Raw genomic sequence first — 115,343 nt, forward strand, 5'->3', positions numbered from 1 at the left:
TCCATTCAATTGTCCTCATGGTCGTCCAGTATTGATTCACTTTACCAATTCTGATATGGAAAAAATGTTCAAACGGATTCAAGATCCGCATTGATCAAAGGAAAGGTTGTTAGGACATGGGTATTGTATTAGCTTCCCAATCGCCACGTAGACAAGAGCTGTTAAGGCGGATTGTTCCATCATTTAAAGTACAGGCGGCAGACATCAATGAGGAGGTGCAGCCGGGGATCACCCCAAGGGAATATGTTCAGAATATGGCGTCAGAAAAAGCAGCGAGTATTTTTGAACAATTCCCGGAGGATCGGGTAATCGGCTGTGATACGATTGTTGTCTATGAAGATGAAATCATTGGCAAACCAACATCAAGAGAACATGCTTTTCAGATTTTAAAAAAATTAAGCGGACAAACGCATATGGTTTATACGGCTGTAGTTGTTATGGAGGAAGGTCGTACTTCCTCCATGATAGTTCCCGCAGAGGTGGAATTTTTCACGCTGTCTGATCAAGAGATCAACGCCTATCTGGATACAGATGAATACAAGGATAAAGCTGGTGCGTATGGGATTCAAGAGCAAGGCGCGCTGCTGGTCAAGGGAATCATGGGAGACTACTATTCGATTATGGGTTTGCCGATCGCAGCTTTATCTCGCATGCTCAACTACGAGTACGAACAATTATAGAGGTGGAAGATAATGAACTGTTCTGAAACAAGATCTGTACAAACACATATTATTACTTTTCCTTATTTAAATTTTCATGAAACATTATTTGGTGGACAGTTGATGGCTTGGTTGGATGAAACGGCAGGGATTTCTGCGATTCGTGTCTCCAGAGCACCGATCGTTACAGCATCTGTCGATCAACTGGATTTTTTGGCACCGCTGAAAGCTGGACACTCTGTTTGTATAGAAACGTTCATTTCCGGGACTGGCAATCGTTCGATGGAGGTCTTTGCCAAAGTGATTGGCGAGGATTTGGTTTCCGGTGAACGTTATTTGGCGGGTACTAGTTTCATGACGTTTGTGGTTCCTAAGGGGCACACGCTTCCTGACATCGAGCCGATGACAGAGGAAGAGAAATTTATCTGTAAAGGGTATGAAGAACGAAAAGCGGTTAGACAAAAGAAACGTTCTCAAAGTCTGGACTTTGCCGGACATATTGATTTGGATATTCCTTGGAAATGACCGTCTCTATGCTTCCTGTCTATTGTTCCTACGTGAAAAGTACGGATAGTTCGTGAGAAACGTATGGAGCTCATCGGTAGGTGTTCATTTGTTGAATAAGCCAAATATTGCTGTAAAAGCATCTCATAGTTTCTTATTTAAGGTCGCATACTTGTTCGATGGTTGAGCTCATCAGCACTAGGCAAGCCTTCTTACTTCTTCTTTTTAAAAAGGCGTGCTACTATAAAAAGAAACGCAGGGGAGTGATTCACTATGAAACCATCAGAAGATGAACTTAGGAAGAACTTGACAGATATGGAATATGCCGTCACACAGGAAAATGCGACAGAGCGACCATTCAGCGGAAAATATGATGATTTTTACCAAGAAGGAATTTTTGTAGATGTTGTCAGTGGAAAACCGTTGTTTAGCTCAAAGGATAAATATGATGCTGGCTGCGGCTGGCCTGCCTTTACGCAACCTATTGAAAAGAGCATGGTAAAGGAAAAGGCTGATTTCTCTCATGGTATGCACCGAGTGGAGGTTCGCAGTGAAGGTGCTGACTCTCATCTTGGACATGTGTTTACAGACGGTCCGCAAGATGCAGGAGGTCTGCGGTATTGCATCAATTCAGCTGCCTTGAAATTCATTCCGGTAGCCGATCTTGAAAAAGCAGGCTATGGAGAATATAAAAAATTATTTGTTTAATAGATAAAATTGCTGTAGCTAACATCTGAAATTTGGGTGTTAGCTTTTTTGGTGAAAAACAGATTTAATAATGTCAAACCGAACCTTTCTTCTTCAGCAGTATTCACGCTTCATCAAACTTGTTATACTTAATAGAATCATAAAGAAAAGCGCGCACAGGGGGAGGTCGGCGATGAACGACGACATGAAACAGTTTGCGGAGAAAAGTACAACTAGAAAAAAAGGGATCTCGGATAGCTGTTTACAGGAAACCGAGAAATCACTAGCTATAACACTAGATAAACACTATAAGGATTTAGTTACGCTGGTCAATGCGCCGGAATACGGGGAGTGGTGTTTCTATCCAATCAAGGATAAAAAAAATCTGAAAAAGACGTTTGATGATGTGGTAAGGAATACAAAATTGGAGCGAGTAGCAGGCTTGGCTCAGGATTTTATAGTGATAGCTGAAAATGGGACAGGAAATTTTCTTTGTATGAAGAGCGGCGAAGCTGAGATTTACCATAAGCATCATGAACAGGAATACCCGGAAAAAGTTTTTTCAAATTTAAAAGAGTTTATCCAGCATGCCGAAGAATTTGAATCATGATCAGTAATAGATAACTGATGTAAAGTGAGGTGGAAATGGTGATACAGAAAATTGAAAGTACTAGTAGTGAGGTACCTAAAGCGCTAGCTTTAGTCTGGCAAACCTTTCTTGAATTTGAAGCACCAGACTATTCGGAGCAAGGGATTCAAGAATTCAAAGAATTTATTGCATTATCAACTATCCGCAACAAACTGGCAAATGAAGAGTTAGTACTTTGGGGTTTTTACGAAGAAAAGAAGCTGTTAGGTGTTATTGCCGTTAGGGAAAACAATCATATTTCTTTGTTATTTGTGGACAAAGATCATCACTATAAAGGGATCGCTCGGAAGCTTTGTGAGGCAGCAGTCGACTATAGCTTGAAGAAAGGGAACAAAAGGATCACGGTAAATTCCTCCCCCTATGCGGTAACCGCGTATCACAAGCTTGGATTTACACCCACTGATAAGGAGCAAAGTATCAATGGTATTCGTTTCCTACCAATGGAAAGCCTGCTGAGGGATAAATCGGTAAATAATAAAAAGGGGTAGGAGATGCTTTGTGGCTAAGAAAAATAGAAAGCCTTTAGGGTGTTTGCTCTTGCTGCTGGCGATTCCATTGGGTGGCTATTTATTGCTTCTTTCTATGTGTCGGGTACCTGATTATAAGTATGAGCCTTATATGCGTGCTGGCTCAGATTATTATGAGGAAGTTTTAGGTGTATCTCCTGAAATCAAGCATGGACGTTTTTATGCAGATGAGGGAGGTGGTTTTGACGTGTCAGTGACCTTTACCAAGGAACAACGGAAGAAACCATTCGTCAAACTATACATCGAGCAAATCAATGAGTCGAAGGGCAGCTATGGATTTCGAGGAACGGCGACTCAATCTAATATTGTTGGTCTTACAAAAGAGGCGACGGAGCTTTTGGAGTCTGCAAATAGTTATTATAAATACAATAGGCCTGTATCAGAATTGTTAGATGATTTGTTGGGATTGGATGAGCCGGATTCAGAGATCTATGAGCGGGCACCAGCTATGACTATTTCCATCTATTCAACAGAATTATCTTTTTGGAAAAAAGTAGTGGAAAATTATTCTAGACTAAAAGATCAATCATTTGCGGAACGTTTTGATTGGGTGGCAGCACAAACAGGAAAACAGACGTATTTCTATATCAGGGCGTCGGAGTATGGCAGTTTTGAGACTATGGAGCAGGAATTGCCCTTGAGTAGCTTTCCTGTAGGGACAGTCTATCGAATAACAAGCGAGTACAGCATTCGTTTCGTGGATTACGAGTCAGATGAACAATACAATCTCGTTAAGAGTACTCATGAATATCCGGTAAGCTATTGATTGCATTGATACATGGGAGGAGCGAGACGAAACAATGAAGCAGTGGAAATAGGTAGAGGTTGTGACAAAAGCGCTCAGCTTCAAGCACCAAGTAGGTAACATCGTCAACTTAAAGAATAGAGAAAAAAGAAAGCGTAGCTATCTGTTAGTAAAGAGAGTATAAAATCACGTATTGCGTACTTGACTAGATAATTGAAGGAGTAACTAAGAAAAAAAGCAAAAAAAAGCTTCTCTCTGAATAAAATGAAGACTGCTTTTTTAAAAACTAGGTTTTTGATTTTGTTTATATTTATTGTGGTGTTTGTATTTTCGTTTGTTCCTTTGGAGATCTCGAGGAAGATAAACCGCTCGTAGTATGTCTTCTTCCAACTTTTTGAACCGAAGTAGCTTTTCCTTATCGTCCTTTTCAAGGACAATATCAATCAACTGGTCTTTCCACAAGCCAATTGCTATATTCTCATTGATCTTTTTCTTTGTTTCTTTCTGATTTAAATGACTCATCACATCTTGAACCATGTTATAAACAAGACTTTGAGCTAAAAAATCTTGATAGACACAAACTGGACTTTTACCTGAAACCTGTTCAATTTTCAATTTGTTTTTTACTGTCTGCCAGAGTTTTTCGATTGCCCAACGTTTTTTATAAAGTTCAAGAATTTCTTCTCTCGTAATTGTTGCTGGGAGATTCGTCATAAATACATTCATTTGACCATTTTCCAATGGTAGTTGAATCATACGGGTCATTATCCCCTTATTCGCCTCAAAGTCTTTTGCGAGTTCAGGCTCTACTCGTTTCATTGTTCTTAAACGTGAATACGTACAGGACAAAAAAACGGATGAATCAAGAGAGGTCAGTTGTGCCCGTTCCTTTTGATAAATCGTCGAAGGGATTCGAATCAAGTAGCTAAGTTTCTGTTTCTCAATAAAATGAATGAGATCCAGTGAGGGGTATCCGCGATCAAAAAGTACGAGCCGCGGAGCTTGAAAAGGAATTGACTCTGAGGAAAGAAGATTCTTTTTCGCTAAATTTTTTTCACCGACATGAAGCGAATCAATCTGGAGATCAATCAGGAAGGCATTGAACACATCCATTAAGCCACTCGTTTGTGCTCGTACAGATGTTTCACCAAATCGATTGCCATTTTGACTGAAAAACAGGCGATTTTCTTTCGAATTTGGCACTTCCATTCGACTACCGTCAATGGCGAAAACAAGATAATTATGCCAAGTTTTTGGTGTATCTTGTGTGTAAAAATGAGAAAGATACTGTAAGTTTAAAAATCGAAACGCTTCAGGGTTTACTTTCTTTCGTTGTGAAAGAAATGCTTGTTTGGATAATGTCATTACAGAGGACCCCTTTCGCTTTAAGTAGTGATAGACTTCCATGGTGGCCGTAAGGCCACGTTTGAAAAGAAACGAATAAATGACTTCATTTAAGGGGAATTTACGAGTACGAGTAAAACTGTTAGGAGAATCTGGGAATCGAGCAATTGAATGGAAATGAGAAGAAGTGAGTGAGTTAGAAATCAGATCGAATCGTTTGTGATAAGGAGCAGCCATTCGAATCACCTCTTTTCTTTTACTATAAAAGGTTCTGAGGAAAAAGAAAAGAGAAACTCTGCTATTTTTCAGAGTTTCTCTTAAGTTGACGATGTTACCAAGTAGGTAACATTCAACATCAGTTCCTACGTCACTGTGTTTTTTTACAATTGTCAGAATTTCCTTTTTATTTCTTGCTGCTCAACACTTAGGAGTCGGCCTCTGTTTCTTGCCTCGTGGATTTCTCTGTCAAAGGGACGAATATAGGTACAGGTATAGTCAATGGCAGTGATTTCGCTGTATTCAAAGACGCTGCCGTTTTTCAATAAGCAACGGTTCTGGATCAGCATGGCTGGTGTTCCCTTTTTACATAACAATAATTCGGCCTGATTTTTGCTAATAGAAGTAGGTGTGTAGCTGGTGATATAGTGAGAGATTTGATAGCCTTTTTTCTCCACATACTCCTGAATCGAATGTTCAATATGCTCTTTTGACAGGTCTGGAAATAGGCGGACCGGCATTTTGGATTGCTCGATTTGCTCAAAGGAATAATCAACGATTCGTGCCCGTTCAAAGACCCAGATTTCCTCAGGTGACTGCAGTTGAAAAATCTGAGCTTCGTCCGGTGTGGACATCCGTTTTTCAAGAGAAAGCAGCTTGGAGCTGATTCGATTATAGGGCGTACGAGTCAGGGAATTAAAAATCAATGGGTTTTTCTTCAAGCGTTCCTGAATATACATGCCAGAGCCTTGTACCGCATGGACGACACCGATTTCCTGTAGATTTTTGATAGCTTCTTGTATCGTAAAACGGGAGACATGATACTCTTCGGCTAAGGTTCGCTGGTTGGGCAATTTGCCATTTTCAAAATGGTTTTGATAGATTTTGCTCAAAAGATCCTGAACAATAAAATCTCTTTTTTTCAATGGTCTCCCTCTTTTCGCGTGTCTTCTTTATTCTTTAGTATAGGGGTTATTTGAGGCGTGTCAATATGCTTGGTCCCTGTCAGCAGATCAAAAGGGTTGGTAGCTTTTCGCTGGAACCTATCTGCGAATCGTGAGACAAAAAAATCAGCAGTTCTCTTTTTCAAGAGAACTACCGATCAATAACCTAAAAGATACAGCCTTCCTTAACGCTTATCTTCATCCAACAAGTTATCCAATTCAACAACTTTGCTGTATTCTGCAATTTTTGAAATACCGATCACTTTGTCCAAATCGATAACAAAGGCAATCCCATTTCCGGGCTGACAAAGCTTCATCTCGACACTTAGTGCGTCCAGAACCTTGTTTGTTAAAGATTCAGGAACCAGTGTCAAGACAATATCTTTCTCCGGTTCGATCTCGATGCCCAGAAAACGTCCGGCATCATGAACACCGGCACCACGACCATGAAGAATCGTTCCGCCTGATGCTCCTGCACCTTTTGTGATATCAATAACATCTGGTCCGCTGCCGCCGTCAACGATCGTTACGACCAGCTCCAGATTTAATGCAACTAGTTTTTTCATCAATTTATCCTTCTTCCTCCAATAATTGTTGTCTTTCCAGTTTTTGTTTTTTATCACGCTCATCCTTTAGCTTGTAAATATAGCCGAGTACAAGGGTGGATAGGATAGGAGCAAGTGCAATCATTGCGACAACACCAAATCCATCGATCATAGGATCACGTCCATCGATTTGTCCGGCAATTGCCACACACATGGATAAGATGAAGGTGGAACACATTGGTCCGGTTGCCACGCCTCCGTTATCGAATGCCATTGCCAAGAACATTTTATCGACTTTTCGCCCTAAAAGAAAGACCAAAATGTATCCAGGAATCAAAAAGTAGTAAAGAGAGAAGCCAGCCAGTAACCGCCACATAGATAATCCAACAGCGGCACCTACGCCAACAGAGACAAACACCAGCATGATTTTTCCGCGAATCCGACCTTCACTGATATTTTCGATTTCTTTGACCATGACATGAATCGCCGGCTCAGCAAAGCCGACTAAAAAGCCCATCAGAAAGCCCAAAGGAATCAAAATATAGTTGTTGTCCAGCGCAGCAAGAGAAGCGCCTAAATGTCGCCCTACGGGTACATATGCAATGTTTACGCCATGAAGAAACAGAATAAGGCCAACGACAGTGATGCCGAAGCCGATCATAATTTTAGCAAAACGGCGTTTTCTCAGCTTGAAGCTCGTAAAATTTAGCAGAACAAAGATGATGATGATCGGTGAGACAGCCATTAGGACTTCTTTTGTAACGGTTCCTAAGCCTGTAAACAGTCTTGTTTGAATAGTGTTGAAGTTCATCGGAAGATAACCCCCAATGCCATAACAGCTAAAATTGGTCCTAGTGAGGCTACGCCTACCATTCCGAAGCTGTCGTTTTCGTGGTTATTTTGCTTGATCATTGAAGTGACACCGATTGCGAGTGAAAGAATAAATGGAACGGTGATTGGCCCTGTCGTTACGCCGCCTGAATCAAAAGCAATCGGCATAAACTCGGGACTGGTGAAAAATGAAGCAATCAGAACGAATAAATACCCAATCAGCATCATTTTGTAGTAAGAAAATTTGAATACGACTCTTAATAGTGCCAACGCCAGAAAAACGCCGGTTCCTACACTAACAACGCCTAAGATAAGCGTACGTGAAATAGCTCCTTCTGAGATTTCGTTGACCTGTTGTCCTAAAACTTGTACGGATGGTTCTGCAATCGTGATCACAATTCCGATCAAAAAGCCCAGTCCAAGAATAATACTCAACTTCTTTTTCTTGACCATAAATTTTCCTACAAGTTCCCCTACTGCCATCATGGAATGGTCAGCACCAAATAGAAATAGCGCCATCCCGATAATCATAATTCCTGCACCGATCAAAAAAACCACTAAGTCTTCCGTCGGTAGTGGTGCAAATGCAAAAGACAAAATGACAATAAGCAGAGTCATTGGTGTAATAGCCATCAGAACATCTTGAAAAGATTTTCGCATGCATCCTCCTCCTTCTGTATTTTTTGTGTACAGTTTTAGTATAACCTAAAATAAATGTAAATTGGGGCTTGACTTCCGATTGTTACCTAATGTTAAAATAGAAAGATGGAAAAGAACATACGTTCTTTTTTCGGGGTTTAGCTAGTAATTAGCTGGAATAAAACTTCTTTATTGCGATGAACGTGCTTTCTTCCATCATTTGCTTAGAAGGAAGATACTAATGTCTCAACTACTTAGGAACCACCCATTCGGTTTTGGAGACTAGAAGTAAGATGTAGTTCATAGTAGTTTTGAGGTCCAATGGATTTTCTTCCAAGCGAAAAGTAAAAACAAGATATTCGTAAGAAAAAAAAGGATACCGTATACTTAGAATGAGCGTCATAAGAATCACGAAAATAGTTGCCACTAAAATAAGCAGAGATCTATCTAGTGAGCAAGTTAGAATTTAAAGGGAATCAGAGGTGGAGAAATGATTGAATTTCAACAGGTGTCGAAAGAATATGGTGGTCAGAAAGTATTGACAGAATATGATCTTTCGATTCAAGATGGCGAATTTTTTGTATTGGTCGGCCCTAGCGGAAGCGGGAAGACGACGACACTAAAGATGATCAATCGTCTGATTGAACCAACGGACGGGGATATTTATTTTGATCAAAAACGAATCATCGATTATGACTTGAAGGAGCTGCGCTTACGTATCGGGTATGTCCTACAGCAGATTGCGTTGTTTCCAAACATGACGGTTGCAGAAAATATTGAATTGATTCCTGAAATGAAAGATTGGAAAAAGGCTGCTCGTCGAGAACGAACAAGGGAGCTGTTAGAAAAGGTAGGGCTTTCCCCTGATGAGTACATGCATCGAAAACCAGCAGAGCTTTCCGGAGGAGAACAGCAGCGGATTGGTATTTTGCGAGCCATTGCGGCGAAGCCGGATATTATTTTGATGGATGAGCCATTCAGCGCGTTGGACCCAATTTCTAAAGGTCAGCTGCAGCTGTTGATCAAAGAGCTGCACAAGGAATTAGCTAGCACGATTATTTTTGTGACCCATGATATGAATGAAGCGCTGCTATTGGGTGATCGTATCTGCATCATGAAGGACGGTGCCATCGTTCAGGTCGATACGCCGGAGCAAATCAGAAAAGCGCCTAAAAATGAGTTTGTTGCGCAGTTTTTCAAAGATGATACACCGGGACTTATGGATTATCAGGTAGAAGATCTACGTCAAATGGCCTTGCTGGATCAGGTAGTACCAATGATAGGGACAGAAGTGGCTTTAGATACACCACTGTCTGATGTTGTCCGCCTACTATCCGATGAAAAGAATGTTACGGTTGCCTTGAAGGAGAATGATTATCGGCAAATTACTTCACAGACAATGGTGCAATTTTTGAAGAAACAACTGGAAGCAGGTGAGCAGCTAGATGACTAATTTGATTGAAACATTTACTTCTCGACAGGATGATTATATTCAGGCGTTAGTGGAACATATTCAGCTTTCGCTATTGTCATTACTTATCGCTATTTTGATTGCGATACCGGTGGCCATTTTACTGACAAAATATAAACGGATCGCTGAGGCTGTTTTGCAAATTACCGGGATTTTTCAAACGATTCCTTCTTTGGCCTTATTGGGGCTGTTAATTCCGATCATTGGCATTGGGACACCACCCGCAATTATTGCGCTGGTAATCTATGCGTTGTTTCCTATTCTGCAGAATACCTATACAGGTCTGACTGAAATCGATCCATCCTTGGAAGAAGCAGCCGAAGCTTTTGGAATGACGAAAAAGGAAAAACTGGTAAAATTTGAGCTTCAACTGGCGTTACCGTACATTGTTTCCGGTATTCGTACAGCGGCTGTCATGATTATAGGGACAGCTACTTTAGCTGCATTGATTGGTGCCGGCGGATTGGGAACCTTCATTTTATTGGGGATTGACCGCAATAATATTTCCCTAATTCTGATTGGGGCAATTTCTTCTGCCTTGTTGGCAGTTTTGTTCAATTATGGGATTCATTTATTGGAAAAAGCCAGCGTGAAGAAAATTGTAACATCCTTTGTTCTATTATTAGCTCTGCTAGTTGGCTCCTTTGCTTATTCAAGCTACGAAGGACAGCAAAAAACCTTAACTATTGCAGGAAAGCTAGGTGCTGAACCGGACATCATCATCAATATGTACAAAGAGCTGATTGAAGAGAATAGTGATATTCAGGTGAATTTGAAGCCTAACTTTGGAAAAACGACTTTTCTGTATAATGCATTGAAATCAGGAGAAGTAGATATTTATCCGGAATATACCGGGACGGTATTGGAAACATTTCTTTCGGAGAATACGAATACATCCAATGATCCAAAAGAGGTGTATGAATACGCAAGAGCCGAAATTGCCAAGCAGGACCAGTTGATCTATTTTGAGCCGATGAAGTTCCAAAATACGTATGCTGTTGCAGTGAAGCGCAGCTTTGCGAAGGAGCATAAGCTGAAAACGATTGAAGATTTGAAGGGAATAGCCAGTCAATTGAAAGCTGGATTTACGTTAGAGTTTATTGATCGAGATGACGGATATAAAGGAATGCAGGAGCTATACGGACTGGACTTCGCGGTTCAATCAATGGAACCGTCTCTGCGGTATCAAGCAATCAATAATGGAGATGTGAATATTGTGGATGCCTATTCAACAGACAGTGAGCTGAAGCAGTATGATCTGGTCACACTTGAAGACAACAAGCAACTGTTTCCACCTTATCAGGGGGCACCGCTTCTTAGAGAAGAAACAGTGAAGGAATACCCTGAGTTAGAAGAATGGCTTTCACCATTGGTAGGGAAGATCACGGAAGAAGAAATGAGCGAAATGAATTATCAGGTAAACGTGGAAGGCATGGAACCACAAAAAGTGGCTCATGATTATCTGGTAAAAAATAAAATGATTCAGGAGTAGCTCTCATTGGGAAATCCATTGATTTTTTCTTCGAGATAAAAAATCGCTAACTTATTAAATTAGAGCAATCAGCAAAGTCTTTGTGTGAAAGCACAGTGTCTTTGATGATTGCTCTTTTGCTATAAATAGATCGAGGCGAAAGAAGTTACTTGTGTCAATATAGAAGTTCAAAAGAGGTCGATTCTACCTATCGCTTTTATAGGTTTATCTTTTATAAGGAGAATGAGGCGAAACTGGAGGTCGCCTCTCTTTTTTCCACCAAGATGTCCTTGTTTGTAGTTTACTTCTGTCAGTTATGAAAAATCAGATGATATATTAGAAAATAATGCCAACTCAATCAGGACATAATCAGGCTGTTCCTTTTCCTACAATCGATATATACGTTATTTAAAATGGGAAATGAATAGAATATCAAAATGATTTTTTATCCATGTTTTGTGTTATTTAATGATAATCGGAGTAGCCATAAAAAAATTCTTCTTTGATTGGCTGAATCAAGCGGTAATATTTAGTTATTAATCATAATATCCGATTATTTTTATGTAATTCAAATATCATTATTTTTCTATTTAAATGTAATTTTTATGTTGAAAAACGTAATTTTTCGATATATTATGTTAAAGAATCATAATGTTATAAGGAGGAAACGATGAAAAAAGCAAAAGTATTAGGGGTAGTCATAGTGTTCATACTGTTGTTCTGTGGAGTAGCAGTGGAGGCTCAAGGAGCTGAAACAAAAAAAATATTTAGCATGGAGAAACCAACTTGGATTTCCAATGCGGGAATGAGTAAAGGAATAAACCATGACCGACAGGATCTAGGGTTTATTCTGAAAGCTAATGCAATACTAAAAATGAGAGTGCCTAATGGACAGAAATTGACGTTACGGTTACTTGGAAATGATGCAAAAAAAGAAAAACAAGTAACAGTAGGTGCTGACTGGGTAGAAATCAGTGGGGAAGAAGATCTAGTTCCTTTTATAGATACACCTTTCGATATCTCGGAAACGACGATCGAATACAGTGTCACAGGTGGTCAAACTACATTACCTATCTATTGTGCTGGAAGCAAGGAAGTTGAATTTTTCCGTACGTGGGATACTGCCAATGCAGAATATGCATTGATCAAAGGACAGGATTTTCAATTATTCGTTCCAAAGGAAGATAAAGAAAAAATAAGAAAGTTACAAGATTTCAATTCAATCAATGATTTACTAGCTCATTACGCAGAGCTATTTGCTATGTACAATGAGTTGACAGGCTTTGATAACTCATCAGCCGTAAATAAAAATGGCGAAAATCGCTATTTTTTAAAAGCCGATCGTAATGGTGCAGGTGGTGCTTATTATGGCGGCAATTGGTCGGCAAATAGTACAAGCTCAGCAGATATGTGATTGAGAAAGCGTTCGTGGGGGACGTTACATGAAATCGCTCATGGGTACCAAGCTGGCTTCGATAATCAGGGGATGTTTACCGGGGAAGTCTCAAATAATTTGTTTGGTGTACAACATGAGTATGAAAAATATGGAAAAAGTGCGGATCAAACAAGTTGGCTGTTTGATTACGGCAAAAAGAACGAAGTCGAACAAAACCTCTATAATAAACTAGTCAAAGGTGATGAAACCTATGAATCCATTGATTTGCGTGAAAAATTGATTTTGATGACGATGTTGAAACAAAAAGCGGGCAATGAGGCATTTACAAAGATGTATCAAGGCTATCGTGAGCTTGCGAACCAGCCTGGGTTTGTTAAAACAAATTATCCACTACCGAATCTACTTAATGCTTACTACAGTGAACATAGCAAGCTAGATTTTGCACCTGTTCTAATTAGATGGGGACTAACGCTAACTGATACACAGGCAACTCTTAATAGAGCCAAAGGATATCCTGCAGTAGCGTCACTGGCAGATGTTGTTCCGGAAGAGAAATTGGCCCAAGCTAGAGCATTAATCGATCCATCGTTATTGATCAACTCTAACTTTGAAATGGTGAAGAATTCAGAAATTGCTTCTTTAGGACTAAAAGGAGAATTGAACATCCAGCTTGAAACGAAAAATATTTCTGAGCTGATTGGTGCGAAAATTCAAATCAAAGATGGGCATACAATTGTTCAGGAAAAACTGATAACAGATACTACGACGACATTTACGAATCTACCGAATGGTGTTTATTCAGTAGCGTTTTCTGGTGGGAAAATGGTGAAATATATACCGGAGATCGACTATGTTTACGTGAAAGAAGCAAAGAATGAAGTGACAGTTCCGGTGAAAGAATTAGTGATTAGTCAAGTAGCAAATCAAAAAATTGTTTTTACTGGATTAGGGGATGTCGCATTCGGCGAATTCACAGTAGATTTGAATAGCGAAACCGCAGTTTTATCTCTTACAGCAAAAGATCCTCACAGCTATTTCAGTGGGAAAACTTATGCATCAGTTAAGATCAGTGATGCTGCTGGGAATGTTAGGTATGATCGGAAAATTGAAGGTGCGAATATTCAAACTGGAGAAGACAGCATACAATTGCTGATTGGCGATCAGGTCGAAATTTATCATGCGGAAACAAAGAATCGTCTTGTGTCCTCTGATGAAATCATTTCATCAGGTCAAACGACAAATAAATGGACAGTGACGGAATGGGGGTTGCAAAATCAGCAGCTTGGAAATAGTCCAGAAGATGTTCTGATCAAAAAAGTCGATCAGCTAGCAACAGCCTTGCTTCAGAATGACTGGTTAAAGGATATCTCGATGACACAGTTGAATGAAAAGAAACAACTGTACGTAGCTATTCAAAGCCTGAGTGAGGCGAAGAAAAATCAATTGATGGAGAAGTATGCAGCATTATTCACTTTGCCGAAAGTAGAGGATGGCAGTGAGTTTCAGTATACGTTTAAAGGCTTGGGCGATTGGATTTTTTCTACAATAGATGTATCTATTCAAAATAAGCAAGCAACCATCACGACAAAAGCTGGGAAACCTCATGTCTATTTTAATGAAGGTTACGGAATAATCCATATCCAGAGCAACAATGGAATGACGAAATATGAAAAAAACTATACAGGGTCGCAGGTTTATAGCAATCAAACAGAACAAGTAGCATTACTGATAGGTGATTACATTACTGTGACACATAAGGAGTATAAAGATCGTTTAGCGATTGAAAATAAGGAACAAGGGACTTCTTTAGAAACTGCAGAAACCGTTACGTATCAACTCACTGACGAGGGACTCAAACGTGTAGCAACAGATTCGATTCCTAAGTCGCAATTGGAAGAGGGCAGTGAGTTTCAATTTACGTTTAAAGGCTTGGGGGACAAAATTTTCTCAGTGGTCACTATATCAATAAAGGGTAAATATATCTTAATTGATACAAAAGCTGGCAAACCGCATGCTTACTTTAACGAAAATTATGGTACGATACAAGTTCAAGATGATAATGGAAGAACTAAATGTGAGAGAAGCTTTGTAGGGACACAGCAATACTCAGAAAATATGGCAGGAATAGATTTATTGGTTGGCGATTCTATCACTATTACCCACAAAGAGTATAAAGATCGATTGATCCTTGAGAACTTGGATAAGGGTGAGCAAATAGTCTCAGCTGAAACAGTGACATATCAAGTCACAGCAGATGGATTGGTTCAAGTTTCAAACTAGAAAAATCAAAAGAAGCATCGCAGAGAATGGTTTCTCATGCGGTGTTTTTTTGATTGGAGAAGAAGTGATAGAAAGAGACGAGGAAAAAGAATAATCGGTGGATATTTATGAAGTCTCAATGGTGAAAATAATTGAAAATAAAGAGAATACACGGTAAAATTAGTATCTGTTAATAAAAAGAGTAAATTTTACCAAAAATAACTGATTTTTTTTTAGACTTTCGCTATAATGAAAGAAAATACTAAACAGGAGCGGTGTAGATGAAGAAAGCAGATCGCCAGCGGTTGATTCGGCAGATTATTACTGAAAACGTGATAGAGACACAAGAAGAGCTGATTGCACGATTAGAAGCGGCGGGTGTAAAAGCCACACAGGCAACTGTTTCCAGAGATGTACGGGAAATGAGTATTGTTAAGACACATGGCTCAAATGGACAAGTAAAATACGCTATTTTTTCTCAGACAAAAACAGAGAGTCAAGAGGATAAGCTGAAAGAGTCGATCAAAGATTCAGTGATTCGAATCGAGCGGGTACAGTTTATGGTCATCGTTCATACTGATATGGGGAGAGCCGATGTGGTGACTAATTTTTTGGATGAGGTCAATTATACTGAAGTGGCAGGAACAGTTGCTGGCGTAGATACAATCATTATTATTGCCAGATCAGAGGATGAGGCAGATATACTTGTAGAACGCTTTGAAGCAATGATGAGAAACGAGTAAAAGTGCGTATGCTTTTCTGTATAAGTGTATAAATGGAATGGACATCATAGAATAAAAAATGAAGGGAGTTTTTTTCTACATGGATTTGAAAGCGTTACAAAACGGATCGGATTTTCGAGGGATTGCAGTGGATACAGAGGAATACAAGGCCAATCTTACTGCTGAGCAGGTAAAAAAGATTGGAATAGGGATGATTCATTGGTTGAGAGATCAAAAACAACTGACTGAGAAGCATGAAGCAGGTCAACTGAAAATTGGGATTGGGCATGATAGCCGAATAACAGCGGGGAGCTTGAAGCAAGCCTTGATCGATTGTTTTTCCGCACATCATATCCATGTGCTTGATTTTGGATTAGCTACAACACCGGCGATGTTCATGGCAACTCAATTTCCTCAATATGATTGTGACGCGGCAATAATGATCACGGCTAGCCACTTACCCTACTATTTTAATGGCTTGAAGCTATTCACAAAAGATGGTGGAGCAGAGAAGGCGGACATCGCATATATTGCAGAACATAGTCAAGAACCATTGACAGAAGAACAGGGCAGCGTTGAGAAAACGGAAATCCTGACAGCTTATGCAGCGGATATGGTAAAGAAAATTCGTAAAGGGATGAAGACAACCGCAACAAATCCTTTAGAAGGTTTTCGGATCATAGTGGATGCAGGGAACGGCGCAGGTGGCTTTTTTGCTGAAAAAGTATTGGCAGCTTTGGGTGCAAATACTACGGGTTCACAGTTTCTAGAGCCGGACGGTACTTTTCCAAATCATATTCCTAATCCGGATAACAAAGAAGCGATGGAGAGCATTCGCCAAGCTGTTCTGACCAACAAAGCAGACTTAGGTGTAATATTTGATACAGATGTCGATCGTTCGGCAGTTGTTGATCGAACTGGCGAGGTCATCAATCGAAACAATTTGATTGCTGTACTGGCGACCATCGTTTTGGAGGAATATCCGGGAAGTAGTATTGTCACAAATTCTCCTACCTCCAGTCATTTGAAAGTATTTATCGAAGAAAAAGGAGGTAAGCAGGTTCGTTATATCTCTGGCTATAGAAATGTCATCAATAAAATGATAGCCTTGAATAAAGAAGGAATCGAGACACCCTTGGCAATTGAAACGAGCGGTCACGCAGCATTCAAAGAGAACTACGATCTGGATGATGGCGCGTATGTGATTGCTAAGTTATTGATGCTTTTACCTAGACTGAGAGAAGAAGGCCGATCACTTGGTGAGCTGATTGCTGATTTACAACAACCAGCTGAAACTCAGGAAATCCGTTTCAAAATTGTAGCAGAGGATGTCCGTGGCTATGGCGAACAAGTGATTCAGGAGTTGGCCGGCTATGTTGAGAGAACGGAGGATATGACTGTTGATCCGGAAAATCATGAAGGGATTCGGGTCAATGTTTCAGGAAAATTCGGCCAAGGCTGGTTTTTATTGCGAATGAGTCTTCATGAGCCATTACTTGTCCTTCAGGTAGAAAATGATGAAGAAGGAAAGAATCTGGAGGTCTTCCAGCAATTGAATGATTTCTTTAATACCTATGATCAATTGAATCAGACCAGTTTGGATGATATTCTTAAACAATAACTATAAACCTTATAAAAGCATCTTTTTGTAAAATAACTCTTTCTTTTAGTTCTTAATTATTTTATAATGTGAATTAGAGGAGGGATTTTATGAAGAAAATCAAATATGTAATTGCTGGCTTAGCATTATGTGGGATGTTTACCTTGTTTCAAGCCGACCAAGCAGAAGCGACAGTTGTGGATACGAATGTCGTAACAAAAGCAGTCAAAGGCTTTGGGGATTCCCCTGATGCACCAAGCTACGAAAAAACAACAAGGATTTACTTCTTTAATGTCAGCTGGGCACCAACAAAGCTTGGTTTTGGAGACATTAAAAATGGCTATTTGTACATGGGTGCTTTAGAGCGTCAGCAGTACATGCCGTTAAGCTCAGGTCCAGGGTACGTTACGTACAGTGGTACTATGAACGCAGTTAAGAAGTTGTTTTAACACTCGATTGTATCCGTTGCTTTACCAGTAGACAGTCCTAGTGGAAAGCCCCCGACGGATCAGAATCAAAAAAAGTTCTATGTCAGTCCATATGAATCAATAAATATATGATTAACAGTCAATGTTCAATATATAATCTTATAGAGAAGAGGAGGCATCTAGTCAGTGCCTCCTCTTCTTTGTCATTCTTTTCATAGCATTTAAGCGGCACGTCCAGCTTACCAAAGTCCAGGCAGCGATTGTACCAGAATCATTTCTTTTGAAAATGGATGTCGTAGATGCAACTCATAGGCGTGGAGCATCAAGCGCTTCGCAGACGTTTTTCCGTATAATGGGTCACCTACGATAGGAAATCCTTCACTGCTTAGATGGACACGGATTTGATGGGTGCGCCCCGTATCCAGCGTACAAAAGACAGCAGTTTGGTTCTTTTCTTGATTATAGAAGGCTTTTTCTATATGGGTTACTGCTGATTTTCCATTTCTAGGATCGACGACATACTTTTTTCGATCATGGCGGTTTCTACCAATCTTTTTCGTGATCGTCCAAGCCTCTCGTTCGATTTTCCCTGAAACGAGCGCTTGATAGCGTCTGTAAATTTCTTTTTGTTCCAGCATTCGTCCGATTATGGGAAGAACAAATGGGTTTTTAGCAAAAATAATACAGCCGCTAGTATCCTGATCTAGGCGATGAACCACATAAGGACATTCCCCTTTGGGCATAAGATAGCCGGCTAGCTGATTTAAAAGTGTGTCCTGTTCATCTGGTTGATTGGGGTGCGTTTTGATTCCAATAGGCTTATCCAAAACAATTAGCTGTTCATCTTCAAATAAAATGTTTAAGTGAGAAGGATCGCCAATAGCTGTGCCAGGAGTGGGATAATCTTCCAGTTCAAAATGCAACATGATGTCATCTCCGGATTTCACAGGGAAGTGAAAGGGAACCGTTTGTCCATTTACAGCAACGTTTTTTCGGGTACGGAGAAAGTGTCTGACTTTTCTTGGAACCAGCCATTCCTTTTCCAATAGCTCTTGTATAGTACTTTCTTGAAAATCCTCTGGCAATCGGATTGTGATATCCATTGGTTGCCTCCTTTTTGATAATTTTTAAACTATTTCTATGGCCGTTTTGTCACGTTTTAGTGTAACAAATAACAACAGGATAAGGAAATGTATTTTTGCTAATAAAAAAACAATTCCTGAGCGTAAAAAAATACCCACCCTTTGGGGGAGGGTGGGAAAAGGAGTTAAAAATGAAAAAGTGTTGTGTTAGGGTTGTTTGCTTAAATGTGGGTAAACATTTAAACTCAATTGTTGGTATGTCTATATAATACAAACTAAATATGAATTTTTTATGTAGGAATTTTTTTAAAAATGTAAATAATTTACTAATGAAACCTTAAGAAATCGAGATGATTCGGGCCCACCATTTCGGTTGACAATTGTGTTGGTAGGTTTTCCTTAAGGATTTTCCGCCAACACAAGATATTATGTAGCCTCTTTTGCTATTTAATTTTTAGTGTGGTTGCGCTGCTAATATCCTTGACTTTCAGTACGCCCAAATCAAAGGTTTTAAGAACAGTATTAATTCTAAGCGTAAAAAGAAAAACGTCTCTATCTAGATGGAAAAAGCATTAATTTTTTGCGTCATCCAGAGAGGTTCACAATGTTTCCTTCTCTCTTTTTCCATTTGATTACTCCTAAAACTGCTGTTTAAAATACTTGCTTCTATACAACATCTTGACATTTAAGAAACATAAAAATGAAAACATTGATTTGGCGGAATTCTTGAGAAAATAATATATTTTATGTTTACTTAATAATTATTAACTGGTATGGTTCGCTTATACAACTTAACAGGTATTAAGGATGAGAAATTGCAACTATGACAATATGAAAGAATTAGGTTCAATACCATTTTCACATGTTAGCAAAGGCTAGAAAAAAAATTTAAGTTTTTCATATATATCAAAAACATCGTGAAAAGTCCAATTATTAATAAAAAAATTGTGATAGGTAGTAATTCGTTAAAGACTTGACTTTGGAAATGACATAAAAGCACTCATCGTGGAAAGGCAGAATCATTAATCTCATTTAGGATAAAATAATTTTTCAGTTCTTCCATCGATGGAGACTGATTATTAAGTTAAAAACTTCGCAGAAATAGGAGGAAACACAAATGAGCGAACCCCAATATATTGTTGAACACTTTTCTAACAGAGTATTTTGTTCTTATGCAAAAACAAAATTTTTGAGTAATGAGATGTTTCATATGCATAACTACTATGAAATGAATCTATTTTTGAAAGGAGACATGACCTTTTTTATTGATGATATCAAAATTCAGCCAGTTAGGGGGACTCTATTTTTAATTGATAGTACTCAAGTTCATGGACCTAAATTGCTATCTCAAAATGAATATGAGCGGGCAATTGTGCATTTCGATCCTAAACTGGCGTTACATTTATCTGTGAGTCAAACTGATTTGTTGCATTGCTTTTCAAATTTTGATGGTCGAACTAGCAAGTATGTTATTTTGGACGAGAAAGAAATTGCTCTTTTTTCAGAATTAACCAAAGAAATAGAAAAAATGGGTCAGGCGTCAACCTTTTTTGGGAAAGAGGTATTAGTCAATGCTTATTTGGCACAATTACTAGTTGTTGCTAATAGGCATGCTGATGAAGGAATACAATTGGATAATTCAGTCGAACATTCAGAGATGATTCGAAATATCCTTACATATATCAATTCTCATATTAAAGAAAAACTTTCATTGAGAAAAATTGAAAAGGAATTCCTTATGAATAAGCACTATTTAAATCGGCTGTTTAAGAAAGAGTTAGGAATTTCAATTTATCAATTTATTATATTAAAAAAGGTGTCTTTGGCAAAGCAACTTCTTGCTCAAGGATATAGTCCTAAGCAAGTATACATTATGTTAGATTATCAAGATTATTCAACTTTTTCTAGAGCATTTAAAAAAGTAACGGATACTTCTCCTACTACATATACCAAATCAATTTTATAGAATGTCCCCTTTGCAAAAGTTTCTTTTTCTATAGTTGAAGTCTCTTTTTGCTATTTGTTTACAAAGAGAGAGGTACTATACTAAAATCAAGCTTTGAATTAAGAAAGATGTAAAGTTAAATGGGCTGAGTTTCAAATAGTAGTTTTCATCTTCTATTCTTTTATTTTGAAAATGAAAACGGTTGATTTATTATACTACATACTCTTTTTAATGATTTAATATGTAGTTCTATTTGTTGAGTACTATTTCAAAGCTATTGTTTGTAAAGCAATGTAACTGATTTTGCTGGAGTCTAAATATTTAGCAGTTGAATTTGGATTTGGAAGGAAAGATGAATGTGGAGCTAGACACTGAAACTTGGAGCGAGTTAGAACTAAAAAAAGTTGCTCAAAAAGTGAAATGGGAAATTAATCGGATTGGAGATGGAATCCCCTATCAAACAGTCAGAGGGAAGTATAGTGATCAAGGTCTACTCGATATTAGTTGGTGGACGAATGGGTTTTGGGGGGGAATAAATTGGCAATTATATAGTTATTTTGGAGAAGATATCTACCGAAAAACAGCTGAAAGTGTGGAGGAACGATTGGACCAAGCTTTAGTAGAATTTGAACATTTACATCATGATGTAGGGTTCATGTGGTTATTAACTTCAGTTGTTAATTATAAACTATTCAAAGATCAACGTTCTTATCAGCGAAGTATTCATGTAGCTACGGCTTTAGCTGGGAGATTTAATATTGAAGGTAAATTCTTACGTGCATGGAATAAGGAGCAAACAGAAGAAGATTGTAGTGGTTGGGTGATTATTGACAGTATGATGAACATTCCGCTACTGTTTTGGGCAAGTGAAGAGTTGCAAGACCCTCGTTTTTCAAAAATTGCTGAGGCTCATGCCGAAACAGTTGCGACCCATTTGATACGGCCAGATGGTTCAACAAGCCATATAGGGATATTTGATTCGAGTACTGGAGAATTTATAAGAGCAGTTACTGGACAGGGGTATTCGGAGAATTCTGCTTGGGCTAGAGGACAAGGCTGGGCGATTTACGGATTTGCTTTATGTTACAAATATACAAAAAATATCCAATATTTAGATATTGCAAAAAAATGTGCCCACTTTACTATAGCAAATTTGGGATTAAGTAATTTTTTAGCAAGGATTGATTTTAGGGCTCCGCTAACATCTGATGACAGGGATGCAAGTGCCTCAGCTATTATTGCTTGCGGATTATTAGAGATTGCAGAGCATGTATCAGCAGAAGAGAAAAGCGTCTATCAGCTTTATGGAATAAAAATTTTGAAGCGTTTAGCTGAAATTGCTGATTATGAAAAGATTGATGATGGAATTATTGCTAATTGTGCTGTTCAATACCATGAAGAGAGTGGAAAAAACTCTACCTTGATCTATGCTGACTCATTTTATATCGAAGGCTTGCTTAAATTATTAAATGCAGATATTTCATTATGGTAAAAGGGGGAAGAACTAGTGGAACAAAAATTATCAGTTTCTACAAATGAAAAGCAATCTCCCAAAAGAAGATGGCTGAAATCGTTGGTAAAAGATGTCAAAAGAGATAAATTTCTTTATCTAATGCTAGTTCCGTTCGTTGTTTGGTTTATCGTTTTCAAGTATAAACCAATGTGGGGCTTACAGATTGCTTTTAAAGATTTTAGCTTATTTAAGGGGATTACTGGTAGTTCATGGGTTGGCTTGGAGCATTTTAACGAGTTCATTTTTAGTGAATATTTTGGTAGGGTTTTAAAAAATACACTGATTTTAAATTTATATAACTTATTGATTTGCTTCCCTGCCCCCATTCTTCTAGCAGTTTTGGTCAATGAAGTGAGACATACAAAATACAAAAAAGTAGTTCAGACATTGACGTATCTTCCACACTTTGTTTCTGTTGTTGTCGTTGCAGGAATTGTAACTACTTTTTTATCACCGAGTACGGGTATAGTAAATATTCTAATGGAACGATTTGGTCTGGAAAAAATATATTTTTTGATAAAACCAGAATTCTTTAGAGGAATTTATACGGGAATGGATTTGTGGAAAGAAACTGGATTTAGCTCAATTGTGTTTCTATCAGCTATTGCAGGAATCGATGAAGGACTCTATGAATCAGCTAAAATTGATGGTGCTAATAAGTTTCAACAAATCATGCATGTCACACTTCCAAGTATTTTACCTACAATTGTAATTATGCTCATTATGAAAATTGGAAGTATTTTAACTGTAGGCTATGAAGCAATTATTCTTTTATACCAACCTGCTACCTATGAAACAGCAGATGTCATCAGTACATATGTTTATCGATCTGGTTTAATTGATGGACGATATGATTTTGCAACAGCGGTTGGCTTGTTTAATGGAATTATTGCGTTGATATTGGTTATCGGTGCCAATAAATTAAGTCGTAGATTGACAAGTTCAAGCTTGTGGTAAAGGAGAGATTGGATGGTAGAGACTAAGGGAGAAAAGACATTTCGACTAATCAATTATACTATTTTGGGGATTATTTCACTAATAGCGCTTTATCCGTTTGTTTATGTATTATCAGCGTCTATTAGTTCACCAACGAGTGTTGTTACGGGCAATATGACTTTATTTCCTAAGGATATTCGTTTTGATTCATATAGACAACTATTAACCGATAATTCAATTTTAATCGCTTATGGTAACACAATCTACTACACTATAGTAGGAACGATAACAAGTATGCTGCTGACAATTCTAGGAGCATATGCCTTATCTAAGCGACGTTTACGCGGAAAAAAACTGATTACAATTTTTATTACTATAACGATGTGGTTTGATGCAGGAATGATCCCAACATATTTAAATATTAAGGATTTGGGGTTGCTAGATACACGAATGGCAATGATAATTGCTTTTGCTTGTAATACATTTAATGTTATTTTATTACGGAGTTTTTTTGAAAGTGTTCCAGAGGAACTAGAAGAGGCTGCATTGATAGATGGAGCAAAGGATCATCAAATTTTATGGAGGATTTATTTACCACTTTCCAAAGCTGCACTGGCTACAGTTAGTTTATTTTATGCAATCAGCCGTTGGAATGGTTATTTTTGGGCAATGGTAATTATCCGAGATGAGAATAAGGCGCCTCTTCAAGTATTATTAAAAAAATTAATCGTAGAAAATTCATTGGGGTCAGAATTTGCAACAGCAATTGATCCCACTACAACAGTTTCTGTAGAAACAATCACATACGCTACGATTGTTGTATCCGTTATTCCGATTGTATTAATTTATCCATTTATTCAGAAGTATTTTGTTAAAGGTGTAATGGTTGGTGCTGTTAAAGGTTAAATTACTTAAGTATAAAATGTGAGGGAGAACAGACAATGAAAAAAAGTATAATTATTGCTACAAGTTTGACCATTTTATGGGGTATGGCAGGCTGTACATCATCAGAAAATAGGACAGATAAGGTTGATAATAAAGAGGAAATCACTATGACTATTCATGGTGGGACAGTGGAGGCTGGCCCATTCAATGGAGAATGGCCCGTTTTTATGGAAGCAGCTGAAAAAACAGGTGTAACCTTAAAGGGAGTTATGCCTTCAACTGTCACTGATTTTACACAGGAATTCAGCTTGATGATGGCTTCAGGAGATTTGTCCGATATTGTGATGGCTAGTAATCTGGAATTTTTTAAATATGGTGGAGAAGGTGCTTTCGAGCCATTAGATCAATTAATTGACGAACATGCACCAAATATCAAAACTTTTTTTGATGAAAATCCTGAGGTTAAAGAGATGGCAACAGGACCAGATGGGAAAATTTGGTTTATACCGTTTGTTCAAGATGGTGTTGCTCAATCAGGTTGGTTTATCCGAAAAGATTGGCTGAACAATTTAGATTTACAGGTACCGAATAATGTAGAAGACTACTATCAAACTTTGACCGCATTTGCGAATGAAGATCCAAATGGAAATGGAAAAAAGGATGAAATTCCCTATTTTCATAGAAGTTCAGTCAATGGTATTAATGATTTACTAAGTCTTTGGAATGCACATCCAGGATTTTTTGTAAAAGATGGTGAAGCTGTATATGGTCCAATGGAGGAAACTTTCAAAATTGCTTATGAAAATATTGCAAAATGGTATAAAGAAGGTCTGATTGATCCAGAAATCTATACTAGAGCAAATGCTAGAGATGTGTTGCTGGCAGAAAACTTAGGTGGAGCTACACATGATTTATTTGGTTCTACAGGAAACTACAACGATCAATTGACAGAGAAAATTTCTGACTTTCAATTTCTTCCAATGGCTCCCCCGGAGAATAGCAACGGTGAGCGCTTAGAACCAACAAAGCGCAAAATTCCAAGAACTTACGGCTGGGGAATAAGTTCTGAAAATGACAATAAAGAAAAAGCAATAAAATATTTTGATTTCTGGTTCACTGAAGAAGGGCGTCGTTTGGCAAATTTTGGAATTGAAGGTGATACGTATGAAATGATTGATGGCAAACCTGTTTTAACAGATAAGGTATTAAAAGGGGATAAACCAGCAGTAGAAATATTACGGGAAATTGGTGCACAATCAAACTTTGGCTTTCAGCAGGATTATGCATATGAAGAACAGTGGACGAATGAAATTGCTTTAGAAGGAATCAATGACTATATTGAGAACGATTATTTTGAAGAGCAATATCCAGAGGTGAAATTCACTGAAGAAAGACAAAAAGAAGTCGAAAAGCTTATTCCGAAAATCAACACCTTTATTACGGAAACTACGCAGCAATGGGTACTTGATTCTAAACAAATTGATTTTGATCAATTTATTTCTGAGCTGAAAAAGCTAGGCGTGGAGGAGCTGATTGAGATTAACCAAGAAGCATACAGTCAATATCTGAAAAAAGTAGGAAAATAGCTTGATTGAGAAAAGAGGTTACACATGTGAAAAATATAAATGCACTTTTTATAGAAGGTGAGACAATAACGAGAATTAAAGCTCGGATTTCTCAGCAAACTACTCAGCAAGCAAGATCAACTGTCATTTCCTCCAAATTACCGCATTTAGTTTCTGAGGTAGTTGAGAAAGCAGAGACTGCTCTAAATGGGCAGCTCTTGCTGCCGGGAACTGGAGGGAAAGCTAAATTTGTTGGGAATCCTCCAAATTGGTATGCTAGAATGAACGATGATAATGAGTTTCTTTGGCAGTTAAATCGAATGGAGCATTGGCTCCCTTTGTTGGAAGCTTATTCTTATACAGGTAAGGTTGAATACGCTGAAAAGGTAATAGTCGAGTTTTTAGATTGGCATCAGAAAACTCAATTTTTGACAGTAGATTTCTCAACTCAGCCTCTGAGCTATTTTAACGAAGTTCATCCGCTTAGAACCTTAGAGTGTGGAATTAGACTCTATAAAACTTGGCCGGCAATTATAAAATATCTGGGAGATTCACCTTTACTAACGGAGAAAATTTTTGAAGAATACTTATTAAGCGTTCATAAGCAAACGGAGCTACTGATAGCCATTTCCCCAAAACTTTGGCCCAAAGCAGACCATAATCATTACCTAATGGAATGTTTGGGTATTTGGACAACGGCTCTGATGTTTCCCGAATTTAAGAAGAGTGAAGAATGGAAGGATTTTGCATATCGAGAATTGAATCGTTGTAGCCAGGCCCAGCTAACTCAGGCTGGTGGACAAATTGAAGGTTGTCCGTCGTATCATAATGGATGTATGTTTTGGTTCAGCTTAGTGGTGATTTTGGCTAAGGAAGCAGGGATTACTATTGCAGAAGATTTCCAACAACGTTTGCATACAAACTTAAATTATTCATTGCATTGTATGCGTCCTACAGGACAGACATTTCCGTTAGGTGATTCTCACAGTAACAATTTATCTATCATGAGCGGTGTTTATGGTTATTTGGCATTTGATGATCCATTTTGGCTACGTCATATGTGTTCATTTTTAAATAGAGAAGAGATTCAGAAAACAGCATACCAATATATTCGCTATGCAGAACATCCAGCAACATTTATTGCAACAATCGAGGGCTTAACAGAGCTTCCAGAAGCAAAACAGTTACCACTAAATTTGTTTAATCAAGAGTTAGGACAAGCGTTTGTTCGTAGCAACTGGACTTCTCTTGCACAGAGCTATGCCTTTACCTGTAGAAGCCCGATACAAAATTTACATGCGCATATTGATTTACTTTCTTTTGAATACATCGCTTTAGGGAAAAATATTATTTGTGATCCAGGGCTCTACACGTATAAGAATTCAGCGATTCGGAAGGAAATGAAATCAACTGCTTCCCATAGTACTTTGATGATTGATAATAAGGATTTTTTTGAATATATAAGCTCTTGGGAGTATGGTGTACAAAAAAAAGGCGAATTAACTGGTCTAGTGAAGCAAGCAGGGACGACCTTTGCGCATGGATATCATTTGTCTTATGATCCAATATGTGTTCAACGTTTTTTGGGCTTGGTTGATAATCGTTTTCTAGTAGTTGTTGACAAAGTTACAACTCCAGATAAAGGGAAAATAATTACTCGGACCTTTCATTTAGATTACACAGATATTGAAGTAAGGAAAGACAGCGTTCTAGGAAAAGATCAGATGATTGATGTGAAGATAGTAAATTATCCGGATCAGCAGGTAAATATTCGACAAGGAAAGCTGTCTGATGTAAATGATTGTTTTAGAGAAAGCAGAAAAGTTGTTTATAAAGGAAAATATTTAGAAGAGAGCTACATTACGGTTCTATATCCGTATGAAAACAAAGATGAAGAACCTGAGATTTCAATTTATCCGATTTCTTCAGAGAATTATCATGTTAAAATAAACCAAAAAAAATTTGAGATTAATATAAAATCTTTTGAAGAATACTTTAAAAATACGGATTAGGAGGAAAAAAATGAATGATCAGTTGAATAAGATAAGTAAATTTGTTTACTATTATTTCCAATTATTTTTTTGTCTATTGCTTACGAATGGTCTTCTATTTTTATATCTGTTATCGTTATTTTTAACTCAGCAGCTTCACAATAATATGCTATTTTTCTATGTTTCATTGCTTCCTATCACACCTGCTCTAATCAGTCTGTATCAATTAATGAATGAGTCGGCAGAAAATAAATTTGATCAACGCATTATCTACAAATTTTTTGTAGCATATAAGCAATGCTGGAAGCAGGGATTACTTTGGAGTAGTGTATTTATTACAACTATGTTTATTCTTTTACTAGATTTGCTATTTATAACAGGTTATCAGAAAATTATTTTTCTATTTTTACTCGTTCTTATTTTTTCTACTTACCTATTGGGAATCTTTCTCATGAGCAAGTATTCATCTTCTTTTAAATGGATACTTCACCTTTCTTTATATACATGCTTTAGTAACTTGTTTCCTTGTCTATCTTTCGCGGTCTTCTATTTGGCTATCCTTTTTGTAGCAAGCTGGTTTACCAACACATTGGTCGTCATTTTTTTCTTGTTCTTATTGACTCATTACCATATATCAATTTGTCGTAAATTGATATTTAAAATGAAAACAGCTATCTAATCGTATTCAGGAAGTGAATTGGAAATTTGATTTTTCGTGAATAAGTTTGGAAGCTATCTTGAAATTGAAACTGAAAGTGGAGGTAAATTTTACATTGATTATCTGCTTTTAGCTAAATTGGTTACCAACAGCAATTCAAGGTAGAACTGGTATAATAAACTAGACAGAGAGAAAAGAGTCTCCCTATGCCTAGACGTTCATTTGATAAAGTATTCAAGACAGCTGCAGTAAAATTGATTATTGAAGCGAGTTTTTCTGTTAAAGAAGTGAGTGACCACTTGGATGTTTACGTGAATAGTCTGTATCGTTGGATTCAAGAAGTTGAAAAATATGGTGATAGTGCGTTTCCTGGAAAAGGAAGCGCACTTTTTGATATACACTATGAAATAAAGAAACAGGAAAAAGAGAGTCGTTACTTAAGGGAAGAACTTGAGTTGTTAAAAAAGTACCAGGTGTTCTTGAAGACAAGCAAGAAATCCGATTTCAATTCTTGAAAGACAATAAAGAAACAGTAAACATTCAACGTGCTTGACAAACACTCAATGTTTCAAAATCCGGTTTCTATGAATTATTCAAAAGAAAATGAGAAAATCAATTGCTTAAAAACGATATGGAACAATTCGAATTACGAAAGTCTTAAAAGAACGTAGGCTTCTCTTTCTCATCCAAACCTTTGTTGCAACAGAGAGGAAAAAAATTTGGCTAGGTGATATTACCTATGCCCCTCTAAAAAAGGAACCTTGTATTTGCTTTTATTGATGTATATACAAGGAAAATTATTGACTGAGCAATGTTTTCAAGAATGAAAAATCAATTGGTAATCGATGCTTTTCTTCAAGCCTACGTTAAAGAACAATCACAGGCAGGTCTCATTATCCATACAGGTAAAGGTTCGCAGTATACAAGCATTGATCAAGCTCAACTATAGATATTCAAATATTTTTATGTTTCAATATCCTGTATAGAGGGAGCATACCATATGTTCCACAATCATTGCTTTTTAGGCAAAAAATACCCGCTCTTTGGGGGAGAGCGGGAAAGGAGTTAAAAATGAAAAAGTGTTTGTTAGGGTTTGTTTATTGGTATGAGTTAATAATAACCTCAAGATGTGAATTTTTTGTGTAGGAAACATTTCAAAAGTGTAAAAGATTTATTAACGAAAAGATAAGGTGCTATTTAATTGGATAATTTATTTCTTTTCAAAAAGAAAATAAATAGCTATAGATCAGGATAGCCAACGAACAATGAGAGAACAAAAAAATACCCACTCTTTGGGGAAGAGTGGGAAAGGAGTTAAAAATGAAAAAGTGTTTGTTAGGGTTTGTTTATTGGTATGAGTTAATAATAACCTCAAGATGTGAATTTTTTGTGTAGGAAACTTTCTGAAAGTGTAAAAGATTTATTAATGAAAAGATAAGACGCGCCTTTTCGGAAGCATTACGGTTGACTTGGTCATTTTTAACGAGAGTCGTTACAAGTTAAGTAGTAGGACATACAGTTGCATTCAGCTGAATGCAGAAAATAAAAATTTATACTGATGGAAAATGACTGAACAAAGCTTTTATTTTGAAACAAGCAGCTTTTGAAAAAGGACAAAAAAACACCCGCCCTTTGGGGGAGGGCGGGAAAAGGAGTTAAAAATGAAAAAGTGTTGTGTTAGGGTTTGTTTATTGGTATGTCTATATATTACTCATAGTTTGTGAATTTTCTATGCGTATTCTTTTGCTAAATTGGAAAAAAAGCGTGAGGACAATCTAGTATTTCTTAATAGATGGTTAAGCTGGATAAAAATAATTCTTTCATTGAGGGGCTGAATCCAATCAACAGGGGCGTGGTGTTGCATCTTAGCGCAAATTTAACATTTTCTACATAAAATAAAAAGGAAATCGTGGTAGAATGAGGAAAACCTCGTTATGTGCAGTGAAAATCATGCGGAGGTCTTATTAAACAACGAATAAAATGTGTTAGAATAATGAAAATATCTAAGGTTTGTCTGGAAAGGATAGTTAGAATTTTCAGATACAGCCTCATACAAAAAAAGGAGCGCTTATGGATTTTAAAGAATTTATGAGGAAGACCGGTTCGGTCATCAAGCGATTCTGGGCGTGGCTTAAGCCTCATCTGATTCGGTTTCATAAATGGAGAAAACGAATTTGGAAAAAGTACCAGATCAATAAAATCATTTTACTACTGGCGATGGTTGCCGTATTAGTAACAAGCATTTATTTATTTACTTTGGCGAAAGCAGCAAATGTAAAAGCCTTAAAAGAAGGGCTTCAGCAGTCGACAGTTATTTATGACAAAAATAATGATGAAGCTGGAAAGCTGTTTGGTCAGAAAGGAACCTTTGTTGAATTAGATCAGATTTCACCCTACATTCAAGATGCAGTCGTCTCAACAGAGGATCGAAATTTTTATAAGCACAACGGCTATGATATCAAAGGGATATTCAGAGCGGTAATTGGTCGAGTTACCATGGGGAGAATTGTTGGAGGCGGAAGTACAATTACGCAGCAGCTGGCAAAAAATGCTTATCTGACTCTTGATCAGACCCTTGATCGAAAAGCGAAAGAGCTGTTCTTGGCTATAGAAATTGAGAAGAAGTATTCAAAAGAAGATATCTTAGCAATGTATCTGAACAATTCCTACTTTGGAAACGGAGTTTGGGGCGTAGAGGATGCTGCGAAACGTTACTTCGGTGTCAGTGCATCAGAGGTGACGATCGGTGAGGCTGCTACGTTAGTGGGGATGCTGAAAGGACCGGGAATCTATAATCCAATCGACAATTTGGAAAATGCAGTCAATCGTCGCGACACGGTTCTTCAATTAATGGTAGAAAACAATAAGTTGGATCAAGCGACAGCGGATGGTGAAGCTGGCGTTGAGCTAGCGAACTTACTTAGCGATGGCTATACGGATGCTGATTCGGATTATCGCTACCCATACTACTTTGATGCGGTAGTCGATGAAGCCGTGGATCGTTATGGAATCAAGGAAGAGGACCTTTTGACGAAAGGCTACAAAATTTATACAGCCTTGGATCAAACATACCAACAAGCAATGGAGCAAACCTATACCAACGATGCACTGTTTCCACCGAACGCTGAAGATGGTGCGATCGTGCAAAGTGGATCAGTTGCATTAGATCCTAAAACAGGTGGGATTCAAGGAGTTGTTGGGGGACGTGGAGAGCATGTCTACCGTGGCTTCAACTTTGCGACACAAACCAAACGTTCGCCAGGCTCGTCCCTAAAACCAATCTCCGTCTATACACCGGCGCTAGAAGCTGGGTATACGCCTGCCAGCATTTTACAGGATCAACTACAGGATTATTATCCGGCACAGAATTTTAGCCGGACCTTTCAAGGGGAGGTACCTATGTATCAAGCCTTGGGTGAAAGTCTAAATGCACCGGCAATCTGGCTTTTGAACCAAATTGGTTTGGATAAGGGCTATGATAAAACGAAAGCATTTGAGATTCCACTGAATGAAGCAGATAAACGCTATCCTCTAGCTTTGGGAAGCATTGAAACGGGTGTTTCTCCGATGAATATGGCGGCGGCCTACAGTGCTTTTGCAAATGGTGGTCAGTTAGCCGAAGCGCATTTGATCACAAAAATCGTCGATTCTACAGGTGCCGTGGTTATCGATAAAACAGATGCGAAAACAAAACAAATCATTTCTCAAGAAACAGCGGATGAAATCACAAGTATGCTATTAGGGGTGTTTAGCTCTGGAAGTGGTATCAATGCAGATCCGTATGGCTATGTGATGGCTGGGAAAACAGGAACGACAGAAACAGGATTCGATAGTACGAAAACAAATGATCAGTGGGTTGTAGGCTACACGCCGGATGTTGTACTGGCAACTTGGTTAGGCTATGAAATAACCGATGAGAATCATTATTTAGAAGGAACCAGTGCGACCCATGCGTCGAATGTTTTCAATAGTCAAGCCAGTGGTATTCTGCCAAACACACCCAATACACCATTTACAGTTGCGGATGCTTACGCAACAGGTGGCGAGGTTGTTGACGCAGGAGATGCCGGAATGACAAGTAATGGCTGGCAGGACAATGTGAAGGACATTGGCGGTCAGGTACAGGAAGGCGCCAAAAATATTGGTGATCAAATCAAAGAAGGCTGGGATAATGTCAAAGAAGGTGTCTCTGATTTCTTTGGCGGCTTGGTCGGTGAATAAGTTTTTTGAAATGTGGTATAGAAGTGTTACAATAAAAGAAACTATTGGAAGAAAAGGGGCTAAAAACGTGGCAAACATTTATGATACAGCAAATCAGTTGGAACGTGAACTAAGAGAAATGAATGAATTCAAGGCTTTGAAGGAAGCTTATGGCGAGGTCCAAGCAAACGAAGCTGCTCATACACTATTCAAGGAGTTTCAAGCATTCCAGCAAGAACTGCAGGAAAAACAAATGCGTGGCGAAGAATTTTCTGAAGAAGATGCTGAGAAAGCACAACAGTTAGCAACGGAAGTTCAAAATACTGAATTGATCAATAAAATGATGGAAAAAGAACAAGCCTTCAGCATGATCGTGAATGACTTGAACCGAATCATCATGACACCGATTCGTGATCTGTATAGTAACTAAGTATAAAATGAATACAAGCATCTATTCAATAGGTGCTCGTTTACACAAGCGGTCAGGAGACGTTATGTTTCCTGATTGCTTTTTTTCTTCTTAGACCTTATTTGTAAAGGGAAAAATAATAAAAAGCGAACGAATTTTCGTATCTTTTTACTGACCGATTTTGTAGAAAATGATATGATAGAGGAAACTTTGGAAAGACGAGGAAATAGCCACAATGAAATTATTGCATAGTGCTGATTTACATTTAGATCGTTCATTTGAGGGCCTGAAGGCTTTTCCGGAGCAAGTCGGACAAAAGCTTCAAGATGTCAATAAACGGGTTTTACATAACCTTATTGATACAGCGTTGAAAAATCAGGTAGATGCCGTTATTTTTGCCGGTGACACGTTCCACCAAAGCCAGACGTCTATCCAGACGCAAGCGTATTTTTTCGAGGGGCTGGAACGACTAATCAAAGAAGACATCCATGTGATGATCAGTTTTGGAAATCATGATTATTATAGTGCGGAGCGGTACTGGTTTGATTTCCCAGAACAGGTCTTTTTGTTTGAACAGGAGGATGTGGAAACACATTATTTTGTTACGCGAAACAATGAACGAGTGGCTGTTTCAGGGTTTAGTTACCTGCATCCTTGGATCGAGGAGAATAAGCTGTCGGAGTTTCCGCGAAGAGCATCAGAGGCAGATATTCATATTGGTATTTATCATGGAGAGCTGTCAACAAATCGTGATTCCAGGTATGCGCCCTTTGCTTTGAGTGAAATGAAAGCTTTAGGCTATGATTATTGGGCATTGGGCCATATTCATAAGCCGGAGGTGCTGAGTGCAGATCCATTGATCGTTTATCCCGGAACACCTCAAGGGCATACAAAAAAAGAAATCGGTGTACAGGGAGTTGGTGTTGTCAATCTGGGGAATGGTCCGGCAACGATTCGTTTTGAGGAAACAGCAGAGGTCTATTGGGAAAAAACGCGTTACTCTCTAAAAGAGTATCGTACAAAAAAAGAGGCGCTGACCTTTCTGGAAAAAGGACTATTTGACGAAGCAACACATAGGCAGACATTTTTGCTGAAGGAAATTGTTTTGACAGATATTGAGCAGCTTGGCGAAGCGTTTCAAATCGCCTGTACAAATGGAGAAATACTGAGCTATTTGCAAAAGAAGACGGCAGAAACAGGCCGATTGTTTGTTTTTCAACTTTCGACCAAAGGCGAGAGCTCATTTCAAAAAATACCAATTCGAGCTTCTGCTCAATTATTAGAACAGCTAGAAAAAAATTATTTGCAGCCGGAAATATTTGCAGAAGCAGCCAAAGAACTTCTGCAACAGCCGCAATTTTCTAAAATGCAGCCAATCGATGCCTTATGGCGGGAAAAATGTATTGAGCGAGCGGATCAGCATATTAAGGAATACTTTATGATCAAGGAGGATCAGTAATGAAAATCCTTTCGATAGAAATTGCCGGATTTGGCAAATGGCAGCAAAAAACAATTGAATTTTCCAGTAATAATCAGTTGATTTATGGCAAGAATGAGGCTGGAAAATCAACGATTTATCAATTTATCCAGGCAATCCTGTTTGGTTTCCCTGCGAAAGGGAAGAAACGAAAGAACTATGTCCCACAGGGAGGCGGAAGCTATGGTGGTCGTCTCTGGCTGGAGCATCCATTATACGGAAAAGTTCAGGTTGAGCGGTTAAAAGAGCTGAATAAGGGACAAGCCAAAGTATATATGGGGGATCAAATTGGAGATGAAGCGTTATTGACGCAGATTCTCCATCCGCTAACCAAGGAGCTGTTTCAAACAGTCTTTACGTTTCAACAGGAGCAGTTGACACAACTGGACAAGCTAGATGAGGAAGAGCTGCAGACCTCGCTGTTGGCACTGGGAATTTCGGGCAGCGACCAGATGCTGAAAACACGGGAAGAATATGGTAAAAGCGCACAGGAAATCTATAAAAGTAAAGGCTCTCGTCCTATGTTGAATATCAAGCTTGAAGAATATCAGCAGCTTATGGAGAAAATTTCACACAAAGAAAAAGAAGAGCAGCAATTTAATCATATTTTGGCTGAACTTTATGAAACCGAGCAAGCAATGATTGAACAGCGGGCAGTGGTTCTTCAGATGAAGCAGCAACTGGAAAAAGTGGAAAAGCAGTTACTGAATTATCCTCTCTTTGAAGAATGGACAGAGTTGAACAAGAAGCAGGTTGACACATCTGTTGTTGTTGACGCAGGTGAAAAAGAGCAACTTTTGTCTTTATATCAAGAATATAAATTTTTGAAAGAAGAACAGGAACGAGTGAATCGAACCATCCAATCTAGTGTGGGTGGGCACGACCGATCGGCTGAATATCTATTTTACTTAAATGAAGAGGCGTCCATCAAAGCGTTTCTTGACAAGCGTTATACGATCAATAAGCTAGTATCTGAGATCGAATGGATGACGCAATCGATGGAGCAAAATCGGCAGGAACTGCGCAGCCTTGAACAGAAATGGGGCTGGTCAGAGGAACAACCGCCGCGCTTGTTTTTTGAGGACAGTCAATTGACAGAACTTCGGGAGGGCATCGTTAGCCGGAAGGTTCAACTGCAAACAGCAGAGGAGCAAGAGCGTTCTTTAGAAGCAAGTATTCTCAGCCAAGAAAAAAATCTTGAGGATTTTGAAGCGGTGAATCAACGTGTTTTCCAACGAGATCGTCAGAGTAAAAAACAACCTCAAAATAGAAAAATGATCAGTATATGTCTTGCTGGACTAGCAGTGGTCAGCTTGCTTGGCGGTTTTTTGACGTCAGGTTCAGTGCGCTGGGGTCTGCTAGGGGTCGCAGTTATATGTTTGATAACCGTAGGTATAATGTTATTTATGCCGCAGAAAAATACAAATGATCAAGTGAAAAAACAGTGGCAGCAAAAGCTATCCAATTTGGATTATCTGAACGAACAGCTACATCAAACCCAAGAACAAATTACTACTCTTTATGAAGAGGAGGAGCATTTGCAGCACTATATCCAAAAGCAAACACGCGACAACCATCTAGGGAAAATGGATCGACTTGAGTTTTGGATGAACCATAAGGAAGAGATCAAACGGTATCTTTTATTAATTAGTACGACACAGGAGCTTCAACGTCAAATAGAGGAAGACAAAGAAACTCAAAATCAATGGTTACGTCAGACCGAACGATTTGTTAGCTGGCTTCCGATCGTTGGGAAGAGTCTTGCTGATAGAGTAGCAATTATCAGTGATTTTGCTGATGAAATGGAGCAGATACGCTTTGCCCAAGGAAACAATGCGGATATCTATACGAAGCAATCCCTAAAGGAAGTTCGTGAGAAGCAGCAGGTTGTTTTGGAAGCCGCGCGCCCATTGTTGTACAATTATCAGATTCTCGCATTAGAGGATGTGCCTGACAAACTACAGGTTTATACTCAAAATGAGTCTGTCGGGAAACGGCTGGCAGAGCTGGAGCAGCTTTTGAATGGCATGTATCCAAAAGAGATTACGGAACAGCAGCTTCTGTCACAAAAATATGAGCAGAGTGCGCGACTGACTGCGGCAGAGGAGGAAATTTTCCGCCTGCAAAAAGAAGAGCAACGCCTATTATACAGCCGTCAGCAAATGATTGAGGATGGGACCTTGGATAGTCTGTATCAGGCATTAGCTGGACTTGAAGCCGAGATTGAAGAGCTTGCTGTGGATTGGAGCGGCTATCGTTTGGCTGAGCAATTGGTAGTGGACCTTTTGACGGAGTTGTCTGAACAACAGCTGCCCGCTTTATTGGAACAGGCGGTACGCTATTTCCGATTATTGACCAACCAAGCCTATACAGATATTCAACTTCAAGAGGGAAAACTGCAGCTGGAAAATGCGTCTGGACAGCATTTTGCGGTATATGACTTATCTACAGGAACAAAGGATCAACTGATTATGGCTATTCGATTTGCTTTTCTTTCATTGCAAGGAGAAAAAAGTGTTTTTCCAATCATGATCGATGATGGCTGGCTGCACTATGATAACGAAAGAAAACGCCATTTAGCTCGATTATTCCAACTTTTTGGTGAGACACAGCAAATCATTTGTTTTTCTTCTGATCAAGAAATGGTAAGCTATTATCAAGAGAATAAACAACCAGTGGTTCAATTGGAGGGAAAAAAAGATGAAAAAAATTCGTGAGCTTGCGATAGATGAAGTTTTTGAGCTGTTTCTATTGATTAAAAATGCAGACGTACGTACAGCTAAAAATGGCAAGAAGTTTATAGCATTTACTTTTCAGGATACATCCGGAACGATCGATGGAAAGTATTGGGATGCTTCCGAAGAGGAAATTCAACGCTTTGAGTCAGGAAAAGTTATCATGCTGAACGGGAAGCGTGAAGTATATCAAGGCAATCCGCAGGTGAAAATCATTCATATGCGTTTGGCGCGTCCGGAGGAACCGAACCAGCCTGCGCTATATATGGAGCGGGCACCATTGAAACGAGAAGATATGGTTGAAGAAATCAATCAGACTGTTTTTGAAATAGCGAATGCTCATTGGCAGAGAATTGTTCGTCATCTTTTGACGAAATATCAAAAAGAATTCTTTGATTTTCCTGCGGCTAAGCGTAATCACCACGCGTTTGCACACGGATTGGCCTATCATACCTTGACGATGCTGCGTTTAGGGAAAGCCATCTGTCAGGAGTACGAAGACTTGAATGCCCCCTTGTTGTATGCGGGGATCATTTTGCATGATTTGGGCAAAGTGAAGGAATTGTCAGGCGCAATGAGTACAGAATACACATTAGCTGGTAATTTGATCGGTCACTTAGTCTTAGTGGATGAAGAAATCACAAGTGCTTGTCAGGCATTGAAAATCGATGAAGCCGATGAAGATGTGACGATCTTGCGCCATATGGTCTTGTCCCATCATGGACTATTGGAATATGGATCTCCTGTAAGACCAAGAATCATGGAGGCGGAAATCCTTCATCAAATTGACAATATGGATGCATCGATTCAGATGATGCTAACTTCTGTCAGACAGGCAGAGCCTGGAACTTATACAGATCGAATCTTTGGTATGGACAATCGCAGCTTCTATGTGCCTAAAAATATCTAAGAATGCGAAGCACTGCTATAGCTTGAAAAAAGTGTCTTACCTCTATGCTTAGCTTTGCTTGTAATGTGGTATCAAGGTTCGTTTATTGAGTTTTTCGATGCAATCAAAGGCTGCTATGAATAACACAAGTTAGAGAAAATAGAAAAGTAAAAAAGGAGTACTGAATGAACCAATCAGTTGAGGCGCTATGGAATGAATTTGTAGAATTACACGATATTAAAGACGGCCATTACACGGCTTGGAGCTTTGGGAGAACGCCGGAAATGGCGGATGAATTGCTTCAGGAGGTCTTGCTTGGCGAAAAAAGAGGAACCTCTGGGTTGAAACGCGCCTATGAGTTGGAAAATGAAGAGCTTCCCAAAGCCGGAGATTATAGCATTCTTTTAGACGGTCGAGGTGAAGCTGCAGCAATCATTCAAGCAAAGCTGATCGATATTTTACCCTATAAAAATGTAACGGATCTTCACGGGTATTTGGAAGGTGAGGGTGAGCGGAATCTTGCCTTTTGGAGAAAAGTCCATCGTCCATTTTTTGAAGCAGAGCTAAATGAAGCGAACGAAGAGTTCACAGAAGAACATCTTGTGGTGTATGAGTATTTTGATGTGGTTTATCGGAAAAAATAAGGTAGACAGGTCTAAAATGAAATCGCTAGAAATAAGAAGAGGATACGTAGAATAAACCAAAATTCTGCGTACCCTTTTTTTGTTTGAAAAAAATGACGTAATCAGGGAAATGACAGACAGTTTGCTTCGATTATAAACGTGCCTAAATGTAATGAAAATAAGTAGAATCATTTGATCTATTGTAGGGTAAAAATGATATTTTTTGTTATTTAATCAAAAAATATATACTGTTATTGACAGCATACATGATTTGTAAAATAACTTTTGGTAATCGAAGAAAATCATAAAGAATGGTGTATTTAATAACTAAGTTATTTTGTCTATTTAACAGATAAACTCTTTATTGATTAAAATTTATCTCACTCATTGTTTTCTCATAAAAGAACGATATAGGTATTCCTAAAATAATTTTTTTATAGAATAAACATAACATTCCTTATTATTAATCAAAAAAAGTTTTTTTTTGTAAGCATTAAATTATGATTATGTTTTTAGGCAACATATAATCTACTCAGATAAGTTGGCGCTAAAAAATGACGATGAAAGGAAGAGATGAATGTGCGTGTTAAGGGAGGGAGAAATCCAAAGAAGTTGAAGCGCTTTCTTAGTAAAAAAAACTTTTTTGTCTGTTACTTTGTGATCAATTTGGTTGTTGCAGGAGGATTTACAGGAGTCTTATCGTATTTTTTTAACAATGAGGAAGCGTCTGCTGCGGTGTTGGATGTAGAGATTTTGTCTAATATGCAGACCTCGAACAACAGCAACACAAGTTCAACCGTAAGATGGCAGCCGACCGTAACCAATCAACCCGTAAACTTTACGATTTCCGGTGCTGGATTAGCAAATGTTTCGGCGAATTTAGTCGGAAAAAAATATGGTGTACTTGTTATCCCATCGCAGTTATCCGGTAAGGTGACACCTAACGGAAATGCTCAGGTGGATACGAATGTTACCGTAGATTTAAGTAAAGTAGCTCTATTAAAACCTACTTTTGATGCGTTAGATGGATTGATTACGTTAATCGACAACATCCAGAAGGGTGCATTAAGTTTGGTCGGAGTCTCTTTTGATTTGACGGAAGTAAATAAACAGCTTGCTCTACTAGACAGTTTAGAAACACTAGGTCATACCACCTATTCGGCAACGACAGTCGGCGATGCCAGATCAATTTATCTGAATATGGATGAAGGCCTGGGGACTATTTTAGCGGGGAATCTAAGACAGATATTAGTCAACTTAAATACGGCTGTTCAAAATTTGAAAGTGACTGTGACCACACCTATAGTAGGGGATGCCGTAGCTGCCGTTATCAATCCCGTGTTGAATACAGTTAAACCGGCATTAAATACCGCAATTACTACATTGCTGCCTGCATTGGGTGTTGGGGGAGCAGCTGTTCAGCAGTTAGCTGATGCCTCTGTTTTAGGGCAGACGACGATCACATTACCAACATTTGTCTCAGGTCCCGGTAGTATTACAAGTAATTTGGATGCAAGGTTTGTAGGCACGGTAATCAAGTCATCGGTTATTGATATTGATTTACTTAATACAGCAAATGCAACCTCTTATATTTACTTTGCCGGTGAAACCTTTGCGATGAACAACACCTTACTGCCGGATGCCCTGAATTTTGGGGTGCATCCAATTCAGACGAAGCTGGATGAGCTTTTTACAGCGACAGCGGGTGGTGTCTCGGGGGCTGCACAAACAACAGGAACAGTCTCGGTGACAGATACACGATCTACTACGAAAAACTGGCAAGTCAAGGTAGCGCAGTCTGGTCAATGGAAAAACACAAGTAGTTATGCACTCAGTATGCCTATATTGAAAATCTATGGCGGCACTATGACTACAGATTATTCAGCAGGTGTGCGAAGCATAAGCGGTAGAGATGTAGAGCTGATCGATGGCTCACAACAGGAAGTCTTAGCCGTTTCTAATGTTACTGCGAGTGGTACAACCAGCTTGACGCTCCCGAAATTCGATCTGTTTGTACCCAAAAATACGGTAAAGAAAATAGGTCAATACAAAACCACACTTATCTGGACTGTAACAGAGAGTCCATAGGGGGGAGGAATGATGAAATTGTTCAAGCAGTTAAATTGTTTCTTATTGATTTTAGGAAGCATTGCCCTGACTTTTTTGATCTCCTCACAGATGGCTCAGGCTACTGTTACAAATGGAAACATCCGTTACTTTGAAGGGGAGAAAGAAGTATCAGAAAGTTTTAGTTCTTCAGAGAGCAGCTCAACCGCAGAATCTAGTACCACGACGACAACTACGAGCAGCGCGACCACTGACAGTACAGCCACGGACACTACTACTACTACGAGTAGTGCCTATCCAACGAACAATACAAGTACAAGCAGTGATGGAGTAATCGTTAAGCCCGCAGGATCGTCCGGTGCAAGTGAATTTCTGAAAACAAACGACACGGTAAATTATATATTTGTAGTTGTCGGCGTTATATTTGTTCTAATTGCTGTTTATAATCTAAGAAAATCATAGGGGGAGAAAGTTATGAAATATTCAAAAATTTTATTATCAGCAGTTTTACTAGGTTCTAGCTTAGGTCTGGGAGTGACAGGATTTGCAGAAGATAAATCAACGGACGCTACAGTTGACTACACGACAGGTGGAATCACATTCGATCCAAATACTGGAGATGCGAGTGCTTCGTTACCAACAAATCTAAACTTTGGTTCTCATGCGATTCAGTCAAAAGTGGACGAAACTTGGGTTGCGACGACAGATGGTGTACAAGCTTCTCCGGTAACAACAGGGAGTGTAGCAATCAGCGACAATCGAGGAACGGATGGAACAGGCTGGACAGTAAAAGTTCTTCAAGCCGAACAATTCCAAGCTGGGTCAAATGAGTTGGCTGGAGCTGCCTTATCTATCGACGGTGGTGCGGTGACAAATAATGTCGGTTCTTTACCAACAGGTGCGAGCATTGCAAATAGCACGTTGGATCTTGAACTAGGAACAACAGCGGATGTATTGACTGCGAATGCGAATGAAGGTGCTGGTGAAACAGCATTGGCACTAAGCAAATTTGAACTGTTTGTACCGAAAAATACGAATAAGAAGCAAGCAAATTATCAAACGACTCTGAATTGGACATTCTCTGCTACACCATAGAAATAGATTAATTGGCTGGGATGAAATGCCAACGAGTCGGTTTCATCCCAGCATTTTTTAGGAATCAGCCTGAGGGGGAGAAAAAAACATGAACTATACATATAAAGCCATTATTACCGGATTCATTTTTTCACTATATCTTATTTTAGGAGTAGGTGTAGCTTCTCTGCCTGCTCAGGCTGAATCATTGGATAGCTTTGATGCAGTGATCCATGTTCCGGATGGTCAGTCGGAAAAGAATCTTTCTTATTTTGACCTGACATTGGAGCCTGGCAAAGAAGAAAATCTGATCGTTACTCTAACCAATAAAGGCGAAAAAGAACTTAAACTAAAAGCGTTGTTTAATCGAGCAGTAACGAATAGTGCCGGAGTTATTGAGTATTCCGGCATCAATGAAGATTCTTCTACGTCAGCACCGTATGATATTGAAAAACTTGTCAAGCTAAGTGATGCAGAGATCACCCTAGCGCCAAATGAATCAAAGGACATCACATTGAATGTTACTATGCCAAAGGACAAATTCTCAGGTGTACTGGCGGGTGGTGTGTATTTTGAAGAAATATCCACTGAAAAAGTGGAGGGCAATATCAAAAATGTATTTTCCAGAGAAATAGCTGTATTGCTGCGTTCAGATGCAGCCGAAGTGGCACCGGAGCTGACCATCAAAGAGGCCCGATCGGCTCAGGTCAATTACCGAAATGTTATCGAAACAGATATAGAAAATACATCGGCAGTCTATGTAAAAAACATAGAGATCGATTACAGCGTTCTTTTAGATGGCAAAGAGGTGGTTTCCGGTAAGAAAGAGAAACTGAGCATGGCACCGAATACTCAAATGCCCTTTCGTATTCCTTTTTCCGGAGAAGAATTTGGTGATGGCACTTATACAGTGAATGTCACCGTAAAGAACGATCAAGGCGAATGGACAGGCAGCCCAACCTTTGATGTGACGAAAAAAGAAGCTGACGACTATAACGAAAAAGATGTAACGGTTCAAAAAGCTGGATTTGACATACCTTGGTCAACCGTTGCTCTTGTAACAGTGCTACTTGTTTTAGGCGGCGTCACACTGCTGATGATCAATCGAAATAAAAAGCTGAAAAAACAACTAGCTAAGAAACGGAAAAAGAGAAAAAAACGCCCGACCTCTGTGCCGAAAAGTAATTAGGTCTGTGCTATGCAGCGTGGAGGATATCCGGAAATTAGAAGTATTTGTTTGTTCGCTATTAATATAGAAGCAAAGTTCCATATATGATTTTGACTCTAATACAAAAAAACGGGCCTGTGACATAAGTCATAGCTCTAAAAGCAAAAAACCTTATGAAACGACTGAAACCAGTTCATTTCATAAGTTTTTTTGGGTACAATAAAAGAGTACAGATTGCACTCCGTACTCTTCCCATTCTACTCCTCGAAAGGACTAAAATCATGCATACTTATTATAACATGAATCAACTAACTTTAGATATTACTACTTCCTATATTCCAAAAAAAGAGAATACGGCTTGGTTCATCAATGAACTAGTTGAATCGCTTCAAATCAGTGACCCTTATTTTTTTGGAAGACCTAGAGAATACGACTTAGCTGCTATGTTGAAATTAGTTTTATTTGCCTACACTCGTAGTGTGTTCAGTAGTCGTAAGATTGAACAACTGGCAGAAGAGAGCCTACCGGCTCGTTGGTTGACGCAAGAACAGCTACCTTCTTATCGGACAATTGCTCGTTTTAGGGTTTCTGTCGAAATAGAGAACCTACTTACTAAAGGGCTGGATTCATTGGTCGATTATCTGCGGAAATGTCAATTGATTGATGACGCAGTGTTTATTGATGGAACGAAAATTCTAGCCGATGCGAATAAATACAGCTTTGTCTGGAAAAAGAGCACCATTAAATTTGATCAGATGAATCGAGAGACCATTCTTCAGATGATGGCGTAATTGAAAGAAGCTTATCGAAACAAGCAAATCCCTGATGGTTCATCCCTCACGCTAGAGATGGTTGATGAAGTCATTACTCGAATGGAGCTGCGTCTTGAAGAGCTAGAGGAGAAAGTGAAGGAGACCAAGAAGGTCTCTCCTAACCCAGCGAAACAAGAACGGCGGACACTAAAATCACAGAAACGTAAGTTGATAGAACGGCGTGAAAGGATGGTTGAACACCAAACTCGACTGTCTATTTGTGGTACTCGAAATAGTTATTCAAAAACAGATCATGAGGCTACTTTTATGCGAGTCAAAGAAGACCCGATGAGAAATGGTCAATTAAAACCTGCCTATAATTTACAAATTGCGACCTGTAACCAGTTTGTGTTAGGCTATGACGTTTATCAAAATCCAACAGACACAAAAACACTGATTCCATTGTTGGAAAGAATGAACATAGCTGAACAAGAGAAGACATACCTTGTAGCAGATGCCGGCTACGGTTCTGAAAGAAACTATCGTTATTTGGAGGATGAGTTATCGACACATACTGCATTGATCCCTTATGGGACAATGCACAAAGAAAAAAGTCGTAAATGGCAAACGGATGAACGAAAAATAATAAACTGGATGTATCATGCAGAAGAAGACTATTACATTGACTCCAAAGGAGTTCGATTCAATTTTAATGCCTATCGAAAACGTCCTGATAAAGAGGGATTTGTACGAGATTTCAAAGAATATCAAGCAGAGAAGTATGATGAGAATAAACGGGTGATTCCAGAAGCTTTGACTCGAAAAGGAAACAGAAGAAAGATTACGGTCAATCCTTCGTGGGAATATTTTAAGGCAAAACAAAGAGAATTGCTTTCAACTTCAGAAACAAGTAAGATTTACGCGCGTCGAAAGATTGATGTGGAGACTGTTTTTGGAAGTATGAAAGCTTGTTTAGGTTTCACACGATACCATGTTCGAGGCTTGGCGAACGTCCGAAAGGAATCAGGCATCGTTGTCATGGCATTAAATATGATGAAACTGGCTGTCAGAGAGAAAAACAAAGGGCTAAAAATCAAAAAGAGAAGCGAACCAAAAAATTATTTTACAATTTTTTGGTTCGCTTCTTTTTGATAGGCTCTCACAATGAGTTATGTCACAGCCCCGTTTCGCTTGTTCTTATTTAGAAGAGTCTTCGGTTGCACTTGAAGAGTCAGATGTTTTTTCTGAAGAGTCGGTTGAAGATTCAGCTTTTGTTGATTCTTTTGTGCTTGAAGCTGCTGTGTCTTCTGTACTTGATTCTTCTGTTTGAATGTATTGTGATAATACATCTTTGAAGGCATCATCTTTGATTTTTACGTTTGCTTCTTTTAGCTCATCACTTACAACTTTTGCTTGGAAAGTAGAATCACTTGCTTTTGTAGTAGTAGCGATTTCTTTCAATTGGTCTTTGTAAGGGTCCATGTCATTTCCTTTAGCAGATGTTTTTGTCATCTTCACAAGGTAATAGCTTGTTTGGTAACCAGTGCTGTCAGTAACAGCGATAGCGTCACTTACTTCACCATTTTTCAGCTTGAATGCAGCTTCTTGTACAGCAGCAGGAACTTCTGTAGAGGTAGAATCAAATTTGACTTTACCGCCATCTTCTTTAGTTGCTGTATCTGTTGATTTTTCTTTTGCAATTTTCGTGAAGTCGCCGTCTTTGTCTAATTCAGCTTTGATTTCTTTTGCTTCATCTTCTGTAGCAACAGAGATGATTTGCGCTTCTACTTCTGGATGGAAAGAATCCCAAGCTGTTTTTAAGTCTTCGTCAGTGATATCGATATGAGACTCGATTCCAGCTTCAAAAGCAAGACTTTGCTTGATCAACGCTTTATAAGATTTTTGTGTGTAGCCGTATTGTTTCAAGTAGTCGTCAAAATTTTGACCTTGAGACTCAGCACTTTCTTTGATTTCATCAAATTTTGCATCAATATCTTTTGTTGATACTTTGTCGCCATATTTATCTTCAAATACTTTGTAGATAATCATGTTCGCAACTCTTGATTGGCTGTCACTGCTAACCTTTACTTCATTGTAAAAGTCTTCAACGGTGATTTTCGCACCTTTCATTGTAGCAATTTCATCTGAACTGCTTGAACATGCGGCTAAAGTAAAAATACTTAATACGCCTGCTGCAGCTAAAATCAGTTTTTTCTTCATTTGGTCAGCTCTCCTAAAAATAATAGTTTTTGTATGATTGTTTTATGTAGAAAAGAATTTCTCACGTTTATTACTATACCATAATCTTTGATATAAAAGAAACACTGAATTGAAGTTTCAAATAATTTTCGAAATTTGGACACATTTAGCTGAAAAAAGAGAATTGTGGTAAGTATATCTTTCTTTCATAATGAAAAAACCACCCATCCCAAAAGTGGACTTTTTTGGAATGAGTGGAAGTCTAGGCTTCTTTTTCTTCAGTCATTTCCGGCATCTCCGGTAACTCAGCTTGAATTTTATCTAACTGTTCTTGAATCTGCTCCAAGCGAGGCTCTGCCTGAAATTTGAAATTCTCAATGTCTTTATTTATTCCTTCAGCAAAAGGTGGGATAGTAGCTTCCGCTGTTTCTTGGAAGTCAGTCAGAGAAGCTTTGAATGTCGCCAATTTTTCATTGAAGTCATTGGTCAGATATTTCCAGTCATCCACTTCGTCCAGTATTTTTTCCTGTGTTTCTTTTCCGCTGCGTGGAGCAAGTAGAAGACCGCCCAAGCCACCGACAACAGAGCCGAACAGGATTCCTTTGAAAAAGCCCTTCATTATTCATTCACCTGCTTTGCAATTGTTTCAGCTATTTGCTGCAGCTCTTCACTTGAGTAGTTTTCCTGATTGTTCGGAAAGCGCATGGCAAATCCGTCATCCTTGCTGTAACGAGGAATCAAATGAATATGGGAATGGAAGACAGATTGATAGGCCAGCTCTTTGTTGTTATTGACAATATTCAATCCTTCCATCTCAGGGATAGCGCGTTCTAATGCTCGAGCTATTTTAGGGATTCGTGCAAAAACCTCTGAAGCTAAAGAGGAATCGTACTCGAAAATATCTGTGACATGTTTTTTCGGAACCACAAGGGTATGTCCTTTTGTCACTTGGCTGATATCTAGAAACGCATAGACGACCTCGTCTTCATATACTTTATAACTGGGAATTTCTTGATTGACAATTTTGCAAAAAATACAGTCTTCCATAGGAAACCTTCTTTCTTCGAAATTTCTTTTCTTCTACTTTACCATAACTCAACAAGAAAGTATAAGAACGAAACGAAGAAAGAAAAACTTTTCTTTTGGAATTGTTTTGTTTGTGGGCTAGGAAAAGAAACTATTCAGAAATGGCTAAGTAGGAGAAGTGAGGCTCTCTATCTTTAGCTACTGACAAAATGATTTTCCAGCTTCGTAAGTAGTTGAGTAAGCAGCTGATGCATACATGGAAATCTGAAAGAAAGATGCGTTGGAAATTTGCTTAGTAAAGCCACTTTGCCTGTCCATCATGTTATAATAGAAACATTAAAAAATTTGGAGGCAATCACATGAGCTTGAAAATTGAGCATTTAACAGGCGGCTACGGTCATGTTCCTGTTTTGAAAGATATAAACTTTGAAGTAAAGGCCGGTGAAATGGTTGGCCTGATTGGGCTGAACGGTGCCGGGAAAAGTACCACGATCAAGAATGTCATTGGCTTGCTAACTCCCCAAAAAGGGAAAATCTCAATAGATGATCAGACCTTGAGTCAGAATCCGGAAAGCTATCGCAAAAAAATCGGCTACATACCGGAAACTCCTTCATTATACGAAGAGCTAACATTAAAAGAACATATCGAGATTACCGCGATGGCATATGACATCCCTGTGGAGGAAGCGTTCAGACGCGCGGAGGTTTTGCTTAAGACCTTTCGATTGGAAAATAAGTTAGAATGGTTTCCGGCGCATTTTTCAAAAGGAATGAAGCAAAAGGTTATGGTTCTATGTGCATTCTTGATTGAGCCAAGTCTATATATCATCGATGAGCCATTTTTGGGGTTGGACCCTTTGGCGATCCATGCGCTTCTTGAACTGATGGATGAGATGCGTAACCAAGGTGCAGCTATTTTGATGTCCACGCATATCCTGGCAACAGCGGAAAAATACTGCGACCGATTTGTTGTCCTGCATGAAGGGGTCGTGCGTGCGATTGGATCGATGGATGATTTGCGTGCAGAATTTGATTTACCGGACTCTTCATTAGATGACATCTATCTTGCACTGACTAAGGAAGAAAAGGTGGGATAGTATGTCAGAAATGTATAAGCTGCGTTCGGCTCGTCATTTGAAAAAAATGATGAAATATATGCAGTATGTCTTCAATGATCATTTCGTGATCGTCTGTGTATTTTTGCTGGGAGGATTGGGATTTTACTATTCTGAGCTGCTAAAGAGCTTACCAGAGAACTTTGTCTGGGGGCGTCCCATCATTTTAGCGATTTGGCTGGCGGCATTACTGATTGGTCAATTGGCTACCTTGACACAAGAAGCGGATAAGGTTTTCATTCTGCCGAAAGAGGCAGATATGCCAAGCTATTTCAAACGAGCGTTTCGTCACTCCTTTATTTTACCAGCAGCAGCTATTTTATTGATAAGCGGTATGACAATGCCGTTGGTTGTTGTTTCTACAGGTGCCGAATTTTCCGTCTTCTTTGTTTATCTGCTGACGCTTCTTCTTTTGAAGGCGGCTCATTTAAGCTGGCAGGAATATGATTTGTATCAGATTTCGCTGAACGAAAGTCGCTTGTGGCAAGCAATCTGGTTTTTTGCAAGTGCAGGGACCTTAGCGATTGGGATGTATGTGAATCCTTTTATCGGGTTGGGACTTTCCATCATTATTCTGGGAATATTCACTGTTTTTCTGAAACAGAAAAAACAGCAGGTTTCTCTGGACTGGGAAAAAATGATCAAAAAAGAAAACAATCGAATGCACCGGATTTATCGCTTTATCCATTTGTTTACCGATGTTCCGGAAATCACAGGAAGCATCAAGCGGAGAAAGCTGTTTGATCCAATCTTGAATAGAATCAAAAAAGAAAATAAAAATACGTACCTCTATCTTTACGCTCGCAGCTTTTTGAGAGGCTCAGAGTACAGTGGGTTATTCTTGAGACTGTTGATTCTTGCCGGACTCATTCTATTTTTCTCAAAGGATTTTATCTTGTCGTTGATTGTCGCATTGGTATTTATCTATTTGTTAGGTTTCCAACTGATTCCGATTTATGCCCAATTTGACTATATGGTGATGACGCATCTTTATCCGACGCCTGTAAAACAGAAAAAGCAGGCAGTCAGCTATTTATTGAATGTTTTACTGATTATCGCCGCAGTGGTATTTGGGGTGATTACGTTGATTCAGCTACCGAATATACAAGAGGCGTTAGTGGTCATTGTTGCAATGGCTGCTGAAATCATTGGATTTACGAGGTTCTATGTTCCGCAACGTTTGAAAAAAATGGAGGAATGAGACATGAAAGTTCTATGGAATGACCAAATTGTTGATCGAAAAGAAGTAAGCATTGATATGGAGGACCGTGGCTATCAATATGGTGACGGACTATATGAAGTGATTCGTGTATACAATGGACAATTTTATATGGCGGATGAGCATATGACACGTCTATGGACTGGCGCAGAAAAAATCAAGCTGCATCTGCCTTTTACAAAGGAAGAACTATTGGGTCGCTTGCAGGAGCTGACTGCTGTAGAAAAAGTGACCGAAGGGAAGCTCTATCTGCAAGTCACACGCGGCATTGACTCACCTCGGAACCACGCATTACCTGATCCTAAAAAAGTAAAAGCTGTTTTAACAGCGAATATTATTCCGTATGATCGACCAGTAGAAAAACAAACCAAAGGGATTGCGGTCGGTATCGTACCGGATACTCGTTGGTTGCACTGTGATATCAAATCACTCAGCCTATTAGGCAATGTGATGGCGTTGGAGCATGCACGAAGTCGCGGCTTTGAGGATGCGGTCCAAATTCGAGAAGGTAAAGTAACAGAAGCTTCTGCGGCTAATTTTTGGATGGTCAAGGATGGGACGATTTACACACATCCAGATGGACAGTTGATCCTACCGGGAATCACCAAGCTGAAGCTTTTAGAAATCGCTGAAAAGCTTGGACTTCCAGTGAAGGAAGAAGCGTTTGATGAAGCAGCGCTGTTTACAGCGGATGAATGTTTTATCTCCGGATCGCTGATTGAGGTCGTTCCTGTGGTCAAAATCGAAGAGCATATCGTTGGTACGGGTCAGCCCGGTGCGATCACCATGCAGCTTCATCAGGAATATCTGGCAGAAGTTGCCCGTCATTGCTCGTAAAACTCTGTCGATCAAAAGTTGACAGACCGTGAAAAAACAAGTATAAATTTTATGAAGATACGTGAGTGGTACAAATGAGTATAAAGCAATTGTTTGTTCCATTCATCAGGTTTCATTGTACAGTTAAATAGACGACGGTTCAAAAGCGGCTTTCTTCCATCTAAGTTGGAGTCTTCGATTTTTGATCCGTCGTTTGTGTGAGTAAAGAGATAGACAAGGAAGTTTGAATAAACAATATTGAATAAGTGAGGAAAAAACATGCGTGTAAGAAAAAGACCAGGGGCAGAGGAATTACTGGCTGCACATCCAGAGTATGTCGTGGCAGGTCCGGAGCAATGGCAAGGGAAATGGCAGGAACGTTTTGGCAATGATCACCCGATCCATATTGAGATTGGTACAGGAAAGGGGCAATTTGTCGTTGGGATGGCAAAAGCCAATCCGGAGATCAATTATATTGGTATTGAGATGCAGGTCAGCGTCCTTTCGATTGCTTTAGAACGGGCATTAGAGGAGAAGCTGCCAAATTTACAGCTGCTTCATGTGAATGGGGAAGAACTGACTCAGTACTTTGCAGAGAATGAAGTGGATCAAATCTATTTGAACTTTTCTGATCCATGGCCAAAGAAACGTCATGAAAAGCGTCGGTTGACGTCCAAGAGTTTCTTGGCGGTAGATGAAAAGATCATAAAGCCAAATGGGGAGATTCATTTCAAAACGGATAACCGCGGCTTGTTTGAATATTCGTTGAGCAGTTTTTCAAAATACGGGATGATCCTTGAACAGGTCTGGCTGGATCTTCATGCAAGTCCTTATGAAGGAAATATCATGACCGAGTATGAAGAAAAGTTCTCCGCAAAAGGTCAACCGATCTATCGTGTGGAAGCACGTTTTCAATCAGAAGAAGTATAAGAGGATATAACAAAGAATCGACCGAGGTTGGGACAGAAGTGTTCAGCTTCAAGCAATAAGGCGGAATTCACGAAAATTGCCATGAATTTTTGTTGAATTTCGACTTATTGTCGAAGAAGTTGCTTCTGTCCCACCGTTTATTCGGTTTTAGGTGTTTAGAAGTGTGGGGGATTGAGTTATGTCCCACACTCGGTCGATTTTGTTTTTTGACTATTAGGAACTACTTGAGCTGGCTGCGGCATTTTGTTCTTCTTGTTTAACAAAGTCAATTGCGATCACCAATGAAATGATCGTATGCTCTAATGCTTCATCGTAGATATCGACCTCGAAGGAATCGCCCCAAGTGAACCACTTCTCTTCAATCGTTGCCACGACCTCGCCCTTACGAAGAATCTCAAAATTCTTGTTCCACCAATCCCCTTGAATCTCTAGCCCTTTGGCATCTATATGATACCGTGATTTGAAAAAAGTCAATTCTTTTTCGATAGTCAACGTTTCCTCACCGGCAATCTCGATGAAAAACTTTGGCAGAAAGCTGAAGACCTTTTTCGTGATGGTCCCGATCTGCTGACCATGAGTATCTGAAATTGTAAATGTTTTTGGAATCGATAGAAAGCTGCCTTCAACGAAGTATCTATCCTGCTCCAGCTCATCCTTAACAGTAAAATGCCCACCCAAGCTGAAAACTTTTTGCTTGATGAATAGTTTTTTCATATGTATTCCTCCTAATCAAACGCTGTAAAAAATGTGTTTCCTTACTATTTTTTTGACAACCCCTGGAATAATCAAAAAGAGAAAAAAGGATTCTATCAAGGTAGAAACCATTTTTTCTCTTCTTTTTAAAGGCGAGTAACATCGATGACTGTTCCAGTCTGAGCATCTGCAACAAAGGCATACTGAACCAGAGAACCGTCTTCTATGCGGGAAATCCCACCATTATATGTCTTTGAATGGATCGCGAACTTTCGCAGAGGCTTCTTCTCAAATTCGATCCAAGAGCCTTCGATCGGCCCTTCTTTCAAGAAAGCATCCTTTATCGTTTCCAGTACGAGATCGGCATCCAAGGTCCGGTTTCTTTGGAACCACAGGGTGGATAGAACACCGCCGACAACACCAAGCCCGGCACCTAAAGCCAGTCCGTTTTTAAAGTAACTCAATTCATTTTCTTCACCCATCAGGAACACCCTCCGTCTATTTCAAGTATTGATAGCTGTCTGTTATCCTATTTCTATTCTAACATAGTCTTATGAAAATAAAAAAATGTTCAATAAAATAATTTTGCGTTATAATAAATGAGATATCTCAAGAATGAGAGAAATAAGCGACATTGATTATTTTTATCGAAAATAATTTGTTTATTTCAAGGAAAAAACAAGGCGGGGGTCAAAGAAAATGGATGACAAAACATTTTTACGAATCAAGGAATTGACAGAACTTCAAGGAACTAGCGGGGCCGAAGAAGACGTTCGAGCATATATGAAGAAACACATGACGCCTTTAGTAGATGAAGTCCAGTATGATGGTCTAGGTGGTATTTTTGGGATCAAACGTGCCAAAGAAAGCGATGCACCACGAGTGATGATCGCGGCCCATTTGGATGAGGTTGGTTTTATGCTGACACAAATCAAGGACAATGGCTTATTTCGTGTCGTGCCTTTAGGCGGCTGGAACCCTTACGTTGTATCTGCACAGCGTTTTACATTGAAAACAGCGAAGGGCAACTATCCATGTATTTCTTCATCTATTCCTCCACATTTATTACGAGGAACAAATGGGCAGAAGCAACTGGAAGTGACCGATGTATTATTTGATGCCGGTTTTGAGTCAAAAGAAGAGGCAGAAAGCTTCGGCGTACGTCCGGGTGATACGATCGTACCTCAGAGCGAAACCATCAAAACAGCGAACGGCAAAAACATCATTGCGAAATCATGGGATAACCGTTATGGCTGTACCTTGGTATTGGAAGCTCTTGAAGCGCTGCAAAATGAAAGCTTGGGACATACACTGATTGCCGGTGCCAATGTACAGGAAGAGGTTGGACTGAGAGGTTCTAAACCGTCTGTTCATAAATTCAAACCAGACCTGTTTTTCGCAGTAGACTGTTCGGCTGCAGATGATATTCAGACAAAAAAAGAAACCTTTGGGCATTTAGGCGAAGGAACGCTGTTACGTATTTTCGATCCGGGCATGATTACCTTACCGCGTGTGCGTGAGTACCTACTGGATACAGCAGAAACGCACAATATCCCTTACCAGTACTTTGTATCAAAAGGTGGTACGGATGCGGGGGCAGCACATACAACGAACGATGGTGTGCCTAGCTCAGTGATCGGTGTCTGCGGACGTTATATCCATACCCATCAAACGATGTTCAGTATCAGAGACTTTGAAGCGGCGCGTGAAATGCTGATTCAAGTGCTGAAAGGCTTAGATAAGACAACGGTCAATACGATTATTTACGGAAAGTAGGAAGAACGAATGATCATACCAAAATCATTGGAAGAGCTGGCCGGGTATGTAGAAACCGGTAAAAATGTTTTCTTTTTTACTGCGGACTGGTGCGGAGACTGCCGCTTTATCAAGCCGGTGCTGCCTGAAATCGAAGCAGCATTTCCAGACTATCAATTTATAGAAGTCGATCGTGACGAGTTTATTGATGTCGCAGCAAAATGGAATATCTTTGGTATTCCTAGCTTTGTTGTTTTGGATAATGGCAAAGAGCTGGGGCGTCTGGTCAATAAAGATCGAAAAACAAAAGCGGAAATCACAGATTTTATACAGGGATTAACGGTCTAAGGCTTTAAACACTGTATACTGTTGAGAGTGACTGGGCTGTCAGTTGGCTGACAAAAGCCCGGTCATTTTTTGCCGGTTTCGGAGTCTAAAAATGCTAAGGAAGGGTAAGCTTGAAAGTATCAATGTGAAGCAGGATTTTCTAATTGCTGCGACATATAACAAAAATGAGTTGATGCTAAGCAGTACCTACTTAGGCACTCAATGCCTGGTCGAGTTCGTTTAGCTTTTATGAAGCGAATAGTTCGGGCCTTTGTGGTAAAACAGATAGGCAGATACGCGCTTTTTTGTTAAGATGGAACAGAATGAACAATGAGGAGGAGAACAAATGATTTTTTCATATAATAAAAGTCATGTCGGCGATGTACTATTGGTTATCGTAGCTGACGATCAAGGACAGGAGAATCATGTCAAACGTAAAGGGAATACTGCAAAGGTGACTGCGGAAGATGGGACCATCGTTGCGTGGAATATTTTTGAGGTATCTTCTATCTTAGGAGAAATCGAAGGACAAGGGCAGATTGAATTGTCTCAAGAACAACTTGACCAAGTGAATGAAGCAATTGCTAAAGATGGGTTTTCTGAAACGTTGACGCTTGATCCTGAACCGAAAATCGTGGTAGGTTTTGTTAAATCGTGCAAAAAGCACCCAGATTCCGATCACCTGTCTATTACTCAGACAGAAGTGGATAATGGAACTGTGCTGCAAATCGTTTGTGGTGCTCCGAATATCAAAGCAGGTCAGAAGGTAGTCGTAGCTAAACCAGGTGCAATGATGCCGGATGGTATGATGATTTGGCCTGGCAAGCTGCGTGGTGTGGAAAGTCTGGGAATGATTTGTTCAGCAAGAGAACTGAATGTACCTAATGCACCTGAGAAAAAAGGGATTTTGGAATTGCCATTTGATGCAACGGTTGGCGAACCTTTTTCAGCAGAATAAGAGAGACAAAAATAGAAAGAAGACGGTATTCGTTTGCCGTCTTCTTTCTGTTTTTTGTTCGTCAATGTTTCTAGCTTTTGGCGGTAGAAATAATGTTATCTTCCAGCTTCATCAGAAAGCGTTACTCTACTTAAAAAGACAGCTTCAGTTAGCTTGCTTGTTGACTGCGATAGATCGCGCGGCTTGGTCAGCTCTACATCATGTATTTTCGTTATGGTCAGTGAATTAGTTATAAAGGTTTTTCGGAAATCGATCAGGTATTCATTAACAGTGCAAGTATCCCCACGAGAAATCAGGTAATACTCAACAACCTTGAGTACGAATTCATAGCTGATACTGAAACGCTCAGCCAATTCCTTTAAGGAAGTATCCCCCTTGCGCCAAGAAAGGATAAATAAATCAAGTGGCAGCAATTCTTCATAGATGCTTCTCTGGATCGTCAGAAATTCAGGTGTATTTTCTTGCTCAAGCATAATCAAAAGCGCACTATCAAATAATAACTGCTTCTGGTAGCTTCCGTGAATGGCGCCGAATTCATGGACAAGTCGTTTACAGTAATTAGCCAGTTCATATATAGCACTATTCTTATGCTGAAGCAGCTGTTCGATACTGCTGTCGACTTCAAAAAAATCATAGCTAAATTGTTTTCTCAGGTTGGCAATTTTCAGGTCATAAACAAAACGAAAGATGGCATCGATATCTTCTCTAGGCAACTCATGCATGCTGGTCTGTAATTCTAACGCAAGATCACGAATTTCGTAAATGTTCCGATTGGTGAAGCTATCTAAGGTTGTTCGTCCAAAAAGTGTGTCGATCGATACTTGGAACAACTCAGAGAAGGCCATGATTTTTTCTGCGGGTGGCTGACTGATTCCCCGCTCCCAATTGGAAATGTTCATGACACGAACACCCAATTTTTCGGCAACTTCGGATTGGCTCATTTTTTGATGCGTGCGTAAGAAGCGAATGATTTCTCCAATTTGCATGATAAACCCCTTTCGATGACTGTGATAAGTGTCTGCTCATTTTTTTATAAATTACCAAATACAAAAAAAGGATAATAATGATGCTTTTTTATCTAATTTTTGTATAATTATATCGATTTAAAGTAAATTAGATAGTTCAAATAAATAAAAATAGTTTGTTGTTGTGGTTTAGAAAAAACGACATTTTCACGTTAGACAGGAATCTACGAGAAAGTCGCCAAAATAGTATCAAGCATATATTCGAGTTAACAATAAATGATTACTGATTTTTGAACTTGTTAGTATATAAGAGATAAGTGCGTAGCTAAATAATTATGTTGTCCGTTCAATCATACAAAAATGACAGATGTTATTTGTTCTGTTGCACCTTTTACAATGCCAATATTATAACAAGTAAATAATAGAAAGAACAAGAGAAAAAAGAAATTTTTTTGTTTTTTCCTCTTGTATATCACTTTTTAGAGAATAATCAAGGAAAATAACCATATTTTTGATCAAGACACGATGTTTTAAGGTATAATCCGGCACAAATCCAAGCGTGAAAGAAAAGCATTTTTTGAAATGAAAAGGCAGATTTACAACAAGGGATGATGGATTTACTCCAGCAAGCATATGTATTTTTAATCCGCAAGAGAGGTAGAAACCCTTATGAATCAGATAAACATGCCGATGAATGGATACTTAAGGGGGATAAGAACCTAGCGGATTAGCAGCATAGCTCAAGCTTCTTTTTATAGAGATCGAGCATAACGATATAACGATTAAATAACAGCATCCAATGCAGAAACTATGGATGATCAGAAAAAACAGCAGCAATAAAAAATAGTCAACGATTTTTTGATTTCAAGAAAAAGGACTTTGAGGACCAGCGCTACTTAGAGAGGAGCTGTTGAAAAATGAAATAGCAGGCTTTCCGTCACAGATACTTATAGTAGTAACTAACAGCTACGAAAAAGAGCCTTGGGCAATCACTAGGATTGTTCAAGGCTCTTTTTCGTAGCTTATTCTTGTGTTTGTTTCAATGCATCCTGATCAATTGTCAGTTTCACCGTTGCTGTTTGTTTTTTCGATTGACGGTAGTAAGTAACTTCCATCGTGTCGCCTACTTTCTTGTTATAAAGCGCACTTTGTAAGTCTGTTGTTGTTTCAATTGCTTCGCCATCGATTTCTGTGATCACGTCGTATTTTTCAAGGCCAGCTTCTTCAGCAGGTGTTGCTGTTTGTACGGAACGAATCACGACACCTGTTGTCAAGTCTTCCGGCGTTTTCAAAATTTGTTCTCTTTGTTGTGTAGAAATATTTGTCATATCGACCATTGTTACGCCCAATGCCGGACGAGTCACTTTGCCGTCTTTTTCCAATTGGTTGATGATGTTCACTACATCATTACTAGGGATCGCAAAGCCCATCCCTTCAACGCTGACAGAGTCGCTAGATTGAACGATCTTCACAGAGTTGATCCCGATGATTTGACCTTCAATATTGACTAATGGACCACCTGAGTTCCCAGGGTTGATCGCTGCATCTGTTTGGATCGCATTGATATTGATTGTTTCGCCATCGTCGTTTTGGTTGGTGATATTTCTGTTCACAGAAGAAATGATCCCTTGTGTTACAGAGTTCGCATAGTCTGAACCTAAAGGAGAACCGATTGCAATCGCAGGCTCACCGATTTTCAAGCTGTCAGAATTTCCGAAATCGGCAACAGCATCGATTTTATCTGATTTCACTTTGATTACAGCTAAGTCAGTGTAAGAATCTGTACCGACAAGCTCACCTTGAACTTTCGTACCATCATGAAGGACGATTTCCAATCCTTGTGCACCACTGACTACGTGATTGTTGGTTACGATATAAGCTGTGTCGCCATCTTTCTTATAGACAACACCACTACCTTCGCTTGCTGCTTCTAAATCAGCATCGTCGTCGGATGTGTTAGAATCGGAGTTTCCGTTTTGTCCCCGTTCATCGAATAATCCGCCGTATAAACCAGAAGTATTTTGACTAGCACTTTGCATGTTGATAACTGAAACCACCGCATTTTGTACTTTATCCACAGCCTTGGTGATATCACTGTTCACATTGACATTCACATTACTTACTTTTGTGTCGCCACTATTGTCTGTTGGTGTCAGTTCAGAAGTGGTAGAGTTGTTGTTCCCCATATCTGTCACAGCGTAAAGTCCGCCGAACGCAAGAGAACCCCCAAGCAATCCACCGACGATCCCGATTCCAAGTCTTTTCATTAAACCACTTTTATTTCTATTTGAGTTAGGTGTAACATCTTTTCTATCCATTATAACTTCCTCCGATATTTTAGTATTCATTAATGACTATGTATATAAACCCTGTAAAAAATTCTAAGCACAAAGTTCATCAGGACTCATATACTAGTATAGCTTTTCTTGACTCTTTTAGTCTACAAGATAGCTTTGAACTTTTTATGAACAACATGAGTAAATTTTCATATAGATGAGAAAAAAATTCCCGGATTTATGAAAAAATAAAGAAGAAACATGTGGAAAAAACGGACAAAAGTTATCCACAGGTTTGTGGATAATGTGCATAAATTTATATGGGAATATGTGTTTGTATTGAAAAAGTTGTAAAAATAACCCTGAATGGGGATGGAATCTGTGGATAAGTCTGTGTATATGTGTATAACTTTGTGGAAATACTGTGGAATACGAAATCTCTTCATGATAAAATTGTTGATAAAGATTATGAGAAAACTCGGGAAGATGTGAAAAAATGCGAATTAAAATAATAACGGTCGGCAAATTAAAGGAAAAATATCTGGTGCAAGGTATCAACGAATACCTGAAACGCCTGCAAAGCTACAGCAAAGTCGAAGTCATCGAAGTACCGGACGAAAAAGCGCCGGAAAAACTCAGCGACGCCGAAATGATCCAAGTCAAAGACAAAGAAGGCGACCGCATCCTCGCCAAACTGTCTGACCAAGACTACCTGTTCGCCTTAGCCATCGACGGCAAACAGCCAAGCAGCGAAGACTTCGCCCGCGATATCGAGCAGCTCGGTATCTCCGGCAAATCCCAGCTCGCCTTCGTCATCGGCGGCTCACTGGGGCTAAGTGATAAAGTATTAAGTAGAAGCAATCAGAAAATCTCCTTCGGAAAGATGACTTATCCACACCAGCTGATGCGACTGATTTTGGTAGAGCAGATTTACCGGGCGTTTCGGATTCAGAAGGGGGAACCGTATCATAAATAAAATTTGTATTTATCCTTATTTCATAAGGGTTTATGCTATGTTCAACAGTTAGATAATTCAAAAAGGGGCACAAAAGGGGCAATTAAAGCTCGATTTCTTCGAGGGCTTCTATTATGTCCCTTTTCATTTCCTCAGTAACATGGGTATAAATTTTCGTTGTTATTTCTGCATCGGTATGGCCTACCCGTTCCATGATGGCCTTTATAGGTATTCTCTTTTCTGCCAGCATTGAGATATGAGTGTGCCTGAGAATGTGGGAAGATAGGTTTTTATCAACGCCAGCATGCTTCGCTGCACGCTTCAATGAATCGTTAAAATTACATATAGCTATAGGGTTGCCAAGAAGACTTGAGAAAAAGAAACCTTTATCAGTGAAGCGCTTGGAAGTATTCAGTTTGTTTTCCAACTTGCAGTCATTCAATATATCCACAGCACGCTGGTTCAATTCTACTTTTCTGATAGCTGCGGCAGTCTTGGGTAAAGTTTTGTGTAGCTCAGGGGTTCCCTTTGTTGTATAGTCCAGTGTTCCATCAATGTTCAATATATTACCATTCAAACATGAATAATCTAAGGCGATAGCTTCGCCAAAACGTACGCCAGTAAGCGCCATAAACTCAGCCAAATCTGCAAACCGTTTACTTTTAAATAAGTTACGCTGAATAAAGAGAATTTTTTTCAGTTCGTCTTTTTCCAGATATTTGTTTTCAATTTTTTCTAAGTCTTCATATTTCATTGCCTTCTGGTGAATGGTTACGTCATTGACTGGGTTGTGTTCGATCAGGTTTTTCTTTCGTGCATGCTCCAGAATAATTCTGATAAGCGATTTACAATTTTTCACAGTGGAAAGTGAATAATTATCTTCATAGTATAGTTTATCTAATCCTTGTTGAATTAATGGGGTGTCAATATTCTTCACAATTATATCGTCTTTCAGGAATCTGCGAATGAGCTTTACATTCCATTCGTTGCGCCAGTAGGTTGTTTCTTTGACGGTATGCTTGTATTTTTCCAGCCATTCTTCAAGGACGTTTTTAAAGGTGTCCGATCCTTCTATTTTAATAGATAGCCGCTTGCCTATTTCCTCATTCAAGTAGCGTTGAGCTTTATTCTGTGCCTGTCTTGAATTACTCAAAAGCGTAACTGATACAGTCCGATATTTTTCTGTGTAAGGGTCAGTGTACCTTTCCCGATACTTAAATTTGCCGTCAGAAGTTTTTTCCATCCACATTGTTCATACACTCCTATTTGTGTTAAAATAGGCATAGCAAATAAGCCTATTTAGGTTTTATTTTGGTGATGCACATTCTCGTTCTTGGTCGGAGGGGAATGTGCTTTTTTTATTTAAATATATCCCAAATGCTGAATGATGTTTTTTTGTAAATTTTATTCTTTATAGCCCTCTTTGGATTTTTTACAAGCCCAGTCCCCTTTTTTCCATACATGGGAATGATGGCTTTTTTTACTTTCCGTTTGGCCTTGCCAGTTGTTCTTGCTTTAAATGATTTTTTAATACTAGGCTTTCTTAAACCAAATTTCATTATTTACTCACCTTTCATGCCACATTTTTATAAACTATAAATGACTTGAACTGCTTTTCCGATAATTCTTGCAGGTATATCTTTGGTAACAACAATAGGCTGGTAATCTGGATTATCTGCAATTAGTAACATAATTCCATTTTGCCTTTTTATTCTTTTCAAAGTAGCTTCAGTGTCTCCATTGACCTGAACGGCTGCAATTTCACCATCTTCAACTTCTGGCTGTAATCTTATTAATACTTGAGAGCCATTAGGTATTCCTGGACTCATGCTATCGCCACAGATGTTCAGGGCGACGATCTCACCAGAAGGAAGGCTGGAGCCTACCATTGGAATGTATTGCTCAATATTCTGCTCTGCAGTTATTGGTTTTCCGGCAGCAATCTCACCTAAAACGGGAATCTGTACAATTTTATCTAAGAAAACAAGATTAGAAGGCTTATCGAAATCAATCCCCAAGAGGTACTCAGGCTTAACGTTGAAAGCTTTAGCGAAGTCATCAACCCTATTCAAAGGAAATTCCCTCGTTCTATTAAAATATCTAGACACAGCAGATTTTGCCATATCTACCCGTCGGGCAATTTCACTAATAGATAGCCCCTTTTCATCTTTTAGTTGGTCTAAGATGTCCATTATTTCATCGTTTGATCTCATTCTTTCACCTCTCTAATAAGTAATATCTAAATGATACCACCGTTCCCAAAAGAGTGCAATAGATACCGGAATAAAAGTTTTTTGAATCTTTTTAGGAGTTTTTCGTTGACAGTTGAGAACGAAGGTGTTAAATTGTTGTTGTACCCGAAAGAGAACGGAGGTGGAACGAATGACATTGGATTTAAAGAGGCTAAAAGCTGAACGTATAGCAAAAGGATTAACACAAGATGAAATGGCTGAAAAAATGGGATGGAATACCAGAACACCATACGCCAAGCGGGAAAATGGTATTGTTTCTATCGGTGCAAATGAATTGGTAAAGATGGCAAGTATTTTGGGGTACGAAAGCGACAATCTAGGTATTTTTTTTACCGATAACGTTCCCGATAGAGAACGAAAACAACCAGCATAAAGGAGGGGTGAGCATGCCGACCAAATCGAACTGTGACCGGATCCTTGAAATCATTCGCAGGGATCCGGACAGGGAAAAAACAGAGTACATGACCAAAGAAGTTGTACTGAAAAAAATTGATGGATTGAAGGCAGGAACATTGAATGATTACATTGCAGATTGCCGGGACAATTATCCAGTAAAGCATACGATTTTGAACCCGTCTCATAAGGTTTGCCTGATTCATTATGGGCAATTTGAACAATATCTGCAATGGCGATCTGACAATAGACTGAAAGCGAGAAAGGAGAAAGTTTCATGAAGTACACAACAAGGATCACACTAGCTTTATCTATTTTAGCAATGGTATTTGTATCAGCATTTTTCTTTAGAACCTGGGAGGCCTTCATTTTGACTGTATACCCGCTTTGTGCTGGTTGGGTCATTGGTGAATGTATCAATATTCCAGAGGCTAAGGTGAAAACCAAGTGGCGAAGGTTTAAGGATTCTATAGCGATCAGGATTATCAATTTTGCTGACTTTATAGGAAGGAGGTAGTCAAATGTTGACAGCTGCACAGAATCATTTAGTTAGGGAAGCAATCAGGGAAAAGGCCCATAACTTGGGTCAGATTATCCAACATGAAAGTGCCAAGCCGTTGGGGGATCAGAACTTGAAGCAACTTGATTCTCTTACTGCTGAATGGCATGAATACAACAAGATTTATGACGAGCTTGTGAGAGTGGGGTGCTGATATGGCTGCAAAGACGTGGACCACAAAGGAAATTCAGTATATCAAAAAAAGTGCTTTATTGGCTGAAACCAATCACGTATTGAATGCTGATCAGATGGCCGAGAAGCTTGCTCGTTCAATCAAATCGGTAGAATCAAAGATTTATAAAATGCAAAAGGATGGGGATTTGCCATCAATTGATAGGTCAAAAGCTTTTGATGCGGAGAATAGGCCTTTTACACCTAAAGAGGACAAACGACTAATTTCAATGATTAAACTGGGCGCTGGCTATGAAGAAATAGGCGAGGCCTTGGGAAGAAATAAAAGTTCGGTTTCTGGCAGATTGTGGCGACTTAGGCAAAATGGGAAACTAAAGCATTACTCAAAAAGCACATGGTCCGATAAGCAAGTTCAATTGATCATTGAAAATATTAAGTTTGATGAAAATGGTTTTGTCTCAAATTATGCAGAGTTGGCCCAGCTAACCAAAAAGCGACATACCCAAATTCAGCAAAAAATTTCAAAGCTTAGAAAAGATGGATTAATCACTGTTCAGGCTGATAGAACCAAAACCAGTGTGAAATCTAAGCAGGCTATGGATCAATTTAATTGTGCAAGATTTGGAAAGAGAATGGAGGATAAACCAGTGACAGAGAAGGTTGCCGAAACGAATGTGAAAGTAGAAACACAGTCAAAAGTGGTGCAAATGATCATGACAGTAGTTGTCGCCGGTAATGAAAAAACGATCAATTATTTCTCAATGGAAGGCGAGTTGTTAGCTGCAAAAAAGGAGGCAATTGAATGATTGAGTTAGTCACAGCAAGCGGCTTGCGTAGATCTGTTCAGTTCGAAAGGATTGTGGATATTTGCGAGTTGCCAAAGGAAAAACGATCTTCTGTGGTGATTTCACTTTCAACTGGAGAAGTCATTTTTGTTGCAGATTCTTACGATGAAGTTATGGACAAGTATAGAAACGAAAAAAAAGAGCCTGTACCGTCAGCAAACGATACAAGCCAGTAAATAAATAATAGTAAAGACATTATAGCATATTTTGAAGGAGTGAAAAACCCTGGGAAAAAGAATAAACAGATACCGGATAAAAATTTTGTACAACGATGGTGGAAAGCTTTCTGTGAATGGCCGTGTAGATGTTTGGAAAGATAAGGAATTTAAGGATGATATGGAGCGTGTGAAATTTATTCTTGATCGTGCCCGTATTGGCTGGGATGGATTTCAAGCATTTAATGGTGAACGATCAGAAAACAAGGTTATCCAAGCAGTAAACGATGACCAGGCAGAATTAGTTGAATGTAAACAAACATATTAGGAGGGAAAACATGACTTCAATTAAAATCAACAAACTTGAGATCGAAAACGTGAAACGTGTGAAGGCGGTAAAAATAGAGCCGTCTGCAGCAGGTCTGACAATTGTAGGCGGAAACAACAACCAAGGTAAAACCAGCGTTCTGGATGCAATTGCTTGGGCGTTAGGTGGCAACAAATATCGGCCAACTCAGGCAAGCAGAGAGGGTTCAGCAGTTCCACCACATTTGCATATCGTAATGAGCAATGGCCTCATTGTAGAGCGTAAAGGCAAGAACAGCGATTTGAAGGTTATTGATCCAGAGGGCAACAAAGGTGGTCAGCAGCTTCTAAATAGCTTTGTGGAAGAGCTTGCCATTGATCTGCCCAAGTTCATGGAATCAACCGGGAAAGAGAAAGCTCAAACGCTGCTGCAGATCATCGGAGTAGGTGAGCAGCTGGCAAAAATTGAATACGAGGAAAGTCAGCTATACAACCAGCGGCATGCTATTGGCCAGATCGCTGACCAGAAAGATAAGTTTGCTAAAGAACAGGACTACTTCCCTGATGCACCCAAAGAGCTTGTTTCTGTATCTGAATTGATTCAGCAGCAACAGCAGATTTTAGCCCGTAACGGTGAAAATCAGCAGAAACGGCAACAACTGGCTCAGATTATCCAGAAGGTTGAGGCTGAAAAACAGCAGATCGAAAGCCTCAAACAGCAGTTGTTCATTCTTGAAAATGATCACAATTTAACTTTGCTTGATTTGGAAGCAGCACAAAAAACTGCGGCGGATCTCCAGGATGAATCAACAGCAGAGCTTGAAAGAAATATCGCTGAGATTGATGAAATCAATCGGAAGGTTAGAGCAAACTTTGATAAGGATAAAGCCGAGGAAGATGCTGCAGCATATCGTGAACAGTATGGCATTTTGACTGCTCAAATTAGTGGTTTGCGACAGGAGAAAACGGACTTGCTGAATAAGGCTGATTTGCCGCTGCCTGGCCTATCAGTCAATGAAGGTGAGCTGATCTATAACGGCCAGCAATGGGACAATATGAGCGGATCAGATCAGCTGAAAGTCTCAACGGCTATTGTACGGAAGTTGAAGCCTCAATGCGGGTTCATTCTTTTGGATAAGCTGGAGCAAATGGATATGCTGACACTCAAAGAGTTCGGACAATGGTTGGAACAGGAAGGACTGCAGGCAATCGCAACACGGGTCAGCACTGGCGATGAATGCAGCATTGTGATTGAGGATGGTTATGTGAAAGATGCTGAAACCATTCCAGCTGGTTTGACTGAAGGGGCAACCAACGATGCTGCAGAAACAGTGCAGCCAACACAAACATGGAAAGGAGCAGCATTTTAATGAATATTACAAGCGGTAAAGTGGCCAAAGCACAAAAGGTCGTGTTATACGGCGTGGAAGGTATCGGGAAATCAACGTTCGCAAGTCAGTTTCCGGATCCGTTGTTTATTGATACGGAGGATTCAACACTGCATATGGATGTGAAACGTTTTGACAAGCCAACGAGCTGGACCATGCTTATGCAACAAGTTTCATACGTCAAAGCCAATAAGCCGTGTCAGACTTTAGTTATTGACACAATCGATTGGGCCGAAGAAATATGTAAGCGGCATTTGATCGATTCAAATGCTGGATGGACCGCTATTGATGCGGAGGGTTATGGCAAGAAATTCGTTGCCCTGGCAAAAGAAATGGGGGGCTTGCTGAACTTACTCAGTGACGTTGTAGACAGTGGAATAAATGTTGTGATCACTGCCCATGCAATGCTGCGGAAAAAAGAAGAGCCTGACGAAATGGGTGCCTATGATCGTTACGAATTGAAGTTGGAGAAGAAAACAGCGCCCATCGTCAAAGAATGGGCCGATGCGGTATTGTTTGCCAACTATAAGACAACGATTATCACAGATAGCAAGACGGACAGCAAAAAGGCAACTGGTGGCCAACGGATGATGTATACAACCCACCGGCCAGCCTGGGATGCTAAAAACCGCTGGGGGTTAGCTGAGGAATTACCATTTGACTATACACAGATCGCTCAGGCGTTTGCTCAAATGACCATTCAACAGCCTACAGCAGCACCAGATTCACAGTTTGATATTGCTGCAGCTGCACAGGCCATGCCAGTAGAAAATGCGCCGGATCTTTCACCAGAAAGAGAGCAGCAGGCTGTTCCTGAAAGCATTCCCCAATCTGTTGCTGATCTCATGGCCACCAATCAGGTGACTGTTGAAGAGATCATGCAAGTTATTTATCAAGGTGGCTTCATGCCAGCCGATACACCACTGGATAATATCCCGGCCGATCTTTGGGGCTACTTAGCAAGTAACTGGGGCAAGGCGCTGGATTTATTAAATACACAAATTAGAAAATTTTAGGAGGAACTTTTAATGAATAATAACGAAAATGAATTTTTAGACTGGAATAGCGGCTTTGTGGCCGAAGAAAATAGTTTCACTCTTTTACCAGCTGGAGAGTATCAATTTACCGTGACTAACTGGGAAAGAAAAAATTATGACGGGAACAGTGACAAGATCCCGAACGGTGCCCCGTATGCAGAAATCTCTATGGAAATAACTGCACCAGAAGGGAAAACGGTAGTTAAGGAACGTCTATACATGATGAAAAAATTCCAGTGGAAACTGACAGAGTTTTTCGCTTCTATTGGTCAAAATCCTATGATTGGCCAGCCATTCAACCCGAATTGGAACACTGTTTTAGGAAGTATCGGCCGAGTGAAGCTTGAGGTTAACACGTATACAAGCCAAGGGGAAGAAAGAAAAAATAATCGTGTAAAAGAGTTCATTAAATCAACAGCAGCAGTGGCACCACAGCAACAAATTTTCAACCAGCCACCACAACAGAATTTTAACCAACAACCAGCACAGCAGAACTTCAATCAACCTACTCAACAAACAATGCAACAACCACCACAGCAAAATAATGGCTTCACTCCTGGAGCGTTTTAAATCTATGAAAGGGCGGTTTTACCGCCTTTTCTTGAATGAAGAAAGTAGGGATTAAATGACTATCAAATGTGAATATGGTGATGTGATTAGCGTTGAAGAAACTCATTCTAACCACATAAAAATAGAAATGTATGAAGAGGATTCGGGGGCATATGTTGAGCATACCTATTTGACCAAAGACCAAGCCCGTGAATTGATCATAAAGCTGCAAACAATGGCAGAAAAGATGGAGGATTAAGGAGGCAAACAGTTGAAACTTAGACCATACCAAGACGAATCAAAAACAGCCGTTCAAAATGAATGGAAAGAGGGAAAGAAAAGAACGTTGTTAGTGTTACCCACAGGCTGTGGAAAAACGATTGTTTTCAGCAAGATCATTGAGGACCGTGTGCGCTTAGGTGAAAGGGGCCTGGTGTTAGCCCATCGTGGTGAATTACTTGACCAAGCTTCAGACAAGCTGGAAAAGGCCACAGGATTAAAGACTGCCACCGAAAAGGCAGAACAAACCAGTATAGGCAGTTTTTTTCGTGTAGTAGTCGGATCTGTTCAAACGATGCAGCGAGAAAAGCGCCTGAGTATGTTCCCGCCGGATTATTTTGATTTCATTGTAGTTGATGAAGCCCACCATTGCATATCGGATGGCTACCAGCGTGTATTGAAGCATTTTGAATCTGCTAACGTGCTGGGCGTAACTGCCACGCCAGACAGAGGAGACATGCGAAATTTAGGCAGTTACTTTGAATCATTGGCTTATGAGTATTCATTAGTTCAGGCAATTAAAGAAGGCTATTTGTCACCGATCAAAGCGGTAACTGTGCCGCTTAAACTGGACCTGTCAGGGGTTGGCCAGCAGGCCGGAGACTTCAAAACCAAAGACTTAGGCACGGCCCTGGATCCGTACCTGGAAAGTATCGCAGATGAAATGCTGGAATACTGCAAAGATCGCAAAACAGTGGTGTTTCTTCCTTTAGTGAAGACAAGCCAAAAATTCACGGATATTTTAAATAGAAAAGGATTCAAAGCTGCAGAGGTAAATGGAAATAGTGCTGATCGTGCGGAAATCTTAGAAGATTTTGACAAGGATAAATACAACGTTTTGTGTAACTCTATGCTGCTCACTGAGGGCTGGGATTGTCCGAGCGTTGATTGTGTCATTGTGTTGCGGCCCACTAAAGTGCGGAGCCTATACAGCCAAATGGTTGGCCGAGGCACCCGCCTATTTCCTGGAAAGGAAAACCTGTTGCTTATTGATTTTCTATGGCATACAGAGCGCCATGAGCTATGCCGCCCGGCCCATTTAATCGCTGAAACCGAAGAAGTGGCTAAAAAGATGACTGAGAACATTGAAGAAGCTGGAATGCCCCTTGATTTGGAAGAGGCAGAGGTGAAGGCTTCAGAGGATGTTATTGCCCAGCGTGAGGAAGCATTGGCCAAGCAGCTGGCTGAAATGAAGAAACGAAAACGCAAGCTTGTGGATCCGCTGCAATTTGAAATGAGTATTCAAGCGGAGGACTTATCCAGCTATGTTCCGAGCTTCGGTTGGGAAATGTCGCCACCATCGGATAAGCAGGTGCAGGCACTTGAAAAATTCGGCATTATGCCCGATGAAATAGACAACGCCGGTAAAGCTTCACTGTTGCTTGATCGTTTGAACAAGCGAAAGGCTGAAGGTTTGGCCACACCTAAGCAAATACGTTTCTTAGAAGGTCGAGGCTTCAAGCATGTGGGTACTTGGAACTTTGATGGAGCAAAAAATTTGATCGATCGGATTGCTGGGAATGGTTGGAGAGTTCCGGCAGGTATTGATCCTAAAACATATAAAGATTAGGTGAGAAAATGGCGAAAATAATGTATGAGGTCAAATTATACACTGATAACATGCCCTTGTATCATAACAATCTTAGATATTGTGGCAGGTTCAGTGGTGGGGAGACATTTAAAAAACTATCAGAAGCAGAAGAATACGCAAGAAATATTGTGAAAAAGTATAAATGGCTTTCTGGTGGATATGCTCACATTGTAAAAACAACGTACCTTGGTTTTATTGAAGGGTATAAAAATGAGCATGTAAAGGAAATTGAATACAAAGGAGAATAAGCCAGGATGCAAAGAACGCTAGATTTAACTGAATTACTAAACTACATTGATCCAGCAAATCTGGATTATCAGGAATGGGTCAATGTAGGGATGGCCTTAAAGGAAGAAGGGTACACGGCAGAAGACTGGGACGAATGGAGCCAAAGCGATGGCCGTTATCGTCCCGGCGAATGTCTAAAGAAATGGGAAACATTTAAAGGTACGGGCTTGCCAGTCACAGGTGCCACAATCACGCAGCTGGCCAAAGAAAATGGCTGGGAAAGTTCTTATTCTGATGATGATTCTTTTCTTGATTGGAACGATAGTTTTATAGCAACTGATGTGGATAAAGGCTATAAGCTTGTGAAAACTGATTGGGTCATGGGAAAAGAGATCAAGGAGCCAAAGCATTGGGATCCTTCAAAGGAAATAATCGATTACCTGGAAACTGTTTTCTCTCCTGGTGACATTATCAGCTATGTATCAGATGGCTATTTAGATAAAAAGGCCGATGGTACAGAGAAATGGTTGCCAAGAAACGGCATTTATACCCGGACAGCTGGAGAGATCATTGAAGCATTGAGAAAAAATAATGGCGATGTTGGTGCAGTCTTCGGTGATCCCAACCTGGCTTGTGGTGCTTGGATCCGTTTCAATCCTATGGACGGTGAAGGAACCAAAAACACTAATGTAGTGGACTATCGTTATGCCCTTGTGGAATCAGACAGCATGAAAATTGAACAGCAAAATGAAATCCTCAGAGAACTGGAGCTGCCAATTGTGGCATTGACTTATTCAGGAGGGAAAAGCCTTCATGCGATCGTCAAGGTTGATGCAGTCAATTATCCGCAATACCAGGAGCGGGTGGATTATTTATATAAGATCGTTGAAAAAAACGGCCTTAGAGTGGATAAGCAGAACAAGAACCCTTCAAGGCTCACAAGGTTGCCTGGGTTCGTCCGGGGAGATCAAAAGCAGTTCATTATTGCAAAAAATATCGGTAAAGGATCATGGGAAGAATGGCAGGAGTATATCGAGGACATGAACGATAATCTGCCAGATCCGGAAAGCTTGGCCGATCTCTTTGATAGTGAAATTGTGCTGGCACCAGAATTGATCAAGGGCGTTCTGCGCCAAGGTCATAAAATGCTGATTGCTGGACCGTCAAAAGCCGGCAAGTCGTTTCTATTGATGCAGTTGGTTATTGCGATTGCAGAGGGGAAAGAGTGGCTAGGGTTTCCATGCACACAAGGAAAAGTGCTTTATGTCAACCTTGAGCTTGATTCAAATTCTGCCAAAAATCGGATAGTTGAAATTTACAAACGATTAGGCAATGGCCATGCTAATGTATCAAATATAGATATCTGGAATTTACGGGGTAAAACAAGCCCGATGGATAAGCTGGCACCTAAGTTGATCAGACGTGCACAGAAAGCTGGGTACATTGCTGTGGTGATCGATCCAATTTATAAGGTATTAACTGGAGACGAAAACAGTGCCCATGAAATGGCCAACTTTACGAATCAGTTCGATAAGATTGCCACAGAATTAGGTTGTGCAGTGATCTATTGCCACCACCACAGTAAAGGTTCCCAAGGTGGTAAGAACTCAATTGACCGGTCTTCTGGGTCCGGCGTGTTTGCCAGAGATCCGGATGCTATTCTTGATCTGATCGAGCTGCCTGTTACTGAAGATAGGTACATGGTCCAGGAGAATCAAGCGATCTGTGACACCTACGCAAAGGCAATTCAAACCTATAACCCCTCATATGATTCAATAGGCCTTGATGATTATTCCAGTAAAAAGCAAATGGGGCACCATTTAATGGCAGCAATCCAGGCACAACCAACGTTGGCCATCATTGAACAGGAACGCCAGAAAGCTGTTGAGGCAGCAAGGCAGTGCAGTGCTTGGCGATTGGATGGCACGCTGCGGGAGTTCCCAAGATTCAAGACGGTAAACGCCTGGTTTAAGTTCCCGGTGCACGTACTGGATGATTCACTGCAGGATATCACCCTGGAGGATAACCCGAAAGAGAAATGGAAAAAAGGTACTCAGAAATCAAATGAGAGCCGGGCAGATAAATCAAAGCGTGAACTGGAAGAGGCCTTTAATATTCTGAGTGAAGATGGCAGCCCGGTAGACGTTGAACAGCTTGCAGACTATTTGGAAATAGCACGAACTACTGTTTACACACGTGTAAAAAAACACGAAAAGTTTAAAGCAGAAGACGGTTTTGTTTCTAAAGAAAATGAAAAATGATTGTCGTATCTATTTAGCCCTGACAAGCTCCGACACAAGACAACTTGCGTTAAAGGCTAAATAGCTCCGACAAGCTCCGACAACTTTTAGAAACCCTGTCACACCGCTGTCCGCTATTCTTGTCTACTCTCCCTTTTCAAGGGATAGAGTAGACAATAGAATGCAGCGTGACAAAATTTGGAGGCGACAGAGAAAAAAAGAAATGGCATAGACCAGAATAAAATAACATGAAAGAGGGATATTATGAATGAAATCCAATGGCGTAGAACTCACTTCGCTATAAAGAAGGATGGAAAATATAAGCACTTTCCAGCACAGAACTACAATACTGAGCTGAATAAAAGCTGCCTGTTCCTTAGTGAAGAGGCAGCCTATCGGAATGCCTCAATTTATGATGAAGTGGTTCAGGTTGAACTTAGAGAGATACCTAAGGAGGAATGGGCTAAATGGACGAAATAAAAGTGGCAGGTGTCACCTATCAAATTAAAGAGGTCCCAGTGGTAGAAATTGAACGGGATAAAAATTTTCTTGGGTTCTGTGATCACGACAATACTGAGATCCATGTTTTGGATGAACTCAGCGACCAGAGAAAAGACGATGTGCTTTTTCATGAGCTAACCCATGCAATTTTCTTTGAGGCCGGCTATGACGATCAAGACGAAGACATGATAAACCGGGTAGGGAAAGTTTTTCATCAAGTAATCAAAGATAATTTTCACAGGAAGGGGATAGCGTAATGAAAGCATATGAAGCAATGAAACTGATTGACGAATACGGGGCACATAAAACTCTTCAATCTGTTTTTGAAAGTTTTGGAAGAGAATTTGAGTGTCCTCAGTGTAAAGGGACTGGCTTTTATCAGAAAAAAGTAATAGTGCCTTATCCATCGGGGCTCCCTGATTCCGGATGGGTGCCCGATACGATTGAATATAAGAGAACAGAATGCAACTTGTGTGGCGGTCATGGTTGGTCTGATCATGAATACAAGCCAAAAATGGTGCAGGAAGGTTGGGAGGAAATTAAATCATGAACGAAAACCAACAAATAGTGTTTACCTGGTTAAAGGCGTGTGTGGATGTTGACGGTGATGTTCCAATTAAAGCAATTTTTATTCTTGGCGATCTATGGCAAATGAGAAGGTTCAACGATCAAGAGGCCATAAGAGTGGATAATGCTTATGCAGAGTTAACTGAGTTTGAGCAATATGAGTTGCTTGCTGCTTTTGCAGAATGGGGATCAAAGAAGTTTTGTAAAGACTGCGGTTGTGAAATGGCTGTTTGTGCTGATGGTTGGAAAGATCAACGGAAATGCTGCCCTGACTGTAAATGTACGAAAGGGGAATAGGTCATGACATGGGCTGATAAGTTAGAAGGTAAAAAGCAACAGGCAAAAAGATTGATGGATAAGCTGCCAGGGCCAACACCTACACTTTGGTATTATGTAGGCGGTTCAGACTTTCCGAAAAAGGAATCTAAAGAATTATGGGATTATATCGAATCACTGCAGAAGAAGGTGAAACAAGATGAAAAAAATAATTAGTATCATTCTATCCTGTGGGTTAGGTTCGTGTCTTTATAACTTATGGAATGGGGAGCCATTAAGAGCTGCGGCCTTTTCTGGTTTAGTCTCCTTGGTAGTTTTAAATTATATGTTTTGGTTTGATCAAGATAGAGGTGATAAAAAATGATTGAGTTTTTCATGCCTATGGCCAAAGTACCAACCACTACACACCAGCAAAAACAGGTTCGTGTGGTCAAAGGGAAGCCGGTATTCTATGAGCCAGCTGATCTGCAGGCTGCACGTGCAAAATTGACAGCTCACCTTGGCCAGCATGTGCCAGATAAAAAGTTTACTGGAGCTGTTCAACTTGTGACAAAGTGGTGTTTTCCGGTAAAGGGTAAGCACGTACATGGAGAGTATAAAACCACTAAGCCAGATACCGATAATTTGCAGAAGCTTCTAAAGGACTGCATGACTGACCTTGATTTTTGGGTGGACGATGCACTTGTGGCCAGTGAGATCACAGAAAAGTTTTATGCTGATCTGCCAGGTATTTATATTCGGATTGAGGCGATCGGATGAATTACAAAGCGTTTTTTCAAGACGTGACTATTTGGATGGACCAGATCAATGAGGTAGTACAACGCCATTCGATTTTCACCGATGAATACTGGGATCATGTTGTGAAGTCTGCTGGAGAGCTATGCAACAAGTACGGCAATCATGAGCTAGTAAAGCAGCAAATGAGCATGCTGATCGGGTACCTGGATCAACAATATAGGAAGGCGAAGGGGGGAGCCGATGAAACGAATGCACAAAAACGGGTTTGAGAAGGTCCGGGATCTCATGTTTGAATATCCGTACTTTGAGGATCACTTGCGTAAGCTTGGAAATAATAATTCAGATGTGGCTATAAAATTGGCCGAAACGCAGCAAGCCATCAAAGGCTGCATGGATAACGAACCAGATGAAAACCTAAAGCGATTTATTGAATGCTATTACTTCAAGCGGTACAGTATGAATAAATCTTTGAATGAGGCACATTATTCATGGTCCTCTATCAAACGAAAGCGAAAAGCCTTTTTCAAAAAGGTAGCCCAGGAGTTAAGTATTTACTGGGAATAAATGTTGAGCCTTTTTCACTCAACTTTCATGATATAAAGGGTATATGGTAGATGCGTTTTGCTGAAGCCATATACTCCTTTTTTGTTTTGGTACTTCTGTACAACTGATTCATATTTAATACTTCCTTTTTTCCCTTTGCACTACCATTTTGTGGTGGTGCATTTTTTACATAGTTACAAGAATAGAGGTGAGACAATGGCATTGACGGAGAAACAACAGATTTTTGCAGATGAATATTTGAAGGATTTAAACGGCACGAGAGCTTATAAAGTAGCCTATACCAAGGTGAAAAAGGATTCTGTTGCAGCGGCAAATGCAAACAGATTGCTAAGAAATGCTAAGGTTCAAACGTATATAGATGAACAGCTTGAGCAAATGCACAATGAACGCACTGCAGATGCCCAGGAGGTATTGGAGTATTTGACTGCAGTAATGCGGGGTGAGGAGACAGAAGAAACCCTGGTGGGAATAGGAGAAGGTGCCCAGGCAAAAATTGATATAGGGGTGGGTGCCAAAGACAGGATAAAGGCCGCCGAACTACTGGGCAAACGTCATGCGTTGTTCACTGATAAAAAAGAGATCAGCGGAGAAGTCGGGGTGACGTTTGTTGAAGACGTACCAGAAGAAGACTAGACCGGAAATACGAATAAAAATGGCGTGGGCCTTGGGTAAAGGGTACAACCGGTTTTATCATTGCCGGAACTTTTTCCGAGTAGTCAAGGGATCCCGTGGGTCCAAGAAGTCCAAGAACACAGCACTGTGTTACATTCACGACATTTTAAAATATCCATGGGCGAATTTGCTTGTCGTCCGGCGGTTTTCAAATACAAATAAGCAATCCACCTATTCCGATCTGAAGTGGGCATGCAAAAGGCTCAAGGTTTCCCATCTATTCAAGTTCAATGAATCGCTGCCAGAGATCACGGTGAAGGCAACTGGCCAGAAGATTCTTTTCAGGGGTCTGGATGATGAATTGAAAATCACATCAATCTCAGTTGACATTGGTTTTCTGTGTTGGGCATGGTTTGAGGAAGCTTATCAGATCGAGAGCCAAGAGAAATTCGATACAGTTGTGGAATCTATCCGGGGTGGTGTCGAGGCTCCAGATGACTTTTTCAAGCAGGTAACGTTGACCTTCAACCCGTGGAGTGAGAACCACTGGCTGAAGAAAGAATTTTTTGACGAGAAAACGAAACGGCCGGACACCTTTTCAACAACGACAACCTTCAGGGTGAACGAATGGCTGACGGATGATGACAGAGAGCGCTATGAGCGTGTATTGGAAGTTGATCCGCAGCGTGGCGCTGTTGTGGCCAATGGCGAATGGGGCATGACCGATGGTGTTGTTTATCCGAAATGGAAGACGTTCACCGGCACACCTAAAGGCCTTGTTAAAGTCACGGGCCTTGACTGGGGGAACGATAATGGTTCAGGTGATCCAACCGCAATCGTTGATATCTGGATTGATCCAGTCAACATGAATTTATATGTGCGGCAAGTGGCCTATTCTAATACATTGCAGCTTGAGCAGGTCCCAGCGTATTTGGATCATGATACAAAAATATATGCAGATACCAACCTAGGTGTGGCCAATACTTATTTGAAAAATCGTAAGTATCAAGTAAACCCGATGAAAACGGCCAAACACAAAGGGAAAATTGATGATGGAATAAAAACAGTGAAGCTGTTTAATATTTACATTGATGAAATGAGCCGGGACCTTATCGGGGAAATAAGCGGCTATGTCAAGGATTATGATGATATTAAAAAGAAATCTGAATACATTGGAAGTCACCATTTATTGGATGCCATGCGTTACGGTGTCCGTGGTTGGTACAACCAGGAAAGTAGAGGGAAGCTTTAATGGCAGACGTAAATTTTACAGATGAAAACATGGGCGAAGCACCTGAGAATGGCACACCGATTGGCCAGACAACAAAGACCGGAGAGATCGCAGCCGCTACTGCAGGAGAAGGCCGGCGCTTTCCATTTATGGATAGCAAGCAGGAAATGCAGCGTAAGATCCGGGAGACTATTCAGCAAAGTAAAAAGTTTAGTGCTGATGGTGCATACAAGCCCCACCGGTTTATTATTACAGATAGCATTGAAAGTTATTTGAAAGAGAATACAGGGCGGCTGGCTATCAATCACAGCTTTGGAATAAACAAGTATGGTGTGTATGTTCCATTCGATAAGAAAGCCGTGAAGTTCTTTGCTTCAAGTATCAAGTGGACGAACACAACCAGCCTGACTTATAAGATCATGAAAAATACTTTGATGAAGGGATATTGTTTGGTTTATTCGGTTTCTGATGTGAACGAGGTAACTGATTATGAACCTATTTTTGATACAAGCGATAATTTAATAGGTTTGATCGATGATAACGGGGATGTGCTGACCGATGGCCGCCGCTATGTTTATGATGACAAGAAGGGGTATACGTCCCAAGAGGAATCATTTTCTATTGAGTGGTACAAGCTGGTGAAGATTGACGAAATGAAACCAGTGTACGCCGATGCAATCAACCTGATCAATGCTTATACAGACAGCTTGAATGATAACGGTTCAAGCTTGAAGGCGTTCGCTGAAAGCATTCTGACGATTACCGGCATAGACAGCTCACAAGGGATCACACCGGAGCAGCTGCAGGCCATTGGTGAAGAAGCTATAAACGTGTTGGCCTTTGAGCACCAAATTTCAGGTGATGGCACATTTGGCTCAACGCCCTCAGCTCAGTTCATTGCCCCGCCCCTAAACACTGAAGCTCGTGAAAGCTGGTCAAACCGGATCCGGAAAGAAATTTATTCAACGCTGAATATGCCGGACTTTGAGCAGGTGGCTGGGAACGTTTCAACCGATACAATAAGAATTTACTTGTATGAAACTATCCAGCTGGCAAAAAGCCTGGCAGATGATGTGATCGATGTATTTAAAGAAATTCTGAACGATCAGGAACTTTCATATGAGATTGAGACACCTCAAAGCCCAAATGAAAATATGGAGGCTTTGAACGATATAAGCTATTTGAGCGATGAAACAAAAATCCGGCAGGCATTCCCTGAGTGGTCAGATACCCAAGTTGCTGAAGAACTGGCCAGACTTCAAAACGCTAAGATTTCAGACAGCGACCCGGTGGCATTGGTCAACAGCTTCATAGGGAGTGAATAGCCGTGGATGATTCAACAAAAAAACAGCTGGCATTGTTGGCTATTGCTTTGGCTTTCAATGATCAGTTAGATACCAGGCTTGTGGCGTTGTTGGCCCTATTGAACTTTTACGGGAATGACAAGAAAGATGATAAGACTATTCGGGAATCAATCCAGAAGATGGTCGGAGCCAGTTCAGCGGATCCGGAAGAGTTAGCCGGGGCTATTGTTGAATGGGTAGTGCCTGGTAATAAATGGTACCCGTATGAAACCCGTGAAAAGTTTGAGATCCAATTGAAAAGGGCTTTAGTGAACGGGCTATTCAAAAACGATACAAGTGAAGCCTATAAGGTGGCAAAGCGGTTTTCCAGCAGTGTAAAACTGTTCCATCGGATGCAGGTATTTGCTGAAGCGAATTACAACGTACTGGATGCAGCAACAGCCGGTGAGTATGGTGAGAGTGAACGAGGTGGCCTGGTCATTTGGCGGGCAAGAAGCCAAGCCGATGGACCTTGCCAGGAATACAACAGACAGATAATGACAGTCGAAGAGTTCAAAGCTCGCTATCCTGTTCATTATAATTGCATGTGTACGGCGGAACTGATTCCTCCAACCATGAGCGACAAAAGAATAAAAAATTTTCTACTTAAAAAACAACGGGAGGCTACAACATGACTGAAGAAGAAAAGAAAGAACTGGAAGAGTTAAGAGCACAAAAGGAACAGATGGAAGCAGCGCTGAAAGAAAAGAAATACAGCCAAGCGGAATTGGATGCTGCAGTGGCAAAACGAGTGGCCTCAGCGACAGCCGACCTTGATGCAAAAATTAAGAGTATTCAGGAATCAAGCATGACTGAGCAAGAATTGGCCAAACAACGCCAGGCAGAGGAAACAGCGAAGACACAGGAATATATTGCCAGCCTGGAGCGTGAAACACGTGTGAATTTTGCTCAATCATTGTTGGCCACAAATGGGCTTCCAGCTGATCAGCAATTTGCAGAGCCTTATGCAGCCTTTGATAAAGAAACGATCAAGTTGCAGATTGAAGCTCAAGCGAAAATGATTTCTGAGGCAAAGCAGGCTGAAATTGATCGCCTGGCCAAAGAGAATGCACCAAAATCGAAGCTGCCTATCAATCAAGGCGGAGGCAATCCGGCCAAACCAAACTATGTGGATCCTCGTAGTATTTTAGAATCCCAAGGGTTTGTGTAAGAGTGAGCCTTTTTCACTCTACTTTTATGCTATTGTACTTATTGAAAAGTCGAATATTTCCAACGGCTATATAGTTGCGATGGGTGCAGAACTAGCATTTGAGCGGGTAGAATACTGTGATAATGCGTGTCAGTTTTAAATATAAGGAATAGTGAGCGGTACATTACCAACGGCGAAAGCTTGCGATGTGTGTTTCTCTAGGGACCGGACGGGTAGAATACTGAAAGGGACCGCACGAATTATATTTGGTAAAGGCTGATAATGTGAAGCAAACTACCAATGTTATATATGTTAATGTGCTTATGCGGGTAGAATACTGTAGCAGCATGGATGAATGGCGTATTTAGATACGTTGTTTGCCCATGCTGTTTTTTTGTTTAAATAATCGGCTTAAATAAAAAAGAAAGAGGGTAAATTTTAATGCCTTATCAAATTTTAGGTAACAACGAACTGACACAAAAAGAAGACGGCAGCTATGGTTTTGAACTAGATGGCCAGACTAACTATAATTCCCGTGCAATGACACTGGGACGAATTTTGACACCGGAGAGCGGCAACGGCAGCAATAACAATGGGTTGATTCCGTTGAAAGGTCGTGGAGATATTGAAGCTTATTCTGTATTGAGCAACCAATATATCCCATTGACTAAATATGACGAAATCAACGGGGTTCTTGATCTGCACGGATATGCTACACGTGAATACACAGACGGCTTGAGCTATAAGCTTTCTAGCGGTTTGGTTCTATCAAGTGCAGCACACTACCGTTCTGCAATCAACAAGAAATTTGACTATCAAGCAATTTTCGGAATCGATGAGGACCCAGTTTATAACTTACAGGGCACAATCCGTGAACCGAACTCAGTATTTGCGAAAGCCAAAAAGAATGCGGCAGCTGGTTTTGGCAGCCAATTGAAAGCAATTTTGGATGCAGTGGATATCATTTCCGATGCAGGAGGCCAGCCAACTGTTATGCTGCAAAGCTTATCAATGTTTGAACTGAATGAGTTCACAGCGCTTATTCCTGGTGAAGTATGGACCCATGCAACCAGTGATGCCCTATTTGTAAAAATGCCAGGTATGCGTGAATTGGCTAGACTGACAGGGTTCACACAAACGGGTGATACACAACCATGGATCGTGTTTGACCGCAGCCGCTTGTTTGTCGGCAAAGTTGGCGATGTTAGCCTGGAAATTTCAAACTCAGCTTACGATCCACATGAAGGATTCACAGGGAACACCGGCACAGGTGCATACAACAGCCCGGCTTCTTCCACTGGCGTTTCTTACTGGACGAATGACAAGATCGGGGCACGTGCGATCGCTTACCTTGATTATAAGTTTATCGATGAAAGCGGCGAACTGGCTTATACAAACTTGTCTGACTTCACACCCGCACCCTAGTGGCGCTCGTTTTGATGAAACGAGTTACGACAATGGGAATTTTAATTGAAAGGACTAAAAAGACATGGTATTAAAAACAACGGCTTTAGATATCACAGGAATCTCACCAAATGATTCTGCGTTTTTCTTCCGGATCTATTCCATGAGAAATGCAATGCCAGCCTATCGTTTGGAAATGGTTAGCGACTTTGGTTATAGCTATGAAAAAGGAACAAGCAGCTCAACAACACGAACAACCAGAGGGGTTCGCAGTGTGACAACGCAAAACGGAGACGACACGAAAGATTTGACCTTTACAACGTCCGAAACCGTTTCAGTCGAGGCCCATGAATTGCTTGAGTGGGCATTTAGAAACAATGAGCTTGTTGAGATTTGGGAAGTTACGCCAACCGTTACAGCTGACGGCCTGACCATTCTTGACAACAACGGCACACCGGTGCCAGAAGGCTGGATGCCTGATAAATACTGGGTTGGCCGAGTAAACAGTGATAACTACAGCAACAACGCTGGAGACGATAACCGCACACATGAGTGGGGCCTTAGCCTTGAAGCGATGCACGATAAGTCATGGGTTGAGCCTATTGAATGGATCATTTCCGATGCAGAAACGTATCCAAATGCTTCTCTTAAAAAGTACACAGATACAGACAACCCAACGAATACTGTTCGTGATCAGCATGTTGGTGTAGAGGCAGAGCCAAGCGATGATGATTCGCAATATGCACATGATCTGACGACAACGCCACCAACACCTGGACCATAGAAATTTAATAAAGACATTTAAGGGGTGGCAATCTGCTCGCCCCTTGAATTTTGAAAGGAGAATAGATCATGGCTACACCAAGTAAAACACGTTCTCAAATTTTAAATGGCTGGGGCACTGCTGACAGCGGGCCGATCAATCCACAGGAAACAATCTTTTCTGCCAACATTAGAGCTTTGGTTGAATCCACAAAATGGATTGACGAGGGCATTGATTCGATCACCACCAACGCTGAGAACGACATTTTGACGATCGTTTATGCAAACGGATCTACCCAAACGGTCAACTTGCCAAAGTATGTTGAAACGGTTGAGATCACTGAAGGTGTTATAACCTTCAAAGACGTTTCCGGCAATGTGTTGGCAGTCTCACCAAAGTTTGCAACCTTTGCAGAACTGGAGAGTGAAGCCACAGACCGGAAAGCGGCAGATATAGCCCTGGCAGCTGATTTGGCTATTGAAACCAAAGCCAGACAAGATGCTGACACTGCTTTGCAGGAATATATCGATGATGAAATAGCCACAGAGAAAGCGGCTAGAAAAGCAGCTGATACCACACTACAGGAAAATATCGATGCTGAAGCAGCGACAAGAAAAAGCGCTGATGATGCCGAGGCAACAACCAGAAAGGCTGCAGATGACCAACTGGCTGCAGACCTAGCGGCAGAAGCCACAGCACGCTCACAGGCTGATGTGCAGCTTCAAGCAAATATCAATGATGAAGCAGCTGAAAGGATTGCAGAAGATGGAGCCATTCGCTCAGAGTTAGCCCAGGAGACGACAGAACGCAAGGCAGCTGATACTGAACTTCAAACCAAACTGATTGCAGAAGAGACGGCCAGAACTCAAGGGGATGCGGATTTGCAAACGCAGATCGATACATTCCAGGATAAGTTGGATGCTGAGGAAACTGCCAGGGTAGATGGAGATGAAACCCTTCAAACTGGAATTGATACCATTAACAGTACTCTATCTTCATACAGTGATCGCTTGGATAAGATCGAGGCAAAAACCCAAGTTCAGACTTACAACTTTGATGATACCAACGCTCATGTTATTTCTATGGGGGAAATTTCATTTATTACACGGGCAAACGGTAGTAACTCAAATGGATACCCAACCATTCACTTATTTGCTAGAAATGACACTGAAAATGACATGGGCATTGGTTTTGCCGGATATGTGGAATATGACGGTGCAGCTACCCAACAAACAAATTCAGATTATTCAACGATCGCAAGTGGCAGTGAAACAAACAGATTTGACATTGACAATATCGGACTTGGTTATGGATCTTCCAATGAGTTAGGGACAATCAATTTTACCGTTGCAACTTCCGTGGGAAGTGTTTTCAAAGTATTAGTCACATGTCCTTCATTTGGATCTAATGGGGTTAAAACAGTAGCTTTCACAGTCCAAAGAATTAGTGATGTGATTGTTTCATGACCGAGCAGATCATTATAACCACCATTACAGTTGCCGGCACAGTTTTAGTGGCCTTTGTTACTGCTATACAATCCGGCAATAAGAAAATCCTTGATCGGCTTGGTGAATTTGATAACCGGCTTGAGGGGATAGATTCAAGAGTTGAAAATGTCACCGATGATCTGAAAGAAATTAAAAGAAGTAACCTACAGGCCACAATTTTTCGTCTGATTGAAAAAGCTTATCGAGATAAGAAGATTAGTGACAACGATTTGAGTGAATTATTCAAAGCCTATGACGAATACAAGGGCCATGGTTGGAACTCACATACAACTGTGAGGGTCCGAAAATTTGAAGAAGACTTGAGCAAAGGAGTGATAAGCCTTGATGAAAAACGTATCAAATGAACGTCTATTGTCGTTAGTAACTGGGACATTATCAGCAGGTGTGATTTTATACATTAGTTTAGCCGGTGTATTCAACTGGCCATACGCTGAAGAAGTCCAGAAGGTTGGCGGGATCGTTGCTATCTTCGTCAATTCAATGTTTGCTGTTTGGACTGGTGTAAAGGTAGGTGGCGAACATGGACGAGATCCAAGCGATTAATTATGCAGACGTTCGTGCTGAACTTTTGACATTGACCGGGGTTGCTGATGAAGAGGGTGCCGATGATCAACTGGAACAAGCATACAAGCTGGCCAGTGGGTACCTGTATTCATTAGTTGCTGGTGAAGAAGTAGACACAGTGAAATTTGAAGCTTTAAGCCGTATCGCACTGATTGAGAGCGCTGTGTATCGTTTCAACCGTTTAAGTGAAGAGGGAATGAGTTCCCGGACACAAGACGGTGAAAGTATCACCTGGGAAGCGGACCCGCTTTCTAAATGGGAAGACAAAATAAAAGACACAATCAAAAATAAGGTTAAGCATTGGAAGCTGATTATGGCCAGCACACGGGATGACACAAACACAAGAATGGATCTTGGCTATCGTGTCCCTTTGTTGGCCAATGGCACCTGGTATTATACGAACATTCTTGGTGGTGGTTAATGTGGTTTATAATCAAACAATTTTTTATGAATCAGAGAAATCTTCCTATGATCCGGCCACAGGCAATCATGGACCTAAAAAATATGATGTTCCTTATCTTCATGTTGATATCCGCTGGAGATCAACCGGAGGGCTGGACGGATCCGGAACAGAATTTGAATACCGGGAATTTATCAGTGTGAAGTCGCAGCGGCCGATCCCTTTTAAGATGATGAAGTGGGGCGATACTATTTTCAAACCGATCAAAGGATCTTATAAAAAAGTGGAGCGTGGCCGGGGCAGAAAATGGCATTCGTGCCAGTTCATGGAGGTAAAACATGGCTCAACGGAATTGGGAACATAACCCGTTATTTTTCTACAATGCAATTCGTGCAGCTGTTGAGAGCAGCGGATTATCTGTTGCTGATTCTCCTGAAACTTACGAAGGTGAGTTGCCCTATGCCTGGATAGACCAAATAAATTTTGATCGAACCCAGGTGGCTGTGCGTAGTAGCCGACAAGGTGACATTTACGACTATTCAGCTGTGGTTCATGTGTTTTTCCCTTGGGACAAGCAAGGCGACATGCTGCAGGCTGTGTGGGCGATTGATGGGGCTGTTCAGCAGTCAATCAGATCTGATTTAAATTATCGAATTATCAGAGAACAGGACGGCACCATTCATTGCCTGTTAAATATCAAATAATAGAGGAGAATGACAAATGGCATTTACAAAAGAAATCAAAGGTAAAACAGTAATCTTCGCAAAGAGCGCAAAGTTCTTCAATGTGCTAAATAAAATTTTTACGTTATCAGTAGAGCGTGACATGGACGGCCAGAGAATGGCCATGCAGATGCCTGGGGCTGATATGGCCATTGAGCAGTTTAAAGGATTGTTTGAAGCAGAAAAAGAAGTGGAACGAGAAACACTTGAGTATCACTTGGGCATGGTCGGCTATGCCTTGCAATTCAAGATGGACCGAGACGAGTTTTTTGACTGGTTGGCAAATCTGGATAATTCCGATCTGGTTGAATTTGCCAAAAAGGTAAAAGAAGAACTAGACACAAAAAAGTTGATCAGTCTGTAAGGAAAACTGACGAGGCACGATTGTTCATTAATTCAATCGTGCCTGTTTTTCTAGGTGATTGCCTACTGGATGACGAGGACGAGGTGGCTGAGTATCTAAGTGTGGTCACAGGGTACAGCTATGAAGAAATCATAAGCGCTGACGAATTATTTATAAAACGTCTAAACGCCAGGCTATTAACCTTGAATTTTAAAGAGCGCACTCACATAGCCACCCAGTCTTTATTGACAGCTATAGCAGACAAAAAACGAGCAGGGAAAAAGTCGAAGCCATTCAGCATTGAAGAATTACTGGAATTTCAAGGAATTAATCGAACGGACTTCGCAGCAAGTAAAAAGCTTTATGACCAGCTGACCATTGATGTTGCCGAGGAAAAGCAACTGGAGCAGGAAAAAATAAAGAAAATAGAAAAAAAGAATACTGTGAAAGCTTCGTTAAAAGAAAGGCTGGCGATCTGGCGTGGATTGGATAAGCGCACTAAACGCTGAACGTGATGCACTCTATGACAAAGTACATGACAGCTTAGAAGTACAGCTGGAGAATGCCATTACAATATCGCCTGTTGACACTGGAGAATTGAAACGAAGTTGGAAATTAAACAGGAATAGCAAGAACTCATGGACCGTCAAGAACACATGTGATCACGCTATTTTCCAAGAGTTCGGCACATACAAACAGGCTGGCCGTGAAATGTGGGGGTTACGCAGTGGCCGCTGGACTGTTGAAGTGATCGGACGTATAAGGTAGGTGATAGATAAATGGCTTCTCAAGGTCAATTAGAATTAGAAATAACTGCCAATGGTTCCGAACTGGATGGCATTGAGCGGCAAATGCTGAATATGATGCAAGCTGCTGCCAAAGGTATGAATATAAAAGCGGATGGTTCCGGAGCCATGGGTGTAATAAACAAGCTTGATGGTGCCTTAACGAGTATGGCCAAAACCGCTGCCAGTATTACCTTTAAGGGCTTGATTGCTACTGGAGCAGCTGCCGTTGGTGGATTAGTGGCCGGCGTAAAAGCTGCAGGGGACCTGGAGCAATCTGTGGGCGGGGTTGAAAAGATTTTCGGAGACATTGCCAGTCAAGACGTGATGGCCAATGCACGGCGATCCTTTGAAACTGCCGGCACAAGCATGAACCAATACTTAGAAACAGCAACAAGTTTTGCCCCTAAACTATTAAAGGATTTAGGCGGAAATGCTACAAAGGCAGGGGAGCAAGTAGACAAAGCCATGATTCAGATGGCGGATAACAGCAATACATTTGGTACAGCATTAAGCGATATTGAACACGCATACCAGGGGTTTTCTAAAGGGAATTTTACAATGTTGGATAACCTAAAACTTGGTTATGGTGGTACACAAGAAGAAATGAAAAAGCTTCTTAAAGATGCCCAGGCTATTTCAGGTATTGAGTACAATATTGACAATCTATCAGATATCACCGATGCCATTGGAATCATTCAAGACGGATTGAATATAACCGGCACAACAGCCAAGGAAGCTGCAACAACTCTAAATGGTAGTTTTACGATGATGAGTAAATCATTTCAGAATTTCCTGGCCACTGGTGAGGGAATCGATGACGTGGTGGATAGCATGCTGAACTTTGGCGGTATCGCTATGAAAATGGCTGCAGAGTTGGCACCAAAGCTGGCCAAAGGGTTGATGAAGGCCTTTGATACGATTAAGCCTATGATTCCAGGTTTACTTGAGGATGCCTTGGGAAGCTTGGCCGGTGTTGCTGATAACATTTTCGGAACGAACTTTTTTAGTTCAATTCCAAAGAATATCGAGAAGGCTGTGAGAGAAGGAGCTAAAATTTTAGATGGCCTTTTCGGGACAGACTTCAGCAGCAAGTTTGGTGACTTTAAATTGAAGATGCCAGATTTTGATACTTTAATCAATGGTGCAAAAAAAGTTGGCTTGGCATTTGTGGCCATGTTTGCAGTCGTTAAGGGCTTGAAATTTGCATCGGTAATCAAAGGGATGGGCAACCCATTAAAAGGCTTAGGAAGTCAAGCAACGTCAACAGGCAGTGCCATTTCAGGTGCATTCAGAGGGGCGTTCAATATTCAGGCAGCTGCAGGGTTCGCCATAGTCATTGCAACAGTGACGGTGGCCATTATTGCCCTAGCAGCAGCAAAGGATCTAGTCATTCCATTTCTTGAAGGTCTGGCCGGGGTTATCGTTAAATTAGCAGGCGTGTTTCCTGTGCTGGCCACAGCATTATCCAATTTGTCGCCTTTGGTGGTAGCTTTTGGTGAAATGTTCGCTATCGTGATTGCTGCCTTAGCAGATGCAGCCGCAACATTGATTCCAGTTTTGACTGAGGCATTCACTCAGATCGTGCCGGTCCTGACTGAAGCATTTACGCAGATCACAACCGTAGTCACAGAAGCGGCAGCCGTATTGATTCCAATAATCACTGAGGCTTTTTCTACAATCGTGCCGATCATTACGGAGGCATTCGCAACCTTAATTCCAATTGTGGCCGATGCTTTTGCTACAATCATGCCGTATATCACGGAATTTGCTGCAGTTGTTTTGCCTATTTTAACGGATGCTTTCACACAGATTGTTCAAATTGTTGCAGATGCAATGGTTCAAATTAGTGCCGCTCTAGGTGACAACTTTGTTCAGATCATTCAAATAGTAGCAGATGGAGCTGTTCAATTAGTCGAAGCCTTTCAACCAATCGGCGATAACATTCAGGCCATTATCGAATCCCTGGCACCTGTGATCGAATCATTGGGAAATAATATCCAGGCAATAGTTGAAGTCATTGCCCCGGTGATCTCAGAGATCATTGAGTTATTCCAGAATTTATTGGATGAAATTACACCAATTTTAGAGGGGATAGGTGATGTAATCGAGGAAATCGGCGATGCAATTGTGGCAGTCGTTGACAGCATTTCTGGTGGTATTTCAGGGATTTTGGACAGTATTGCAGGTATCTTTGAATCAATGGGAACTGCAGCGCTGAATGCCGGAAAAGGTATTGAAAAAATGGCCGATGGTATTGCAACCCTAGTTGGGTTAAAACTGGGTGATCTAATTGGAACCCTTGCTGCAGTCGGGGATGCTATGGCTGATTTTGCAGCCCATTCAGATGCTATGGCCGAACTGGGCGGCGGAATGAAAAAGGTTGCTGATTCAATCACGACCATTCAAACAGCAGCCGCAGGGTTAGGCACCAGCATGCTTGTAGTGATGGCCTCCTTCACAGGAATCGTTGGCATTGTACCTTCAATCACTTCAGCACTCACTGAGCTAAAAACTCAGGTGGAAACAGCAGCGCCGGCATTCACTACTTTTGCAGAAACGGCCCTGTCTTCAATGGCAACATTGATGGGTATTTCTGTATTTACCAGCGCCGCAGTCTCAGCATTTACCAGCTTGGGTGAAGGTATTTCAGCAAGTACAATTGCTTTTGCAGCCTTTACTTTAATATTAACAACAGTAAGCACCAACCTAACAAATGTGACTACAGCATTGACCACACTCAGAACAGGTTTTACCAGTCTGATCACTTCGTTGGGAAATTTAGTATCAATCCTTTCAAGTACGATAAGTATGTTCAATATTTTGGTTGATTCAATGTCAAGTCTGAATAGTTGGCTTATAAATGTTATGAGCAACCTGAGTTCCTTAACTGCTGCGGCTATTGCTTCAATGGCAATGATGGCTGGTATGTCAGTATTTACCAATATGGCGGTCCAAGCATTTGCGGAATTGTCACAAGGGCTTTTGGCCAATACTGTTGGATTTACTGTACTAATGGGCATTCTAGCTGCGACAACAAGCAGTGTGATCAATTTCAATACAGTATTAAGCACATTAGGCTCAACTATTTCTCATGTCATTTCAATGCTGGGCAGCTTGGTATCTATGTTCTCAAGCACAATAAGCATTGTCGGATCTTTAGTTAGTGCCTTGTCTAACCTCATTCACTTTATTGGAATAACCAAAAATAGGATTGAGGAATTGGCCAACAGCTTCAGAAGTGCGATGACTTCCATGCTGGCCATTACAGTTTCAGCAACACAAATGATTATCGCTGCATTCAGGGTGATGGCCACAGCTGTTGTTGCAATTGTTCGGGATATGATCAGCCAAATTCAAGCCCTGTTGAGCAGCTTGCCAGGTATTATCAGTGCAGCCTTAGCAGCAAGCGTGGGTGTGGTCAATGGCTATCAAGGTGCATTCAGAAGTGCCGGGGCCAGTTTAGGTGCTGCCATTGCTTCTGGAATTGCTTCAAGTGTCGGCTCGATCATGTCAGTTATCGATCAGATCGCAAGCCAGGCAAGCTCAAGAATTGCCTCAGCTGTGGCAGGGGCTAAAGCTCAGGCCAACGCCAGCGGGTTAGCTTACGGATCATACACTGATAGCATGCTTGTCTATGCTGGTATTGATAACAATCTGGCCACTTCACCAGTGAATATCATGAGTGCCAACCAAACAAGCAGCCGAGTTGAAACGTCTAACAATGTCAATGTGGATGTATCAGGAACATTTGAAACGAGCAGCCAGCCGGTGATCCTTCAATTGGATGGCCAAACGATTGCACAAGCGATTTTCAAACCGCTTATAAAATTGATGAATAAAGCGAAAACACGGAGGTAATGAAAAATGGACTATTCGCAGACACAACCCAAGATCAACCAGCGATACCATGTTCAATATACCGGCTTATCATTTCTTGAGAATGACATGATCTTTTTGAAACGAGGGGCAGACCTAGCCCCTCAGCGTTATGATCTGGAAAATAAAACAACCGGCATTGTGAAAAATCGTTGGTTGGTGTCTAAAGATAATTACGGGGAATTTGAAAGCTTTGAGCATTCCTTTAACAAATGGCTGGGTACTTTAAATACAGGCTGGTATGCTCACAGTTCAAAAGAAACCTACGATATTCACGATGATCTGCGGCGTGTGCTGACCTTCGCAGGAGTTGAAGAACGGTTGAGCCGTCACAACGATGTGAACAGCACAGGGGGAGCCTACAGCTCGTTAGCTCGTGGCGGTGATGCAGAAAGGGAAATCACCTATAAATACCGCTTAAACATGAATATCCTGATCGAGTACATGGAATACATTACTTATAATCTATCGTGGCAAACGGAGAAGATAAGCGATGATGTGGACTGGATCGATGACAATATAAATAAATTGAATGCAGCCAAGTTTCTTCGCTGGCAGCTCAATCGCTATTTTGAAATCATGAAGCAGGATATCTGGAATAAGTACGCTGGAAATACGACAGATTTTATTACCACTGAATTTGATGACGTTGTTTCTACAGCGGACAATTACGGGATAATGTTCTTCCTAGAGCATGAAACGTCAGTGGATCGATTAATAAATAATTTTCCGAAGACAACAGCAGCTTATGATTCAACCGGCCTTTATGATCAATCGTATTATGACGATGGCCCGGAGAATGCAAACACTACAGGCTTTTATGATACAACGGACTATGACGGTTCAGATTATGACCTGGGGCCTGGTGTGATCGGTGACAAGGCCAATAAAGAACAGGGCTATGATTCGGCCAAGTATGATCAGAACGGCGATTTCTATGATTACTATAAAAAGAAGAATCCGGCCGATGTGTTCGATGATTCAAATAGCATGGATCCACTGGGTTCCGTCAATACTTCACTATGGTTTGCTCCGTTTGATATTTCTGAAATTAGTTTCACCGGCTATTCTGGTGAGGAAGAAATTTCTATCACGGTCAAAATCCCTGAAGGGGTGGCCTATAACAACGAGGCGGAAATTATTCAGCTAGGTACCAAAGGCAAGAAAAATGGTGCTGAAATGGACCTGGCCAGCCATGTGAATGAGTTCAAAACTTATCAAATTGATGGCCTTGTTCATAACGGGCTGCCGGAGGAACACATTGCTACTATTGTGATCCAAAACAATAGCCGCTTTAAAACGAATGCGAATAATAATCAGCTTTCGATTATTGGGACCGATAAATGGTTTGATCCAGGCAAGGTTGTGAATGGTCAGCCACAGGACACGTCAACACTTGGAAAGAATAATGTGCCCATGCTGGTTGGGTGTAATCTGATGTATCAACACTTGAATGTGTTCAATGGTGAATCTGGCCGGAATTTCATTACACCGACTATTTTTCATAAGAAGCTGCAGACAAGTGGGATTGGTTCATTGAATCGGGTTAAGTATCGGGGCCGAGGCTTTAAGATCAAGAACAACGTTAAGACCTCAACGCTGGGAACAATGACGGATCCGCCACCAATCAATCGGGCATTAGAATGGTTTGAAATCCATGGAGGATATGACAACACCGGACCATATAAAAATGTAATCTTAGGGGGTACACCTGGAGCAACCGGGTATGGGGGTATTCCGATGACTCAAGCCCATAACAATAATGTGGGGTATGGTGCAGGCTTTGAAGTGAATAACAATATTCTGACCATTCGGCTGAACTTAGTTGGCTATGCAGTTGATGAAGCTGGTAACTATAATCCGGATATGTATTATGTTCATTTTGGTGGCCCGTACGTTTATAAGGTGAAACTGGAATGGCGCTTGAATAATGGGACTTATACAACCTGGCTTGATGAAGCAATTTTTTCTCATGATGCTTCACAGGATTGGGACCTGGCTTATCGTGGTACATGGCTGAGAACGGCACAAAATAGCCAGTGGTCAAGGGGTGGCATTACAGTGCCAAACGATGCTAACCGTATCAGAATGACGATCTACGGCGAAAATGCCACAATGGTTTCCAGTGCTGAGTATGATGTGACTGGCTACCGGCCACCGGAAAAGGTTCCACTTTCCATTGATTTATCTGATTACGATATTACACTGGGCATTGTAGCAAGGGAGATAAGACACCTATGATTTTTATGAATAGATACGATAAATTTCAACCGCTATGGGCCATTGATGAAACGGAGCTGGATGTGTTCGATTTATCCATTGATGGCTGGAATAGTGAGATCCACATTGTCAGTCGTGAAATGATTGGAAAATACAGGTATGTGGCAGTGAATAATCGTTTATATGCCATTACCAGCTACGCTCAAGACGTTACGGGTACAGATATGACAGCCCGTGACGTGTTGGGAAAGCTGATGGAGGATATCAACCTAAAGCCTGGCACTTACAACCTTATGCAGCTGGTGAAACTTGCCAATGATTCTGTGGAAGTGACCACGAACGGCAACAAGCTGCCTTCTATTGAAATTGAAGAAAACGACAACATGACAGCCCGTGATGCCATGGATAGCTTGCTGGCCGGTGCCAACGTTGTTTCCATCGTGGAAACGATCTTTAATACACACGGCTTTAATGGGGCTATGGATGTGTACTATGCAAAAATTGAACTATTCAGCATTACATGGAACTCTTACGCTGTGGCAGATAAAGCCATTGCAATGATCGAGTACGGCAATAAGACGGACACCAACCCACAATATGATACTTCAAAGCGAATTGTGCAGGTGATCGGCAGTATTGATGCTAAATCAACACTGAAATCGTGGCGCACCAGAATGTCAGCTGCCGACTATGATGCTTTGATTCTTTATATCGATGGTGCCGACAATGCAATAAATGATGACCAGGCAAGCACCATTTTAATGAAGGCGATGGAGTTCAAACGGGGACCGTTTCAAACGGCCAGAGGATCGGCGGAAATAATCAACAGCAAGGGAATAGATGACGGGCTGCGTTTCAAGCTGGATGATATAAACTTTTCTGATTACAACAGCACACGGACCAGAATTATCAATAATGTTCTAAGTCAGTATAATGGCTATACCGTTGGCAACTTGGCCGTGCTTCCTGAGCCACGTGCACAGTTCATTATTGGCGTAAATGGGGAAGAGCTTTATGTTCCATACTCTTATACGATCAACTGCAAAACCTTTATCATTAACAACGCCGATTTTGTTCTGGCCAACACACTGGAGGAATTTGCCGATGAATAGAACTGAAGCCATTGAAAATGCTAAACGGTACTGGATCCAAAAAGGCTTTGACATTTCAAAGGTTCAGATTATCGTGAAGCAATCACGGCCATGGTGTAAGCCTGTTGTGGGCTACCAGAAGGGTTCCACGGTCGTTGTGTATGAAGACAAGGCAAAAGAGTATCACGTGGCCTTAGATGTGGTTATAGCCCATGAGATTGGCCATTATTTAGGATTTAGACACTATGACACTAACCACCCTATCATGAGGGGCAGAGCACAAGAACTTGGAGGAATGACATTATGAAAACAACTATTGAGAAGATCAAAGAATTTGATGGAGCTTTACGAACAGCCAACGGCAAAAAGGTCGCTATAAATGAATCACACTATAATAGTAAATGGTTCACTGAGGATGACAAAACCATTGTTGTTTACGTTCAATTTTTGGAACGAGTAGAGGCCACTGCTGAATTTGCTTTGAATTGGTTATCAGAGAATACAGCAAAAGTTGAAGACATGGCCAAAGCTTATATAAGCGATTCTGAGGACGTTCCGGCGGAGGTTGAAGAATCTTCCGAAGCAGCGACCGAAACGGCTGAGAGTGCGAAAAATCTGGATAATATGAAGTACAATGAACTGCTAAAGCTTTCTAAGGAATTGGGCTTGAAATTTGATGCTACACCTAAACAACCCAAGTTATTGAAAGCTGTAAAGGAGGCATTAAAAAATGCCTAACTTTGAAACGATGATCAAATGGATGGCCGACCGTGTGGGTAATGTGACATACTCACAGAACCAGCGACTAGGGCCTTACAGCTATGATTGCAGTTCTGCTGTATACTTTGCTTTAAGAACTGGCGGCTTCCTTGCAGGCAATAAGATGGGCAACACGGATTCATTGTTTAACGACCTGGAAGCTGCGGGCTGGAAACAGGTGCCACTGGTCAATGGCTATTATGCTGTGAAGCGTGGAGACATTTTCATTTGGGGGATCAGGGGGGCTTCCGGTGGTGACTTTGGCCACACAGGTATTTTTCTGAATGAAAAAGATCAAATGATTCATTGCAATTTTGGCTATAATGGAATCACGATCAACGACCATGACACGATCTGGAGTTATAACGGCAAGCCAAACGTAACTGTGTACAGATACAGTGGCCAAACGTCCGGCAACGGATCCGGATCCAACGAATCAAATACAAACAACGGCGGCAACGTAGTGGAAACACCGAAAGGCGAGTGGCTTGCAGAATCGGCAACATTCTACCCAAACACTACAATAAACCTTCGTACTGCAGCCAGCACTGGGGCCTCTATCATTGCGAAAATAACGCCTGGCCAGTCAATAAAGTATGATGCCTATAAGGTTGATTCAAACGGCCATGTGTGGATTAGACAACCGAGAGCAAACGGAACCTATGGCTATTTGGCTACAGGGACAACGGCCAATGGTAAGCGCAACGGTACGCCGTGGGGAACATTTAAATAGAAAAAGTGACCTGTCTATAATAGGACGGGTCACTTTTGTTTCAAGGCTTTTATGGCTTCTTTTGTCACTAAATACTCTCTACCAATTTTACGAACAGAACCGGGCGGAAAACGATCTGGATATTTTGCGTATAGCTGTCTTATATAGCTTTTTTCTTTTCCCAGTATTTCCGCCGCTTCTGCCGCTGAATAAATTTCTAATTTATCCAGATCAATTTTATCGGTTGCCACACTTTGACCTCCTACAATAATTTTTCTACTATGAAGAGTATAACAGTAACTACTACCAGCACGATAGTAGCAACCGTTAATTTTTCGCCAGTTGATTGCTTCATAATTAATGACCTCCTTAATGTGTGTGTACAGCTTTAAGTACATGATCCGCTGTTTGCCTGTTTACATATACCTCAAACTCTTCATCGTTACAAATAATAAAAGCTATGCGACGGATCCGAATTTCATTTTTACTATATTCCTTTGTTGCATAAATTACATGTTTAGCTTGTTCATTTTTAAGAATTTGTACCGCTGCAGCTCTTAATTCCTTCATACAGTCAGCCATTTGTTTAGGTGTGACAGTTTCCCATCCAGTTGTATAGTCTAAAATTCGATATTTTGTCATTTTCTTTTCCTCCTGTTGTTTGATATAATAAGAGGGAAGGGAGGGCTTTCGCCCTATTCCCTATGGTTGTGAGAGAAGTTTTTCAAGCATTTCAATTAGTTTTGTAATTAAGTTAATCAGTGCAATGATTAAATTAATTATTATCAGAACTGATTGGCGTTTGTTGAGCTTCTCTTCTTTACGTTTTTCCTTACGCCCCATGTCTTACCTCCTTTCTATAATTATATTATACACGTTAACGTGTATAAAGTCAACACTTTTTAGAGAAAAAAGGGGCAGAAAAGGGGCAAAAATACCGTATGCTTACGGAATTATTGAAAATGTTTTTGTCGTAAATGAGACAGAAACCCTTATTTAAAGCGGTTTTCAGTATCATGCAGTGGTATAATAAATAATCAGAACTGATGAACCGTATCATAAGTAGTGGATAAAACAGAATAAAAAAGTGCGAGACAATAATCAGTTTTTTACTGACTATTGTCCTGCACTTTTTTTTATGACATTTCAAATCACAATGGGACTGAGAAAGTATTTTTACTTTCATCTATTATTAGATACTATTTCTTTATGTTTTGAGAGGAGGAGGGGAGCTCCACGATATTTTTTCTGCTTTCTTAGCTGTTTTATAGTTAAATGGCGCTTAGTTTATTAGTTAGTGTTTCCCATTCCACAACTGAAGGAACGCTTGCGAATTTGAAGAATTTACAACTCAGATCATAAACAGACAAAGAAAAATTACATACGCAAAAGTCTATATCTAAACGCTCAATAAGATCATTATCAATTGGTTGATTGAAAATAAAAAGAGTTTCAGTTGTTTTAGGAACATATTTTTGCGCTTGATATTTGTAATAAGCTGTTTCAGCAGATGTGCCATTGAAGGCGAATAATACTTTTCTGCTCCTGTTGACTTTCGCCTTTGTTAGAGCAGTTAAGCTAACAGCTAAATCACTGATATAGTCGAAATCAGTCTGCTTTTTTAGAATCTTTATCCAGATACTATATGTATCCGGATATTTTTTTTGAATCATTGAATTAAAGCGAGGTTTGTTTTTGTGAAAAAGACCAGTTAATCCTTGCAAAGCATGCTCATTAACTAAAAAGGCCTTGATTATCGCTTTAAGCTCAACATTTAAGGCATAAGTTAAGTTGGATACTTTGAAAAAATCAGTAACAAGGTTCTCATATTTTTCCATCTCAATAAGAAAATCATTCGGCAAAAAATGACTTTTTGCATCATAAACAATAGTATCTAGGGAAAGTAAGAAGGAAAAAATAATTTCAGACTCACTAACTGCGAACATAACCGAAGGGGGGGACATCTTTTCTAATGCATTTCTAATGGTAAAGACAGCATGAAATGAAGCGTATTTATCGATTATTGATTTATCCAAATAGACTAATTTTTTTTGGCGAATTCTTTGTTCGCTAATAAAGAACCAGCAGATAAGTCTGTGGTAATTTACATTCAAGACTAAGCCATGTTTGTGCAGGAAGCTTCTTAAAAGATTGTAAAGATCAGACTGTTTTGCTTCTGGATAAACAGAACCGCTGTATTCAAGAGAATGTTCAAAAAAATGAAAGTAAAAATAGCGGATATTCACTTCGTTTCCTAAAATTTCTACTGGTGATAAATTTAGTGTCAGATCAAAGGGCTTTAAGACTTTTTTTAATAAAGAGAGGTGTTTTCTCAATGTAGATTCTGCCACAAAGAATTTTTCAGATAAATATTCTATTGGTTCACACTCTCCGTAAAATGTATCCTCTACTATAGTGAACAGCATATTTCCTTTGATTTGTTCATCGATAAACTTAGAGATGGGCTCCCGACTTTTCAATGGATTAAGTGAAAGTGCTGCGTTTTCCTGATAGATAGTATCGGGGAAATAATCACCTAATGTTTGAACATCTCTTCTAAGTGTTTTTAGAGAAACCTCACAAAAATCCGCTAATTCAGAAAGCGGGAGAGGAACTTCTGATTCCAATAAGTGAGTTAAAATAGTTACTTTTCTTTTGATTGATGCATCAGTAAGTAAATCATAACCAATTTCGTTCATAAAGAACGCCTCCTTTTTTATTTCTTTCTTAAAATCATAACAAAAAAAGCGCTGAAGAATTTTACATATGTTCCTGCGCTGTGGAAAAACGATAAAAATATATTTGTTTATATTAATTTTTTTGTTAAAAATAATTAAATTTTAATGATAAAATAACTATATTTATTTAAATAATAATATCGTATAAGGATTTATAAGTTGTCCTTTAGTTAGACAAAGGTCGTTTGAAAAAAATATATTAATATACTATCGTTTGATTATCAAAAATATTAAAAGGAGGTTCTGATTATTTATGTATAATTTGGCGATTTTTAATCCGAGCGACTATTCAAATTCATCATCCCCTAATCTGGAAGAGATCTGTTTTTATGAAGAAAGTCAGCTGTTGAAACATCTGAGTAAGATTCACGGCGTAGTCATCTACAGTTCGGCAGAAGAGAATCTTAATAACATATTGGAGCTTATTTTATCTATTAATAAGGAATCGACTATTCCTGTATGGGTAAGGTCAGCGACAGAGAGTGCCATTATAGGAAAAAGAGTTAATCTGGAACTAGGGGTTCTGGGAAACTTGGGTAGAGATATCTCTGACGAAGAGATGTTTGCAATTATTGAAAACACCTTCAATATGATTTACGGACAACCAACTAAGGTTTTAGAGCCCTCATCTTATGCAGACATCCAACTTAATGCTTTAAATTGTAGCATAAAAGTCCATGATAAGGCAGAAATACGACTTACCCGATTAGAGTATCGGATTGTTTCGTTACTGTTCACAAAAGTTAATCAGGCATTTACATATGAGGAAATTTATCAGCATGTCTGGGGAGATGATGAGGAAAGTTCCGATAAAAAATATAGAGTAGCTAATTTAGTTTTTCACATTCGCAATAAGTTAGTTAAGTATGGCTTAAATGCCGATTTATTGAGAACAGTTCGCTCGGTTGGTTACCTTCTGGACACAAAGGTTTATGAAACTGGACTAAAGGAGGTGATGGAGCTAACAAGCTAAGGCTAAAAAGATTTAATGGGAGGTAAAGTGAATGAGATGAATGAAAGAAAAAGGAAAAAACTAATTTACGTAAACCTATTTGTGGTTTTAGCACTATTTTTTGCAATGTTCAATGTGCTCTATAGTTCGAGTAGTAAACTGTTAGCGAAAACACCGTTGTCTCTTACTTTAGTTGAAGAGTCAGTCAATAAAGATCAGCCCTTTCACATTGATATTTCCGATCAACGCAGTGAGGCAGAACTTGAACAAGTCGTTGAAGTAGATTCATCTGTTGCAGTTGATGAAAACAAAGAGCTGACCGGTATGGTCAGAAGAGAGCTGCAGTTAACTCTTCCTCAAGGGATAAACTTTGATGAAACTACTGAAAAGGAAATGCTCAAAGAGAGCGGTCTGGCGGAATTTCCAGTGTTTCAATGGAATGAAGAGGAACGCACCTTAAGCATTATAATGTCATCTGCGCAAACTGAACTGCGAGTAGTACTAACTGCAGAAAGTGAGGGTGAATACACAGTTGTATTGAGTGATGGAAGCTCTGATTCAGAGCATCAGGAGCTTAAAATAAGTGTGAATACTGAACAAGAAGCAGCAGTTGAGTCAGTTGTTTCATTTGCAGAAGAGAACCTTGCATTAGCTGATTCTGATGGAGGAGAAGATTTATCTACTTACGATCCAAACACTGTTGCAAATGTTTCTAACTGGGAAGAATTTATTCGAGCATTAGGGAATGTAAATATCTCAGGAATAAACATTACGTCCAGTTTTGCGATTCCTTCTAATCCTAGACTTAATTTAACAAGTATTCTGACTGGAGGAGCAACATCAAACAATAGTGGTAGTGCTCAATATGTTTATATGGGTGTTTCTAATATTGGTCGAAAAGTAGTGATTGAAGGGAATAACAACCTTCTCGATTTCGGTGCAATTGCTTTATGTTTCTACAATACTACTGGTGCTTGGGATCTAACCTGGCAGAATATGACTGTTTATCATGGGAATTACTATGGTTATACAACTTTTAATGATTTAAGTACTGCTAATCAGCAGGCTTCTGCCATGCGTTACCATAATGTTACCAACTTTGGCAATCAGTTGATGCACTCACCACAAACAGATGTATATGTGTCAGGAAAAACATCCAATAATCAGATGGCTACCTACACAACGGAGTTTCGTACAAACTGGGCAATTAACGCAACAAATCAGATAAATCTTTACATTACAAATTTAACTGTTTTAGAAAATGCGGAGTTCCAAATGAGCTCTCTTCAAGGCGGAAATATTCATTTGATCGGATCAGGCTCATTAGTGATCGGGAAGAATGCCAAGATGATTGTAGATGGGGCTCAAAATGAATTGACTGGTGAAAGTGATGCGCAACAAACTAACCTTTGGATTCCAGGGGGAGGAAGTGTGACACTTCAAGAAGGTGCCCTCTTACAATTAACGCCTAAGCCGCAATATTCTGCTATAGGAATGAACGGTTCAGGAAGTAAAGTTTCTATTGGCAAAGGGGCGACACTTACGATTAATTCAAGTGGCCACACGAGTAATACAGACGGTACTAATAGAAACATCGTTCGATTGGGGGCGGGTGCAACGCTGGAAGTGGCGGAAGAAGGAACCTTGGATGTTCGTGCAACGGGTATGGGAACTTCTACGTCTAATCTGATTCACGTTCAAGGTGTTGCGACATTTAGAGTTGCTAAAAAAGGGAATTTCAATGCGATGAGTGACAGCACTGGTGCAGGTCATAGTTTGATTTATTTCTCATCTTCAGGTTCTACCTTCCAGTTTGCAGATGCAGAACGGGTGAATTTGGAGCGGACAAATCCGGTTACGAATGCAACAGCTACTAATAATGGCTTGATCAATATTGCAGGAAATGGCGGTACGCTAAATGTGGACATACAAAAAGTCAGCATGTGGCGAGCTGGTGATTTTAGCGATGAACCGACAATGAGTTGGACGCCAATGTATGGGATGCTTTTAACGTATAGCGGCTTTGCGCCGACGATTACATCAGTATCTTCATTGGAGCAAGCAAATATTGATAATTTTAGAAGTAACTTTACTACTCGAAATGTTCAAAGGGTCCTCTACGAATATATTCCAGACGTAGATGTGGTGATTACCAGCACTGCGACGGATGAGGTAGATTCATCGAATTCAGTCACAATCACTGGTGTCACAAATCCAGGTGCTTTTGTTCGGCTTTGGGATGTTCCGATCAACGAAACGGTAACTCCAGCAATAGACCCATCAAATGATACAGTTCCAAGCCCAGTGACTGCCGGCGGATCAGCTGAGTTTACGAATAATTTTACAGTACAAGCAGATAGCTCTGGTAACTTTAGCTACACTGTTCCATTGGGCAATCATTTTACTGCGGGTTCAACGATCCACGCCTATTCATTTTTAAATGGAAAATACGATGAGGCTACTCAAGTTGTATTGGATAAGACACCACCAACTGGAGAACCAAGAGATTTCTATGCTGGGATGGGAAATGAAGTGCCAAGTCCAAGTGTCTTCATACAAAATCCAACAGATACAAATCCATTGCCGCAAACGTTCTCCTATGAATATTCAGACAAAAATGATTTGGCTGCTTTAGAGACGATGATGAATCAGATTGGTACGCATACGGTTTATGTGAATTTGATGGATGATGCTGGAAATACAACAGAAATTGAAGCACGGTTGATCGTTCTGGAAACGTCACGGTCAATTACCGGAAGTGACTTTGAGGCCTCTTATTTGGATATTCGTGACTTGTCGGATCAAGAGCTAGAGCAATTTATTCTAGCGAATAGTAATCCTGAAGCATACAGTATTTTTGAAGGCGTCAAAATAGACCTCAGTTCATTTATTACCGTGTCTGATTTTGGGGGATTAAACAATTACAGCAATCTACAACCGAATACACCCTATACGGTGACTTTGACTGTTCCAGCAAATGATACAACGAGCTTGACAACACCGTTATCAACAACGATTCAAGTGGTTGTTATCAATATGAATGCTGTGTTAACGGTTCACTTTGAAGATGAAAGTAGGATGGCATTGTCTGGCTATACACTGACGATTGGTGAAGGTCAAGATATTGATACGCCATTGAATGTAGGGGATGTAATTGATTTAACCAGTGCTAAATTCCAAGTCGTTCAAGATCAACTAGCTGCATTAGAACTAGCCGGCTATGAAATCAGTCAACGACCTGAGAATGAAATGAGCCTAATGATTACAGAGACGGCACAGACGGTCACTTATACAGTGACTGGACAGCTATTCCTAAAATCCGCACCATTGACCGTTGATTTTGGGAAGATCATTTATAATGCGAAAGTGCAGCGAGTAGACAATCCGACGACAGATGGGGATTTAGTTGTCACAGATACTCGTGCAAACAAATCGGCTGGTTGGACGCTTTATGCTGCATTGACAACGAATATGAAAAATGATGCAACAGGTTCAGTAATGAATGAAGCCCTCTGGTATGTAGATAGTGCGGGTGATGAAATCTCATTAACATTGGATTCCGGAAATCAAGCAATTTATCGAAATACCTCTGGTGGTAACTTTGATGTTACTAGTACCTGGGGGGAGACCTCAGCAGAACCAGGCTTAAAACTAGTTGCAGATCCAACCAAAACCACTGTTTCAAGTATCGGTACGTATTCAGGCGTTGTAACTTGGACCATTATGGCTGGACAACCGTAGAAGGGAAGGGAAAAAATGAAAATAGAAAAAACTTTCTTATTGACTCTTGCCTTATTTCTGGTTGGAATGACAGGTTTTTCTTCCACTGTTTCGGCAACGACTGGTGCTGGAGGGCAAGTAAACAGTAAAGGACAAATTACTTTTTATGATGGAACAATCGAATCTTCGACAACTGAGCCTTCAACGAGTCTTCCACCGGAAGTTTCCAGTAGTACTGTTCCCATAACGCAAAAACCACAGGGTGGCGGAACCTATCCTAGTACAGGTGAAATGATCCGAAAATATAGCCTGATGGGATTTGGCCTAATCGCGGCTCTGCTCTTGATCTTCCTGTTTAATCGGAGAAAGAAGGAGGAGCAGTAAATATGAAGAAATACACACACTTCAAGCTTTCTTTAACACTTCTTCTTTTTGCGGGTACTTTTCTGGCTGCTAGTCAATCAGTGTATGCATCTAACCTTGATAGCAATGGTTCAGTGACAGTAGAGCGAAAGGAAACGAGTGAGTCAGCAGATCCGGAAAATCCTGGAGAAGAAGTAAATCCTGGAGAAGGTCCTTCTACCAAAGGGGATCTTAGAATTGATTTTGTTTCCAGTTTGAATTTTGCGTCAGCTGAAATTACAGCGACGAATCGTACCTACGATTCGCTTGCACAGCTATTTTACAGCGATACAGCAGCTCGCGGATATTATATCCAGATAAGTGATTTTCGTTCAGAAGCTTCTGGTTGGAATTTGACCCTGTCACAAGACAGCCAGTTTTCCAGTCCGATTATTCAGACCCTTGAAGATCGGAGTTTAAAAGGAGCGACCTTGTCCTTTGGCAATGGCTGGGCTAATTCCGCGGGGAATAGTCAGATGCCAGTTGTTAGTCGAGATACATTAGCGATTAATGAAATGAATACGGCTTATACAGTAGCAGTTGCCGGAAAAGCGCAAGGGAAAGGTGTCTGGACTATTGCATTCGGTGCATCTGGTGAAAATACGTCTAATCAGGAGAATACCTTGACCGCGTTAACAGATGAGCGAGGTAATTCGGTGATCGATCCAACATTCAATAAGCAAAGCTATAGTAATTCAGCAGTTTCATTGAGTGTGCCGGAAACCATCAAGATCTATCCGGTCCAATATACAACAACATTAACATGGAGCTTGGAAGCTGCACCAACAGAATAAAGCAGTAATTTTTCGTTTGACAAATTGGATTCGTCCATTTGTATATAAATCACACAAAATCTAGGAGGAACAAGAAATGAAATTAAGAAAATTATGTGCCATTGCTTTAGTAGGAACAATCGGAGTAGCAACAGTAGGGACTGTGTCTGCGAGCGCAGATCAATTATCATTAGATTCAAAAGGTACGGTTGAAGTAGAAGGCGGTATGATTGATCCAACAAAACCTGACAACATCACGGATGCAGAAAAACCAGATGGACCAGCTATTCCGCCAACAACACCGGGTGTTGAAACAAACCCGGATATTAAAGATAAAGGAATTATCGCAGTATCTCATTTAGATTTTGGTAAGATCCAAGTAAATACAACTTCTGCTTATGCTGCACCTCTAACACTTGAGGATGGTGCCGGCACACGTGGGAACATTGTTTCATTTGGTGATGTAACGGGTAATTATACGGGGTATACCGTTACTGGTGAATTGACAAGTCAATTTACTAACACGACAACAACACTTGACGGGGCTTCAATCACTTATACAAACCCATTATTGGATACTTCTGGAACAGGTACTATTGCAGCAGCAGTACCAACATCAGTTGTACTGAGTACTGATGGAGGGGTACAAACCTTTGTGACTGCAGCAGCAGGTGAAGGTAGTGGACTGTGGACATTAGAGTTTGGTCAAAGTTCAATCTATGAAGGGCCAACTGCTGGAACAGATGCAAACTCTGTTGAGTTGAGTATTCCAACAAGTGTTGCTTCTGCAATGACAACAGGAATGTATACAGCTACAGTTACTTGGACTTTGGGGGCACTTGCATAATCAAGCAAGTTATGCGTTATAAGGGGTAAGCTGGTAATTTTTACCAGCTTACTTTCTTCTTTTAGTTAGCGATTACATATGTATAAAGGCTATATATAGAACATATTAACTATAAATAAAAAAAATAATGAGGTTGATTTTATGAGACAAGAGGTTGAAAAAAAACAGAAAAATAATTTTTTTAAGGTGTTCACCTGTTTCTTCTTACTGTACTTATCAGTAGTAGGAGCGAACATAGTTGCATGGGGGGCAGAAGAGAATACAGACGATGATTCGGTTTCAGTAGCCGGTTTTACTTATACACTTGAGTTTCCTGAAAATCAGATGGATGCAACATTGGGTTACTATCAGTTAATGATGGAACCAAGTCAACAACAGACACTCTCTATCATTCTTAGCAACCCCAGTTCAGAACCAATTACGGTCAATTTGGCTCTAAATGGAGCAAAAACCAATAAAACAGGGGTTATTGAATATACGAATAGCGAGATTGAAAATGATGCCTCACTGGCTTTTCCGTTTGAAGAGTTGGTCACAGGTCCTGAGTCTGTTGAGCTGGCTGCCGGAGAAACAAAACAGATAGAGCTAAGCATCAAGATGCCGGATACTGGATTTGATGGGGTTATTGCTGGGGGTCTACAGCTGATGAAAGCAGGACAAACAGAAAATGCAAGTCCTAGCGGGGGCTCTAATGTGATTAATCAGTACGCCTACGTTGTTTCTATCTTACTACAGGAGAATGGAGCAGAGCTAAGTCCTGACTTGCAATTCAATCGTGCCTACGGCGGACAATTAAATTACCGAAACTCCGTGTATGTAAATTTTTCGAATGTCATTGCAGCCTATTTGAATGACCTGACCGTTGAAGCACAGGTGATGAAAAAAGACAGTAATACGGTCCTTTATGAAGCAAAGAAAACCTCGATGCGGATGGCACCTAATTCCTTTATGGACTTTCCAATTAGTATGAACGGAGATCGCATGGAAGCAGGAACGTATACAGTACGCGTCTTAGCTACTTCTGGCGATCAACGTTGGGAATGGACAGAGGATTTTGAAATTTCAGATGAAGAGGCTCAACAGTACAATGAGCGGGATGTCGGCTTGACACAAGATACAGGAATTAACTGGTTGTTTATCGCATTGATTGTTGGGGCTTTTGTTGTGGTAGCTGCGGGTATCTTCTTGTTTATTACACTTTCTCGTAAAAGGAAAAAAGGACAGAAACAGAAGCAACGTCCAAAGAATAATAGCAATGGAACCGTTAAGAAGAAAAGACTTTAAAAAAGATTAGGAGCAGTGTAAATGACAATACTTGCTTGGATTATTATGGGAGCAGCGGCTGGAGCAATTATTTTCCTACTATTAACTCTCTACTTTTTGGCTCAGATCTTTTTTCAGCGTCATAAGTTAAAGCAATTACCTGAGCGCATACCCAAAAATAAACGAAAACGAAAACGATGGAAGGCAGCAAGCGTCAGGTTCAAAAGAAAGTATCGACGTTCCATTATGTATTCAATCGTTATGTTGTTTCTAGCAGCAACTTGTAGTGGTGGAGCGATGTATGCTAGTTATTATCAATCAATTAATCTGTCTTCAGACGATTCAGCGTTAATTGTCCGTTCCTATTATTTATTAAGAGATTTTCAAGATGAGTTAAATAAGGCCGCACAACAAGAAGAGAACGAGGTTGCCACGCAACAAAATATACGTTATTTGGCAACGACATTAGCGGCATATTCAACCAAACATGCAAGCACACTGAACACGAAGGAAGGACAATCAGCGTTAAATCGTTATTATGCTTCACTTTCTGAGCTAGGAGTGAATGCGACGCTAGTTAGTGGCAACTTTCATGGAAATCGTGAATTGGTAGATGAATTTTTATCTGATATTGAGCGAACTATTACTTATGAGACTACTGCTTTTGAATATTTCAAGGTAAATCAGACCAAGCTTGAGGAAGAAGGAGCAAGTGATGATGAATGAGTCAAGAGATAAAACAAAAGAAGACAGAACGTGATTCAAACGACTCTTTACCAAAAGAAATTCAATGGATAGAGAAAACAAAGAAAGCAAGAGTGCTGCAAAATAATAAAAAAACGAGTAAAACTCCTCCCGAAAATAGGAAAGTTAAAAAAGAAAAAGGCAATGAGCAAAAGAAAACGTCTAAATACCAAGCACAGCTCACAGCGAATAAGAGGATATCGAAAAAGCTGATGAGAAAGACTTCTCAGGCAAAAAGGTCAAAGTGTCCGAGCTATAAAAAAGGTACTGGAAAAAAGCAACATTCTCTTAAAATGATTAGAAAAAGGCTACTGGAATTGTGGGCGGCAATCATTAGTGCAGTGTTTATCTTCTTAATAGTCAGTTCCTTCTTTATAAAGATAACGAAGGTTTCCGGCTATAGCATGATGCCTACGTTACAGGATAACAATACAGTGCTTGTTCAAAAGACAGCCAGTATTGAACGATTTGATCTCGTTCTTTTCCAAAGAGGGAAAACGCAGCAAATTCGTCGGATCATTGGACTACCAGGGGAACAGATCACTTACACTGATGATTTTCTTTATGTAAATGGTGAACCAGTTGATGAAAAATTTATTATCGATGAGATCAATGAGGCTCAAAAGAACGGTGGTCAGTATACAGCTGATTTTCAATTACATGATATTAACAATGAGAATAAACTTCCTAAGGATTCTTATTTGGTTTTGGGGGACAATAGGGAATACGGATTTGATAGTCGTGAGTATGGACTAATTGATCGTCAACAGATTATTGGGATCGTGAAAATACGAGTATGGCCTTTGAATGGATTATCAGCTTTTTAAAGTATAGGTCAGTTGTGGTTGCTATGAGTTCAAACACATTATACTGAATTCTATCTTTGCTCAATAGGTATGGAATATAGAAAATAAAGCGAAAGATAGTACTATGATAGCATTTTTTTAATAAAAAAGTATTCCTAATAAAAGAAATAAAAGATGGTGGTCAATCATATGTCGACTAGAGAAATCTGGTCGGCATTTTTATGCTATTAAACAGGAAAAAGTTAGAAAAATAACATAAAAATTAGAGTAATTAATTTTTAACATAATGTTATTATAAGGTTTTTGTTAGGAAAAGGAGTGAAATTGAGGGAAAGAAAATAAGATAGGGAAGGAGAAGATTAGCACTGAGAAACAAAAACAGATTATTGATGCTTTTGAAAATTTAAGGGAAGTTAAAGTAATCCCAGCGAGAAATGAGCTATCTGAAAAGAAGAGGCTGAAAATAACAGCATATTGCAGAGTAAGTAACTATGCTGAAGCCCAATCAGGTAGTTTTGCATTCTCAAAAACTGAATCACAACAAAAAGGTAGCATGAAAATTTAATCTTCAGCTATTCGAAATGCATTGAGAATTGATATGAAAGATAGTTGGGAAAATGGCATGCGTTATCAAATGAAAGGAAATTTTATTCCTGAACATAAAGCCTTTGTATTTTAATTAAATGATCTTAAAGAGCTTTTGCCTTACAAAGGGGGTGGCAAGGCTAAACAAACTTCAATAGAATAATTTATATCCAATGATTATTCATATTCGTAGCGCTCTTTGCTATAAAATATCATCCACTTACGATACGCAGAACCGTCTCATAAATAGGGATATAAAGAAAAATATAAAAGGAAGCGTACCTGTGTCTTATCGGGTACGATTCCTTTTTGCAAAAAGTGTGAGGTTGATATCCTTAAGAATGAACGCATCATTAATAGTAGTGTGTCTTCCTATTTTTATACTCACTAGGGGAGATACCTCGCTCTTTTTTAAATACTTTACTAAAATAGTTTCCTGTAGAAAAGCCGACTTTTCTTGCGACAGTTTCTACTGCTTCATCCTCCCATAATAGTGACAATGAATGGAGGATGCGTACTTTTTTTAAATAGTGTATTGGGGGAACGTTATAAGCTGCTTCGAATTGCCGGATTAATTTGTATTTTGATAGTTCATATTTTTCAGCTAAAAACTCTAAGCTGAGATCTTCGAAATAGTGTTCGTCTATGTATTTTTTTACCGCTTCGATGGTTGCTGTTTTCTGTTGGCTCTCTTTTTGCACCTCTTCTTTGATATCTAAAAATAGAGCAAAGGCTGCTTTAGCATTTTGTGTAACAGTTATTTCTTGTATTTTTAAATCAAGAATAAATACTCGCAACCGTTCAATGAACGTCTCCGATAATTCGACAATTGCAACGGAGGTATCCAACCATTGCATCATACTTGCTGAAAATTCTATAAACAGAAAATGCCAATCCTCACCGTAGTAACGATAATTCCCGGGGATTTTCGCAAAAAAGGCCTTATTTTGTGTTAAGGGAACAGTTTTTTCTCCGATTTGTATATAGCCCTGACCGCTTAATGTGACTTGTAGAACAATCAGCTGCTCTTTTCGCTGACACGCATCCCAATCATAGTGAGTACTTCCTTGCCCTACACCAATCCCTTGGATCAGAGGGAAGTGTTGTTCATTAATGTAATGGAATTGACGGACGAAATTCTGCAATTTATTACCCTCCTTGAAATAATTTCTTCTTGTTCCTTCTGATTATACTCGATACCATAGACATAATAAAGGAAGGGGAATGATAAATATGTCCATCTATTTTGATGTAGCGCAAAACTTTTTCCACCTGAGCAATAATGAAATTAGTTACATCATTGGTATCGAAAAAGAAAAATATCTTACCCATAGATATTTTGGTCCTCATTTGATGGGGTATCATCAGGTCAATCAGCAGCAAATGATCGATCGCGGCTTTGCTACGAATCCAATCAGTGAGGAACGTACTTTTTCGTTAAATACACTGCCACTTGAAACTAGTACACAAGGTAGCTTGGATTATCGAGTGAGCAATTATCAGTTTCGAAATAGAGACGGGTATCGTATTACTGATTTCGTGTATGACCACTTTGAAATTTTAGAAGGCAAACCTTCTTTAGAGGGGCTGCCATCACTAAGGGGAGAGCAGCAGCAAACCTTAGCGATTTATCTTGTAGACCATGTCCAGTCGCTTGAAATGGTGTTGTATTATACGATATACGAGGATATGCCTGTGATTACACGGAGTGTGGCGTATAAGAATAACGGGGCAAAGGCAACCTATATAGAAAATGCTGGTTCGATGCTTCTGGATTTTCCACGTTGTGATTTTGACTTACTGACACTTAATGGGGCACATACAAATGAGGCAACAATCCATCGGCAACCACTCCATCCTGGTATACAAAAAATTGCATCGACTAGGGGAACGAGCAGTCCACAGCATCATCCATTCTTAGGGCTTGCTGATCGGTATACGAATGAAGATCAAGGACACGTTTACGGTTTTCATTTTATTTATAGTGGGAATTTTGTGGCTCAAGCGGAAGTAGAGCAATATGGAAGTACTCGGATTCAAATCGGGATCAATCCAGAAACCTTTGAATGGAAATTATCACCGGGCTCAACTTTTCAGACGCCAGAGGTTGTGTTGAACTTTAGTGCACAAGGGTTTAATCAGCTTTCTCAGACGTTCCATAAGCTCTATCAAACCCACTTGATTCCTAAGCAATGGCAGCAGGTGGAGCGCCCCATCTTACTTAATTCTTGGGAAGGCAACTATTTTGATTTTACTGAAGAGGACTTGCTTCGCCAAGCTCAATTAGCGAATACGTTGGGGATTGAATTATTTGTTTTGGATGATGGCTGGTTTGGCCAACGTGAGGATGATACAACCTCTTTAGGCGATTGGTTCGTCAACAAAGCAAAACTTCCCAATGGGATCGAGCATCTTGCGGATGTGATTCATCAGCAAAAGATGAAATTTGGGTTATGGTTTGAGCCGGAAATGATTTCTGTGAACAGTCGTTTGTTTGAAAGACATCCAGAGTGGAGTCTGCAGGTTCCTGATTACCCTCAAACACAGGGCAGACAGCAACTTGTCTTAAATTTGAGTTTGCCGGACGTTCAAGAGCACCTTATTCAACTGCTGACAACGTATCTTTCTTCGAATAAAATCGACTATATAAAGTGGGATATGAATCGACATTTAACGGAAGTGGGCAGTTTTCTTTTACCGAATGATCAGCAAAAAGAAGTCAGCCATCGCTATGTTTTAGGACTTTACCGTATTTTATCTGAAGTAACAAAGCAATTTCCACACGTTCTTTTTGAAAATTGCTCGAGTGGCGGCGGTCGATTTGATCCCGGGATGGTTGCCTATATGCCTCAAACGTGGGCAAGCGATAACACAGATGCGTTGTGTCGTTCAAAAATCCAATACGGTTTTAGCTATCTATATCCGCCAATTATGATGGGGGCTCATGTTTCGGATAGTCCGAATCATCAAGTAGGTCGAGAGACACCTTTAGCCAGTCGTTTTTTAATTGCAATGAGTGGTAATTTTGGCTATGAATTAGCTATAGAAAAGCAATCAGCACAAGACCTTGAGACGATAAAAGAGCAAATTGCATTTTATAAAAAGCATCGCAGGCTGTTACAATTTGGGCAATTTTATCGTTTAAAAGAACTTGATAAAGCTTACTCCACTGCGTGGCTGTTTAAAAACGAAACAGAAGCCCTTCTGGTCTATTCCAATGGACTTGCTCAACCCGCACAAGCGATTCAGTATCTAAAAACAAAATATCTTGAGGATACGGCTCTTTATAAGGATACGAGTACAGGAAAAATATACAGTGGCAGCGAATTAAATCATGCCGGTATTCTTGTTTCTAGGATCAAAGGGGATTTCAATTGTTTCTGTATTCATTGGACCGTTATAGAATAAAATGTATATGATATATGAAAAAGACTGGGACATAACTCAAGTCCTACGCTCTATCTACACCTATATCCGAATAAACGGTGGGACAGAAGCAACTACTAGCAGCGAGCTGCGTCGATGTCCGCTCAACATCAGTGGTAAACCACTGTGTTTCAAGGCTCTTCGACAATAAGCTGAAATTCAGCAAAAATTTGTGGTGTGAGCAATTTTCGTGAATTCCATCTTATTGTTTGAAGCTTAACGCTTCTGGCCCAACCTCTTGTTATTAACTTAATAAAACAGCATAGGCTTCGTAAGGAAGCAGCGTTTGACTGATTTCTTTTTCATAATTATGAATCAATACTTCTTTGATCGGTTGTGTTGTATCCAATAAGAATTGATTTGGTTCACTGGAAAAGTTGACAACAACCATTATTTTTTCGCCCTCATTTTTACGGATGTAAGCCAAAACTTCTGCATTGTCTGTTGGAATACTTTCAAATATTCCTTCTGTAATGACTGGTAACTCTTTTCGGAGCTGTATCAGTTTTTTGTACGTATAGAATAAGGAGTTTGGATCATCTAAAGCGGCGGCTACATTGATTTCAGTTGAATCTCCTACAGGCAGCCAAGGAATACCCTCTGTAAAACCAGCTTGTTTAGACGCATACCACTGCATTGGGTGGCGTGCATTATCGCGTCCTTTGGCATTAATAGAGGCAATGATTTCATCTTCTGTATAGCCTAAACCGATGCGTTCGTCATACATTCTCCGACTCTCAATATCATCGACTTCCTCAATGGACGTGACGGGGTAATTTATCATTCCAATCTCTTCGCCTTGGTATATATACGGTGTTCCTTGAAGAAAATAAAGATAAATTGCTAACATTTTCCCACTAAGGATCCTATAGTTTTGATCATCGCCCCAACGAGAAATGATTCGTGGTAAATCATGATTATTCCAAAACAGGGAGTTCCAACCTTTACCAGTCAGTTCAGTTTGCCATTTAGAAAAAACTTGGTGCAGTTCTTTCGGATCAAGTTTTTTTAGATCCCATTTTCGTTTGCCTGGTTGCTTATCCAAATTGATATGCTCAAATTGGAAAACCATCGATAATTCCTCTCGCTCCTCGTCTGAATAAAGCTGAGCAATTTCGGGTGTTGCGCCCCAAGTTTCACCAACCGTGACCAAATCATATTCGCCAAAGGTGTTCTGATTCATTTCCTGTAATAGTTCATGGAGTTTTGGGCCATTTTTAGTAATGGATTGGTCGGGTTCCTTTCCAATTAAATCGATCACATCCAGACGAAATCCGCCTACCCCTTTTTCGATCCAGTCGTTCATCATACGATAAATCTCTTGACGCATTTTTTTATTTTCCCAATTTAAGTCAGGTTGCTCCTTTGCGTGTAAGTGAAGATAATACTCTCCAAGTTCCGGAACCAATGTCCAAGCTGAGCCGCCGAAGTTTGACTGAAGGGCGTTCGGCGGCTGTCCTTCAACGCCCTTTCTCCAAATATAAAAATCATGAAAGGGACTCTCTGTACTCTGAAGTGCTGATTGAAACCAAGGATGTTCAGAGGAAGTGTGATTGACAACTAAGTCCATGATGATCCTGATATTTCGCTTTTTTGCTTCTTCAATCAGTCGATCCATATCCTCCATTGTTCCATATTCTGAACCAATCGCTTGATAGTCACTGATGTCATAGCCATTGTCTTCATTAGGTGATTGATACACAGGACTCAGCCACACGGCATCTATCCCTAGAAAAGCAAGGTAATCTAAACGCTGAATAATTCCCGGAAGATCGCCAATACCATCTGCGTTCGTATCCTGAAAGCTACGTGGATAAATTTGATAGATCGTTGCTTTTTTCCACCAGTTAGTTTTCATAACGTGCACTCAATGCTAGTAGCCCTTGGTTTCTATCGGCTGCTAATGTATCAATTACTTCAACGGATTCATAGTCGTTTGTATTGGTAACGATCATCATCACGGTAGGATCAAAGCCGGCTTTTTTGATTGCATCTAAATCAACGGTTCCCAAAATATCTCCTTTTTTAACTAAATCTCCATATTTTTTATTGGTTTCAAAGGCTTCACCATTCAATTTTACCGTATCGATCCCAATATGAATCAGTACTTCCGCACCATGGGTTGTTTTTAATCCATAAGCGTGTTTTGAATCGTGTACGATGGTTAGTTCTCCGTCGGCCGGTGCGTAAATCATCCCTTTTTCTGGAATGATTGCAATCCCTTTTCCCATCATTTCTTGTGCAAAAACGGGATCGTTGACTTCTTTTAGAGGAAGCAGTGTTCCTTTGACAGGAGCAGTTAATACTTCATCTTCAACAGAGCTACTTTCTGCCTCAGGATCTTCATTGATTTCAACGGCAACTTCATCTGCACGAGTATCATCATCTGCCAATATAGCCATATGACGTTTACCGTAAGCATATGTTGTAACAAAGCCGACTAGAATACTGATGACGATCCCAATCATGAAAGAAGGAATTGATTTTGGTGCGATGGAGATAAAACCAATAACACTTGCAGGGCCCATTGCTACGGATAAAACATGAAATGCCCCAATAAATACACAAGCAACTGCTGAGGCGATCATGCCGCAAATAAATGGAAATTTAAGTTTTAAATTGACCCCAAATATTGCCGGCTCTGTAATTCCCAGCATCGCCGAAATACTTGCTGAGGTCGCTAAGCTTTTTTGCTTTTCATTTTTCGTTAGTAACATGATGGCCAGCGTTGCTGCTCCTTGACCAACATTTGCCATGGAAGCGACTGGGAAAATGAAGGAGCCGCCAGTCCGCGCGACATCAGCTAGCAACGTTGTTTCGATTGCCGGGAAGCTTTGATGTAGCCCTGTAATAACAATAGGAGAATAAAACAGTCCGAATACCCCTAAACCGAGTGCGCCCGTCGTATTATACAACCAAACTAGTCCGTCGGTTAAACCATCCGAAACGATTCTCATAACCGGTCCCACAACGATAAAGGTTAAAAATCCAGTAATAATGATGGCTAGCATTGGGGTAAAGGTGAAATCAAATGCGTTTGGAATTCTTTTATGAAAGAATTTTTCTAGCGTTGCTAAAATCCAAGCAACCACCAACACCGGTAATACAGAGCCTTGGTAACCTGCTTGGGCAACATTCATCCCAAAGACATGCCAGTAATTCATACTTCCTTCTGCAATTGCATTAGCTACGCCATATCCATTGACTAAATCGGGCATCACCATCGCCATCCCCATGGCTGCACCTAGATAGGGATTACCGCCAAAACGTTTGGTTGCAGAGAAACCGACCAAGATAGGTAAGAAAGCAAACGGCGCAGAAGCTAATAAATTAATGATGCCAGCGATGTCCGTTACAGCTGGAAACATTTCTACAATGGATTGAGGGCCAAATAGATGTTGTGCGGTCAACACATTGTTCAATGCCATCAATAAACCACCGGCAACTAAAGCCGGAACGATCGGAACAAAAATATCAGATAATACCTTAATAAATGCCATAATGGGATTGTTCTTCTTACCATTCGCCGCTACTGCTTTTAAATCAGCTGTCGATGCTTCCTTCACATGTGTTATTTTTATCAGTTCATCATAGACGTTGTTTACATCACCGGCACCAATAATGATTTGAAACTGGTCATTGGCTTCAAATGTTCCTTTAACAGCATCATTATTGTCTAACGCTTTTTGATCTACCTTGCTTGAATCTTTTAGAACCAACCTCAGTCGTGTCGCGCAATGCGCGGCTGCTTGAATGTTGTCTTTGCCAAGCGCTTGATTGATTTCCTCTGCCACTTTTTTGTAATCCATTCTCTTTCCTCCTAAATGTCATTTAAGCGATTTTAACAAAAGCGATTCCTTTGTCTGCTTACTTTGGAAATGAAATCGCTTTTTCACATCCAAAGTATATCAGATTTTTCGTAAATGTCAAACGTATGACAATTAATTATCCTTTTGAATTATGGTGTCTATAGATGTGTGGACATTTAATTGATTAACGTTTGACATTATTGGTCGTTAAAGTTAAACTAGATGCAAGAATGCGTTTGCGAGGAGAGTACATAATGTCTAATAAAAAAATTTGGACGAAAGAAGAACGTTATCGTCCCTATCAAGAGTGGGATAAACAGCACCTTGCCTTATTGCAACAGAAAGTAGCTGATTCTAACTGGCGCTTAGGGTACCATATCCAACCCAATACAGGCTTACTAAATGACCCAAATGGTTTTTCATTTTTTAATAATCAGTGGCATGTTTTTTATCAATCGTATCCAATGGGTGCAGTCCATGGGGTAAAATCCTGGTATCATCTGACCTCTGATAATCTAGTAGATTGGAAAGAAGAAGGAACGAAGATATTTCCAGATGGTCTGTATGATAGTCATGGGGTATATTCAGGAACTGCTCTGGCTGTTTCGGACCACTTGTTTCTTGCTTATACCGGGAATGTGCGTGATGCGGATTGGGTTCGTCATTCCTATCAGCTAGGTGCCTGGATGGATGGATCTGGAGCGGTTCAAAAAATCGAGAAACCACTGCTTACTGCCTCACCGGCGGGCTACACATCTGAATTCAGAGATCCCCAAGTATTTCGATACGAGGATAATTATTTGATGGCTATAGGTGCGCAAAATGAGGCAGAAGAAGGCAAGATTCTTACCTATCAGAGTTCTGATTTACTGACCTGGCAGTGTAAGGGAGAATTAGAATTTACCGATAAAAAAATGGGGTTTATGATTGAATGCCCGAATTTATTAGTAACAGAAGATGCTGCCTTACTTATCTTTTGCCCTCAGGGTCTAGAGAAGGACAGTTGTTTTTATGAAAATATCTACCCTAACACGTATGTTATTGCAGACTCTTACGACCATGAATCAAATCGTTTGGTTGATCCTACCATACTAAAAAATCTGGATGAGGGGTTTGACGTATATGCGACACAAGCGTTTCAAGCACCCGACAACCGTCTATTATCCATTAGCTGGGTAGGCTTACCGGAAATCGATTATCCAACCGATCAAGAAGAGTGGGCCCATTGTCTAAGTAGCGTCAAAGAACTGGTTATAAAAGAAAAGCAATTGTATCAACGTCCTATCGCAGAAATGGAGCAATTACGCATAGGCGAAGCGGTTGATATCAACCAAGATTCCAGTTCTCAAGATTCCAGCTCGTTTGTTGAAACAAAGACAAATCAGTATGAATTGCTGCTGTCGTTTGACCCGCTTTCCAAGGGAACGTTAACTTTATGTACGGATAAAGAACAAAATCAAGGATTAACGATTAATTTTGATTCCCAACATGGTAAAATAACGATAGACCGTAGTCAGGCTGGTGCTGTTTTTGCAGAAGAATATGGCTTTGTCCGATCGTTTACAGTCGAACAAAAACCATTGGATTTACAGATATTTGTAGATTCTTCGATTGTTGAAATCTTCATCAATGAGGGTGAAAAGGTTGTAACAATGCGAATTTTTCCGGAAGCAGATCAGACAGGAATCCATCTAGCTTGTGATGGAGGCTATCAAGGAAAATTATGGCAATTGCGGAAAACTAACCAATAAAGGATGAAGTGGCATGGTTGTCAAACTAACTGATGTTGCAAAGAAAGCGGGGGTTTCTCCCACTACCGTTTCTCGTGTTATTAATAATTATGGCTCTTTAAGCCAAAAAACCATTGATAAAGTAAATCTAGCGATGAAAGAGCTGAATTATCAACCCAATTCTTTAGCTCGTTCGTTGCAAGGAAAAAATACTCAATTGATCGGACTGATTTTTCCAACGGTTGCGAATCCTTTTTTTGGAGAGCTTGTGGAAGGAATCGAAGGGAAATTATTTGATTTAGGCTACCGTGTCATATTATGTGATAGTGCGAATAATAAAGAAAAAGAGCGGCATTATATTAATATGCTTGCGGCCAATAAAGTAGATGGGATCATAGCTGGTGCTCACAATCTAGGGATTGCAGAGTATGAAGATATCGAACTGCCGATTGTTTCTTTTGACCGTTATTTAGCGGATAATATTCCAATCATTGGCAGTGATAATTTTCAAGGCGGCTATTTAGCTACTGAAACATTATTTGTCAAAGGAGCACGAAAAATTGCGATTCTTACAGGATCACAAGAATCAAATTCCCCTACAAATTTTCGCTTGAATGGGTAT

At 40.2% G+C, this 115,343-nt stretch carries 119 protein-coding genes and 1 pseudogene (2 of these 120 only partly in view); 97 read left to right on the forward strand and 23 right to left on the reverse strand.

Annotated features, from left to right (window positions below; all coding sequences use genetic code 11):
• The 7 genes from mutL to A5888_RS14320 form a co-directional block, all read left to right on the forward strand.
• Positions 1-94: the end of a DNA mismatch repair endonuclease MutL gene (gene mutL, locus A5888_RS14290; protein ID WP_086348699.1), read on the forward strand. It extends 2,072 nt beyond the left edge of the window; the window shows 94 of its 2,166 coding nt (coding positions 2,073-2,166); its start codon lies beyond the left edge, outside the window; the stop codon is at positions 92-94.
• Positions 95-116: 22 nt separating this feature from the next.
• Positions 117-680: a Maf family protein gene (locus tag A5888_RS14295; protein ID WP_086348700.1), complete on the forward strand. Its 564-nt coding sequence runs from the start codon at positions 117-119 to the stop codon at positions 678-680.
• A 12-nt stretch (positions 681-692) separates the two neighbouring features.
• Complete coding sequence (locus A5888_RS14300) at positions 693-1,184, forward strand: acyl-CoA thioesterase (protein ID WP_086348701.1); 492 nt, start codon at positions 693-695, stop codon at positions 1,182-1,184.
• Positions 1,185-1,436: 252 nt separating this feature from the next.
• Positions 1,437-1,871, forward strand: coding sequence for a peptide-methionine (R)-S-oxide reductase MsrB (msrB, locus tag A5888_RS14305; protein WP_086348702.1), 435 nt, complete (start codon positions 1,437-1,439; stop codon positions 1,869-1,871).
• Between the two features lie 172 nt (positions 1,872-2,043).
• The gene (locus A5888_RS14310) at positions 2,044-2,460 is read left to right on the forward strand and encodes an SMI1/KNR4 family protein (RefSeq protein ID WP_170924743.1); all 417 of its coding nucleotides are present in this window, start codon (positions 2,044-2,046) and stop codon (positions 2,458-2,460) included.
• 38 nt (positions 2,461-2,498) lie between these two features.
• Positions 2,499-2,987, forward strand: a complete 489-nt coding sequence (locus A5888_RS14315; protein ID WP_339101661.1) for a GNAT family N-acetyltransferase — start codon at positions 2,499-2,501, stop codon at positions 2,985-2,987.
• 10 nt (positions 2,988-2,997) lie between these two features.
• Entirely contained in the window at positions 2,998-3,792 is a 795-nt protein-coding gene (locus A5888_RS14320; protein WP_086348705.1) for a hypothetical protein, read from the forward strand.
• Between the two features lie 258 nt (positions 3,793-4,050).
• Here A5888_RS14320 and A5888_RS14325 read toward each other — a convergent pair whose 3' ends face one another.
• The 5 genes from A5888_RS14325 to A5888_RS14345 all read right to left on the reverse strand — a co-directional run bounded on the left by A5888_RS14325 (position 4,051) and on the right by A5888_RS14345 (position 8,311).
• Positions 4,051-5,352 carry an IS4 family transposase gene (locus A5888_RS14325; RefSeq protein WP_086348706.1) on the reverse strand — a complete coding sequence of 434 codons (1,302 nt, stop codon included), beginning with the start codon at positions 5,350-5,352 and terminating at the stop codon, positions 4,051-4,053.
• A 152-nt stretch (positions 5,353-5,504) separates the two neighbouring features.
• The gene (locus tag A5888_RS14330) at positions 5,505-6,257 is read right to left on the reverse strand and encodes a GntR family transcriptional regulator (RefSeq protein ID WP_086348707.1); all 753 of its coding nucleotides are present in this window, start codon (positions 6,255-6,257) and stop codon (positions 5,505-5,507) included.
• 203 nt (positions 6,258-6,460) lie between these two features.
• Positions 6,461-6,841, reverse strand: a complete 381-nt coding sequence (locus tag A5888_RS14335) for a P-II family nitrogen regulator (protein WP_086348708.1) — start codon at positions 6,839-6,841, stop codon at positions 6,461-6,463.
• Positions 6,842-6,845: 4 nt separating this feature from the next.
• Entirely contained in the window at positions 6,846-7,631 is a 786-nt protein-coding gene (locus A5888_RS14340; protein ID WP_086348709.1) for a DUF1538 domain-containing protein, read from the reverse strand.
• The gene (locus A5888_RS14345) at positions 7,628-8,311 is read right to left on the reverse strand and encodes a DUF1538 domain-containing protein (RefSeq protein ID WP_086348710.1); all 684 of its coding nucleotides are present in this window, start codon (positions 8,309-8,311) and stop codon (positions 7,628-7,630) included. The genes A5888_RS14340 and A5888_RS14345 overlap by 4 nt, the downstream gene beginning before the upstream one ends.
• 469 nt (positions 8,312-8,780) lie before the next feature.
• On the opposite strand from A5888_RS14345, the gene A5888_RS14350 reads away from it, so the two are divergent.
• From A5888_RS14350 to A5888_RS14380, 7 genes are all read left to right on the forward strand, one after another.
• Positions 8,781-9,743, forward strand: coding sequence for an ABC transporter ATP-binding protein (locus tag A5888_RS14350; RefSeq protein WP_086348711.1), 963 nt, complete (start codon positions 8,781-8,783; stop codon positions 9,741-9,743).
• The gene (locus A5888_RS14355) at positions 9,736-11,253 is read left to right on the forward strand and encodes an ABC transporter permease/substrate-binding protein (RefSeq protein ID WP_086348712.1); all 1,518 of its coding nucleotides are present in this window, start codon (positions 9,736-9,738) and stop codon (positions 11,251-11,253) included. Before A5888_RS14350 ends, A5888_RS14355 begins: the two co-directional genes overlap by 8 nt.
• A 649-nt stretch (positions 11,254-11,902) precedes the next feature.
• Positions 11,903-12,646: a hypothetical protein gene (locus A5888_RS14360; protein ID WP_249274457.1), complete on the forward strand. Its 744-nt coding sequence runs from the start codon at positions 11,903-11,905 to the stop codon at positions 12,644-12,646.
• Positions 12,647-14,908: a putative mucin/carbohydrate-binding domain-containing protein gene (locus tag A5888_RS14365; protein ID WP_249274458.1), complete on the forward strand. Its 2,262-nt coding sequence runs from the start codon at positions 12,647-12,649 to the stop codon at positions 14,906-14,908. It abuts the gene before it with no gap.
• Between the two features lie 260 nt (positions 14,909-15,168).
• A complete protein-coding gene (argR, locus tag A5888_RS14370; RefSeq protein WP_086348713.1) occupies positions 15,169-15,630 on the forward strand; it encodes an arginine repressor in 462 nt (153 codons plus the stop codon).
• A gap of 79 nt (positions 15,631-15,709) precedes the next feature.
• Positions 15,710-17,230, forward strand: coding sequence for a hypothetical protein (locus tag A5888_RS14375; RefSeq protein ID WP_086348714.1), 1,521 nt, complete (start codon positions 15,710-15,712; stop codon positions 17,228-17,230).
• A gap of 89 nt (positions 17,231-17,319) precedes the next feature.
• Positions 17,320-17,658, forward strand: a complete 339-nt coding sequence (locus A5888_RS14380; protein ID WP_339101662.1) for a hypothetical protein — start codon at positions 17,320-17,322, stop codon at positions 17,656-17,658.
• A gap of 218 nt (positions 17,659-17,876) precedes the next feature.
• Here the strand turns inward: A5888_RS14380 and A5888_RS14385 are convergent, their stop codons facing one another.
• On the reverse strand, positions 17,877-18,740 hold the full coding sequence (locus A5888_RS14385; protein WP_086348716.1) for an RluA family pseudouridine synthase: 864 nt from the start codon (positions 18,738-18,740) through the stop codon (positions 17,877-17,879).
• A 1,096-nt stretch (positions 18,741-19,836) separates the two neighbouring features.
• Here A5888_RS14385 and A5888_RS14390 point away from each other — a divergent pair.
• From A5888_RS14390 to A5888_RS14475, 19 genes and pseudogenes are all read left to right on the forward strand, one after another.
• Positions 19,837-20,685, forward strand: a complete 849-nt coding sequence (locus A5888_RS14390) for a helix-turn-helix domain-containing protein (RefSeq protein WP_339101663.1) — start codon at positions 19,837-19,839, stop codon at positions 20,683-20,685.
• A 331-nt stretch (positions 20,686-21,016) separates the two neighbouring features.
• The gene (locus A5888_RS14395; protein WP_170924744.1) at positions 21,017-22,156 is read left to right on the forward strand and encodes a glycoside hydrolase family 88 protein; all 1,140 of its coding nucleotides are present in this window, start codon (positions 21,017-21,019) and stop codon (positions 22,154-22,156) included.
• A gap of 15 nt (positions 22,157-22,171) precedes the next feature.
• Positions 22,172-23,134: an ABC transporter permease gene (locus tag A5888_RS14400; protein WP_212647192.1), complete on the forward strand. Its 963-nt coding sequence runs from the start codon at positions 22,172-22,174 to the stop codon at positions 23,132-23,134.
• A 12-nt stretch (positions 23,135-23,146) separates the two neighbouring features.
• A complete protein-coding gene (locus A5888_RS14405; protein WP_086348718.1) occupies positions 23,147-24,019 on the forward strand; it encodes a carbohydrate ABC transporter permease in 873 nt (290 codons plus the stop codon).
• A gap of 35 nt (positions 24,020-24,054) precedes the next feature.
• The gene (locus A5888_RS14410; protein ID WP_086348719.1) at positions 24,055-25,584 is read left to right on the forward strand and encodes an extracellular solute-binding protein; all 1,530 of its coding nucleotides are present in this window, start codon (positions 24,055-24,057) and stop codon (positions 25,582-25,584) included.
• Positions 25,585-25,610: 26 nt separating this feature from the next.
• Positions 25,611-27,575 carry a heparinase II/III family protein gene (locus A5888_RS14415; protein ID WP_339101664.1) on the forward strand — a complete coding sequence of 655 codons (1,965 nt, stop codon included), beginning with the start codon at positions 25,611-25,613 and terminating at the stop codon, positions 27,573-27,575.
• A 145-nt stretch (positions 27,576-27,720) separates the two neighbouring features.
• Complete coding sequence (locus tag A5888_RS21500; protein ID WP_422389751.1) at positions 27,721-28,233, forward strand: DUF624 domain-containing protein; 513 nt, start codon at positions 27,721-27,723, stop codon at positions 28,231-28,233.
• A 185-nt stretch (positions 28,234-28,418) separates the two neighbouring features.
• Entirely contained in the window at positions 28,419-28,727 is a 309-nt protein-coding gene (locus A5888_RS14420; protein ID WP_139843840.1) for a transposase, read from the forward strand.
• A 1,555-nt stretch (positions 28,728-30,282) separates the two neighbouring features.
• Positions 30,283-32,433: a PBP1A family penicillin-binding protein gene (locus A5888_RS14425; RefSeq protein ID WP_086348722.1), complete on the forward strand. Its 2,151-nt coding sequence runs from the start codon at positions 30,283-30,285 to the stop codon at positions 32,431-32,433.
• A 67-nt stretch (positions 32,434-32,500) separates the two neighbouring features.
• Positions 32,501-32,842, forward strand: a complete 342-nt coding sequence (locus A5888_RS14430) for a YlbF family regulator (RefSeq protein ID WP_086348924.1) — start codon at positions 32,501-32,503, stop codon at positions 32,840-32,842.
• A gap of 214 nt (positions 32,843-33,056) precedes the next feature.
• Entirely contained in the window at positions 33,057-34,280 is a 1,224-nt protein-coding gene (locus A5888_RS14435) for a metallophosphoesterase family protein (protein WP_086348723.1), read from the forward strand.
• A complete protein-coding gene (locus tag A5888_RS14440) occupies positions 34,280-37,015 on the forward strand; it encodes an ATP-binding protein (RefSeq protein ID WP_086348724.1) in 2,736 nt (911 codons plus the stop codon). Before A5888_RS14435 ends, A5888_RS14440 begins: the two co-directional genes overlap by 1 nt.
• Entirely contained in the window at positions 36,999-37,943 is a 945-nt protein-coding gene (locus A5888_RS14445) for a 3'-5' exoribonuclease YhaM family protein (RefSeq protein WP_086348725.1), read from the forward strand. The genes A5888_RS14440 and A5888_RS14445 overlap by 17 nt, the downstream gene beginning before the upstream one ends.
• A 164-nt stretch (positions 37,944-38,107) precedes the next feature.
• Positions 38,108-38,566, forward strand: a complete 459-nt coding sequence (locus A5888_RS14450; RefSeq protein WP_086348726.1) for an ASCH domain-containing protein — start codon at positions 38,108-38,110, stop codon at positions 38,564-38,566.
• 558 nt (positions 38,567-39,124) lie between these two features.
• Positions 39,125-40,633, forward strand: a complete 1,509-nt coding sequence (locus A5888_RS14455; RefSeq protein ID WP_170924745.1) for an adhesive domain-containing protein — start codon at positions 39,125-39,127, stop codon at positions 40,631-40,633.
• Positions 40,634-40,645: 12 nt separating this feature from the next.
• On the forward strand, positions 40,646-41,074 hold the full coding sequence (locus tag A5888_RS14460) for a hypothetical protein (protein WP_086348728.1): 429 nt from the start codon (positions 40,646-40,648) through the stop codon (positions 41,072-41,074).
• 12 nt (positions 41,075-41,086) lie between these two features.
• The gene (locus A5888_RS14465) at positions 41,087-41,707 is read left to right on the forward strand and encodes a WxL domain-containing protein (protein WP_086348729.1); all 621 of its coding nucleotides are present in this window, start codon (positions 41,087-41,089) and stop codon (positions 41,705-41,707) included.
• 88 nt (positions 41,708-41,795) lie between these two features.
• Complete coding sequence (locus A5888_RS14470; RefSeq protein WP_086348730.1) at positions 41,796-42,875, forward strand: DUF916 and DUF3324 domain-containing protein; 1,080 nt, start codon at positions 41,796-41,798, stop codon at positions 42,873-42,875.
• A 260-nt stretch (positions 42,876-43,135) separates the two neighbouring features.
• Positions 43,136-44,758, forward strand: a pseudogene (locus A5888_RS14475) (IS1182 family transposase).
• A 45-nt stretch (positions 44,759-44,803) separates the two neighbouring features.
• Here the strand turns inward: A5888_RS14475 and A5888_RS14480 are convergent.
• The 3 genes from A5888_RS14480 to A5888_RS14490 form a co-directional block, all read right to left on the reverse strand.
• Positions 44,804-45,826: a peptidylprolyl isomerase gene (locus A5888_RS14480; RefSeq protein WP_086348731.1), complete on the reverse strand. Its 1,023-nt coding sequence runs from the start codon at positions 45,824-45,826 to the stop codon at positions 44,804-44,806.
• Between the two features lie 241 nt (positions 45,827-46,067).
• Positions 46,068-46,427: a YtxH domain-containing protein gene (locus A5888_RS14485; RefSeq protein WP_086348732.1), complete on the reverse strand. Its 360-nt coding sequence runs from the start codon at positions 46,425-46,427 to the stop codon at positions 46,068-46,070.
• Positions 46,424-46,852 (reverse strand): HIT family protein, encoded by a 429-nt coding sequence (locus A5888_RS14490; protein WP_086348733.1) that lies wholly within the window; start codon positions 46,850-46,852, stop codon positions 46,424-46,426. The genes A5888_RS14485 and A5888_RS14490 overlap by 4 nt, the downstream gene beginning before the upstream one ends.
• Positions 46,853-47,190: 338 nt before the next feature.
• Here A5888_RS14490 and A5888_RS14495 point away from each other — a divergent pair, with 338 nt between their 5' ends.
• The 4 genes from A5888_RS14495 (at position 47,191) to trmB (ending at position 50,911) form a co-directional block, all read left to right on the forward strand.
• Positions 47,191-47,928, forward strand: coding sequence for an ABC transporter ATP-binding protein (locus A5888_RS14495; protein ID WP_086348734.1), 738 nt, complete (start codon positions 47,191-47,193; stop codon positions 47,926-47,928).
• Between the two features lies 1 nt (position 47,929).
• A complete protein-coding gene (locus tag A5888_RS14500; protein ID WP_086348735.1) occupies positions 47,930-49,147 on the forward strand; it encodes an ABC transporter permease in 1,218 nt (405 codons plus the stop codon).
• Positions 49,148-49,150: 3 nt separating this feature from the next.
• Positions 49,151-50,002 carry a D-amino-acid transaminase gene (dat, locus tag A5888_RS14505; protein WP_086348736.1) on the forward strand — a complete coding sequence of 284 codons (852 nt, stop codon included), beginning with the start codon at positions 49,151-49,153 and terminating at the stop codon, positions 50,000-50,002.
• Between the two features lie 258 nt (positions 50,003-50,260).
• Positions 50,261-50,911, forward strand: coding sequence for a tRNA (guanosine(46)-N7)-methyltransferase TrmB (trmB, locus tag A5888_RS14510; protein WP_086348737.1), 651 nt, complete (start codon positions 50,261-50,263; stop codon positions 50,909-50,911).
• A 213-nt stretch (positions 50,912-51,124) separates the two neighbouring features.
• On the opposite strand, the gene A5888_RS14515 is transcribed toward trmB, so the two are convergent.
• Complete coding sequence (locus tag A5888_RS14515) at positions 51,125-51,625, reverse strand: LURP-one-related/scramblase family protein (protein ID WP_086348738.1); 501 nt, start codon at positions 51,623-51,625, stop codon at positions 51,125-51,127.
• A gap of 125 nt (positions 51,626-51,750) precedes the next feature.
• Positions 51,751-52,086 carry a peptidase gene (locus tag A5888_RS14520; RefSeq protein WP_086348739.1) on the reverse strand — a complete coding sequence of 112 codons (336 nt, stop codon included), beginning with the start codon at positions 52,084-52,086 and terminating at the stop codon, positions 51,751-51,753.
• A gap of 217 nt (positions 52,087-52,303) precedes the next feature.
• Here A5888_RS14520 and pepA point away from each other — a divergent pair, with 217 nt between their 5' ends.
• From pepA to ytpR, 4 genes are all read left to right on the forward strand, one after another.
• Positions 52,304-53,380 (forward strand): glutamyl aminopeptidase, encoded by a 1,077-nt coding sequence (gene pepA / locus A5888_RS14525; RefSeq protein ID WP_086348740.1) that lies wholly within the window; start codon positions 52,304-52,306, stop codon positions 53,378-53,380.
• 9 nt (positions 53,381-53,389) lie between these two features.
• The gene (locus tag A5888_RS14530) at positions 53,390-53,707 is read left to right on the forward strand and encodes a thioredoxin family protein (RefSeq protein ID WP_086348741.1); all 318 of its coding nucleotides are present in this window, start codon (positions 53,390-53,392) and stop codon (positions 53,705-53,707) included.
• Positions 53,708-53,798: 91 nt separating this feature from the next.
• Positions 53,799-53,930: a hypothetical protein gene (locus tag A5888_RS14535; RefSeq protein ID WP_283160587.1), complete on the forward strand. Its 132-nt coding sequence runs from the start codon at positions 53,799-53,801 to the stop codon at positions 53,928-53,930.
• A gap of 102 nt (positions 53,931-54,032) precedes the next feature.
• Complete coding sequence (gene ytpR / locus A5888_RS14540; RefSeq protein ID WP_086348742.1) at positions 54,033-54,644, forward strand: YtpR family tRNA-binding protein; 612 nt, start codon at positions 54,033-54,035, stop codon at positions 54,642-54,644.
• A 95-nt stretch (positions 54,645-54,739) separates the two neighbouring features.
• Here the strand turns inward: ytpR and A5888_RS14545 are convergent, their stop codons facing one another.
• Positions 54,740-55,630: a helix-turn-helix domain-containing protein gene (locus tag A5888_RS14545; RefSeq protein WP_086348743.1), complete on the reverse strand. Its 891-nt coding sequence runs from the start codon at positions 55,628-55,630 to the stop codon at positions 54,740-54,742.
• A gap of 1,001 nt (positions 55,631-56,631) precedes the next feature.
• Positions 56,632-57,927, reverse strand: a complete 1,296-nt coding sequence (locus A5888_RS14550; protein ID WP_086348745.1) for a S1C family serine protease — start codon at positions 57,925-57,927, stop codon at positions 56,632-56,634.
• Positions 57,928-58,381: 454 nt separating this feature from the next.
• Here A5888_RS14550 and rlmH point away from each other — a divergent pair, with 454 nt between their 5' ends.
• On the forward strand, positions 58,382-58,861 hold the full coding sequence (gene rlmH, locus A5888_RS14555) for a 23S rRNA (pseudouridine(1915)-N(3))-methyltransferase RlmH (protein WP_086348746.1): 480 nt from the start codon (positions 58,382-58,384) through the stop codon (positions 58,859-58,861).
• An 82-nt stretch (positions 58,862-58,943) separates the two neighbouring features.
• On the opposite strand, the gene A5888_RS14560 is transcribed toward rlmH, so the two are convergent.
• The 3 genes from A5888_RS14560 to A5888_RS14570 form a co-directional block, all read right to left on the reverse strand.
• Positions 58,944-60,089, reverse strand: coding sequence for a tyrosine-type recombinase/integrase (locus A5888_RS14560; protein ID WP_086348747.1), 1,146 nt, complete (start codon positions 60,087-60,089; stop codon positions 58,944-58,946).
• A 109-nt stretch (positions 60,090-60,198) separates the two neighbouring features.
• Positions 60,199-60,399 (reverse strand): hypothetical protein, encoded by a 201-nt coding sequence (locus tag A5888_RS14565; RefSeq protein WP_086348748.1) that lies wholly within the window; start codon positions 60,397-60,399, stop codon positions 60,199-60,201.
• Between the two features lie 27 nt (positions 60,400-60,426).
• Positions 60,427-61,053, reverse strand: a complete 627-nt coding sequence (locus A5888_RS14570; protein WP_086348749.1) for a LexA family protein — start codon at positions 61,051-61,053, stop codon at positions 60,427-60,429.
• 169 nt (positions 61,054-61,222) lie between these two features.
• On the opposite strand from A5888_RS14570, the gene A5888_RS14575 reads away from it, so the two are divergent.
• From A5888_RS14575 to A5888_RS14785, 44 genes are all read left to right on the forward strand, one after another.
• Entirely contained in the window at positions 61,223-61,465 is a 243-nt protein-coding gene (locus A5888_RS14575; RefSeq protein WP_086348750.1) for a helix-turn-helix domain-containing protein, read from the forward strand.
• Between the two features lie 13 nt (positions 61,466-61,478).
• A complete protein-coding gene (locus A5888_RS14580) occupies positions 61,479-61,766 on the forward strand; it encodes a hypothetical protein (protein ID WP_086348751.1) in 288 nt (95 codons plus the stop codon).
• A complete protein-coding gene (locus tag A5888_RS14585; RefSeq protein WP_086348752.1) occupies positions 61,763-62,002 on the forward strand; it encodes a hypothetical protein in 240 nt (79 codons plus the stop codon). Before A5888_RS14580 ends, A5888_RS14585 begins: the two co-directional genes overlap by 4 nt.
• Positions 62,003-62,006: 4 nt before the next feature.
• On the forward strand, positions 62,007-62,198 hold the full coding sequence (locus tag A5888_RS14590; RefSeq protein ID WP_086348753.1) for a hypothetical protein: 192 nt from the start codon (positions 62,007-62,009) through the stop codon (positions 62,196-62,198).
• A gap of 1 nt (position 62,199) precedes the next feature.
• The gene (locus A5888_RS14595; RefSeq protein WP_086348754.1) at positions 62,200-62,982 is read left to right on the forward strand and encodes a helix-turn-helix domain containing protein; all 783 of its coding nucleotides are present in this window, start codon (positions 62,200-62,202) and stop codon (positions 62,980-62,982) included.
• The gene (locus A5888_RS14600) at positions 62,979-63,197 is read left to right on the forward strand and encodes a hypothetical protein (RefSeq protein ID WP_086348755.1); all 219 of its coding nucleotides are present in this window, start codon (positions 62,979-62,981) and stop codon (positions 63,195-63,197) included. Before A5888_RS14595 ends, A5888_RS14600 begins: the two co-directional genes overlap by 4 nt.
• A gap of 112 nt (positions 63,198-63,309) precedes the next feature.
• On the forward strand, positions 63,310-63,504 hold the full coding sequence (locus A5888_RS14605; RefSeq protein ID WP_139843841.1) for a hypothetical protein: 195 nt from the start codon (positions 63,310-63,312) through the stop codon (positions 63,502-63,504).
• Between the two features lie 10 nt (positions 63,505-63,514).
• Positions 63,515-64,852 (forward strand): AAA family ATPase, encoded by a 1,338-nt coding sequence (locus tag A5888_RS14610; protein WP_086348757.1) that lies wholly within the window; start codon positions 63,515-63,517, stop codon positions 64,850-64,852.
• Positions 64,852-65,886, forward strand: coding sequence for an ATP-binding protein (locus A5888_RS14615; protein ID WP_086348758.1), 1,035 nt, complete (start codon positions 64,852-64,854; stop codon positions 65,884-65,886). Before A5888_RS14610 ends, A5888_RS14615 begins: the two co-directional genes overlap by 1 nt.
• Positions 65,887-65,898: 12 nt before the next feature.
• Positions 65,899-66,477: a hypothetical protein gene (locus A5888_RS14620; RefSeq protein ID WP_086348759.1), complete on the forward strand. Its 579-nt coding sequence runs from the start codon at positions 65,899-65,901 to the stop codon at positions 66,475-66,477.
• Between the two features lie 55 nt (positions 66,478-66,532).
• On the forward strand, positions 66,533-66,715 hold the full coding sequence (locus tag A5888_RS14625; protein WP_086348760.1) for a hypothetical protein: 183 nt from the start codon (positions 66,533-66,535) through the stop codon (positions 66,713-66,715).
• A 12-nt stretch (positions 66,716-66,727) separates the two neighbouring features.
• Positions 66,728-68,305 carry a DEAD/DEAH box helicase gene (locus A5888_RS14630; protein WP_086348761.1) on the forward strand — a complete coding sequence of 526 codons (1,578 nt, stop codon included), beginning with the start codon at positions 66,728-66,730 and terminating at the stop codon, positions 68,303-68,305.
• An 8-nt stretch (positions 68,306-68,313) separates the two neighbouring features.
• Positions 68,314-68,574 carry a hypothetical protein gene (locus A5888_RS14635; RefSeq protein WP_086348762.1) on the forward strand — a complete coding sequence of 87 codons (261 nt, stop codon included), beginning with the start codon at positions 68,314-68,316 and terminating at the stop codon, positions 68,572-68,574.
• 6 nt (positions 68,575-68,580) lie between these two features.
• A complete protein-coding gene (locus A5888_RS14640; RefSeq protein ID WP_086348763.1) occupies positions 68,581-70,815 on the forward strand; it encodes an AAA family ATPase in 2,235 nt (744 codons plus the stop codon).
• Positions 70,816-71,058: 243 nt separating this feature from the next.
• Positions 71,059-71,274, forward strand: coding sequence for a hypothetical protein (locus tag A5888_RS14645; protein WP_086348764.1), 216 nt, complete (start codon positions 71,059-71,061; stop codon positions 71,272-71,274).
• Positions 71,262-71,552, forward strand: a complete 291-nt coding sequence (locus tag A5888_RS14650) for a hypothetical protein (protein ID WP_086348765.1) — start codon at positions 71,262-71,264, stop codon at positions 71,550-71,552. Before A5888_RS14645 ends, A5888_RS14650 begins: the two co-directional genes overlap by 13 nt.
• On the forward strand, positions 71,552-71,845 hold the full coding sequence (locus tag A5888_RS14655) for a hypothetical protein (RefSeq protein ID WP_086348766.1): 294 nt from the start codon (positions 71,552-71,554) through the stop codon (positions 71,843-71,845). The genes A5888_RS14650 and A5888_RS14655 overlap by 1 nt, the downstream gene beginning before the upstream one ends.
• Positions 71,842-72,159: a hypothetical protein gene (locus A5888_RS14660; RefSeq protein WP_086348767.1), complete on the forward strand. Its 318-nt coding sequence runs from the start codon at positions 71,842-71,844 to the stop codon at positions 72,157-72,159. Before A5888_RS14655 ends, A5888_RS14660 begins: the two co-directional genes overlap by 4 nt.
• Positions 72,160-72,162: 3 nt before the next feature.
• Positions 72,163-72,354 carry a hypothetical protein gene (locus A5888_RS14665; RefSeq protein WP_086348768.1) on the forward strand — a complete coding sequence of 64 codons (192 nt, stop codon included), beginning with the start codon at positions 72,163-72,165 and terminating at the stop codon, positions 72,352-72,354.
• Positions 72,355-72,498: 144 nt separating this feature from the next.
• Positions 72,499-72,897 (forward strand): RusA family crossover junction endodeoxyribonuclease, encoded by a 399-nt coding sequence (locus A5888_RS14670; RefSeq protein WP_086348769.1) that lies wholly within the window; start codon positions 72,499-72,501, stop codon positions 72,895-72,897.
• A complete protein-coding gene (locus A5888_RS14675) occupies positions 72,894-73,145 on the forward strand; it encodes a hypothetical protein (RefSeq protein ID WP_086348770.1) in 252 nt (83 codons plus the stop codon). The genes A5888_RS14670 and A5888_RS14675 overlap by 4 nt, the downstream gene beginning before the upstream one ends.
• Positions 73,117-73,440, forward strand: a complete 324-nt coding sequence (locus A5888_RS14680; protein ID WP_086348771.1) for a hypothetical protein — start codon at positions 73,117-73,119, stop codon at positions 73,438-73,440. Before A5888_RS14675 ends, A5888_RS14680 begins: the two co-directional genes overlap by 29 nt.
• A 195-nt stretch (positions 73,441-73,635) precedes the next feature.
• Positions 73,636-74,073 carry a terminase small subunit gene (locus A5888_RS14685; protein WP_086348772.1) on the forward strand — a complete coding sequence of 146 codons (438 nt, stop codon included), beginning with the start codon at positions 73,636-73,638 and terminating at the stop codon, positions 74,071-74,073.
• Positions 74,074-74,092: 19 nt separating this feature from the next.
• A complete protein-coding gene (locus tag A5888_RS14690) occupies positions 74,093-75,304 on the forward strand; it encodes a PBSX family phage terminase large subunit (RefSeq protein WP_086348773.1) in 1,212 nt (403 codons plus the stop codon).
• Positions 75,304-76,608, forward strand: a complete 1,305-nt coding sequence (locus A5888_RS14695) for a phage portal protein (RefSeq protein ID WP_086348774.1) — start codon at positions 75,304-75,306, stop codon at positions 76,606-76,608. Before A5888_RS14690 ends, A5888_RS14695 begins: the two co-directional genes overlap by 1 nt.
• Positions 76,609-76,610: 2 nt before the next feature.
• Positions 76,611-77,261: a hypothetical protein gene (locus A5888_RS14700; protein WP_086348775.1), complete on the forward strand. Its 651-nt coding sequence runs from the start codon at positions 76,611-76,613 to the stop codon at positions 77,259-77,261.
• A complete protein-coding gene (locus A5888_RS14705; RefSeq protein ID WP_086348776.1) occupies positions 77,258-77,797 on the forward strand; it encodes a DUF4355 domain-containing protein in 540 nt (179 codons plus the stop codon). Before A5888_RS14700 ends, A5888_RS14705 begins: the two co-directional genes overlap by 4 nt.
• Before the next feature lie 420 nt (positions 77,798-78,217).
• Complete coding sequence (locus A5888_RS14710; protein ID WP_086348777.1) at positions 78,218-79,201, forward strand: hypothetical protein; 984 nt, start codon at positions 78,218-78,220, stop codon at positions 79,199-79,201.
• A gap of 64 nt (positions 79,202-79,265) precedes the next feature.
• Entirely contained in the window at positions 79,266-79,964 is a 699-nt protein-coding gene (locus A5888_RS14715) for a hypothetical protein (RefSeq protein ID WP_086348778.1), read from the forward strand.
• Between the two features lie 68 nt (positions 79,965-80,032).
• A complete protein-coding gene (locus A5888_RS14720) occupies positions 80,033-81,409 on the forward strand; it encodes a hypothetical protein (RefSeq protein WP_086348779.1) in 1,377 nt (458 codons plus the stop codon).
• Positions 81,406-81,795 carry a hypothetical protein gene (locus A5888_RS14725; RefSeq protein ID WP_086348780.1) on the forward strand — a complete coding sequence of 130 codons (390 nt, stop codon included), beginning with the start codon at positions 81,406-81,408 and terminating at the stop codon, positions 81,793-81,795. Before A5888_RS14720 ends, A5888_RS14725 begins: the two co-directional genes overlap by 4 nt.
• On the forward strand, positions 81,776-81,994 hold the full coding sequence (locus tag A5888_RS14730) for a hypothetical protein (protein ID WP_086348781.1): 219 nt from the start codon (positions 81,776-81,778) through the stop codon (positions 81,992-81,994). Before A5888_RS14725 ends, A5888_RS14730 begins: the two co-directional genes overlap by 20 nt.
• Positions 81,972-82,436, forward strand: coding sequence for a phage head-tail connector protein (locus A5888_RS14735; RefSeq protein WP_086348782.1), 465 nt, complete (start codon positions 81,972-81,974; stop codon positions 82,434-82,436). The genes A5888_RS14730 and A5888_RS14735 overlap by 23 nt, the downstream gene beginning before the upstream one ends.
• The gene (locus A5888_RS14740; protein WP_170924748.1) at positions 82,426-82,779 is read left to right on the forward strand and encodes a hypothetical protein; all 354 of its coding nucleotides are present in this window, start codon (positions 82,426-82,428) and stop codon (positions 82,777-82,779) included. Before A5888_RS14735 ends, A5888_RS14740 begins: the two co-directional genes overlap by 11 nt.
• Positions 82,754-83,119 (forward strand): hypothetical protein, encoded by a 366-nt coding sequence (locus tag A5888_RS14745; RefSeq protein ID WP_086348784.1) that lies wholly within the window; start codon positions 82,754-82,756, stop codon positions 83,117-83,119. Before A5888_RS14740 ends, A5888_RS14745 begins: the two co-directional genes overlap by 26 nt.
• A 16-nt stretch (positions 83,120-83,135) precedes the next feature.
• Positions 83,136-83,501: a hypothetical protein gene (locus tag A5888_RS14750; protein ID WP_086348785.1), complete on the forward strand. Its 366-nt coding sequence runs from the start codon at positions 83,136-83,138 to the stop codon at positions 83,499-83,501.
• 20 nt (positions 83,502-83,521) lie between these two features.
• Complete coding sequence (locus tag A5888_RS14755; RefSeq protein WP_086348786.1) at positions 83,522-83,989, forward strand: hypothetical protein; 468 nt, start codon at positions 83,522-83,524, stop codon at positions 83,987-83,989.
• Positions 83,961-84,248, forward strand: coding sequence for an HK97 gp10 family phage protein (locus A5888_RS21505; RefSeq protein WP_086348787.1), 288 nt, complete (start codon positions 83,961-83,963; stop codon positions 84,246-84,248). The genes A5888_RS14755 and A5888_RS21505 overlap by 29 nt, the downstream gene beginning before the upstream one ends.
• 11 nt (positions 84,249-84,259) lie before the next feature.
• On the forward strand, positions 84,260-88,126 hold the full coding sequence (locus A5888_RS14760; RefSeq protein WP_086348788.1) for a hypothetical protein: 3,867 nt from the start codon (positions 84,260-84,262) through the stop codon (positions 88,124-88,126).
• 6 nt (positions 88,127-88,132) lie between these two features.
• Entirely contained in the window at positions 88,133-90,385 is a 2,253-nt protein-coding gene (locus A5888_RS14765) for a hypothetical protein (protein WP_086348789.1), read from the forward strand.
• Positions 90,382-91,476: a hypothetical protein gene (locus A5888_RS14770; RefSeq protein ID WP_086348790.1), complete on the forward strand. Its 1,095-nt coding sequence runs from the start codon at positions 90,382-90,384 to the stop codon at positions 91,474-91,476. The genes A5888_RS14765 and A5888_RS14770 overlap by 4 nt, the downstream gene beginning before the upstream one ends.
• The gene (locus A5888_RS14775; RefSeq protein ID WP_086348791.1) at positions 91,469-91,762 is read left to right on the forward strand and encodes a matrixin family metalloprotease; all 294 of its coding nucleotides are present in this window, start codon (positions 91,469-91,471) and stop codon (positions 91,760-91,762) included. The genes A5888_RS14770 and A5888_RS14775 overlap by 8 nt, the downstream gene beginning before the upstream one ends.
• The gene (locus A5888_RS14780; protein WP_086348792.1) at positions 91,759-92,193 is read left to right on the forward strand and encodes a hypothetical protein; all 435 of its coding nucleotides are present in this window, start codon (positions 91,759-91,761) and stop codon (positions 92,191-92,193) included. Before A5888_RS14775 ends, A5888_RS14780 begins: the two co-directional genes overlap by 4 nt.
• A complete protein-coding gene (locus tag A5888_RS14785; RefSeq protein WP_086348793.1) occupies positions 92,186-92,947 on the forward strand; it encodes a peptidoglycan amidohydrolase family protein in 762 nt (253 codons plus the stop codon). The genes A5888_RS14780 and A5888_RS14785 overlap by 8 nt, the downstream gene beginning before the upstream one ends.
• A gap of 29 nt (positions 92,948-92,976) precedes the next feature.
• On the opposite strand, the gene A5888_RS14790 is transcribed toward A5888_RS14785, so the two are convergent.
• From A5888_RS14790 to A5888_RS14805, 4 genes are all read right to left on the reverse strand, one after another.
• The gene (locus A5888_RS14790) at positions 92,977-93,177 is read right to left on the reverse strand and encodes a helix-turn-helix domain-containing protein (protein WP_249274460.1); all 201 of its coding nucleotides are present in this window, start codon (positions 93,175-93,177) and stop codon (positions 92,977-92,979) included.
• A 118-nt stretch (positions 93,178-93,295) separates the two neighbouring features.
• Positions 93,296-93,568 carry a hypothetical protein gene (locus A5888_RS14795; protein WP_086348794.1) on the reverse strand — a complete coding sequence of 91 codons (273 nt, stop codon included), beginning with the start codon at positions 93,566-93,568 and terminating at the stop codon, positions 93,296-93,298.
• 60 nt (positions 93,569-93,628) lie between these two features.
• Positions 93,629-93,769, reverse strand: coding sequence for a hypothetical protein (locus A5888_RS14800; RefSeq protein ID WP_170924749.1), 141 nt, complete (start codon positions 93,767-93,769; stop codon positions 93,629-93,631).
• A gap of 428 nt (positions 93,770-94,197) precedes the next feature.
• Entirely contained in the window at positions 94,198-95,625 is a 1,428-nt protein-coding gene (locus A5888_RS14805) for a helix-turn-helix domain-containing protein (RefSeq protein WP_170924750.1), read from the reverse strand.
• Positions 95,626-95,917: 292 nt separating this feature from the next.
• On the opposite strand from A5888_RS14805, the gene A5888_RS14810 reads away from it, so the two are divergent.
• The 8 genes from A5888_RS14810 to lepB all read left to right on the forward strand — a co-directional run bounded on the left by A5888_RS14810 (position 95,918) and on the right by lepB (position 105,192).
• Positions 95,918-96,637: a winged helix-turn-helix domain-containing protein gene (locus A5888_RS14810; RefSeq protein ID WP_339101665.1), complete on the forward strand. Its 720-nt coding sequence runs from the start codon at positions 95,918-95,920 to the stop codon at positions 96,635-96,637.
• Positions 96,638-96,673: 36 nt separating this feature from the next.
• Positions 96,674-100,357 (forward strand): pectate lyase-like adhesive domain-containing protein, encoded by a 3,684-nt coding sequence (locus A5888_RS14815; RefSeq protein WP_139843842.1) that lies wholly within the window; start codon positions 96,674-96,676, stop codon positions 100,355-100,357.
• 15 nt (positions 100,358-100,372) lie between these two features.
• The gene (locus A5888_RS14820) at positions 100,373-100,720 is read left to right on the forward strand and encodes an LPXTG cell wall anchor domain-containing protein (protein WP_086348798.1); all 348 of its coding nucleotides are present in this window, start codon (positions 100,373-100,375) and stop codon (positions 100,718-100,720) included.
• A gap of 2 nt (positions 100,721-100,722) precedes the next feature.
• On the forward strand, positions 100,723-101,532 hold the full coding sequence (locus A5888_RS14825; RefSeq protein WP_086348799.1) for a WxL domain-containing protein: 810 nt from the start codon (positions 100,723-100,725) through the stop codon (positions 101,530-101,532).
• A 76-nt stretch (positions 101,533-101,608) separates the two neighbouring features.
• Positions 101,609-102,358 carry a WxL domain-containing protein gene (locus A5888_RS14830; protein WP_086348800.1) on the forward strand — a complete coding sequence of 250 codons (750 nt, stop codon included), beginning with the start codon at positions 101,609-101,611 and terminating at the stop codon, positions 102,356-102,358.
• A gap of 141 nt (positions 102,359-102,499) precedes the next feature.
• Positions 102,500-103,642 carry a DUF916 and DUF3324 domain-containing protein gene (locus tag A5888_RS14835; RefSeq protein WP_339101666.1) on the forward strand — a complete coding sequence of 381 codons (1,143 nt, stop codon included), beginning with the start codon at positions 102,500-102,502 and terminating at the stop codon, positions 103,640-103,642.
• Positions 103,643-103,663: 21 nt separating this feature from the next.
• Positions 103,664-104,347, forward strand: coding sequence for a hypothetical protein (locus tag A5888_RS14840; protein ID WP_086351175.1), 684 nt, complete (start codon positions 103,664-103,666; stop codon positions 104,345-104,347).
• A complete protein-coding gene (gene lepB / locus A5888_RS14845; RefSeq protein WP_249274577.1) occupies positions 104,344-105,192 on the forward strand; it encodes a signal peptidase I in 849 nt (282 codons plus the stop codon). The genes A5888_RS14840 and lepB overlap by 4 nt, the downstream gene beginning before the upstream one ends.
• A gap of 917 nt (positions 105,193-106,109) precedes the next feature.
• Here lepB and A5888_RS14850 read toward each other — a convergent pair.
• On the reverse strand, positions 106,110-106,901 hold the full coding sequence (locus tag A5888_RS14850; protein WP_086348801.1) for a helix-turn-helix transcriptional regulator: 792 nt from the start codon (positions 106,899-106,901) through the stop codon (positions 106,110-106,112).
• Between the two features lie 88 nt (positions 106,902-106,989).
• Here A5888_RS14850 and A5888_RS14855 point away from each other — a divergent pair, with 88 nt between their 5' ends.
• A complete protein-coding gene (locus tag A5888_RS14855; RefSeq protein ID WP_086348802.1) occupies positions 106,990-109,164 on the forward strand; it encodes an alpha-galactosidase in 2,175 nt (724 codons plus the stop codon).
• A gap of 262 nt (positions 109,165-109,426) precedes the next feature.
• Here the strand turns inward: A5888_RS14855 and A5888_RS14860 are convergent, their stop codons facing one another.
• Together A5888_RS14860 and A5888_RS14865 are read right to left on the reverse strand one after the other, a co-directional pair.
• On the reverse strand, positions 109,427-111,040 hold the full coding sequence (locus tag A5888_RS14860; protein ID WP_086348803.1) for a glycoside hydrolase family 13 protein: 1,614 nt from the start codon (positions 111,038-111,040) through the stop codon (positions 109,427-109,429).
• A complete protein-coding gene (locus tag A5888_RS14865) occupies positions 111,030-112,991 on the reverse strand; it encodes a sucrose-specific PTS transporter subunit IIBC (protein ID WP_086348804.1) in 1,962 nt (653 codons plus the stop codon). The genes A5888_RS14860 and A5888_RS14865 overlap by 11 nt, the downstream gene beginning before the upstream one ends.
• A gap of 254 nt (positions 112,992-113,245) precedes the next feature.
• On the opposite strand from A5888_RS14865, the gene A5888_RS14870 reads away from it, so the two are divergent.
• The gene (locus tag A5888_RS14870) at positions 113,246-114,742 is read left to right on the forward strand and encodes a sucrose-6-phosphate hydrolase (RefSeq protein WP_086348805.1); all 1,497 of its coding nucleotides are present in this window, start codon (positions 113,246-113,248) and stop codon (positions 114,740-114,742) included.
• Positions 114,743-114,755: 13 nt separating this feature from the next.
• Positions 114,756-115,343 carry the 5' portion of a LacI family DNA-binding transcriptional regulator gene (locus A5888_RS14875; protein WP_086348806.1) on the forward strand. The gene runs 396 nt beyond the window's last position, so only the first 588 of its 984 coding nucleotides appear in the window; the start codon lies at positions 114,756-114,758; its stop codon lies off the right edge, out of view.

Origin of the sequence: Enterococcus sp. 9E7_DIV0242, assembly GCF_002140975.2 — a bacterium.
GTDB lineage: Bacteria > Bacillota > Bacilli > Lactobacillales > Enterococcaceae > Enterococcus_L > Enterococcus_L clewellii.

What these genes read in the sequence shown, in the direction of transcription:
- A5888_RS14690 (WP_086348773.1), top strand. Translation starts at nt 74,093, where the DNA reads ATGGCGTGGGCCTTGGGTAAAGGGTACAACCGGTTTTATCATTGCCGG.
- A5888_RS14735 (WP_086348782.1), top strand. Translation starts at nt 81,972, where the DNA reads ATGGACGAGATCCAAGCGATTAATTATGCAGACGTTCGTGCTGAACTT.
- A5888_RS14375 (WP_086348714.1), top strand. Translation starts at nt 15,710, where the DNA reads ATGGATTTGAAAGCGTTACAAAACGGATCGGATTTTCGAGGGATTGCA.
- A5888_RS14425 (WP_086348722.1), top strand. Translation starts at nt 30,283, where the DNA reads ATGGATTTTAAAGAATTTATGAGGAAGACCGGTTCGGTCATCAAGCGA.
- A5888_RS14550 (WP_086348745.1), bottom strand. Translation starts at nt 57,927, where the DNA reads ATGGATAGAAAAGATGTTACACCTAACTCAAATAGAAATAAAAGTGGT.
- A5888_RS14710 (WP_086348777.1), top strand. Translation starts at nt 78,218, where the DNA reads ATGCCTTATCAAATTTTAGGTAACAACGAACTGACACAAAAAGAAGAC.
- A5888_RS14625 (WP_086348760.1), top strand. Translation starts at nt 66,533, where the DNA reads ATGACTATCAAATGTGAATATGGTGATGTGATTAGCGTTGAAGAAACT.
- A5888_RS14575 (WP_086348750.1), top strand. Translation starts at nt 61,223, where the DNA reads ATGACATTGGATTTAAAGAGGCTAAAAGCTGAACGTATAGCAAAAGGA.
- A5888_RS14420 (WP_139843840.1), top strand. Translation starts at nt 28,419, where the DNA reads ATGCCTAGACGTTCATTTGATAAAGTATTCAAGACAGCTGCAGTAAAA.
- A5888_RS14715 (WP_086348778.1), top strand. Translation starts at nt 79,266, where the DNA reads ATGGTATTAAAAACAACGGCTTTAGATATCACAGGAATCTCACCAAAT.
- A5888_RS14360 (WP_249274457.1), top strand. Translation starts at nt 11,903, where the DNA reads ATGAAAAAAGCAAAAGTATTAGGGGTAGTCATAGTGTTCATACTGTTG.
- A5888_RS14570 (WP_086348749.1), bottom strand. Translation starts at nt 61,053, where the DNA reads ATGAGATCAAACGATGAAATAATGGACATCTTAGACCAACTAAAAGAT.
- A5888_RS14775 (WP_086348791.1), top strand. Translation starts at nt 91,469, where the DNA reads ATGAATAGAACTGAAGCCATTGAAAATGCTAAACGGTACTGGATCCAA.
- A5888_RS14830 (WP_086348800.1), top strand. Translation starts at nt 101,609, where the DNA reads ATGAAATTAAGAAAATTATGTGCCATTGCTTTAGTAGGAACAATCGGA.
- A5888_RS14675 (WP_086348770.1), top strand. Translation starts at nt 72,894, where the DNA reads ATGAATTACAAAGCGTTTTTTCAAGACGTGACTATTTGGATGGACCAG.
- A5888_RS14495 (WP_086348734.1), top strand. Translation starts at nt 47,191, where the DNA reads ATGAGCTTGAAAATTGAGCATTTAACAGGCGGCTACGGTCATGTTCCT.
- A5888_RS14680 (WP_086348771.1), top strand. Translation starts at nt 73,117, where the DNA reads ATGAAACGAATGCACAAAAACGGGTTTGAGAAGGTCCGGGATCTCATG.
- A5888_RS14620 (WP_086348759.1), top strand. Translation starts at nt 65,899, where the DNA reads ATGAATAATAACGAAAATGAATTTTTAGACTGGAATAGCGGCTTTGTG.
- A5888_RS14520 (WP_086348739.1), bottom strand. Translation starts at nt 52,086, where the DNA reads ATGGGTGAAGAAAATGAATTGAGTTACTTTAAAAACGGACTGGCTTTA.
- trmB (WP_086348737.1), top strand. Translation starts at nt 50,261, where the DNA reads ATGCGTGTAAGAAAAAGACCAGGGGCAGAGGAATTACTGGCTGCACAT.
- A5888_RS14805 (WP_170924750.1), bottom strand. Translation starts at nt 95,625, where the DNA reads ATGAACGAAATTGGTTATGATTTACTTACTGATGCATCAATCAAAAGA.
- A5888_RS14355 (WP_086348712.1), top strand. Translation starts at nt 9,736, where the DNA reads ATGACTAATTTGATTGAAACATTTACTTCTCGACAGGATGATTATATT.
- msrB (WP_086348702.1), top strand. Translation starts at nt 1,437, where the DNA reads ATGAAACCATCAGAAGATGAACTTAGGAAGAACTTGACAGATATGGAA.
- A5888_RS14825 (WP_086348799.1), top strand. Translation starts at nt 100,723, where the DNA reads ATGAAGAAATACACACACTTCAAGCTTTCTTTAACACTTCTTCTTTTT.
- A5888_RS14745 (WP_086348784.1), top strand. Translation starts at nt 82,754, where the DNA reads ATGGCTCAACGGAATTGGGAACATAACCCGTTATTTTTCTACAATGCA.
- A5888_RS14590 (WP_086348753.1), top strand. Translation starts at nt 62,007, where the DNA reads ATGTTGACAGCTGCACAGAATCATTTAGTTAGGGAAGCAATCAGGGAA.
- A5888_RS14560 (WP_086348747.1), bottom strand. Translation starts at nt 60,089, where the DNA reads ATGTGGATGGAAAAAACTTCTGACGGCAAATTTAAGTATCGGGAAAGG.
- A5888_RS14535 (WP_283160587.1), top strand. Translation starts at nt 53,799, where the DNA reads ATGCTAAGGAAGGGTAAGCTTGAAAGTATCAATGTGAAGCAGGATTTT.
- A5888_RS14600 (WP_086348755.1), top strand. Translation starts at nt 62,979, where the DNA reads ATGATTGAGTTAGTCACAGCAAGCGGCTTGCGTAGATCTGTTCAGTTC.
- A5888_RS14460 (WP_086348728.1), top strand. Translation starts at nt 40,646, where the DNA reads ATGAAATTGTTCAAGCAGTTAAATTGTTTCTTATTGATTTTAGGAAGC.
- rlmH (WP_086348746.1), top strand. Translation starts at nt 58,382, where the DNA reads ATGCGAATTAAAATAATAACGGTCGGCAAATTAAAGGAAAAATATCTG.
- A5888_RS14760 (WP_086348788.1), top strand. Translation starts at nt 84,260, where the DNA reads ATGGCTTCTCAAGGTCAATTAGAATTAGAAATAACTGCCAATGGTTCC.
- lepB (WP_249274577.1), top strand. Translation starts at nt 104,344, where the DNA reads ATGAGTCAAGAGATAAAACAAAAGAAGACAGAACGTGATTCAAACGAC.
- A5888_RS14310 (WP_170924743.1), top strand. Translation starts at nt 2,044, where the DNA reads ATGAACGACGACATGAAACAGTTTGCGGAGAAAAGTACAACTAGAAAA.
- A5888_RS14380 (WP_339101662.1), top strand. Translation starts at nt 17,320, where the DNA reads ATGAAGAAAATCAAATATGTAATTGCTGGCTTAGCATTATGTGGGATG.
- A5888_RS14645 (WP_086348764.1), top strand. Translation starts at nt 71,059, where the DNA reads ATGAATGAAATCCAATGGCGTAGAACTCACTTCGCTATAAAGAAGGAT.
- A5888_RS14580 (WP_086348751.1), top strand. Translation starts at nt 61,479, where the DNA reads ATGCCGACCAAATCGAACTGTGACCGGATCCTTGAAATCATTCGCAGG.
- A5888_RS14810 (WP_339101665.1), top strand. Translation starts at nt 95,918, where the DNA reads ATGTATAATTTGGCGATTTTTAATCCGAGCGACTATTCAAATTCATCA.
- A5888_RS14490 (WP_086348733.1), bottom strand. Translation starts at nt 46,852, where the DNA reads ATGGAAGACTGTATTTTTTGCAAAATTGTCAATCAAGAAATTCCCAGT.
- A5888_RS14705 (WP_086348776.1), top strand. Translation starts at nt 77,258, where the DNA reads ATGACTGAAGAAGAAAAGAAAGAACTGGAAGAGTTAAGAGCACAAAAG.
- A5888_RS14865 (WP_086348804.1), bottom strand. Translation starts at nt 112,991, where the DNA reads ATGGATTACAAAAAAGTGGCAGAGGAAATCAATCAAGCGCTTGGCAAA.
- A5888_RS14685 (WP_086348772.1), top strand. Translation starts at nt 73,636, where the DNA reads ATGGCATTGACGGAGAAACAACAGATTTTTGCAGATGAATATTTGAAG.
- A5888_RS14515 (WP_086348738.1), bottom strand. Translation starts at nt 51,625, where the DNA reads ATGAAAAAACTATTCATCAAGCAAAAAGTTTTCAGCTTGGGTGGGCAT.
- A5888_RS14780 (WP_086348792.1), top strand. Translation starts at nt 91,759, where the DNA reads ATGAAAACAACTATTGAGAAGATCAAAGAATTTGATGGAGCTTTACGA.
- A5888_RS14635 (WP_086348762.1), top strand. Translation starts at nt 68,314, where the DNA reads ATGGCGAAAATAATGTATGAGGTCAAATTATACACTGATAACATGCCC.
- A5888_RS14500 (WP_086348735.1), top strand. Translation starts at nt 47,930, where the DNA reads ATGTCAGAAATGTATAAGCTGCGTTCGGCTCGTCATTTGAAAAAAATG.
- A5888_RS14445 (WP_086348725.1), top strand. Translation starts at nt 36,999, where the DNA reads ATGAAAAAAATTCGTGAGCTTGCGATAGATGAAGTTTTTGAGCTGTTT.
- A5888_RS14610 (WP_086348757.1), top strand. Translation starts at nt 63,515, where the DNA reads ATGACTTCAATTAAAATCAACAAACTTGAGATCGAAAACGTGAAACGT.
- A5888_RS14530 (WP_086348741.1), top strand. Translation starts at nt 53,390, where the DNA reads ATGATCATACCAAAATCATTGGAAGAGCTGGCCGGGTATGTAGAAACC.
- A5888_RS14300 (WP_086348701.1), top strand. Translation starts at nt 693, where the DNA reads ATGAACTGTTCTGAAACAAGATCTGTACAAACACATATTATTACTTTT.
- A5888_RS14350 (WP_086348711.1), top strand. Translation starts at nt 8,781, where the DNA reads ATGATTGAATTTCAACAGGTGTCGAAAGAATATGGTGGTCAGAAAGTA.
- A5888_RS21500 (WP_422389751.1), top strand. Translation starts at nt 27,721, where the DNA reads ATGCTATTTTTCTATGTTTCATTGCTTCCTATCACACCTGCTCTAATC.
- A5888_RS14820 (WP_086348798.1), top strand. Translation starts at nt 100,373, where the DNA reads ATGAAAATAGAAAAAACTTTCTTATTGACTCTTGCCTTATTTCTGGTT.
- A5888_RS14585 (WP_086348752.1), top strand. Translation starts at nt 61,763, where the DNA reads ATGAAGTACACAACAAGGATCACACTAGCTTTATCTATTTTAGCAATG.
- A5888_RS14450 (WP_086348726.1), top strand. Translation starts at nt 38,108, where the DNA reads ATGAACCAATCAGTTGAGGCGCTATGGAATGAATTTGTAGAATTACAC.
- A5888_RS14480 (WP_086348731.1), bottom strand. Translation starts at nt 45,826, where the DNA reads ATGAAGAAAAAACTGATTTTAGCTGCAGCAGGCGTATTAAGTATTTTT.
- A5888_RS14840 (WP_086351175.1), top strand. Translation starts at nt 103,664, where the DNA reads ATGACAATACTTGCTTGGATTATTATGGGAGCAGCGGCTGGAGCAATT.
- A5888_RS14800 (WP_170924749.1), bottom strand. Translation starts at nt 93,769, where the DNA reads ATGGGGCGTAAGGAAAAACGTAAAGAAGAGAAGCTCAACAAACGCCAA.
- pepA (WP_086348740.1), top strand. Translation starts at nt 52,304, where the DNA reads ATGGATGACAAAACATTTTTACGAATCAAGGAATTGACAGAACTTCAA.
- A5888_RS14465 (WP_086348729.1), top strand. Translation starts at nt 41,087, where the DNA reads ATGAAATATTCAAAAATTTTATTATCAGCAGTTTTACTAGGTTCTAGC.
- A5888_RS14390 (WP_339101663.1), top strand. Translation starts at nt 19,837, where the DNA reads ATGAGCGAACCCCAATATATTGTTGAACACTTTTCTAACAGAGTATTT.
- A5888_RS14860 (WP_086348803.1), bottom strand. Translation starts at nt 111,040, where the DNA reads ATGAAAACTAACTGGTGGAAAAAAGCAACGATCTATCAAATTTATCCA.
- A5888_RS14565 (WP_086348748.1), bottom strand. Translation starts at nt 60,399, where the DNA reads ATGAAATTTGGTTTAAGAAAGCCTAGTATTAAAAAATCATTTAAAGCA.
- A5888_RS14410 (WP_086348719.1), top strand. Translation starts at nt 24,055, where the DNA reads ATGAAAAAAAGTATAATTATTGCTACAAGTTTGACCATTTTATGGGGT.
- A5888_RS14335 (WP_086348708.1), bottom strand. Translation starts at nt 6,841, where the DNA reads ATGAAAAAACTAGTTGCATTAAATCTGGAGCTGGTCGTAACGATCGTT.
- A5888_RS14385 (WP_086348716.1), bottom strand. Translation starts at nt 18,740, where the DNA reads ATGGATATCACAATCCGATTGCCAGAGGATTTTCAAGAAAGTACTATA.
- A5888_RS14640 (WP_086348763.1), top strand. Translation starts at nt 68,581, where the DNA reads ATGCAAAGAACGCTAGATTTAACTGAATTACTAAACTACATTGATCCA.
- A5888_RS14770 (WP_086348790.1), top strand. Translation starts at nt 90,382, where the DNA reads ATGATTTTTATGAATAGATACGATAAATTTCAACCGCTATGGGCCATT.
- A5888_RS14765 (WP_086348789.1), top strand. Translation starts at nt 88,133, where the DNA reads ATGGACTATTCGCAGACACAACCCAAGATCAACCAGCGATACCATGTT.
- argR (WP_086348713.1), top strand. Translation starts at nt 15,169, where the DNA reads ATGAAGAAAGCAGATCGCCAGCGGTTGATTCGGCAGATTATTACTGAA.
- A5888_RS14835 (WP_339101666.1), top strand. Translation starts at nt 102,500, where the DNA reads ATGAGACAAGAGGTTGAAAAAAAACAGAAAAATAATTTTTTTAAGGTG.
- A5888_RS14435 (WP_086348723.1), top strand. Translation starts at nt 33,057, where the DNA reads ATGAAATTATTGCATAGTGCTGATTTACATTTAGATCGTTCATTTGAG.
- A5888_RS14665 (WP_086348768.1), top strand. Translation starts at nt 72,163, where the DNA reads ATGACATGGGCTGATAAGTTAGAAGGTAAAAAGCAACAGGCAAAAAGA.
- A5888_RS14870 (WP_086348805.1), top strand. Translation starts at nt 113,246, where the DNA reads ATGTCTAATAAAAAAATTTGGACGAAAGAAGAACGTTATCGTCCCTAT.
- A5888_RS14660 (WP_086348767.1), top strand. Translation starts at nt 71,842, where the DNA reads ATGAACGAAAACCAACAAATAGTGTTTACCTGGTTAAAGGCGTGTGTG.
- A5888_RS14545 (WP_086348743.1), bottom strand. Translation starts at nt 55,630, where the DNA reads ATGCAAATTGGAGAAATCATTCGCTTCTTACGCACGCATCAAAAAATG.
- A5888_RS14670 (WP_086348769.1), top strand. Translation starts at nt 72,499, where the DNA reads ATGATTGAGTTTTTCATGCCTATGGCCAAAGTACCAACCACTACACAC.
- A5888_RS14325 (WP_086348706.1), bottom strand. Translation starts at nt 5,352, where the DNA reads ATGGCTGCTCCTTATCACAAACGATTCGATCTGATTTCTAACTCACTC.
- A5888_RS14345 (WP_086348710.1), bottom strand. Translation starts at nt 8,311, where the DNA reads ATGCGAAAATCTTTTCAAGATGTTCTGATGGCTATTACACCAATGACT.
- A5888_RS14615 (WP_086348758.1), top strand. Translation starts at nt 64,852, where the DNA reads ATGAATATTACAAGCGGTAAAGTGGCCAAAGCACAAAAGGTCGTGTTA.
- A5888_RS14470 (WP_086348730.1), top strand. Translation starts at nt 41,796, where the DNA reads ATGAACTATACATATAAAGCCATTATTACCGGATTCATTTTTTCACTA.
- A5888_RS14795 (WP_086348794.1), bottom strand. Translation starts at nt 93,568, where the DNA reads ATGACAAAATATCGAATTTTAGACTATACAACTGGATGGGAAACTGTC.
- A5888_RS14650 (WP_086348765.1), top strand. Translation starts at nt 71,262, where the DNA reads ATGGACGAAATAAAAGTGGCAGGTGTCACCTATCAAATTAAAGAGGTC.
- A5888_RS14595 (WP_086348754.1), top strand. Translation starts at nt 62,200, where the DNA reads ATGGCTGCAAAGACGTGGACCACAAAGGAAATTCAGTATATCAAAAAA.
- A5888_RS14815 (WP_139843842.1), top strand. Translation starts at nt 96,674, where the DNA reads ATGAATGAAAGAAAAAGGAAAAAACTAATTTACGTAAACCTATTTGTG.
- ytpR (WP_086348742.1), top strand. Translation starts at nt 54,033, where the DNA reads ATGATTTTTTCATATAATAAAAGTCATGTCGGCGATGTACTATTGGTT.
- dat (WP_086348736.1), top strand. Translation starts at nt 49,151, where the DNA reads ATGAAAGTTCTATGGAATGACCAAATTGTTGATCGAAAAGAAGTAAGC.
- A5888_RS14750 (WP_086348785.1), top strand. Translation starts at nt 83,136, where the DNA reads ATGGCATTTACAAAAGAAATCAAAGGTAAAACAGTAATCTTCGCAAAG.
- A5888_RS14340 (WP_086348709.1), bottom strand. Translation starts at nt 7,631, where the DNA reads ATGAACTTCAACACTATTCAAACAAGACTGTTTACAGGCTTAGGAACC.
- A5888_RS14295 (WP_086348700.1), top strand. Translation starts at nt 117, where the DNA reads ATGGGTATTGTATTAGCTTCCCAATCGCCACGTAGACAAGAGCTGTTA.
- A5888_RS14695 (WP_086348774.1), top strand. Translation starts at nt 75,304, where the DNA reads ATGGCAGACGTAAATTTTACAGATGAAAACATGGGCGAAGCACCTGAG.
- A5888_RS14395 (WP_170924744.1), top strand. Translation starts at nt 21,017, where the DNA reads ATGAATGTGGAGCTAGACACTGAAACTTGGAGCGAGTTAGAACTAAAA.
- A5888_RS14655 (WP_086348766.1), top strand. Translation starts at nt 71,552, where the DNA reads ATGAAAGCATATGAAGCAATGAAACTGATTGACGAATACGGGGCACAT.
- A5888_RS14440 (WP_086348724.1), top strand. Translation starts at nt 34,280, where the DNA reads ATGAAAATCCTTTCGATAGAAATTGCCGGATTTGGCAAATGGCAGCAA.
- A5888_RS14730 (WP_086348781.1), top strand. Translation starts at nt 81,776, where the DNA reads ATGAAAAACGTATCAAATGAACGTCTATTGTCGTTAGTAACTGGGACA.
- A5888_RS14405 (WP_086348718.1), top strand. Translation starts at nt 23,147, where the DNA reads ATGGTAGAGACTAAGGGAGAAAAGACATTTCGACTAATCAATTATACT.
- A5888_RS14855 (WP_086348802.1), top strand. Translation starts at nt 106,990, where the DNA reads ATGTCCATCTATTTTGATGTAGCGCAAAACTTTTTCCACCTGAGCAAT.
- A5888_RS14725 (WP_086348780.1), top strand. Translation starts at nt 81,406, where the DNA reads ATGACCGAGCAGATCATTATAACCACCATTACAGTTGCCGGCACAGTT.
- A5888_RS14720 (WP_086348779.1), top strand. Translation starts at nt 80,033, where the DNA reads ATGGCTACACCAAGTAAAACACGTTCTCAAATTTTAAATGGCTGGGGC.
- A5888_RS14785 (WP_086348793.1), top strand. Translation starts at nt 92,186, where the DNA reads ATGCCTAACTTTGAAACGATGATCAAATGGATGGCCGACCGTGTGGGT.